The sequence below is a fragment of the Tardiphaga sp. vice304 genome, from assembly GCF_007018905.1.
Classification (GTDB): Bacteria; Pseudomonadota; Alphaproteobacteria; order Rhizobiales; family Xanthobacteraceae; genus Tardiphaga.
Genome location: NZ_CP041402.1, coordinates 5,707,615 through 5,788,709, shown reverse-complemented (window position 1 = coordinate 5,788,709; position 81,095 = coordinate 5,707,615). Strand labels below are relative to the sequence as shown.

The window sequence follows — 81,095 nt, the reverse complement described above, 5'->3', positions numbered from 1 at the left end:
TGTCTAGTAACTCTTCCGATGAACTGAGAATGGCCTGAATGTGCCGAATGCTGATACGCGCAATTGCTTATGCGCGGCGCGACCTCCGGCGAAACTCGAAATCCGGGCACAGGCCAGCCGTTCGGCGAAACGCCGCTGCCGGTCAGTGCTGGTGGATCAGAGTCTGGCGAGGTCAGCGCGTACTCGACGGCCGGTCGGGAGAGCGGGCGGGTGGTCGTGCAGGCTGGCTTGCCGCACCAACGGCTGCGGCCAAAGATGATGCATGATGAAATGTGGTGGTGGTTGTCGTGAGCATAAAGCCTCCCCCACTCGCTGCGGTCGCCCGCAGCAAGCTGTCATCTCAGAAGTGTTCAAATTCAATCCGCCACACTCTCGCGGCGAAAGCCGCTCAGCGTCGCATGCCCGTCTTGTTGCCCGCTCGTCTGCCCTCGTGATCCCATCGCTTCCGGCTTGCATGTCGCTGGGGGCTGCATCGCTTCCTCCTTTGTAAGGCGACCGACAGGCGGCCACCGACAGAGAAATTTCGAGACAGAACAACCGTTCTCATATTGCTATGAGTTGCAACATTCAAAGCTTGGAAAGCGTCGCTAACCTGCAAACCGTCGCTGATCTGCACGTCCGCCCGGGTTCCTAAATCGCACTGATCTGAAGAACCGGAGGGCGCCGCGAACGATTACAGAAATACACCAAGGCTCGGTTCTCGCAACGGAATGATTCTTCGCGGGCGGTTCAAAAAAATACTTGGCCACTCACAGGGCCAATGTTCGCTATCGTGCTTAGACGGCAAGGTTTTGAATCGACGCGCTGAATCGAAATGTGATGGTGCTGTTGCACATTCGCGGCGACAAAAAATTAATTCATAAATCGTTTACGTTTGCCGGCGCGCGCCGTGCGTTTTCAAAGTGCTTGGTCTCGCTATGCCGATAAGTGATTAGACGCGCGCGTTTTTTTCTGTGCGCTCCGTCAGGGTAACTCTGGACACCGGACTCGCAATCGAGATGCGAAGCTGTTGCTATTTTCGAATCACGCGCGGGTGGGGATAAACGGCAGTTGACGCTATTATTGTAGTGCAATGCGCGTTCGCGGATTACGCGTACAAAGTTGTCTGATGCGCAGTGCCGATCGCGAAAACAGTCTGTGTTACGTCATCAAAACCTCTCGGTTCATCAGCGCACAAAAAAGCCCGGCGTAAAGCCGGGCTTTTTAGAACTGGATTTGGACGGTCGCTTACTGCGCGGCAGTCTGGCCGAGCTTGGCGATCTGATGCACGAGGCGCGACACCTTGCGGCTCGCCAGATTCTTGTGAACGATGTTGCGCTGCGCGGCCTTCATCAGTTCCGGCTCCGCCTTCTTCATCGCCTGCAGCGCCGCTTCCTTGTCGCCGCTCTTGATGGCTTCCTCGACGACGCGGATCGAACCGCGCATCTGGGTACGGCGCGACTTGTTGACGATGGTGCGGCGGGCAATCTTGCGCGTCGCCTTCTTGGCGGAGGTCGTGTTGGCCATATCTCGTTATCCTTCAGCAGCGACCCGCACAGGGGTGCCGGGCTCATTGACGTCTGCCGATCGCGGCCGACGCTGGTTTAATTCCGGGGTGTTCCTGAAAATGCCATCCCCGGAGTAAAACTCTCAGGACACGCCGCTCAAAGAACAGCGGCGGCAGGATTGCGCCCACCGCCATTGGCGCTCCTTATAGAGCGGCGGATTTCCACCGTCAACGCTTTCGGGGGTTTTAGCTGTCGTTCCGGGGGGCGGGCGGCGGTAGGCGGACGCAAACCCGGAACCCTCATATGTTTTTCGCAAAACATTTCGGGGGTCCGGGTTCGCTCGAGCTGGCGCTCTCGCGCCCCCGAATGACAGCTCCTTGGCAGCCAAGGTTGAATTCCCCCCGGCGGCCCGGTATTGCCGGGGTTACATTTGAGGAAACCATATGATCCGCGGATTTTTCCGCCTGATAGGGCTGTTGCTGCTGGCCGGCGGGTTCATCTTCGTCGTCTATGACGGGGCGCGGTCGATCGCCGACCAGGCGCTGCGGCTGACCCGGCTGGGCGAGTTCTGGAATGATGTTCACCAGTCCAGCCAGCGCTCGTTCCAGGCGATGGTCGAGGACGCCTCCCCCGCGCTGTGGAACCTGGCCAGGATGGTTCTCAACCAGCCGGCCTGGGCGGTGATGGGCGTGCTCGGCATCGTGTTGCTGTTGCTGTTCCGGGCGCGCAAGCCGCTGATCGGCTATTCGCGCAATTGAACGGGGCATAATGCCCCTGCCGTTTCGGCCATCGACACCTATATGAGGGACTGAATTCAGTTCGCCCAAACGGGAGATGACCATGCTGTTCATGCGCAAGACCACCGCTCTGCCTACCGCCGCCGAAGCGCTGCCTGGGCGCGATGCGCCGATCCCGACCGCGAGCCGCCATTATGTCAACGGCGCGCCGATCCAGCCGCCCTACCCGGAAGGTCTGGAGCAGGCGGTATTCGGGCTCGGCTGCTTCTGGGGCGCGGAGCGCAAGTTCTGGGAACTCGGCGACGGCGTCTATACGACCGCGGTCGGCTATGCCGGCGGCCACACGCCAAACCCGACCTATGACGAAGCCTGTTCGGGCCGCACCGGCCATACCGAGGCGGTACTGGTGGTGTTCGACCCGAAGAAGATTTCCTACGAGCAGTTGCTGAAGGTGTTCTGGGAAAGCCATAATCCGACCCAAGGCATGCGCCAGGGCAACGACGTCGGCACGCAATATCGCTCGGCGATCTATACGTTCAGCGACGCACAGGCGAAGGCGGTCGAGGCGTCGAAGGCGGTGTATCAGAAGGCGCTGTCCGCCAAGGGCGTCGGCACCATCACCACCGAGATCGCGCCAGCCGGCCCGTTCTATTTTGCCGAAGATTATCACCAGCAATATCTGGCGAAGAATCCGAACGGCTATTGCGGCCTCGGCGGCACCGGCGTGTCGTGCCCGATCGGCGTCGCCGTCTCCGCCTGATCGCTGCGTTTCAGAGAATGTTGATGCCCGCTTCCGCTACCGGAAGCGGGCATTTGCGTGCGGTACCGAGCTACTCGAAAACGGAATTTTAACCATAACGGGTCACAACTGGAACTGTCTCTGAGAGGGATATGTCCAGTGTCAGGTGTCCGCGTGTTTCGATTGTTGACCACGGCTGCAACAGCCGCCCTGGTGCTGTCCGGCTGCATGCAGCGGCAGGGTCCGGTAGCGGCGCTGCCGCGCAACGATCTCGATGCGCTGGCCTATGGCCAGCCCGCTTATGGCCCGGCGATCGTATCCCCTTCGCGTAGCGTTGCCGTTCCGGTTCGCTACGCCGCGCCGGCACCGGTGCTCTCCAGCCATGACGCCGCCTACCGGCTCGACGCCGGCGACAGGCTTCGCGTCGTGGTCTACGGCCAGGAAGGACTCACCAATTCCTACGCAATCGATGCCGGCGGTTCGATCACCATGCCGCTGATCGGCGCGGTGCGTGCCCGCGGCCTGACGCCGGCGGCACTCGCCGGCAGCATCACGGCGCGGCTGCGCAACGGCTTCATCCGCGAGCCCTCGGTGGCGGTGGAGATCGAGGCCTACCGGCCGTTCTTCATTCTCGGCGAGGTCGCAGCCCCCGGTCAGTATCCTTACGTGCCCAATATGAGCGTCGAGGCCGCGGTGGCGATTGCCGGTGGCTTTCTGCCGCGCGCCCGTCGCGACGAGGTCATGCTGTCGCATACGACCGAGCAGGGCATCGTTCGCGCCGCGGTGCCGCTCGGCACGCCGATCGATCCCGGCGACACCATCCAGATCGGCGAGCGCTGGTTCTAGGGTTTGTCGTTCCGGTGCGCAGGCGGCGATAGCCGAACGCGAACCTGGAACCTTGAGATGTTCATCGTCCCATGTCGAGATTACCCGCCACTCCAAGTGGAGTGGCTGAGGTTCGCTCGTGCTGGTGCGCTCGCGCCCCGGAACGACAGTTTTGATTACTTCACCAGATGCTTGGCAAAGAACGCCAGGCTGCGCTGCCGGGCGACAGCGGCACTGGCCTGGTCGTAGCTGGCGCGCTCGTCGCAGCCGAAGCCGTGCTGGGCGCCGTCATAGACGAACACTTCCACCTCCGGACGTTTGGCGCGAATGGTCTCGACATCGGCCAGCGGAATGCCGTGGTCCTGCTCGCCGAAATGCAGTTGCGTCGGCACGGTCGGCTTGTCGTCGGCAAATTTGACGATGGCACCACCGTAATAGCCGATCGCCGCCGACAGGCCGGTCAGCCTGGTCGCTGCGGCGTAGGCGACGCTGCCGCCGAGGCAGAAGCCGATGATACCGACCGGCCCGACATCTTTCACGGAGTCGATAGCCGCCTGGGTGTCGCGCAGCATCGCGGCCCAGTCCGGACTGGCGACGAATTTCCGTGCGATCGCGACTTCCCCGGGCGAATAGCCGGACTGGAAGTTGCGTTCGATGCGGTCGAAGATCGCGGGCGCGACCGCGACATAACCTTGTTCGGCAAAACGGTCGCATATGGTGCGGATGTGATGGTTGACGCCGAAAATTTCCTGGATCACGACCACCGCGCCCTTCGGCGTGCCATTGGGCGTGGTGCGATAGGCACCGAGTTCGAACTGGTCCGAGGCGGTCAGCGTTACGTCTTGTCCCACGGGTCATCCATTCGTTGTTGTTTCGGCGAAGCAACGCTTGATGCGGTAATCGCCTGCGCGGCGCAAGACGACAGCAAGCAACATCGTGTGACGGCTACTGCCACATCCAGTTGCGGCCCAAGTCGCCCTTCCAGCCGGTGAGGCGCCCGTGGCGAAACTGCAGGTACAGCCGGTCGCGGCGATCGAAGAAGCCGCTACCGCCGATCGTGCGGATCGCCAGATAGATCTCGTTGTCGCGGCGACCGCTGACAAAGGTCAGCGGCACGCCGAGCGCGCGGGCGACCGTGTCGGCCGGCATGCCGAACGCCAGCGGCGCGGTATTCGACAGCGTCGCGGTAAACGGCCGCTCCGGCTGCGGCAAGAGCTGCGCGGTGGCTGCAACGGCCGAAAGCGGGCCGGCCAGCGCCAGGATGAGCAAGGTCTTCAGCATGGCGCGATTGTTTTCCGGATCGGGCGGCGGCGCAAGCGGCGATTTGAATCAAAGCCGGCAGATCACCGCAACACAACGTTCAGCACCGGTTTCGATGCCAATTGGTCATCCGTCGTTAACGATACAATTTAAGGTTCGGACATGTAGTCCTGAGGTAGATTTGTTCCCGTTGCAGCGGAAGCTTGCCGCAATGATCGAGGGCCTATGACCGCTACCGCTTTATCATCGTCGCCGCGCCGCCAGCTGCTGCTGGCATCCGACCGCAGCGATCGCAGCTTCGAGTTGGCCGAGATCCTGAACAGGGTCGGCGAGGTCGAGATCATCGCGACCTCCGAGATTCCGGAAACGCCCGGCGAGGCGTCCGGCATCATTGTCGATATCAATCTGCGCTCCGCCGAAACCGTGCAGCGCGTCCGCAATAAATTGCGCGCGTCGGCCTATGAGGGAGTGCCGCGGCTGTTCGTGCTGGCCGACTCGCTGCATCACGGTGCCATGCAGGCCTGGGCGCTGGGCGCCACCGACACCATCGCGCGGCCGTTCGATGCCAGGGGCGTGCTGCAACGAATCCGCGCCGCCTTCCCGGATCCGTATGACGAGGACTTCTCCGCCAGCGGCAAGGCGCTGACGCGCGGCGTCGAGGCGGCGCACGCGGTGATGGTGAAGATTTTCGAGAAGCTGCCGGCGGGCGAACCGTTGACGTTCAACGACGTGATGCAGGCGGAAAACGTCATCCTGAAGGCCATCAAGCGCTCGTCTCTGCGCGACTGGCTGGCCACCGTCGGTCGCCATCACAACAACAGCTACCGGCACTGCCTGTTCGTGACCGGCTTTGCGGTGGCTTTCGCCCAGCATCTCGGCCTGCGCGATGAAGACCAGCGCCGGCTGACCCGCGCAGCCCTGGTGCACGACGTCGGCAAGGCGTTCACGCCGGTGGCGATTCTCGACAAGCCGGGCAAACTGACCGATGCCGAGATGGGCGAAATTCGCAAGCATCCGCGGCAGGGTTTCGAGGCGCTGATCGCGCAGGGCAGTTTTCCGCGCGAGATGCTCGACGTCGTGTTGCACCACCACGAATTTCTCGACGGCACCGGCTATCCCGACGGGCTGAAGGGCGACGAGATCAGCGACATCGTTCGCCTGATGAGCATTGTCGATATCCATGCCGCCCTGGTGGAGCGGCGCGCCTACCGTATGCCGTTCACCCACGCCAAGGCGTTCGAGATGATGGAGCAGATGGGCGACAAGCTCGACCAGCAATTGCTGCAGGCGTTCCGCCCGGTCGCGCTGGGATCGTACTGACCGAGCGGGTTACGCCAGCAGCTTGCGCAACTCTGCTTTCGCCACCTTCTCGAGTGTCGAGCGCGGCATCTCGTCGACGAAGCGGATCTCGCGCGGCACCTTGAAATCGGCGAGTCCGTGCCGGCAGGCGGCCATGACGCTGTCGTGCAGCGCGTCGGTCGCCTGCGCGGCGCCGGCCTGCGGGATGATGAACACCACCGGCACCTCGTCCAGCATCGGATGCTTCTTGCCGACCACCGCGGCCTCGCGCACGCCGGGCACGGCCACCACGATTTGCTCGATCTCCGACGCCGCGACGTTCTCGCCGCCGACCCGCAGCATGTCCTTGACGCGATCGCCGAACCTGATGAAGCCGTGCTCGAGCAGCGTGACGCGGTCCCCGGTGATGAAGTAGCCGTGCTGGTCGAAGCTCTCGGCCGTCGCCTCCTCGTTGTGCAGATACTCCTTGAACAGCGACAGGCCGGGCACGCCCAGGATCGACAGGTTACCGGTCTCGCCGGCCCGCGTCGGCGTGCCGTCGTCGTTGGTAACGCAGAGACGATATTCGGCGGCGGGCCGGCCGATCGCCATCGGCGTGTTGGGCTGGTCGACCTCGCCGATGATGCCGTGGCTGATCGTCTCGGTCATGCCCCACCAGCCGATGATCGGGATGCCGAAGCTGCGGAACGCCGGCGGATCGCCGAAGGCGGTCCCCCACATCCGGAAGGCGTGCTTCGTGGGTACCGGATGTTCGAGCAGCGCCTTCATGCAGAAGCCGATGGTCGAAAGCCAGGTGGCGTGATGCAATGTCGCGACGTCCCAGAACCGGCGGGCCGAGAAGCGCGGCTGCAGCACGCAGCTGCCGCCGACCCACAGCGTCGCCAGCACGGAATAGGCGAGCGCATTGGTGTGGAACAGCGGCAGATAGGCCATGTGGACGTCGGCCTGGTGCAAGTCCTGATGCGCCGCATTGACCTTGCCGCCCCATAGCGCGTTGGCGTGCGTCCACAACACCGCCTTCGGCCGTGACGTGGTGCCAGACGTGTATTGTACGCTGCAGGGGGCTTCCGGATCGGTGGCGCGTCGCGGCCGGTCGGCGCTGTCGGCAAACAGGGCCTCGAAACGTTCGGCCCAGGCGGGCAGGTCGATTGCCGCCGGCTCGGCGCCGGCATTGTGCGACGTCACCGCGATCCAGCGCAGGTCCTTGCAATTGGCGGCGACCGCTGCGGCATAGGACGGTTGCGTGATGGCGGCCACCGCGCCGCAGTGCCCGGCGAAGTAGTCTAGTTCGGCGGCGGCGGAGCGGGTGTTGGTGGTGACCGCGATGGCACCGAGCTCGACACAGGCGAACCAGGCGAGCATCGATTCGATGCAATTGTCGAGATGGATCAGGATGAACTCGCCGGGCCTGACGCCGCGCTTCGTGAGGCCCGCGGCAAGTGCGCCGACGCGGTCATGAAACTCGCCGTAGCTCCAGGGCCGGGCCGGGGCATCGAACGGCGCCCAGATCAGAAACGGATGGTCGCGCCGGGTCTCGGCGCGCATTCGCAGCAGCCACGGCACGTCCATGCCGGCAAACGGGCTGACGACGCCCGATGGCGATGTCGGATGGGGCATGCTTCCTCCGCTGGAAGTCCGCGATGCTCCGCTGTTGCGCGGCACGGCTTTGTTTTTCTTAGGTGCCGTTGTGCCACCCGGAGAAGCGAGGCGCAACGCGCTTTCGATACCGCCACGTCCATGCTCGCCGTACGCACCGGCCCCACCTCGTCATTGCGAGGAGCGAAGCGACGCGGCAATCCAGAAAGCCGCACGCGAAGACGGGATTGCTTCGTCGCAATGATGGGGAGGGGCCGCATTTCGCGATGAGAGCGAGCGTGATGTCCAATATCAGCCCATTTCGTACGACGAAATTTCCACCAGGCTGCCGTCCGGATCGCGGCAATAGACCGAGCGCAGCACGCCCTGCGCGCCCTGCTTGGCGACGGGGCCTTCCTCCACGGCGACGCCGCAGGCGGCGAGATGCGCGACCACCTCGTCCGGCGAGGCTGCCGTGAGAAAGCACAGGTCGTCGCTGCCGGCCGTCTGATGGTCCGCGGTGAACCATTCGAGCTTGTCGGCATCGACAGGTCGCAGATTGATCTTCTGCGCGCCGAAACTCAGCGATGTGCGCGGCGCCTTGCCGTGCCCGGGATCGAAAACCTTGACCGCCATGCCGAGCACTTGCCGGTACCACGCGGCGGAACGGACGACGTCGGTGACATTGAGCACCAGATGATCGAGCGCGGTGACGGTGACGGGCATGGGAGATCCTTTGACTGCGGGGCTGCGCCGCACTGGTCGATAGTTGAATTGCTTGGTACAAGCGAGCGTTGTCAATTCAACACAGGCTGACCGCGCGACAAGTCGCGGCAGCAGGGAGAACGCACATGGTGTCACGTTGTGCCGCGATCGGCTGGATCGCGCTGGGCTTTTCTGCATTCACCTGTATCGGAAGCGCGTCTGCGCAGGACTATCCAACCCGGCCCGTGCGCTTTGTCGTAGCCTATCCTCCCGGCGGCGCTACCGACATTCTGGCCCGGCTGATCGGGCAGAAACTCTCCGAACGTACCGGACAGACATTTGTCATCGAGAACAAGCCGGGCGCCGGCAACAATATCGGCACCGAATCCGTTGTGAATGCGGAGCCCGACGGCTACACGATCCTGCTGGTCAATCCGGCGAACTACATCAACGCCACTTTGTACAGCAAGCTCAGCTTCAACTTCCTGCGCGACATCGCGCCGGTGGCGGCGTTCCACCGCACCGCCAATGTGATGACCGTCAACAAGGACATCACGGCAAAGACCATTCCGGAATTCATCGCCTATGTGAAGGCCAATCCCGGCAAGGTGAACATGGCGTCGTCCGGCAACGGCACCTCCGTGCATCTGTCCGGCGAAATGTTCATGATGATGACCGGCGCCAAGATGCAGCACGTTCCTTATCGCGGCGCGGCGCTGGCGATCACCGATATGCTGGGCGGCCAGGTGCAGGTGATCTTCGACAACATGCCGTCGATCATCCAGCACGTCCGCTCGGGCAGCCTGCGGGCGCTGGCGGTGACCACCGCGGAGAAATCGCCGTTGCTGCCCGATGTGCCGACAATTGCCGAGAGCGTGCCGGGCTATGAAGCCAGTGCCCTGTTCGGTATGGGCGCGCCGAAGAAGACGCCGCAGGAAATCATCGCCAAGCTCAACGCTCACGTCAACGCGGTGCTGGCTGATCCGGCTGTCAAGGCGAAGCTGATTGATCTCGGCGGCGAACCGCTGATCGGACCGCCGGACGCGTTCGGCAAGATGGTCACCGCCGAAACCGAGAAGTGGGAGAAAGTCGTCAAGGCCGCCGGTTTGAAGGTGGAGTAAACCGAGCGCGGCTGGCAGCAGATTACGCCGCCGGCCGCGTCGCCAGCCAGATCACATGGCGGGCGCCGCCGCGGCTGCCGGTGGCGCGGACCTTGATCTCTTCGGTGGCAAAGCCGGCCTTCTTCAGCCGCCTGGTGAATTTGTCATTGGGGAATGACGACCACACCGCCAGAATGCCGCCGGGGCGCAGCGCCGCCCAGGCCGCTTGCAGGCCTTTGAGGTCATACAACGCATCGTTGGATTTGCGGGTCAGGCCTTCCGGGCCGTTGTCGACGTCGAGCAGGATCGCATCATAGCCGCGGCCTTCGGCGACCGCCTGCACCACGTCGGCTTCGCGGATCTCGACGCGCGGATCGGTCAGGCAGTCGCCGGTCATCTCCGCCATCGGCCCGCGCGCCCAGGCGATGATCGCCGGCACCAGCTCGACCACGGTCACCTCCGCCTGCGGTCCCAGCACCTTCAGCGCGGCGCGCAGCGTGAATCCCATGCCGAGCCCGCCGATCAGCAGCCTTGGCGCGGCCAGCGCCTTGAGGCGGAAGCAGGTCAGCGTCGCCAGCGCTTCTTCGGAGCCGAATAGCCGGCTGCTCATCAGCTCGTTCTGGCCGAGCTTGATGGTAAATTCATTGCCGCGCTGCATCAGCCGAAGCTGCACGCCGCCGCCGGGCACGTCTGCCGTGTCGAGGAGTTTCCAGGGAAGCACGGGGGTCTTTCGGAGCTGTGCGGCGCGATTCGCCGCGGCCTGCCTGCATAGCGCAAATGTCAGCCGGGTGTCTCGCGGATCACCGCGCCGCCTGGCGATGCCGATGCGTTCGGTGGTTTCGTGGAGAGGCAACGGATACGCCAGTTCCGCGTTCCGCCGCTTGCCGATCGCCTTTGCCTTCGCGCGATAGCTGAGTTACGGGTGCACGCGCTTCATTTGGTCCTTGCCGCCTCCGCCCGGCAGGGCGATGACTGCATGGCGTCGTTGACGTCCCAGAGATTCGAAAGACATCCCCGCCTTGGGTATCTGCGGACGATCCCGTCACCGGATCGTCATCCAACGCAGCGAGACATCGTACGGAAAGACAACGGGTGCCCCCATGGACTATTTCAAGCGCTTCAACTTCCTGTTCGCGATGCCGACGTTCGACGCCGACGATCTCGAGGGCGTCCGCCTGAACCAGATCGTCGCGGAAATCGAGCATTCCGGCTTCGAGGTCGTCAAGGCGCGCAAGCTGGAGGACGCCGCGATCGCGGTGCAGACCGACGCCGCGATCGGCTGCATGGTGGTGGACTGGGGTAAGAAGGGGCTGGAGGGCAAGACGGCCGCGCTGATCAATCTGATGCGCAGCCGCGGCCTCGACTTCCCGATCATCCTGCTGATCCGCCGCAAGCGCTTCGAGGACGTGCCGGTCGAGGTGCTCGACTTCATCGACGGCTACATCTTCCTGTCGGAGGAAACCCCGCCCTTCATCGCCAAGAACCTGGTCAGCCGGCTCAAGCAATATGCCGAGACGCTGAAGACGCCATTCTTCGGCGCGCTGGTGGATTATGCCGAGGAAGGCAACCAGCTATGGACCTGCCCGGGCCACAATGGCGGCGTGTTCTACAGCCGCAGCCCGATCGGCCGGGTGTTCATGGAACATCTCGGCGAAGCCGTGTTCCGCGACGACCTCGACAATTCCGTGCTCGATCTCGGCGACCTGCTGACGCATGAAGGCCCGGCGCTGCAGGCGCAGAAGGAAGCCGCGCAGATTTTCGGCGCGGAGAAGACCTATTTTGTCCTCAACGGCACCTCGACCTCCAACAAGGTGGCGCTGTCGGCGCTGGTGACCGACGGCGATCTCGTATTGTTCGACCGCAACAACCACAAGGCCGCGCTGCACGGCGCGCTGATGATCGCCGGTGGCGTGCCGATCTATGTGCCCGCGGTGCGCAACCCCTGGGGCCTGATCGGGCCGATGAACTGGGAGGCGCTCGAGGAAGACGCGCTGCGCGAGCGCATCCGCATCAATCCGCTGGTTACCGATCCCGAGGCCTGGAAGCGGCCGCGCCCGTTCCGCGTCGCCGTGGTCGAGCAGTGCACCTATGACGGCACGATCTACAGCGCCGAGATGATCATCGCGCGCATCGGCCATCTCTGCGACTATATCCTGTTCGACGAGGCGTGGGCCGGCTTCATGAAGTTCCACCCGCTTTACGCCGGCCGCTTCGCCATGGGGCTCGGCGATCTCGGCCCGGATTCGCCGGGCATCATCGCCACTCAGTCGACCCACAAGCAGCTCGCCTCGTTCTCGCAGGCCTCGCAGATCCACATGAAGGACCGCCACATCCGCGGCCAGAAGCGTCGCGTCGAGCATCGCCGCTTCAACGAGAGCTTCATGCAGCACGCCTCGACCTCGCCGTTCTATCCGCTGTTCGCATCATTGGACGTCGGCGCGCAGATGATGAAGGGCCGTTCCGGCGTCGTGTTGTGGGACGACACCATCCGGCTCGGCATCGAGCTGCGCAAGAAGATCCGCGCCGTGCGCCGCGAGTTCGAGGAAAAGGAAACCCGGCCGGAGCGGCGCTGGTTCTTCGAGCCGTTCGTGCCGGAGCGCGTCGAAATCCCGGATTCGGCGCACGAGGGCGGCGTGCACAACGTGCCGTGGGAAAGCGTCAGCACCGATCAACTCGCCAAGAACCCGACCTATTGGCAGTTGGCGCCGGATGCCGACTGGCACGGCTTCCCGGGCATGGCGGCGGGTTTCGCCATGACCGATCCGAACAAGCTGACGCTGCTGACGCCCGGCTTCGACCGGGCCACCGGCGGCTACACCGAACACGGCATCCCGGCGCCGGTGGTGGCGCAGTTCCTGCGCGAGAACCGCATCGTGCCGGAAAAGAACGATCTCAATTCGCTACTGTTTCTGCTGACGCCCGGCGTCGAGGCCAGCAAGGCCGGCACGCTGATTTCGGGCCTGGTCGCCTTCAAGAAGCTGCACGACGACAACGCGCTGCTGGAAGACGCGATTCCGGAATTTGCGAGACGTCGCCCGGCGCGTTATGCCGGCGTGCGGCTGCGCGACCTGTGCGGCGAGATGCACCGCTTCTTCCGCAATGCCGATGTCAGCGCCCTGCAGGCCAAGCAGTTCAAGTCCGAGCACCTGCCGGAGATCGCGATGTCGCCGCATGACGCCGCGCGCGTGCTGGTGCGCAACGATGTCGATTATCTGCCGATCGACGAGATCGCCGGCCGCATCGCCACCACGCCCTTCGTGGTCTATCCGCCGGGGATCGCCACCATCGTGCCCGGCGAGCGGCTCACCGCGCGGGCGCAGCCGATGCTGGATTATCTCAAGATGTTCCAGACCTGCTTCAACACCTTCCCCGGCTTCGACGTCGAAATCCAGGGCGTGTACCGCAAGGTCGATGCCAATGGGCTGATCCGGCTTTACACCTATGTGGTCAGCGAATAGCGAAACGCCCATGGATCTTCGTACCCCCGATTCCGGCCCGGCCATCGTCGTGCGGCCGTCACGCGACAGCGATGTCGAGCCGATGCTGGCGATCTATCGCCGCCATATCCGGCTCGGCATCGACGAGGGCGTCAGCGACGCCGAGATGCCGCAGGCGGACGATCTGCGTGACCGCCGCAAGAACCTGCGCAGCAAGCGCTTCCCGCATCTGGTGGCGACGCGCAACGGCGAGGTGATCGGCTACGCATATGTGGTGCTGTTCCGCAAGCGACCGGCCTATCGCTACACCGTCAAGCATTCGATCTATATCCATCACGACCATGTCGGCCACGGCATCGGCCAGGTGTTGATGCGCGAATTGATCGACGTCTGTGCTGCCGCGGGGTTTCGCCAGATGATCGGCTATATCGATTCCGACAATGCGGCGTCGCTCGGGCTGCATGACAAGTTCGGCTTCGCCAAGGTAGGGTTGCTGCCGGGCGTCGCCTGGCGGCACGGCCGCTGGGCCGACACCATCATGGTGCAGCGCTCATTGGCCACCGGCGCCACGACGGCGCCCTGAGGGTGTATCCTGTGCAGACAAATTCTTCCGAAGCCCGGCGGCGCGTTCAGGTCCATGCGCTGCATCTCGGCGACCGCATCAACACTGCGAATTTCGAAGGCGACATCGTCTCGGCCGTACCGCTGGCGGTTCGCACCGGCGAGACCGGCACTGCGGTGGTGTTTCGCTACGGCGTCGCCGTTCTGATAGGCCTGACGCCGGAGGAGGAAGCCGCCTTCCTGCTGAAGATTTCCTCCCGGGTCATCGGCCGGCCCGGCGTGGCCGAGGAAGAGCGCACCTTCGTCGAGATCGCCGCCGGCGCCGAGGACCAGGTCCCCGCCGGCGGCCCAGTGACGCTCGGCGACATGTTGCTGCCCCGCATGCTGATCGTCGCCGACGTGCTGGCCAAGAGCGTGGCGCTGGCCAGCGATGAACGCGACGTTACCCGCGTGTTCGGCGTGATCGAGCCGTTTGCGGTCGAGCTGGCGACGCGCGGCCGAACCCGCCGCAACCGCACCGAGATCTTGAAACTGATCGGCAATGCGCTGCTGGTCCAGCACCGGGTCTCGGGCCGCGTCGCGGTGACGGAAAAGCCCGATGCGCTGTGGGACCGCCCCGACCTTGAGCGACTCTATGCCCGGCTGGAAGACGAGTACGAATTGAAAGAGCGCGTCGAGACGCTCGATCGAAAGGTCGCCGTGATCGCCGAGACCGCCGAAACGCTGGCCGACATCATCGACACCAGGCGCTCGCTGCGTCTCGAACTGATCGTCGTGATTCTCATCGCAATCGAGATCGGCACCAGCTTTTACCAGATCTTCATCGCCAAGGTGCCGCACTGAGCGGCGAATGGACTTGGACGAAAGGTGAATGTGGCTGAAGGTGGTGCGGCTGCCGTGAACGTGCGGAGCGGGCTCTCGCAGAGCGATAGTGATGGCTGCAATCACTGGCGCACCCGACACGATTCGAACGTGTGACCTTTGCCTTCGGAGGGCAACGCTCTATCCAGCTGAGCTACGGGTGCATGCGTTTTCCATAGCCGATTGCCGGGACCGCCGCAACGGTCGGACCGGGCTGCACGGGTGGAAATGGGTGAAATTGGCTCCCTTGGAGAGCGCGGTGCGCTCTCTCAGGCAACGGTCACACGTTCGAATCGTGTCGGGTGAGAAGCGGGTGCCGGCTGCGCCGCGGCTGTGGCGGACATTCGGAGGGGTGAGGGCGCATGTTGCCCCTCATAGTTGTTCCGATGGGCTAGCACCGGGCGCTCAAACGGGGGGACAAGCTCAGAAACTCGGCCCAAGCCAGCCGGTTCGCATTGAACGCGATCCAGATGCCAGAATGGACTTTTGCGTTATAGCGGCCGTTTCAGGTTCGAAAGCCTTTGGAATGAGGTCGCATCTATGGCTTGTTCTGCGCCTCGCGGTTCGTAAGGCGCAGCCGCTGCGCCTTCTTGCCATTGCGGAGGCAAACCTTGGGCACCAGTCTACAGTCTTTCGCCGAGTTAACCACCGGACTGCAGACCAAGTCCGATAAGATTCGCACACTTGCTCAGTCAGGATACTCTCGCGTGGAGATCGCTGACCTGCTCGATATCCGATACCAGCATGTTCGTAACGTTTTACTTCGTGGCCGATCCTGTTGCCGAACCAGGGAGCGATTTTAGGACTTAGGATCTCAGCTGTTTAAGATCGGTCATAGGTTCGCCTTTCATCGAGTGCGAAAGCACAGCGCGTGATGGCTGCGCGCGGCGGCTGTGGCAGGCATTCCTGGGGCAATGGCACGTGAGGGCGATAAGACCAATGCGTCTCAGAAGCTAACGCCCGTTTTGACAATGCGGTCCTAAGTTTATCAAGCCTAGGTCCACAAGAGTGCGGTGAAATTTACGCTTCAGTTCGGAGGAGGACGCAAAGTAGCTTTCCCCGCAATCATCTAGCAAGCTTGCGCGGGTGGCATATACTTGATCCAGCGGAAGGCCTGCCTTTTGCAAGGCGATGGTTCCGAGAAAAGCGATATCCAGGTCCGCTGCTGGACCGGCAACAAAGTTATCCGGGATAAAATTTAAGGCCTCAATGGCATAAAATGTGCGGAACGCGCGCCGTGCATCGCTGGGTAGTTGGAGTTGCCGATCGATCTGTCCCGCCATTACGGGTTGGTGATCTCCATAGTGCACAATTAGCATTGGACGCCCGGGAAAATTCGCTTTCAGCTCGGATCTCAGCCTTTGCCAGGTCGAGGCGGTCTCCACAAGTCTTGCGTAATACTCAGCGTATCGAGCATCGGGGAGACTCGCGGCAGCAAAGGCGCGCTCCTTCTCGAATTTCCCCAGTGGCACAAGCCTCCGATTATGTGGACCGTGATTGAAGTTGGTCAGCGCATAGAGAAAACGAGGTGTTGGATCGTGAGCAATTTTTTTGGAATGCATATCTATTACTGCATCCAAAAACAATGCATCTGAATTTGTCGACTCGAAATGACTGACATCGAAAGGCGGAGGAAGGTCATCCGTGAAAATCCGTTCGTTGACCCCGATCGAACTGTAAAATTCATCGTAGTTGAGAAAACGGCGACGACAGCTTGACGCAAGACTCGTCTTGTAACCGAGCGCTGCTAGCGAATGAGGGAGGCTGCTACGAAATCGGCCAACGCCTCTCTTGAAAAGATAGTAGGCGCTTGAACCAAAGCTCGCACTTGAAAGTCCGGTCAACAGGCTGAACTCAGATTGCCATGAACCTCCACCAAAAATATCGACGTTAAGGCGTCCATGGCAACCATTTTCCGGAGAAAGGAGCGATGCGACGATAGGCTCCACCGGTAGACCAAAAATGCGAGGGTCGAATATCGATTCGTGCTGGAGGATAATAATGTCGGGAAAGTCAGTAGATCGGGCTGGCACCGGCTCCATGAGCGTCAACGGTTCATTCGCGATATCGCTGAGAGCCAATTTGCCGAACTGCCGCCAGGAACGGGGGTCGATTAGGGAGGCCATAAAGGTTGAGTAAAAGAAGCGCCGCTGAGTCATGGACTGCTGTGAAGAAGCGGCGTTGCCGCCGACCCTGAAAGCCGCTGCCAATCCAATAAGTGTGAGGCTCAATGAGAGCATTCGAAATTCGAGTGAGATGGGAGATCCGGCGGCCCAGAGCAAGACCGCCGCCGAAGCGAAAGTCAGTATGAGAGCTCCAGCCACAACGGCTAGAACTACCCGCGGATACTGCGTCACAAAGAATGGAACAGTGCCTGCAAATACCAAGGGTAAATCGGTCACGACCAGTTTGAGTGCGCTGTGATTATATTTTACGATTGATGCCCCGGTGATTGTTGCTGCCATTATGCAAGACAGCAGAACCGCTCGTTCAACATCAGCAACGATCAATAGAAACAGGACGCTGTTAATAAAGAGCGCTGCGATTGCAAACAGGAGGTGTTCTACGCTTCGTTCTGACAGCGTCATGAAACCGGTTGCTATCAACAATATCAGAGTCAGGACCATATTGTATAAGAGTCTCGATGAAAATCTAAGGAGTTCCAAAAACGCTATATCATCGATTCGGACAAAGACTGTCGCCATTTATGAAGTTTGAGAAAAACTAATCGGTTGCTCTGGGCAGCTTAGAAATCGCGTTTGGCGCTGGCGTTTGGGGCTCCCTTGGAGAGCGCGGTGCCCTCTTTCAGGCGACGGTCGCAGGTTCGGCGGCTATCGGGTGCGCCCGACAGTGTATGCCAGACGTGCCGTTGTCATGTCGGTCATCTTTAGGGGTGAGGGCGCGTGTTTGCTCCTCCTGGTTGCTTCCGTTGATGCTGCGCAGCAGCACTGTAATAAATTGACGGCGGCTATGCGATGACCGAGGTTGCGTCTCCAAACAAAAATCAGAAACGGGAGAGTGAAATGAAGCGCCGCCGGATCCTGAGCGCGCTGATCGGCGCGATAGCTGTGTCATCGGTGGCGCAGGCGGACGAGACCGCGCGTTTCGGCCCGCTGAAGGCCGATGAATTAAACCCGGCGCAGAAAGCCTGGGCCGAGATGATCGCGGCGCCGCCGCGCAATGCGAAATTCACCAATCCGCCCTATCGCGCCTACATCCGAAATCCGGAACTCGCGACACGGCTATCTGCGCTATCGGAATATCTGCGTTGGAACACATCTTTGCCGCCGCGGCTGAGCGAGTTTGCCATCACCATCACTGCGCGGCAGTGGACGGCGCAGTATGAGTGGTTTGCGCACTACCCGCTCGCGATTAAGGCCGGTCTGGATCCGAAGGTCGCCGCTGATGTTGCCGCAGGCAACCGGCCGAGCGGGATGCGAGCCGACGAGGCCGCCGTCTACGATCTCGCCACCGAACTCTACCGCGATAAAAAGGTGTCGGATGCCACATTCGGCGCGGCGCTCAAGCAGTTTGGCGAACGCGGCGTAATGGATGTGATAGGCATTATCGGTTATTACGATCTGGTCTCGATGACACTAATTACCATGCAGGCGAGCGCACCAAATGACAGCGTCGCTCCGCTGCCCGTCCTGTCAAAATGACCGTCAAATGCCTTTATTTGACCTACGATCCCTCATAGGCACGCCGTAGAAGAGGCTGTGCCTTCGCGAAGTCGTCCATCGTCTTCAAAGAAAGCGAAAGGTTGCTGCAGCGATCCCAGGCTGGTGGTGGCTAGTGCTTTCGACAGCAACTCGGGAAGTAGCCTTGCTTCGAGGTCGCCAAGGATGCCACCTGTCAGTCCGTCGAAAATGCCTATCGTTTATCCTGTCTCTGTTCAGTATTTTACTCAGGTCGACACGCATTAAAATCGCAAGCCGCCGATCCGTTGTGTCAGGAGGTTACGCTCAAGCGGCTTTAGCTTTGCGAACTTGCACCGTCTTCGTCTTAGTTTTTCGCGTTAGAGGTTTGCCTGCTGGCTTGCCGATCGTCTTACCAGCGGGCTGCTTCGCTGTCGTTTGTTCGCCTTTAGCTTTGACCAAAGCGGCGTGATCGAGAATGGTCTGATTAGCGTATGCCATAGCAAAGGACGCGATCGCATCGTCGATCACCGCGGTCTTGCCCATATAACCAGTGATGACGGCCGGATCGCCGGAGCGCGCATGCGCGCGAGCCAGGGTGCGGCCACAAAGTTTGGCATAATCGGACAGCGCTTCCCCTTCGCTGATCTCGCTGACCCCGCCGAGCCTACGATTCTTGAGGGTGCGGATATAGAAATCGCGGCCGGAGGCTGGGTCCGTGGTATAGCCGAGGAAAATATCGCTGGCTGCCTGCATCATCTGCTGGCCTTCAACGACGCGACGACCCTGGTTGCCCTTGTAGCCGAGCTTGCTGTCGAGACGTTCGAGCACCGAATTCTGTGCCTGCTTGACCTGCAAGAATAATGGCTCACCGTCGCCGGTCATGAATAGACCCACGCAGCAGAAAGTCCCGACCGAACCAACGCCGACTGCCTTGAAGGCGAGGTCCTTCATGACGAAGCGATCCAGCAGTCGCTGCCGATCCGGGGCGAGGCTTTTGCGGTAGGCAGCGAACACATGAGCGACATCGATGCCGTGGCGGGAGCCGGCCTTCGGATCCAGATGGAAGATGGTAGGCGGCTTGTCGACGATTTTAGTTTCGGTGCCGGAGACTAGGTGCGGAAAGTTGTCGTCGCGCGATAGACCTGCGCCACGGGCCTTCTCAATGATAGCGGCGAGCTTTCGACGCAGGCCGCCATGGCCTATCACGCCGATCTCTCGCTCGAGGTCGATTCGACTATGCCAGATATCAAGCGGCGACATTCTTGCCAGCCCAGCCATGTGCCATCGATAGGCCTTGACGGTCGCGGCCGCTAGCGCGCGGGCTTGCTTGCGCGATGCGCCGCTCTGCAGTGCAGCCACCGCCGCGCTGGCCGCCAGACGCTTCAAGTCCACTGTGAAGTCGACCCCTGGAAGGGTTTCATCGAAATCGTTTACGTCGAATAGGATGTTGTCTTCGGGGGTGACGAATGCGCCAAAGTTCATCAAGTGGCTGTCGCCGCCGGCATGCACCACGATGCCGGCGATCGGCTGGCTGGCCAGGTCGCTGGCCATAACCGCTGCTGCGCCACGCAGGAATGCGAAGGGGTTGACCATCATTCGCGCAAAACGCTCCGGGACAAGTTCAGGCACCCGGTCCCTATCGCTTTCAGCGAGGATCGCCACGGCGCTGCGGGTCAGTGGTCCCTTGAGCTCGGCATGGGCCTCGCGGGGCGTCTTGCGGCGCAACGCCTTACCTTGTGCGAGTCGTTCTTTGCGATCGCTCAAAGTATTCGTCGTCAGCAGTTCCGGTTTTTTACCCATCGCCGTTCTCTTTCTGCGTCAAGTTGCCGCGGGGGGCTCCATCAAGCATCTGTAGCTTCCAGGGAACTAGCCACAAGAGCGGGGGTCGCAAAAATTGCAGTATTTCGGGATTGGGGCACGGGCGGCGCAGACCTTTTCCTATCGGGTGGAAATAGATGCCGCCGCGAGATCGGATATTCATGCCGATCGCTTTGGGATGTGTTTACAGGCCCCCCGCTGCTTCGTATCGCAGACAAGATTCAATCGCAGATTTTGAGTTATTTTTACAGCAACCCAGCCGATTTCACTGCTCCTTTTCAAGAATTCGGCTTTGTCAGCCACGGGGTTGCGGTGAGCCGGTCATTCGTCAATGCAAAGCCAAAAGATGTGGCCCGGCTGTGTCGATCAACCCGACGCAGTGCACGGTAATCGCTCGCTGCGTTCGGAAACGTTGATTTTAAATGGAAACCGAGGAGGCGAGCGACGCAGCAGGTCCAGCTTCTGAGGGCAACGCTCTATCCAGCTGAGCTACGGGTGCATGCGTTTTCCATAGCCGATTGCCGGGGCCGCCGCGACGGTTGGACCGGGCTGGCAAGCTTGGCTCGCGGCGCGCATTCGTTTCAGGCAGAGGCCACGGGTTTGCCGCCTTTAGGGCGTCAGAAGGGTTGGCTGGCAGGGCATTCGGGGGGGAACCCAACGGGCCCCGTTTGCGTATCTCTTGAAGATGCAATTTGTCGATCCCAAGCCTTGGAACCTCTCGGTCATGTTCAAGAATCATACGCGCCACTGGTGCGCGATCGTCGTGCTATTTGCGGTGAGCTCGGCGGCGGCGACGGGCGCCCGGGCGGATGATATGGACGACCGCATCGCGGCAACCCAGAACATGCCAGACGCCTTGAAGAATGGCGAGCTGGTGTTTCACGGCAATTATTGCGGCACCGGAAACCGCGCGGGATCGGATCCGATCGATGCGCTGGACGTGGCCTGCATGCGTCACGACGCCTGTACGCCCACCGGCCAGGTGCAGAGCTGCGCCTGCAACGCGCGACTGGCGAAAGAAGCCGGCGCGGTGGCGCGCGATTCCAGGCAGCCGGCCGAATTGAGGTCGCTTGCTACGCTGACAGCCACGGCGGCGACCGCCGGCATGGTGCTCTGCCTGCCGGGGCCCCTGGTCGCGGATCGCGCGCCAAAGCCCGCACCGGTTCCGCCACGGCCGATCGAGCGAGTTGATGTCCCAGCCGAGGCGCCTGCGGCAGCCGGGACGCCCGTGGCAATCGTCCCGCCTACGGCAGTCGCGACGTCTGCGGCAGTCGCGCCGCCCGCGGCAGTCGCGACGTCTGCGGCAGTCGCCCCGCCCGTGGCAGTTGCGCCGCCTGTGGCAACCGCGCCGCCGGCGGCCGTCGAGCAGTCTGCGCCGGCGCGGCTGGCGCCGCCGCTTGAACTGGTTGCGCCCGTTGCAGAAGAGCAGACGACGCCCTGAGACCCGTTTGCCGACGCAAGCCTGCGTCAGGCTTCGATCTTGACGCCCTTCCAGAACGCGACCTTGCCGGCGATCTGCTTCGCGGCGTCTTTCGGCTCAGCATAGAACCAGGCGGCGTCACGGTTCTGCTCCCCATCGACCGACAGGCTGTAATAGCCGGCCGTTCCTTTCCAGGGGCAGCTGCTCTTGTGGGCACTAGCGACCAGAAATTCCTGCCGGACGTCTTCCAGCGGGAAGTAGTGGTTACCCTCGACCAGTTCGGTGCGGTCGGATTCCGCGATTACCGATCCATTCCAGACGGCTTTGACCATTTCAGCTCCTTGGCGCAATTGCGGCACGACAAGACCGCGGATAAGGCCGCGCCGCAAGCACCTGCCGATCAACTGTTCCGGCGCTGCTCTCGGCGGAGGCGCTATTTCGCCATGTAGTCGGCGAAGGCGGCGGCGTAGTCGGGATGCCAGCGCGACAGCGCGGGGCGGTTTTCGATGACGTCGCCGGCGGCCCAGGCGATGCGGCGCTCGTCGATCGGGCGGGCGACGTCATTGTCCGGGCACAGGATGTAGAAGTCGCCGGCGTCCAGACCGGTCATCATGAAGTCGACGGTCTGCTCGGGGGTCCAGGCGGCAGCGGGCTTCTCGCTGCGGCCGTTCGCGGTCAGGCCAGTAAAGACAAAACCCGGGATCAGCAGATGCGCGCTGAGCCGGCAGCCTTCGGTGTTGCGCAACTCGTACTGCAGTGCCTCGGTGAACGCCTTCACGCCGGCCTTGGAGATGTTGTAGGCGGGATCGCCCGGCGGCGTGGTGATGCCCTGCTTGGAGCCGGTGTTGACGATCAGGCCCGGCCGGCCGCGCGCGATCATGCCGGGGACGAGCGCCTGCGTGGCGTTGATGACGCCCCACAGATTGACGCCCAGCACCTTTTCCCAATTCCCCCGCGGTCCGAAGATGGCGCTGCCGGGCTGAATGCCGGCATTATTCATCAGCACATCGACGCCGCCGAAGCGGTCGGCGACGGTCAAAGCCAGTTGCTGCATCTCTTCAAGGCGGCTGACATCGGCCTCGACGGCCAGCACGGCGTCCGCCCCCGATGGCGAAGCCGCCGCGAGTTGCGCTTCCGCGGCCGCCAGCCTGTCTCGTCCGAGATCGACGATGCAGGTCTTCAGGCCGGCCTTGGCGAAACGCGTTGCCGCGGCCAGGCCGATGCCGGCACCGCCGCCGGTTACGAGCGCGACGGAACCGGGCGCCAGAGTATCGAGATTCATGGAGTGTCCTTCAGAGTCGGGAGGTCACGCCGGCACGATCACCTTTCCGATCGGCCACAGCGCGATGCCTGCGAGTTTCAGATGCGCCCAGGCGAACGGGATGCCGACGATGGTCACGGCCAGCGCGACCGCGGTGAGGAGATGGCCGATCGCCAGCCACCAGCCGGCCAGCATGAACCAGATCATATTGCCAATCAGGCCGAGCGGGCCGGTGCCGAGGTCGCGCTGGCCGGTGACGAGTTCCCGCGACACCGCGCGCTGGCCGAACGGCAGCAGCGTATAGGCCGCGATGTTGAACGCCGCCCGTGCCCACGGCAGGCCGATGATGGTGATGGCCATCAGCACCGCGGCCAGCAGCCACGCTGCGGCCATCCACAGGCCGCCGAACACGATCCATAGAATGTTGAGGAGCAGCGGGACGATCGGCATGGCAATGTTTCCATAGGTCAATGACGAAACCTATGTAGGGCGTCACCGCCGTCTTTGCGAGTACGAATGCGCCGTCAATATCCCCGGCCGCCGCCGGCGCGCGTATAGGCCGGTCGCGCCTCTTCTGTCGCGCGGGTGGCCAGCGCGTTGCGCACTTCGGTGCTGTGGCGCGCCTGCGGCTGCAGCTCCTCGAGGAAGATCGGCTTGGAGAAATAATAGCCCTGCGCGTAACGGATCCTTGTCGCGCCCTGCAGATAAGTGAGCTCCTCGTGGGTCTCGACGCCCTCCGCAATCACCGTCATGCCGAGCGCCTCGCTGAGCGACTCGATCGCGCGCAGAATGCCCTGGCTGCGCGGCCGCTTGTGGATGTCGGTGATGAAGGAGCGGTCGATCTTGATTTCGTCGGCGGTGATGTCAGCCAGTGCGGACAGCGACGAATAGCCGACGCCGAAATCGTCGATCGAGATACCGACGCCGAGTTTTCGGAACATCGGCAGGATGTCCTGCTGGAATTCCGACTTGGCGACAAAGGCGTCCTCGGTCACCTCGACCATGAAGCGGGTTGGGCAGCCGGTGTCCTCGATCGCACGGGCGAAGGCCGTCATGAATTCCGCATTGCCGGCCTGCTTGGCGGCGACGTTGATGCTGATGGTGGCGCCGGCGCCGAACGTCTCGTCGATCAGGTCGATCGACTTCATGATTTCTGCCAGCACCAGATGGGTCAATTCGTCGATCAGCCCGAGCTCGACCGCGAGGTTGATGAAGGTGCCGGGCGCCTGGATCACGCCGTTGTCGTCGCGCAGCCGCACCAGGGCTTCGATGCCCTTGATCTCGTGGCTGCGGATATCGACCTTGGGCTGGAACGCGCAGCAGAACCGTTTGTCGATGATCGCCAGCCGCAGCGCCTGCTCGGTCGCCATCCGTGCCAGCGCTTCGCTCTCCATGCTGGAATCGAAGAACACGGCGGCGCCCTTGGTCTGGTTCTTGACCTTGTACATCGCGATGTCGGCGTTCTGGCCGAGTATGCCGTAGCTGTGGCCATGCTCGGGATACAGGCTGACGCCGATCGACGCCGAGGCGAACACCTCAGAGCCGTCGATGAAGAACGGCGCGCGCAGCCGCTGCAGCAGCAGGTCGAGATATTCGGCGACCTCCTGCTGGTTCTGGACCGGATGCAGCAGCAGCAGGAATTCATCGCCGGAGATCCGCGACAGCATGTCGGACTGGCGCAGGTCCAGGCTGAGTCGCTTGGCGAATTCGACCAGCAGCGAATCGCCGATCGGGTGGCCGTAATAGTCGTTGATATGCTTGAAATTATCGATGTCGAGAAAGGCCAGGGCGAAACGATCGGCGGCATCGTTGCGCGCGATGATGTCGCCGGCATGCTTCTCGATCACCCGACGCGTCGGCAGGTCGGTGAGTTCGTCGTAATAGGCCCGGCGAAACAGTTCGTCCGCGAGGGCCTTCTGCCGGCTGATGTCGCTGGCGCTCGACAGCAGCAGCGCCTGGTCGCCGATATTGACCGGGCGGTGGCTGGTAAGAAAGACACGATTGGCGACGCCGTCGCTGACGCGTTCCTCGAACGTCGCGCAGCGGCCGGACTGCAGCAGGTCGAGCGCGGTCTCGCGGCGGTGGTTGAGTGCCTGCGTCAGGAAATCGGATGGCGGCGTCATGCTGCCGAAATCCTCCGGCGGCGCGCTGAACTGCGCGGCGGCGGCGTCGTTCACCAGCAGGAAGTCGCCGTTGCGGTCCTGCACCGTCACCGCAGCCGGCAGCAGGCGAACGATCTCGCGCAGCATCGCGAGTTCGTTGCCGGCCGCAAAGCCGGTCAGGCCTTGATCGAGGGCAGCATCATGGCCCCCGTCCGGCGGGTTGGGGCTGATCGGAGCTGAGGAACCTGCATTCTGCATGGGAGCAACCCTCGCAAATGCCATTGTCATTTTGGTTAAATCGATACCGAAAACGGTGCTCGCGTAGTCGTAAACGTCGGATATCAACGATGCCGACAAGTTGTGATTAACAATGCGTTAAGCGCCGCCGGTCTTCCAGAGATGATCGGACCCGGGACGGGCAAGATCTGCGGCTCGGCTTTGTTGGGGGGGCGGGCGCGCACCCAGTGCGGAGAATAATGCGTTCGGCTGCGTTCGATCTTTGAAAGGAACCGGGTGTTGGCCCGGCCACGAACAGGACACCTGTCGCTATTTTTCCGGGCTACTCGACACCCTGTCCGGCCGCCACCATCCTCCTGCAAGCCGCATCGCCCTTGAACCCTGCGGCGAGTTCCCCACGCGCAGGATTTCCGGCATGAGCGATTCTTCCAAAGCCAGCGTCCTCTGGTTCCTGCCGACCCATGGCGACGGCCACTATCTTGGCACGTCGGTGGGCGCGCGCGAGGTCAACTTCAACTATCTGCGCCAGGTTGCCCAGGCCGCCGACCAACTCGGCTATTTCGGCGTGCTGCTGCCGACCGGGCGGTCCTGCGAGGATTCCTGGGTGGTCGCCTCGGCCGTGGCACCCTGGACCGAGCGGCTCCGCTACCTCGTCGCCGTGCGCCCCGGCCTGCAGTCGCCGAGCGTCGCAGCACGGATGACCGCGACGCTCGATCGCGTGACTAACGGGCGTCTCCTGATCAACGTCGTCACCGGCGGAGATCCGGTCGAGAATGCCGGCGACGGCATTTTCCTGGATCATGACGAGCGCTATGCGGTGACCCGCGAGTTTCTGGGCGTCTATAGCGACCTGCTCGCCGGCAAGACGGTCAATGTCGAAGGCAAGCACATCCGCATCGAGGACGGCCGCCTGATCTTCCCGCCGCTGCAGTCGCCGCGCCCGCCGCTCTATTTCGGCGGCTCGTCGGACGCCGGCATCGATGTCGCGGTCGATCTGGTCGAAAAATATCTGACCTGGGGCGAGCCGCCGGCCGCCGTCGCCGACAAGGTGGCGCGGGTCAAGGCCGCTGCTGCCAAGCGCGGGCGCCAGTTGTCGTTCGGCATCCGGCTGCATGTTGTGGTGCGCGAGACCTCCGAGGCCGCGTGGAAGGCCGCCGACGACCTCATTCAATATGTCACCGACGAAACCATCGCCGCCGCTCAGAAGACGCTGGCGCGGCAGGACTCGGTTGGCCAGAAGCGCATGGCGCAATTGCATGGCGGGCGCCGCGACAAGCTCGAAATTTCGCCGAACCTGTGGGCTGGTGTCGGCCTGGTGCGCGGCGGCGCCGGCACCGCTTTGGTCGGCAGCCCGCAGGAAGTGGCAGCCCGGATCAAGGAATATCAGGACGTCGGCGTCGATACCTTCATCATGTCCGGCTACCCGCATCTCGAGGAAGCCTATCGCTTCGCCGAACTCGTCTTCCCGCTGTTGTCGCTGCAGTCCCACGACAATGTCACGCCGCTGCGTACCCGCACGGGTCCGATCGGTGAAACCATCGCCAACGAGCATCGTCCGCTCGCCAAGCAGGCCTGATCATCATGAGTCTCGTTGACGTTCTTCCCCGCGCGCGCAGCTTTCGCGTCCCCAGCCTCAGCGGCCTGACGCAGTGGATCGTGCCGCTGGTCATTCTGGCCGGCTGGCAGATCGCCTGCGTCGCCGGCTTTGTCCCGGCGCGCGTGATGCCGGCGCCGAGCGATGTCGCGTTCGCCGGTTGGAAACTGGCGGTATCCGGCGAACTGGCTGTGAATATCTGGGTTTCGTTCTGGCGCGCTTCGGTCGGTTTTCTGATCGGCGGAAGCATCGGCTTCGCCTTCGGCCTCGCCAACGGTCTGTCGGAGTTGAGCAGCAAGCTCACCGACACCACGCTGCAGATGGTGCGCAACGTGCCGCATCTGGCGCTGATCCCGCTGGTGATCCTGTGGTTCGGCATCGACGAGTCGGCAAAACTGTTTCTGGTCGCGCTCGGCGTGTTCTTCCCGATCTATCTCAACACGCTGCACGGCATCCGCACCGTCGATCCGCAGCTTATCGAGATGGGCCGCATCTACGGCATGAGCAATGGCGAGCTGTTCCGCCGCGTGATCTTCCCGGGCGCGCTGCCGTCGATCTTCGTCGGCGTTCGCTTCGCGCTCGGCATCATGTGGCTGACCCTGATCGTGGCGGAAACCATCGCGGCGTCGTCGGGCCTTGGCTACATGGCGATGCAGGCCCGCGAGTTCATGCAGATCGACGTCGTCGTGCTCAGCATCCTGATCTACGCGCTCTTGGGCAAGGTCGCCGACAGCGCATCGCGCGTGTTGGAACGGCTGACGCTGTCCTGGCATCCCGCCTTCCAGAAATAGCTGGTCCAGACCTTGGATATGCACATGAACCAGTCGGTCCGCCTCGCCCATATCGGCGCGCAACTGTTCGAGCCCCCCTCGGAGTTCGACGAAGCGCTGGCCGAGCGCCGCCAAGCGGTCAGGCCGAGCCCGGCCAACCGCGGCCTGTCGCTGACCATCCGCGGCCTCCGCAAATCTTTCGGCGCAAATGAAGTGTTGCGCGGCGTCGACTTGCACATTCCCGCCGGCCAGTTCGTGGCGATCGTCGGCCAGAGTGGCTGCGGCAAGAGCACCTTGCTGCGGCTGATCGCCGGCCTGGACAAGCCGACGGCAGGGACGATCAGCTTTGGCGAAGAAACCCGCCCGGAAGATATTCGCGTCATGTTCCAAGAGCCGCGACTGCTGCCCTGGGCACGCGTGCTGTCCAACGTCGAGGTCGGCCTCGGCGCCGACCGCAGCTCGGCCGATGCCCGTGCCCGCGCCGAACAGGCGCTGGGTGAAGTCGGTCTCGCCGACAAGCGCGAGCAGTGGCCGGCGGTACTGTCCGGAGGTCAAAAGCAGCGCGTCGCTTTGGCGCGCGCGCTGGTCAGCCATCCCCGCGTGCTGGCGCTGGACGAGCCGCTCGGCGCGCTGGACGCGCTGACCCGGATCTCGATGCAGCGGCTGCTCGGCCGCGTCTGGCATGACCAGGCTTTTACCTCGATTCTGGTGACGCACGACGTTTCGGAAGCCGTCGCTTTGGCGGATCGCGTGCTGGTTATTGAAGAAGGCCGCATCGCCCACGATATTAACGTCGATATCGCGCGGCCGCGGCAGCGCGGTTCGGCCGATCTGGCTGCGCTCGAAGGCTCGATCCTGCGCAATTTGATCGGCACCGGCGACGACGCCACTGACCTGTGAGACTGGAAATGAATTTAGTCGTGCGTAACATCAAGCCTGCCGATGGTGTGCCCTCCGCCGAATTCCGTGGCGCCATGCGCGCGCTGGCCGGTGGCGTCAGCGTCATTTCGGTCGGCCGCGGTAACGACATTTCCGGCATGACCGTGACGTCGGTGACCTCGCTGTCGGTCGAGCCGGCGACGCTGCTGGTCAGCGTCAACCGGCTGTCGTCGTCGTTTCCGCTGCTGCAACGCTACGGCGCGTTCGGCGTCAACATCCTCACCGCCGAACAGCTCGACATCGCCGAGCGGTTTGCCGGCAAGGGCGGGTTGAAGGGCACCGAGCGCTTTGCCGGTGCAGAATGGGTGACGCGGGCGACCGGCGTGCCGCTGCTGGTCGGCGGTCTCGCCTCGATCGAGTGCGACGTCGAGGAAGTGATCGAGCGGCACTCCCATGCCATTATTATCGGCCGCGTTCGCAGCGTGCTGATCGCCGTGCCTTCGACGGCTTTGACCTACTGGAATGGCCAGTATGTCGCGATCGACCAGAACGAGGACGCGCTTCGTCTCGCCGAGGTCAGCCTGCCTTCGCCGCGGCTTCGCGAGGTTTGATTAACTCGCCGTAACCGCGACGCGCTGCCGCATGGCGGCGTCTTGGACATCCGCTGGCGGCGTTCCCATCTGTCGGGGACGCCGTTTGCGTTTGGCGGCAGGAGGAGATCGATGAGCTATTTCAGGACCGCGATGTTGCTGGCCGGCATGACCGCTTTGTTCATGGGCGTCGGCTATCTGATCGGGGGAGCCACCGGCGCGACGCTGGCGCTGGTCGTCGCCGCTTGTACCAACCTGTTTGCCTACTGGAATTCCGACCGCATGGTGCTGTCGATGTACGGCGCGCAGCCGGTCGATGCCCGCAATGCGCCGGACCTGCATCGGCTGGTCGCAGATCTCGCGGCGCGCGCCAATTTGCCGATGCCGGCCGTCTATCTGATGGACAATCCGCAGCCCAACGCGTTCGCGACCGGCCGCAATCCGCAGAATGCCGCGGTCGCCGTGACCACCGGCCTGATGCAGCAGCTCAGCCGCGAGGAACTCGCCGGCGTGATCGCGCATGAGCTGGCCCATGTGAAGAACCACGACACGCTGCTGATGACGATCACCGCGACCATTGCCGGCGCGATCTCGATGGTGGCGCAGTTCGGCATGTTCTTCGGCGGCAACCGCAACAACAACGGTGGCCCCGGAATGATCGGCTCGATCGCGCTGATGATCCTGGCACCGCTGGCCGCGATGCTGGTGCAGATGGCGATCAGCCGGACCCGCGAATACGCCGCCGACGACATGGGCGCGCGGATCTGCGGCAATCCGATGTGGCTGGCGTCCGCGCTCGCCAAGATCGAGAACGCTTCGCATCAGATTCCCAACGAGGACGCCGAGCGTTCGCCGGCCACCGCGCACATGTTCATCATCAATCCGCTGTCGGGTCGCGCCATGGACAATCTGTTCACGACGCATCCCTCGACGCAGAACCGCATCGCCGCCTTGCAGCAACTGGCCGGGCAGCTCGGCGGTTCGACGACGGCACGCGCCGCGGTGCCCCGCGGGCCGTGGACCGGCGCATCGCGGTCGCGAGGGCCGTGGGGATAGCGGTCGTGTCACCTGCCAGTCGCACCGTGCGACGCTTCAGCAACGAGCCGTAGCGGGGCGCTGCGGTCGACGCCTTAGATTGGGAACGTTTGAGGGCAGGCATGGTTGAATCAGGCCGTTGCGCTCCGTCGTTGCCAGGTCGCCGTTTCCTCCTTCCGAGAATGCCATGTCCGTTCAGCCCGTCCGCTATAGCCCTGACGTCGAAACGCCGGAGGCCGATGAAGCCGAAACCAATAGGCAACTGACCGAGACGCTGCTGAAAATTTCCGAAATCACATGGAAAGATTCCGGTCATGCGATCCGCAGCGTGCATGCCAAGGCGCACGGCCTGCTGAACGCCGAACTGGTCATCGCCGAAGGTCTGCCGCCCGAATTGGCGCAAGGTCTGTTCGCGAAGCCCGGGCGCTATCCCGTGCTGATGCGCTTCTCCACCATCCCCGGCGACATCCTCGACGACAGCGTCTCGGTGCCGCGCGGGCTCGGCATCAAGATCGTCGGGGTCGAGGGCGATCGTCTGCCGGGGTCGGAAGGCGACACCACGCAGGATTTCCTGATGGTCAACGGCCCCGCCTTTGCGGCGCCGACCGCAAAAGCTTTTCTCGGAAATTTGAAGCTGCTGGCCGGTACCACCGACAAGGCCGAGGGCCTGAAGAAGGTGCTGTCGGCGGTGCTGCGCGGCGCCGAAGCGGCGCTGGAGGCGGTCGGTGGCGAGAGCGGCACCCTGAAGGCGCTGGGCGGTCATCCGGAGACGCACATCCTCGGCGAGACGTTCTACAGCCAGGCGCCGCTACGCTATGGCGATTACATCGCCAAGATCTCGCTGGCGCCGGTATCGCCGGAATTGACCGTGCTTCACAAGGCGCATCTCAACGTCAATGGCGTGCCCGACGGCTTGCGCGAAGCGGTGAAGGCGTTCTTCGCCGCCAACAGCGGCGTGTGGGAGCTGCGCGCGCAGCTCTGCACGGATCTGGAAAAGATGCCGGTCGAGGACTCGTCGAAAGCCTGGCCGGAACAGGAAAGTCCCTACGTGACGGTCGGGACGATCACCGCCGCACCGCAGGATTCGTGGTCGGCTGCGAATGTGAAGGCGATCGACGACGGCATGTCGTTCAGCCCGTGGCACGGTATCGCGGCGCATCAGCCGCTCGGCTCGATCATGCGCGTGCGAAAACAGGCCTACCAGAACTCTGCCGTATTTCGCGGCAGCCACAATGGCTGCCCGATGCATGAGCCGCGCCGCGCCGATTGACCGCCTCGCATTTTGTTGACGGGCAACGGGATACCAATCGCGCTTTATTTTGCAGTGCAGCAACCATATGTCAGCCTTGCTGTTATAAGCCTGTCGACTCTGGAGCTGCCATGTCCCTCGCCAAGAATATCGAATTCCTCCGCAAGCTGCCGAAAATGCCGGGCTTCAATGGCCTGGAAGGCATGACGCGTGGGTCGGCGCCGGGCAACGAAAGCCCGATCTCCGAGGTGACCGACTTCGGAAGCAATCCGGGCGACCTGCGCATGCTCGCTTACCTGCCGCCGACCATGCTGCCCAAGCCGGCGCTGGTTGTCGTGCTGCACGGCTGCACCCAGACGGCTGCGGGCTATGATACCGGCTCCGGATGGTCGGCGCTGGCCGAGCAATATGGCTTTGCCCTCCTGATGCCGGAGCAGAAGTCCTCCAATAACAGCAATACATGCTTCAACTGGTTCAGCCCCGAAGATACCGCGCGCGACAGCGGTGAAGCGCTGTCGATCCGGCAGATGATCGAGCACATGGCGCATCAGCACCAGATCGATCGCGACCGCATCTTTGTCACCGGCCTGTCTGCCGGCGGCGCGATGACATCGGTGATGCTGGCGACCTATCCCGACGTCTTTGCCGCCGGCGCGATCATCGCCGGCCTGCCGCATGGCATCGCCAACACCATGCAGGAGGCGCTGGCGGGAATGTATCGATCGCCCGCGCGCCCCGCCGCTGATCTTGGCGCGCTCGTTCGCAACGCGTCGGGTCATGCCGGGCCGTGGCCGAAGGTTTCGGTCTGGCACGGCAGCGCCGACCGCACCGTGATACCGGCGAATGCCGGCGAGATCGTCAAGCAATGGCTCGACGTCCACGGCCTGCCGCCGGCGCCGATGGCATCGGGCGATGTCGATGGCTATCCGCGGGAAGTCTGGTGGAATGCGGACGGTGAAACCGTCGTCGAATCCTATACGATTACCGGCATGGCACATGGTACGCCGCTGGCGATTGCCGGGCAGGACGAGCCCTACGGCGCCGCCGGCAAGTTCCTGCTCGAGGCCGGCATCGCCTCGACGTGGCACATCGCCCAGTTCTTTGGCCTGACCCGAAACCCCGTGCCGCGTCGCGCCGCGATCGCCAGCAAGCAGGTCGTGCCGGCCGATGCCATCGTTACGGCGCGTGCGGCGAAGAAGCCGCACCCGGAGACCGACGGACAGTTTTCGCCGCGTCCCACCGGCGGTCGCCGCGTGCTCGATATCAACGCCGTCATCACCCGCGCGCTGACGGCTGCCGGCCTGATGAAGTAGCCGTATCGCCGGATTTGCTTACGGGCAGCGCAGGGGCTAGGTTCCCGCCGTGCCTCATAGCGACTGCTGGTGAATGCCGGACCTCCACCGAAAACCGTCGTCCGACTTCCTTGCCGGTGGCGGCGAGATGGGCGCGCTGATGCGCGCTTACGACTGGGCGTCGTCGCCGCTCGGCGCGCCGCTGCTGTGGCCGCAGAGCCTGCGTACGGCAGTCCGCATCCTGCTCAACACCAACCACCCCATGTTCATCTTCTGGGGTCCGGACCTCATCCAGTTCTACAACGACGCCTATAGCCGGACGCTGGGCGACGAGCGCCACCCGTCCGCGCTGGGCGCCTGCGGCCGCGCGTGCTGGGTAGAGATCTGGCCCCTGATCGGGCCGGAGATCGAGCAGGTCATGGCAGGCGGTCCCGCCACCTGGCATGAGGATCGGCTGATCCCGACCACCCGCGACGGCCGCCTCGAGCAGATCTACTGGACCTACGGCTTCAGTCCGATCGACCTCGACGACGGGGTGGGCGGCGTGCTGGTGGTGTGCCGCGATGTCACTGCGGATCATGTCGCCGCAGAACAAGCGCGCGAACGCGAGGCGGAACTGACCCGCGTGCAGCAGATCGGGCGTATCGGCGGCCTCGAAGTCGATCTGCGCACCGGGTTCCGCAACCGCCGTTCGCCGGAATATCTGCTGGTGCACGGTCTTCCCCCGGAAGCGGCCAACGAGTCGCACGATGACTGGGTGAACCGCATTCATCCGGACGATCGCGAGGCGACCGACGCGGCCTTCAAGAATGCCGTGAAGAGCGGCGTGCGCGAATACAGCGTGCGCTACCGTATCATCCGGCCGAGCGATGGCGAGATACGCTGGATCTCGGTCAAGTCGATGATCGAGCGCGATGTGAATGGCCGCGCGCTGCGGCTGGTCGGCGCGCATACGGACGTCACCGACGAGGTCAACGCCGAACGCGCATTGCGCAAAAGCGAGGAGGAGGCGCGCGAGCTCGCCGGAAAGCTTGCCGAGCTCAACGCCACGCTCGAGCAGCGCGTCGAGGAAAAGACCCGCGAACGCGAAGCCACCGGCGTACAGCTCAAGGCGACCGAGGAGGCGCTGCGCCAGGCGCAGAAGATGGAAGCCGTCGGCCAACTGACCGGCGGCATCGCGCACGACTTCAACAATCTGCTGACCGGTATTGTCGGCTCGCTCGATCTGATGCGCGCGCGGCTGGCGAAGGGTCGCACCGAAGGCCTGACACGCTACGTCGATGCTGCGATGAATTCGGCAAATCGGGCGGCGGCGCTGACGCATCGCCTGCTGGCCTTTGCGCGGCGCCAGCCCTTGGTGCCGAAGTCGATCGACGCCAATGCGCTGGTGAATTCGCTGGAAGACCTGCTGCGGCGGACCATCGGCGAACGTCTCGATCTGGTGATCGTCGTCGCGCCGGATCTGTGGGGTACGCTCTGCGATCCGAACCAGCTCGAAAGCGCGCTGCTCAACCTGGCGATCAATGCACGCGACGCCATGCCGGACGGCGGCAAGCTCACCATCGCCACGGCGAATGCGCCGCAGGAGACGGCCCGCGCCGAGGCGCCGGTGCTGGCGCCGGGGGACTACATCTGCATCAGCGTCACCGACACCGGCACGGGCATGAGTCCGGAGGTGGTGGCGCGTGCGTTCGATCCGTTTTTCACCACCAAACCGATCGGGCAGGGCACCGGGCTCGGCCTGTCGATGATCTATGGCTTTGCGCGGCAGTCCAACGGCCACGTCTCCATCGACAGCCGGCCCGGCCGCGGCACTGTCGTGAAATTGTATCTGCCGCGTCACGATGGCGTGGCGGCTACCAATCCCGCCGCGCATCCGCGCGACGTTGCGCCCGTGGCGACCGGCGAGACCGTTCTGGTGGTCGAGGACGAGCCCGTCGTTCGCACGGTCATCATGGAAATGTTGCTCGATCAGGGCTATCGCGTTCTCGAAGCGGTGGATGGCCCCTCCGGTCTGCGGGCGCTGCTTGCGGAACCGCGCGTCGATCTGTTGCTGACGGATGTCGGTCTGCCCGGCATGAATGGCCGTCAGCTCGCCGACCAGGCCCGCGAAACGCGGCCGGAACTCAAGATACTGTTCATCACCGGCTACGCGGAAAGCGTTGTCATGGCCGAAGGTTTTCTGCTGCCCGGCATGGACATGATCACAAAGCCATTCGACCTCGACAATCTGGCTCGTCGTGTGCGCGAAATGGTGACGAAGTAACAGAGCGCGCACGAGGCCTCCCCCCACTGCCGTCCCCGCTCGCTGGCCGGGACGACAGCGAGATTCGGTGTCGAAACTAAAATCACCGAAACCCGGTAGCGGAACCATTGTGCTGCGCTGCGCTTGTCTCGGCACAATAACCAATTCAACTACTGGAGATAATCATGATACGTCGTCTTCTCGGAGCCACTGCTATCGTCGCCACGCTGGCGGTTCCCGTTCTCGCGCACGCCCAGGGCGGCGTCCCCGGCGGCATCGAGCGCGGTGCGCGTGATGGCGAGCGCGCAGCCGGCCCGATCGGTGCGATCGTCGGCGGAACGGTCGGTGGTGTTGTCGGCGGCGTCGCCGGCGTGCTCGGTGTCGATCAGCGTCCGCGCTTCCGCACCTACGTTACCGAACAGCGTCGTCCGTCCTACACCTACAGCAACGAAGTCCGCGTCGGCGTCGTGCTGCCGGGCGATGGCGTGACTTATTACGACGTGCCGCAGGAATACGGTGCTTCGGAATACCGCTACACCGTCGTCAACGGCCGCACCGTGCTGGTCGAGCCCGGTTCGCGCCGCATCGTCGAGATCGTCGAATAATCCCACGCTCCCGATCAAGAGTTCCAGCATTCAGGCCGCCTTCGGGCGGCCTGAATTGTTTCGTATGCGACGCATCGCTGCAGTGGTCACAACTCCCGTTATGACGTAAGCCTGCGTTCGGCATCACACTTTGCGGCGGGGCTCACCTGCCGGGACTCGGAGCGACGTGGCCCTCAACCGTGACCAAATCGCTGCGGCAGCCGTTCTAGAAACTCCTTCCGGCACGGCCCCGCATCGCAAGCCGATCGACCTGCCTGCGGGCGTGAAGCCCTATCGCATCGACTGGGTCAACGTTGCTGTCATCGGAACCATCCACGCGCTGGCCCTGCTGGCGCTGCTGCCGATGTTTTTCAACTGGACCGCCATCATCGTTGCCATCGTTTGCGCGCGGTTGTTCGGCCTGATCGGCATCAATATCGGCTATCACCGCTTGCTCACCCATCGTGGTTTCAAATGCCCGAAATGGCTGGAGCATTGTTTCGTGGTGATCGCGATCTGCTGCGCCGAGGATACGCCGGCGCGCTGGGTCGCCGTGCATCGCCGTCATCACGAGAAGTCCGACGAACAACCCGATCCGCACAGTCCGCTGGCCAGTTTCTTCTGGGGCCATATCGGCTGGCTGTTGGTGAAGAACCCCGATCTGTCGCGGCTCGGCATCTATGACCGCTATGCCAAGGATATCCTGCGCGATCCGTTCTACGTCACGCTGGAGCGCCACCAGTGGCAGCTCAAGATCCTGCTGATCCAGATCAACGTGTTCTTCTTCGCGGGCCTGCTGGCGGAACTGGCCATGGGTGGCACCTGGAGCGAGGCCGTGGTGTTCGCACTCAGCATTGTGGTGTGGGCGGTGTTCGTACGCACCGTGTTCGTCTGGCATCAGACCTGGGCAGTGAATTCGCTGACGCACATGTGGGGCTATCGCAGCTACGCCACCGATGAAGACAGCCGGAACAATTGGTTCGTCGGCCTGTGGGCGCATGGCGAGGGCTGGCACAACAACCACCACGCCGACCAGCGTTCGGCGCGCCACGGCCACCTCTGGTGGGAATTCGACACCACCTATCTCACCATTCGCCTGCTGGAAAAACTAGGTCTCGCCTGGGACGTGGTGCAGCCGCGGAATACCGCCCGATAGGTAAAGAGCGTTGCCTATGCAACCTTTTGCCGGGATTCTCGTTGGGCTGTTATCATGACAAAACCCGACATCTGGTATGTGGCCTTCGGCCCCGACAAATCCCTGAAATCCGATGCCAGCGCTGCCGGCACTGTTCGCACGACCAAGACCTTCAAGTCGGAAATCGATGCCAAGCTGTTCGCCAGGCAGATCGTGGCCAAGGGCTGGACGGCCACGGCGGGAACACTCAATCCGCATCAGCCAAAGCAGACCATTCCCGCCTCCAAGATCGAGGAATGGGCCGACCCGAGCTACGTCAGGTAGGCTTATGCCTCGCCGGTGAGGAACGGGTTGGTCATGCGTTCCTGGCCGACGCTGGATCCCGGGCCGTGGCCGCAGATGAAGCTGACATCGTCGCCGAGCGGCAGCAGCTTCCGCGTGATCGAATCGATCAACGTCTGATGGCTGCCGCCGGGCAGATCGGTGCGTCCTACCGAGCCCGCGAACAGCACGTCGCCGACATGGGCAAATTTCATCGCTTTGTTATAATACACCACGCTGCCCGGCGAATGACCGGGGCAGTGCAGGATATCGAAATCAAGGCCGCCGACGCTGACGCGGTCGCCTTCCTTGAGCCAGCGGTCCGGTGCGAAATTGCGCACCCCGGTCATGCCGAACCGTTCGCCACTCTCCACCACGGCATCCAGCAAAAACCTGTCGTCGACGTGCGGCCCGATGATCTCGACCTTCAGCACGTCGCGCAGTTCGGCCGCGCCGCCGACATGGTCGATGTGGCCGTGCGTCAGCCAGATCGCCTCGACATTGACGTTCGCCTTGGCAATGGCGTCCTGGATCAGCGGCACGTCACCGCCGGGATCGATCACCACCGCCTGGCGAGTGGTTTCGTCCCACAGCAGCATGCAGTTCTGCTGGAACAGGGTGACGGGAATGATGACCGCGCCTGCCGTAGCGGTGGTCTCGGTTGTGGTCTCAGTTTGCTGGCTCATCGCGCCACAATGCTGATTTTTGCGGATCAGCCAAGGGGAAATCCGCTATCATGACGGGATGGAATCGGCCGCCAATATTGCTCTCGTCCCAAAACCCGACCGCCGGCAGTCGGAGACCGCGCTGGCGATCGCGCGGGGAACCGCGCGGTGGTTGGGCTCGCTCGGTTTTTCATGTCTGAGCGAGGTGCCGCTGCCGTCGGGCCGGCGCGCCGATCTGGTGGCGCTGAACGAGCGGGGCGAGATCTGGATCGTCGAGATCAAGTCCTCGCTGGCCGATCTACGCGCCGACGACAAATGGCCGGACTACCGGCTGCATTGCGACCGGCTGTTCTTCGCCTTCACGCAGGACCTTTCCTGCGACCTGTTTCCCGGCGACACCGGGCTGATCGTCGCCGATTCCTACGGCGCGCATCTGCATTGCGAAGCGCCGGAGCACAGGCTGCCGGCCGCGACCCGCAAGGTCATGATGCTGCGCTTCGCCATTGCGGCCGCGCAGCGCCTTAACCGGCTGCACGATCCGCACGGCCACGCGGAACGATTGAAGGAAGTGTAGTCAGCGCGGCGCGCGCTTGGCCAAGATGCGCTGCAGGGTGCGGCGGTGCATGTTCAACCGGCGCGCGGTTTCCGAGACGTTGCGGCCGCACATTTCATAGATGCGCTGGATATGTTCCCAGCGCACGCGGTCGGCAGACATCGGGTTGTTCGGCAGTTCGGAGCGTTCGCCGGCGCTGGCGAGCAGAGCGGCGACCACGTCGTCGGCGTCGGCCGGTTTCGACAGATAGTCGACCGCACCCATCTTCACGGCGGTGACGGCAGTGGCGATATTGCCGTAGCCGGTCAGCACGATGGCGCGCGCATCGGGCCGCTGTAGCTTCAGCGCCGAGACAACGTCGAGTCCGTTGCCGTCGCCGAGCCGCAGGTCGACCACCGCAAAGGCCGGCGCCGACTTGCCGATATGCGCCAGACCCTCGCTGACGGAGTCGCAGGAAGTCACTGTAAAGCCGCGCGTTTCCATCGCGCGCGACAGCCGCTCCAGGAACGGCTTGTCGTCTTCCACGATCAGCAGCGAGCGATCTGGCTGGCTTGTCAGTTCGGCAATGGCGTTCACGCGTATACCCTCCATGTTCTTATGCATAGTATATGGGTTCGGAAGCCCCAGCGCCAATGGCAAGGACTTGCCGATGGCATCTTCGTGAAGAGAATGCACCTCTGTTGCGCGGTATTTTGTGCTCCAAGAACCACGGTCGCCGTTGTCGCGACCAGTTGTCGCAGATGGGCCGCTAGCGGATCGGTGGCGCGTACTGGATGCCGCCGGCGCTCCAGAGCTGGTTGAGGCCGCGCGGAATCCGCAGGTGCGAGCCGGCGCCGATATTGCGCTCATAGACCTCGCCATAATTGCCGACGCGACGGATGATGCGCGCCGCCCAGTCCTTCGACAGGCCGAGCTGTTCGCCATAGGCGCCTTCGGTGCCGACCAGCCGCATCACGTCGGGCTTTTTCGACTTCAGCGCCTCGTCGATATTCGCCGAGGTGATACCAAGCTCCTCGGCGTTGATCATGGCGTAGAGCGTCCACTTCACGATCATCATCCAGTCGTCATCGCGCTGCCGCACCACCGGCGCCAGCGGCTCCTTCGAAATGATGTCGGGCAAAATGACGTTGTCGTCGGGTTTGCCGAGCGTCATTCGCAGGGCGTAGAGCTGCGAGGCGTCGGCGGTCAGCGTATCGCACTGGCCGGAGGCATAGGCCTTGATGACGTCGTCGAGCCTGCCGAACTTCTGTTCGGTGTACTTGATGTTGTTGATGCGGAAGTAGTCCGACAGGTTCAGCGCCGTGGTGGTGCCGTCCTGCACGCAGACGCGGCTGCCGTCGAGATCGAGCGCGGAGTCGATATTGCGCCCGCGCGGCACCATGAAGCCCTGGCCGTCATAGTAGGACACAGCGGGGAAATACAGTTCGTACGAGGTCTCGCGCGACATGCTCCAGGTCGAATTGCGGCTGAGGATATCGACCTTGCGGCTCTGCAATTCCTTGAAGCGGTCGCTGGCGTCGAGCGGCACGAAGGTCACCTTCTTCGCATCGTCGAAGATGGCGGCGGCGACCGCGCGGCAGAAATCGACGTCGAAGCCGGTCCAGTTACCCTGCGCGTCAGGCGTCGAGAAGCCGGGCAGGCCGGTGTTGACGCCGCACAAGACGGCATCTCGGCGGATCGTGCGTTTCAGCGTCTTGGTGTCATAGCGTTCATAGGTGATCGCCGCGGCAGCCACGATTGCGGCGGCGACCAGACCGATTGCCAGCCCGCTGAGAAAAGTACGTTTGATCATCAAGGGTGCTCACCGATATCGGGGGAATGTCGGGCGATGTGCCTACAGCTCGGGCCTTTGCCGCACGATCACCTTGGTGCCCACCGGCACGCGATCGTAGAGGTCGGCGACGTCGGCATTGACCAGCCGGAAGCAGCCGGAGGAAATCGCGGTGCCGATCGTATCGGGCTGGTTGGTGCCGTGGATGCGGTAGACGGTGGCGCCGAGATAGAGCGCGCGGGCGCCCATCGGATTGCCCGGCCCGCCGGCCATGAAACGCGGCAGATAGGGTTGTCGCGCAATCATCTCCGGCGGCGGGGTCCAGTCCGGCCATTCGGCCTTTCGCGAGATCTTCAGCAGGCCCTGCCAGGTAAAGCCGTCGCGGCCGACCCCGATGCCATAGCGCAGCGCGCGGCCATTGCCCTGCACGACATATAGATGCCGCTCCGCCGTCGAGATGATGATGGTGCCGGGCGGCTCGGTGGTGCGGTACAGCACCATCTGCTTCTGGAATTCCGGATCGAGCTGCACGGATTCATCGGGGATGAGCCCCGGTTCGTCGCCGCGGTCGGGCTGCTGCGCAAAAGCGGAGCCGGAGAGGATCATGCCGGCAACGACGAGTGAAAGCGCGCGTGACAAAGACATTTTCGCAGATCTCCGGGCGGCAATATGAGGCTACTTACCACGGTCACAGCAATGGAACCAGAGCGTGCCGCTTGTGGCAACGGCCGCGCCAGCCGCTACTTGATCCATAGCCGGATGCCGTAACCCACGATCGCCACCGTCCCAACGCCGCCGGCCCATAGCACCACGAACCACAGCAGGCGTTGCGCCAGCGGGCGCTGCGGCGCCGTCGACATCAGTGATACCCCGCGCCGGCCTTCACCTTGCCGCGAAACACGTAATAGGCCCAGGCGGTATAGCCGAGGATCAGCGGCACCAGCACGGCGACGCCGAAGCTCATGAATATCAGGCTGTTGTCGGGCGCGGCCGCCTGCCAGATCGTGATCGAGTGCGGCACGATATAGGGCCACATGCTGATCCCCAGCCCGGCATAGGACAGCGCGAACAGCGCGAGCGACAGAAAGAACGGCTGGTAGTCCCGCTTGGCAGCGAGCGCGCGCAGCAGCAGCAGCGTCACCGCGGCAACCGCGACTGGTACCGGCGCGGTGGCCAGGATATTCGGCCAGGCGAACCAGCGCGCGGCATATTCGGCGTTGAGAAACGGCGTGGCGATACTCACCGCGCCGATCGCGCCCAGCATCGCGAACAGCAGCCACCAGCACAGCCGATAGGCGCGGTCGCGCAACTCGCCTTCGGTCTTCAGCACTAGCCAGGTGGCGCCGAGCAGGCTGTAGCCGACAACCAGCGCGAAACCCGTCAGCACGCTGAACGGCGTCAGCCAGTCCCACCAGCCGCCGCCATAGTGTCGGCCGCTGACGACGACGCCCTGCAGGATGGCACCAAGCGCCACGCCCTGCGCCAACGTCGCCAGCGCCGAGCCGCCGGCAAAGGCGATGTCCCACAAATTGCGCTGGCTTCGGGTGCGCCAGCGGAATTCGAAGGCGACGCCGCGAAACACCAGCCCGAGCAGCATGACGATGATCGGCGCATACAGCGCCGGCATCAGGACGGCATAGGCCAGCGGAAATGCCGCCATCAGCCCGCCGCCGCCGAGCACCAGCCAGGTCTCGTTGCCGTCCCACACCGGGGCGACCGTATTCATCATCACGTCGCGGTCTTCCTTTTTCGGGAAGAGCGGAAACAGCATGCCGAGCCCGAGGTCGAAGCCGTCCATCACGACATAGACGAAGACCGCAAAGGCGATGATGAAGGCCCAGACCGTGGCGATATCGATCATGCCGGTCATCATGTTTGTCCTTCGCTGACCTGTTGCGCGGGCGTTATGCCGGCGGCCCGCACCGGCGCGTCGCCCCGCGGGCCGTGTTCGCCGTGACGCGGCGGCTCGGCCATCAGCCGGAAAATGTAGATGGTGCCGGCCGCGAAGACGATGAAGTAGACGATGATGAAGGCTATCAGCGACGATCCGACCGCGGGGGCAGCCAGTGGCGACGCGGAATCGACCGTCCTCAGCAGGCCGAACACGGTGAACGGCTGTCGCCCGGTCTCGGTCGTGATCCAGCCCGCCAGCACCGCAACGAATCCGGCCGGTCCCATCGCCATGGCGAAGAATTGCAGGAAACGCGACTGATACAGCTTCCCGCGCCAGCGCATCATCAGGCTCACGAGGCCGAGTGCGAGCATCAGGAAACCTATTCCTACCATCACGCGGAACGACCAGAAGGTGACCGGCACCGGCGGCCAGTCTTCCCGCGGCACGGTGTCGAGCCCGGCGAGTGGCGCGTTGAGATCATGTTTGAGGATAAGCGACGACAGTTTCGGAACCTGCAGCGCATAGTCGACCCGCGCCTCCTTCTGGTTCGGCAGGCCGAACAGAATCAAGGGCGCGCCGTCCGGGTGACTCTGATAGTGGCCCTCCATGGCCATCACCTTGGCCGGCTGGTGCTCCAGCGTGTTGATGCCGTGCAGGTCGCCGGCGAAGATCTGCAGCGGTGCGATCAAAGTGGCCATCCACATCGCCATCGAGAACATCGTGCGGGGGCCGGCGCGACGGTGGTCGCGTATCAGGTGAAACGCGCCGACCGCGCCGACCACCAGCGCCGTGGTGAGATAGGCCGCCAGCACCATGTGGACGAGGCGATAGGGGAACGACGGATTGAAAATCACCTTCCACCAGTCGGTGGCGATGAATTGCCCGACGTCGTTGATCGCGTAGCCGGCCGGCGTCTGCATCCATGAATTCGCCGACAGGATCCAGAAGGCTGAAATCAGCGTGCCGATCGCCACCATCAAGGTCGCCAGGAAATGCAATTTGTGACCGACACGCTCAAGCCCGAACAGCATCACGCCGAGGAACCCGGCCTCGAGAAAGAACGCGGTCAGCACCTCATAGGCCATCAACGGGCCGATCACCGGCCCGGTCTTGTCCGAGAAGACCGACCAGTTGGTGCCGAACTGGTAGGACATCACGATGCCCGACACCACGCCCATGCCGAAAGCGACGGCGAAGATCTTGAGCCAGTAGTTGAACAGGTTGATGAAAACTTCGCGGCCGGTCCAAAGCCACAAAGCCTCCAGCACCGCGAGATAGCTGGCAAGCCCGATCGAGAACGCCGGGAAGATGATGTGAAAAGACATCGTGAACGCAAATTGCGCCCGCGCCAGCATGATCGCGTCCCAGCCTTCGAACATCGCGTCACCCGTTCTGTCATGGCAGGCGGAGCGATACCACGGGAAGCGTCGCGATCCTACACAGGCTGAGGTGGACAGATTGTCTAGGGGACGACGTATTGATGCCGAAATGCTGTCGCCTCCGCCGTCATTGCGAGGAGCGAAGCGACGCAGCAATCCAGAGCCACCAGAGGAGACTGGATTGCTTCGTCGCAAGGGCTCCTCGCAATGACGGTTGAAAGACTGTGCATCGCTGCGAAGTCCGTGGCTATGGCTAGCAGCCAAAAAAAGACCCGGAAGGGAGGCATCCCGTCCGAGTCGAGGTTGGAGGTTAACGACGAAACTTCAAATCAGGGATCGCTCAGGCCGCGAGGCTGTCGATCCCGGCGCTTTTCAGAAACTCCGCGAGTTGCTTGCGGGCATAGAACATCCGGGTCTTGACGGTGGCGGCGGGGATCCCGATCAGTTGGGCGACCTCCTCGACCGATTTCTCATGGTAGTAGACCAGGCTGACGATCTCGCGATGTGCCGGCGACAGTCTGGCGACGCAGGCGCGCAGGATGGCGCTGGTGCGGCTGCGATCGAGCGACGCCTCCGGCGTATCGGCCTGGTCGGCGATCTGCATCACGTCGTCCTGGTCGATGTCCTCGTGCTTGCGCTGGCGCAGTGCGGTCAAAGCCTTGAAGCGGGCGATCGACAGCAGCCAGGTGGAGACCTGCGAGCGGCCCTCGAACTGGCTGGCGCTGCGCCAGACGTCGAGGAACACCTGACTGACCAGATCCTCGGTCGCGGTGCTGTCGCGCAGCATGCGCAGCACGAAGCGATAGACACGGACATTGTGCCGGGCATAGAGCGTGTGCATGGCGGTGCGGTCGCCGGTCGCAATCTTCTCCAGCAACATCTCATCCGAGGTGTCGCGGGCGGCAAGGATACCCTGCTGGCCTGCGGCGTTGAGGGCGATGACGTTCTGCATGATCGGCTCCCGTTGATACCGCCGGGGCGGCTTCGTTGGGAGGAGTGTTAAGGTTTGCCGGTTTCCGCACGTCGTCGAGACAAGCGGAAAATGGTTTCATGCCACGCGCAAATGTGTCGTGCGGTACCCCGCGACGACATATTGGAGATAAAAAATGCAGTAATTTTAACAAGATGGGTGGCCATAGGCAGCGGCTATGGGGTGTTGCCGCGGGCTAGGAACCAAACGGCCTGGCACGGGTTTAATGCCGCTATGCCTTCTCCACGACCGGCGAAAACAGGTAGCCGCCGCCGCGGATGGTGCGGATGACGGCGGGGTGCGCCGGGTCCGGTTCGATCTTGCGGCGGATCCGCATGATGCGCAGGTCGACGGCACGGTCGAAGGCTTCGGCGTCGCGCGCATTCGCCAGTTCGAGCAGCCGTTCGCGTGACAGCACGCGCTTCGGGTTGGCAGCGAACACTTTCAGCAGACCGAACTCCGATGCCGTCAGCGGATGTTCGTTGCCCTCGTCGTCGCGTAGCGCCTGGGCTTCGAGATCGAGCCATTTGGTGCCGAACCGCACCAGATGTTCGCTGATGGATTTTGCCGGCGCCGCCGCTTCGGCTTTCGGTCCGCTGCGCCGCAGCACCGAGCGGATCCGAGCCATCAGTTCGCGCAACTCGCACGGCTTGGCGATGTAGTCGTCGGCGCCGATCTCCAGGCCGACCACCCGGTCGATCGGGCTCGCGGTCGCAGTCAGCATGATCACCGGCACGTTGATGCGGCCCTTGAGGTCGCGGATGATCGACAGCCCGTCTTCCTCGGGCATGTTGAGATCCAGCACCACGAGGTCTGGCACCTTGCTGGCGATTTCGGCGCGCAAACTCTTGCCGCCGTCGCACAGAGTGACCGCAAAGCCGTGCATCTTGAGGTAATCGCCGACCATCTCGCGGGCCGGTGCCTCGTCGTCAACGATGATGATGTGTGGGCTGTGGCTCATGTCAGGTTTCGGTTGTCGCGGGCAAAGAGATGGTGAAGGTCGCGCCGCGGCCGGGGCCGGGGCTTTCGGCGGTGACGTCGCCGCCATGCATGTCGACGATGCGCTTGACGATCGAGAGGCCGAGACCGGTCGAGCTTTCGCCGCCGGTCGGCTTGGCGGACAATCGCTGGAAGCGGCCGAACAGCCGGTCGAGGTCTTCCGGCAGCAGGCCGGCGCCCTCGTCGGTCACGCTGATGCTGACCGTGATGCTGTCGCCACTCACCGCCAGCGCGATGCTGCCGCCGATCGGGCTGTATTTGATCGCATTGCTGACCAGATTGTCGATTGCTTCGCGCATCCGGTCGGCGTCGCACAAAGTAAGATCCCGGTGCGCCGGCACCGAGACGGTGATGGCCTGCTGCTTGTTGACCGCTGAAGGCTTGTTGGCCTCGGCGACGTCGGTGACCAGCGCGGAGATATCCACCGGCTCGCGGCGGATGGTGATGTCGAAGGCGTCCGCCATCGCGTCGTTGATCAAATGATCGACCATCGCGGTCAGCCGCTTGGTGGCGTCGCGGATGTGCTCGATCTGGGCTGCTACGTTTTCCTTCGGTGAGCCGGCTCCGATCAACTCGGTCAGCATTTCGGTGCGCCCGAGAATGACGCCGAGCGGATTCTTGAGGTCGTGCGCCACGGTGCCGAGGATCTCGTTCTTGAAGCCATTGGCGCGCTGCAGGCGCAGCCATTGCGCCGACAGCCGGCGGTTGGCCTGCATCAGCGCGCGGGTACGCTGCGCCACGCGGTCCTCGAGCTGGGTATTGGCGGCGTGCAGTTGCTGGTACAGGATCACATTGTCGAAGGCGATTGACAGCCGGCTGCCGAAGATCTCCACCAGCGCACGGTCGGTTTCCGACAACTGCCGCTCGGCTTGCAGCAGCACCACGACCTCGCGACCGGAGCCGGTGCGGATGTAGAGCACGGTGCGCTGGTCGGCGAAATCATGCTTGCGGCGGCGGAAGGCGTCCTCGACCATGAGCCGCAGATCGGGATCGAGCGACTGCGGCGTCGGGCAGCCGATAAAGCGGCTGTAGCAGCCCGATCCCGCCAGCACGGCAAAATCGTCGCCGATGTCGCCGCCGTCGCGCAGCACCAGGATCCCGGCACAATCGACATTGAGCAAGGACGCGATCTGCGTCAGTACGCCCTCGGCGAGCCGCTGCATCGAGCGGAAATCATATAGCGTGGACGCGGCGTCGATGATGATCTCCAGCCCGCGGCGCGTCTGCACCATGCGTTCGAGCTGCTGGTAGCTGCGCAATGCGGCGGTCAGCGAGGTGAACAGCTTGTCGGCGGTAAGCTCGGTCTTGGCCTTGTAGTCGTTGATGTCGTAGTCGACGATCACGCGGCGCTCCGGCGCCTGGCCGGGCTGGCCGGTACGCAGGATGATGCGGACGGTCTCGTTATGCAGTTCGTTGCGGATGAATTCGACGAGCTCGAGGCCCGCGTCGTCGGTCTCCATAATGACGTCGAGCAGCACGGCGGCAATGTCCGGGTTGTCGCGCATCAAAATCTGGCCTTCGGCTGCCGAATAGGCCGATAGGATTTCCAGCGACTGGCCGTTCAGCGTGTAATCGCTGAGTGCAAAGCGCGTGCCCTCATGGACCGCCTGATCGTCATCGATCACGGCGATCTTCCATTTGCGCAAACTGGTGTCTTCCGGCACCTCGCCGGCGTCTTCGATCAGATAGAGGACATCGTCCTGTTCGGCCATTGCGTGGTCCCGTCAATTGCTCCCGCGGCGGTGGCGGCCCGCGGCATGATAATGCGAAAGGTCGTGCCTTGTCCCAGCCTAGAATCGAGCATCATCCGGCCGCCGAGCTGCTGGGTGACCAGATTGTAGACGATGTGCAGTCCAAGGCCGGTGCCGCCCTCGTTGCGGCGCGTCGTAAAGAACGGGTCGAATGCCTGACGCTGCACGTCCGGCGTCATGCCGACGCCATTGTCGGAAAAGCTGATCTCGATGTCGTCGGTGCCGCGTAGCCGCGCCGTCAGGGTGATCGCGCCGGGGCGGCCGTCAGGAAAGGCGTGATTGGCCGCGTTCAGGAACAGGTTAGTCAGGATCTGGCCGTAGGAGCCGGGATAACCGTCGATGATGAGGCCGTCCGGCACGTCGACGGTGAGGGTAATCAGCGACTTTTTCAGTACCGGGCGCAGGCTGGCGATAATCTGGTCGGTGGCCTCGGAGAGGTTGAACTGGCGTCGCTCGGCGTGCGAGCGATCCACCGCAACCTGCTTGAAGGATTGGATCAATTCGCCGGCGCGCTGCAGGTTGGAGACGAGCTGCTGTGCGGCGTCCTGGCAGGTCCGGACGAATTCCTCGAGTTGCGAGCGGCGCAGCGGTGTGCCGCCACGCAATTCGGCCTCGAACATCTCGCTGCGCCGCGCAAAGGAGGACGCAACCGTCAGGCTGATGCCGATCGGATTGTTGACCTCGTGGGCGACGCCGGCGACCAGCCCGCCGAGTGCCGCCAGCCGTTCGGCATCGATCAAATTCTGTTGCGCGGCATATAGTTCGAGCAGCGCGCTCTCGGCCTTCTCTTTGGATGCGCGCAACTCCACTTCGGCATCGCGCCGGGCGATGGCGTTCTGGCGGAATACCTCGACGGCGCGGGCCATCGCGCCGACCTCGTCGCGGGCATCGGTGCCCTGTACCTCACGGTCGAGGTGGCCCGTGGTGATGGCCCGCATCGAGCCCATGATCTGCTGCAACGGCAGCCGGATGCTGAGCGCGATGACGATCCCGGCGATGATGATGACGCACAGGAAGAAGGTCGCAATTAGCAGCACGTTGCGCGAGATGTTCGCCAGCGTGCGGTCGAAGGTGGTCTGGGCTTTCTGCTCGCGCTGCCGCATCAGGACCGACAGGCCGTCGATCGCGGCGATGGTGTCGGCCTGGCTGGCGTCGATCGAATTGCGCAGCAGGTCGGTGCGGCCGGTGAGCTGCTCTGACAGTTTCGCCAGCCCTTCGCGCAGCGCCACCGCGCGACCCTTCAGCCGCTGCAAGGCCTCGCGTTGCAGGTCGTTGTCCGCCATTTCGGTCATCACCGGAATGGTGCGCTCGATGGTCTCGGTGTTGCGGCGGGCTTCCTCGGCGGAGGCCGAGGCCAGCGACAGGTAGTAGGCGTTGGCGGCCACCAGCATCGCCGTGAAGGCCTCGCGAGACTTTCCGAGCGGTGGCCAGATCAGCGCGTCGCGCTGGTTGGTGGCGCCCTCGATGATCGAATACAGCCCGGCCATGTCCTTGGCGGGGCCCAGCACCTGCGCCTCATAGGTCTTGGCTATGGTGGTTTGCAGGCTGCGCAATTCGCCGAATCCGGAGAGGAAGCGCTCGGTGACGCGCTCCAGCTCGGCGACCGAGCCCGACAGCATCGGATCGGTCGAGGCCCGGCTGCTTAGCGTGCCCAGCACCGCCTCGCGCAGCAGCAGGATTTCGGCGAACAGCTCGGGGCTCGGCTGGTTGATGTAGCGATGGATCAGGTTCTGCAGCCGGCTGGTCTCGCTTTCCAGCAGCGCCAGGATCTGGTCGGACTGCCGGACTTGGCGGACATCGTCCCAGGCCGAGGACAAGACCTGCGAGCCGCTCCAGATCAGACCGGCCAGCACCAGTACCACGGCGGAATTCAGCGAGGCGATCGACAGGATGCGCCAGCGGATCGGAATGGCGCGGACAAACCCGATCAAGCCGGTACGGCCCCTGGCCGCCAGCACCTTTTGCTGCTGCGAAACTCCACTGTCCTGGGTCGTCACCACGGGTATGTCTCGCGGCGTTGCAAAAGGTTCATCGGCAGCGGGGCGCTTGCAGGCGTTGCTATCCCCGGATACCGCGAGAATTTGCCAGGCGGCGGCTTGCGTCAAGCCGTGAATAGCGAAGTCGCGTGAACTATTCGTCCGGCCGGACCGACTGAAAGGTAGTTTTTTCCTGAAACATCACCCCGTACAGTTCAGGCGAAGGGCGTCCGGAGTGCCGACGCGCCGGGACCGGTCAAAGCAGGCAGGCCATGTTGCAAGCGGTCGTTCGAATAGTTGCGGGATGCGCGCTGGCAGCTTCGCTGGTGGCGCCGGCGCAGGCCGTCACGGAGATCCAGTGGTGGCATGCGATGTCGGGCCAGCTTGGCCGGCAGCTCGAAAAACTCGCCCACGATTTCAATGCCACGCAGGCCGGCTACCGCGTCGTCCCCGTCTACAAGGGAAACTACTCGGAGACCGTAAACGCAGCGATCTTCGCCTTCCGCTCGCGCAGCCAGCCGGCCATCGTACAGGTCAGCGAGGCATCTACCGCGACGATGATGGCGGCGAAGGGCGCCATCTATCCGGTGCACGAATTGATGCGCGACCAGGCGGAAGCGTTTTCGCCCGCGGCCTATCTGCCGGCGATCGCCGGCTATTACACCGACATCGCCGGCAATATGCTGTCGTTCCCGTTCAATGCCTCGACGCCGATCCTGTACTACAACAAGGACCTGTTCCGCGCCGCCGGCCTCGATCCCGAGGCCCCGCCGCGCACCTGGCCGGAACTGGGCGATGCCGCCAAGCGGCTGCGCGCCGCCGGCACCGCCTGCGGCTTCACCACCTCCTGGCCGTCATGGATCAATGTCGAGAATTTCTCAGCGTTTCACGATCTGCCGGTGGCGACCCGGGCCAACGGCATGGCCGGGCTGGACGCGATCCTGACCTTCAACAATGCCGCGATGATCCGCCACGTCGCGCAGCTCGCGCAGTGGCAGAAGACAAAAGTGTTCGACTACAGCGGTCGCGCAACGTCGGCGGAGCCGCGCTTCCAGAAAGGCGAATGCGGAATTTTTCTGGGATCGTCCGGCACCCGCGCCGATATTCTGGCCAATGCGAAATTCGAGGTCGGCTACGGCATGCTGCCGTACTGGCCGGATGTCGCGTCCGCGCCGCGTAACTCGATTATTGGCGGGGCGACGCTGTGGGTGCTGCGCGACCGGCCGCGCGACGAATATAAGGGTGTCGCCAAGTTCTTCGCGTTCCTGTCGCAGCCGGATATCCAGGCGGCCTGGCACCAGAACACGGGCTATTTGCCGATTACCCGTGCTGCCTTCGACCTGACCCGTGCGCAAGGCTTCTACGACCGTCATCCGGGCACGGCAAAGTCGATCGAGCAGATTACGCTGAACCCGCCGACCGCAAATTCCAAGGGCTTGCGGCTCGGCTCCTTCACCCTGATCCGCGACGCGATCGAGGACGAACTCGAACAGGCCTTTGCCGGCCGGAAATCCGCGCAGGCCGCGCTGGATGCCGCCGCCGATCGCGGCAACAAACTGCTGCGCCAGTTCGAGCGGGCGAATCCGGATCAGTAATACGTACTAATGATACGAGCGAAGGCGCCAATGGTCTCCCTCCCCCTTGCGGGGAGGGTCGACCGAACGAAGAACGAAGCAACGCTTCGTTCGGAGTGGAGGTCGGGGTGGGGTGCCGCGGGCGACAGCGTCTGTGGCAACCCCCACCCCACACGGCTTCGCTGCGCTTCGCCGGGCCACCCTCCCCGCAAGGGGGAGATCAGCGCGCTCCTGCTACGGCAACTACCGGATGGAGAAGCGCACTGGCACCGTGAAGCTCAGCGACGCCTGGGTCATCTCCGGCGGGAAGGCGGGCAGCGGCTGGGCGCGGCGGATCATGGCCATCGTCTCGGCATCAAGCGCCGCCACGCCGGAAGAGCCCGCGAGCCGGCTGCCGAGCACTTGGCCGCTACGGCTGACCGTGAAGCTCAGCATCGCCACGCCCTGTTGTCCCGCCGACCGGGCTTCGCTCGGATATTGCTTGTAGCGCTGCAGATGAACGGCCAGGCGATCGCGATAGGACGGCAGGGCCGCGGCCGCCGCCGCGCCTGCACTGGCCGTGGACGCGGCAGTGGCCCGGCGATCGACGCGCGGCGGCGCGGTGGTGCGCGGCGCCGGCGGCGTTTCACTGGGTTTCTTCTTCGGCTCGGCGCGCTCCGGCTTCGGCGTCGGTTTCTCCGGCTCCGGCTTTGGCGGCTCCGGCTCGACCTTGGCCGGCTCGGGCGGCGAGGTTTGTTCGATCTTCTGCTCGGGCGGGGCTTCCACCACTGGCTGCTCGACCGGCGGCGTCGGCGCGACTTGCTCCTCGATCGGCTGCTGGATCACGGGCTCCGGCGGCGGCGGCGGCTCGGAAGGAGCCTCCGCCTGCAGCATTTCCGGTCCCGGTGCGGCGTCCTGCTGCGATGTCTCCGGCGCGGCCGCGGCCGGCGCCATGTCGACCATAATGGCCGGCATCTCGCTGCCGGACGGCGCTTGCTGGCGATACCAACCGAGGCCGGCGGCGATCAGGCCGGCATGGATCGCGACGATCACGACAGCCGAACCGAGCCAGCGCAGCGCGGTGCGGTCGGTCGGGGCATGCAGCGCGTAGGGGGTCATGGCGTCGGGGCGCGGCCGTCGAGACCGACCAAGGCGACCTTGAGATAGCCGGCCGTGCGCAGCAGGTTCATCACCTCCATCAGGTCGCCATAGCTGACGGCCTTGTCGGCGCGCAGGAAGATGCGCTCGTCCTTGTTGCTTTTCGTCGCGCTGTCCAGCGATGCACCGAGCGTATCGCGCGCGATCACGTCTTCGCCGATGCCGATCGACAGATCCGGCTTCAGGGTCACGAAGACAGGCTTGTCCGAACGCGGCGCGGGCTCGACGGCGCTGGCCGGCAGATCGACGCCGAGATCGACGGTGGCCAAGGGTGCCGCGACCATGAAGATGATCAGCAGCACCAGCATCACATCGATGAACGGCGTGACGTTGATCTCGTGCTGCACTTCGAGGTCGTCATCCCCGTTGCGCGTGCGTCCGCCCAGGCGCGATCCCACCGGACTACTCCGCCGCCCGGGAGATCGGCACGCCGCGGCGGCCATGGTCGCGGCTGACCAGCAGCATCACCTGCGCCGAGGCGTCGCCCAGCAACGCGCGGTACGACGTCACGTGGCGAACCAGATGGTTGTAGATCACGACCGCGGGAATTGCCGCGACGAGGCCGAGCGCAGTGGCCAGCAGCGCCTCGGCGATGCCCGGCGCGACCACGGCGAGATTGGTGGTCTTGGTTTCGGAAATGCCGATGAAGGCGTTCATGATGCCCCAGACGGTGCCGAACAGGCCGACGAATGGCGCAATGGCGCCGATCGTGGCGACCACGCCGGTGCCGCGCGAGATGCGGCGCGACATCGCCAGCTCGACGCGCTCCAGCCGCAGCGCGATACGCTCCTTGAAGCCGTCGTCGAACTGACCGTGCGACAACTTCGTCTCGCGCACGGCGGAATGGATCAGCTGCGCCACCGCGTCGGTGCGGCCGGCGCTGTCCTGCTCGACGGCGTCGAGCGTGGTGTCGCTCTCCAGAAGTTTCAGTCGACGATTCGCGATGCGTCGCGCGCTGGCCAGTTCGAGCGTCTTGGCGAGCCACACCGTCCACGTCACCAGGGATGCGATAGCAAGCCCCACCATCACGATCTTCACGACGATGTCGGCGCCCATGAACATGCCCCAGGGGGACAGGTTGCGCGGCAGCGTCAGATCGGTCGTTGCGGCCAGGGCATTATGGGACTGCAGCATAACCGCGGTCAGTGCGACAGCGAGATGGGTCGGGATATATTTCATAGGGGCTGCGTTCCGTCGGGCGATAAGCGTACGTAAGCAAGGATGATGGCAAGAATACCGCGGTCGCGCGAGTATGTCGCCGGTGGCCTGCGCGGTGCGGTGCGAAATGGAGGGATTCCAGCCATGTTCAGAAACGAAGGCTGGTGAACAGCCTTACGCCGAGTCCGGGCTGCAGCACCTCCGCCTTTTTGAACGAGATGTGGTTGCGGATGCGCTCGTCGAGCAGATTGTCGCCGACGACGCCGAACGTCATCTCGCGCAGCCCGCTATCGGTCTTCGTGAAAATATGCGTATGGCTGAGCTCGACCTTCAGCAGATTGTAGCCGGCCGTGGATGTCTCGTTCAGCGCGATGTCGTTCTGTGTGAAGGCATGCAGCAGGCCGATCCGGGTCTGCCACGCCGCGCTGCGCCACCAAACGCCGCCACCCAGCCGCATTGGCGCGATGCGCGGCACGTTGCTGCCATCGGCGAAGGTGGCGCGCACCACGTCGAACTGGCCATCGATGCCGAAGGTGCCGTCGCCGAGCGGGGCGATGTCGTATTGCGCGGCCAGCTCGGCGCCGCGGAAATTCGCATCGCGCTGGCCATAGGCGACCTGCAGCAAGGGGCCCGAAGCCCCGCAACTGGCGAACGCGTCGGTACAGAAATTGCCGGTGACCTGCTTGTAGATGAAGTCGCGGTAGCGCGTGGCGTAGAGGCTGGCCTCGAAACGGAACGGGCCGGTGATGCGTTTCAATCCGAGCTCGAGGGATTCTGCCGTCTCCAGCTTCAGGTCCGGATTGCCGATCACGAAGGTGCCGGAAGCGCCGTCGGAGCCGCGTGAAAACAGTTCAGGCGCCGCCGGGGCGCGCTGCGCACGTTGTGCGCTCAGCGACGCCACCATGTCCCACGGTAAGTTCTTCAGCAGGCCGACGCTGAAGCTCTTCGGTGCAAAATCGCGGGCGGCCGCGGATTGCGAAAAACTGTCCGGCGGCGGCAGGAAATTGGCCGGAAACACCGGCGCCAGGCCCGAGACAGTAATGCTCTCGATGCGGCCGGCGGCCTGCAGTCTCAACGTTTCGGAAAGCTGCAACTGCTCGAACACGAATCCCGCCACCGCGTCCGTGTTGGTCGGCGCCAGCAGGCCACCGAGTGTGCCCTGGGTGCCGAGCTTGCGATTGCTGGCCTGAAGGCCCCAGTTTCCCGTCAGCGCGCCTAGAGGCGTCGCCACCGCAGCGTGGTCGATCTCGAAGCGGCCTTCGATCTCCTTGTTGCTGATGGTGTTGAGCACGCCGTCGGCGGGTAGGCCGAGTTCATCATGCTTGTAGTCGCTGATGCCGAAGGCGAAGCGCACCGCGTCGATTCCCTCGACCGGCGCGCGCCATTCGCCCTTGCTGGTGATCTTGGTCTGTTCGAGGCTGATCCGGGTATTCTGACTGGCCTCGTTGATCCCCGGAATATGATAAAGGCTGGTGATGTGCTGGATCGCGGTGCCGACATAGCCGCCATCGAAAATGTAGGAACCGCCGACCGATTGGCCGGCCGAGCGCAATCGCGTATTGGCCTGCACGCCGCCCGGGATCCGGTAGTCACCGGCGTTGCGGCCGAACGCGTCGGCGTGGATGGCGATATTCTCGCCGCTGGCATCCACGCTGGCGGCGCCGTCGATGCCGTGGTCGGCCGACGTTGTACCGCCCTTGAGACGGGCGGAAAAATGGTCCGGCACGAGATTTTGCGGGATCCGGTTGTTGGTCGCGTTGACCACGCCGCCGATCGCCTGGTTGCCATAGCGCAACGTCGCCGGGCCCCGGATCAGCTCGACGCTGTCCGCCACGAGCGGATCGACCGGCACCTGATGGTCCTGGCTGAAATCCGAAGCGTCATGGCTGCCGATGCCGTTCTCCTGCACGCGGACGCGATAGTCGTCGAGGCCGCGGATGTTCGGCCGGCTGGCGCCCGGCGCAAAGGTGGAGGCCGCCACGCCGGGCTGGGTCGCCAGCAGGTCGGCCAGCGACGCCGCCGTGGTGCGCTGCAGGTCGGCGCCGTTGAGTTGGGTGGTCGACTGGAAGCCGTCGCTGGCATTGCCGGTCCTTGCGCGGTCGGTCACCACGGCGATCTCCTGCAATACCTCCTGTGCATGCAATTCGCCGCAGCAGGCCGCCGACATCAGGGCGGCAGTGGCCGGGGTCAGTGGATTCCAGGATCTGATCAATCTCACGCACCACTCCCGTCATGCAAATGCTAATGCGAACTAGTCGCAATAAGCGAGTGGAACTGATCGGTTGTCAAGCGGGAGGTCTTGAGTGCCGGCGGGAACCGAAACTCCCTCGGAGGATTACCTTAAAATAATGCGACCGCCCGAGCCGCTGGCTTCGGGCGTTTCTTTGTTGCCGCGCTCTCGCCACGGGGAGCATCGAGTGCTCCGGAGCAATGCGGCATGGCCAATCTCAGCAGCGTCGATCACGGCCACGGGCAACCGACGGGATCGACCGGTGCACGCGTCATCAAGACCGACATTCCATCGCGGCTCGATGCGCTGGTCTGGAGCGGATTCCATACCCGCGTGGTGACGGCGCTCGGCATCACCTGGATTCTCGACGGGCTGGAAGTGACGCTCGCCGGAGCCTTGTCCGGCGCGCTCAAGGAAGACCCGGCGATGAAGTTCTCGAACTTCGATGTCGGGATTTCGAACTCGGCCTATCTCGCCGGCGCCGTGATCGGCGCGCTCGGTTTCGGCTGGCTCACCGACCGGATCGGTCGCAAGAAACTGTTCTTCATCACGCTGGCGCTGTATCTCAGCGCCACCGCGGCGACGGCATGTTCGTGGAATCTGGCGAGCTACGTGCTGTTTCGTTTTCTCACCGGCGCCGGTATCGGCGGCGAATACACCGCGATTAATTCGACGATCCAGGAACTGGTGCCGGCCAAGTACCGCGGCTGGACCGATCTGGTGATCAATGGCAGCTTCTGGCTCGGTGCCGCGCTCGGCGCGGTCTGCGCCATCGTGCTGCTCGATCCCGCGACGATTTCGCAATCCTATGGCTGGCGGGCGGCCTATTTCACCGGCGCAGTGCTCGGCCTGTTCGTGCTGCTGATGCGGCTGTGGATTCCGGAAAGCCCGCGCTGGCTGATGATTCACGGCCAGCCCGAGCGGGCCGAGGTCATTGTTGCGGAGATCGAAACTTCGGCTCGTCAGGTGGCTACGCCAGAGGCGATCAAGCGGCTGCCGAAGATCAAGTTGACGATGCGCAGCCATACGCCGCTGCGCGAGGTGGCGCAGACGCTGTTCGTGCTATACCGGCAGCGCTCGCTGGTCGGCCTCGCATTGATGGCGGCACAGGCGTTCTTCTACAATGCGATCTTCTTTACCTATGCGTTGGTGCTGACGGATTTCTTCGGCATCGCCTCCAACCAGGTCGGCTGGTACATTCTGCCGTTCGCGGCCGGTAATTTCCTGGGCCCGCTGCTGCTCGGCCGGCTGTTCGATACGCTGGGCCGCAGGCCGATGATTGCGATCACCTACGGCGTCTCTGGCGTGCTGCTGGCGATCTCCGGCTATTTTTTTTCGATCGGTGTTTTTACGGCGCAGACCCAGACCATCGCCTGGATGGTGATCTTCTTCTTCGCCTCGCCGGCGGCTAGCGCAGCCTATCTGACGGTGAGCGAGACCTTTCCGATCGAGGTCCGCGCGCTGGCGATTGCGGTGTTCTACGCGATCGGCACCGCGGTCGGCGGTGTCGCCGGGCCCGCTTTGTTCGGCATGCTGATCGACACCGGCTCGCGCCAGAGCGTGTTTGCCGGTTATCTTCTCGGCGCCTTTCTGATGATCGCTGCGGCGCTGATCGGGTGGCGCTATGCCGTTGCGGCGGAACGCCAGCCGCTTGAATCCGTTGCCCGGCCACTGGCCGTTGTGGAGTAGACGATGACGATGACAGACGATCTTGCCAAACCCGCCGATGCCGATATCCGCGTCAAGGACCCGATCCACGCGCCCGGCGCCGTGATGCCAGCGCTGCATGAATGCGCGCTGCTGCTCGACATCGATGGCACGCTGCTCGACATGGCGCCGACGCCGCGGGAAGTCTGGGTGCCGCCGGAACTGGCGATTGCGCTCGGCCGCCTGCTGCAGCTTACCAACGGCGCGATGGCGCTGGTGTCGGGCCGCTCGATCAACGACATCGACCTGATATTCGCGCCGATGCAGTTTCCCGCCGTGGGCGGCCACGGCGCCGAGATGCGACTGACGCCGGAGAACGAATCGGTCGCGTCCCATGCGCCGCCGCTCGACAAGGAATTGAAGCGACGCCTCGCCGCGATCGCCAAGCTCAGCCCTGGCATCCTGCTCGAGGACAAGGGCTATTCGCTGGCCCTGCATTACCGTCTGGCGCCGCATGCCGAGCAGGCGATCTACGACGCCGTGTCGGCGATTCGCGCCGATCTGCCGAATGCGCCGCTTGAAGTGCTGCCGGGAAAGTTCGTCTGCGAGATCAAATATGCCGGCGTCACCAAGGCGACCGGCGTGATTGAATTGATGAATCATGCGCCGTTCAGCGGCCGCCGTCCGGTGTTTCTCGGCGACGACGTGACCGACGAGACGGTCTTCGCGATCATGCCGGGCATGGGCGGCCTGGCATTTTCCGTCGGCCGCCACGCGCAAGGGGTGGCCGGACATTTCGGCGAGCCCAATGACGTGCGCGCCTGGCTGTCTCAATTGGTGCAGGACGCCAAACCTGCCGGCTGACCTCGTTCTGCGATCACAACAGCCTGCCAGATGGCGCGGGTTCCGTCTCCTGCGCCCAAGTTTGGCGTCAATTGGGTCCAATGTTGTTCAGGAACCATAATGATGAACGGTCGTTTATAATCAGACTGTAATCTGGGAGGGGGCACTCAAGTGAACCTCGTCGTCGTTTCAAACCGCGTTTCACGCGCGTCGGCCACTGAGCCGATGACCGGTGGACTGGCAGCCGCGTTGCTGCCGGTGGTGGAGAAGTCCGGCGCGATCTGGGTGGGGTCGAGTGGCCGCGTTCGCGAGGGCGCACAGAAAGAGCCGTTCGCCGAAATCGAATCGCTGGGCAAGGGCGCGCTGGCGTTGCTGGATCTACCGGCGGCGCATTATGCCGGCTATTATGAAGGTTTCGCCAATTCGGCGCTGTGGCCGGCGCTGCATTCCCGCACCGATCTGATCCGCTCCTCGCACGACGATTACAAATCATATCGTGAAGTGAACTCGTTCATGGCGCGGGCGCTGCTGCGCTTCCGCAAGCCGGAGACGGTGTTCTGGATCCAGGATTACCATTTCTTGGCGCTGGGTGCGGAGCTGCGCGAGCTCGGCGTCACTCATCCGCTCGGTTTCTTCCTGCACACGCCGTGGCCGACTCGCGACATCTTCGGTGGCGTGCCGCATAGTCGCGAGCTGGTCGAGGCAATGCTCGCCTACGATCTGATCGGCTTCCAGACCGATGATGATCGCGACAACTTCCTGTCTTTCGTCGAGAACGATCTCGGACTCGATATCGCCGGTGGGGTCGTTGCATCGAAATTCGGCATGTCGCGCTGCGCGGTGTTCCCGATCGGGATCGATCCCGCGAAATTCGCAGCCCATGCCGCCAAGGCGGCGTCGCATCCCGACGTATCGCGGCTGCGCCGCAGCCTGAATGGCGAGAAGTTGGCGATCGGCGTCGATCGCGTCGATTATTCCAAGGGCCTCATCAATCGCATCGAGGCATTCGACCGCATGCTGACGCTGCAGCCGCAGCTCAAACGCTCGGTGTCGCTGCTGCAGATTGCGACGCTGTCGCGCGGCGCGATCGAGGCCTATGGCGACCTGCAGAATCAGCTCGCCAAGCTGGTCTCCGACGTCAATGGTCGCCATGGCGAGGTCGACTGGACGCCGATACGCTACCTCAACAAGGGATTCTCGCAGACCGTGCTCGCCGGCCTGTACCGGACGGCGCAAGTCGGCCTGGTGACGCCGCTGCATGACGGCATGAATCTGGTCGCCAAGGAATATGTCGCAGCCCAAAACCCGGTCGATCCCGGCGTGCTGGTGCTGTCGAAATTCGCCGGCGCGGCCAACGAGCTCGATACGGCCCTGATGGTCAATCCGCACGACATCGACGGCATGGCGCGTACCATCGCCACGGCGTTCTCGATGCCACTGGCGGAGCGCCGGATGCGCTGGGAAGCCATGATGACAAAGCTGCGCGCCGGGACCATCCAGGACTGGTTCAGCGATTTTGTCGATGCGCTGCAGAACGCCCATGCCGCGAGCGCCAAAGCCAGCGGCGACCTCGCCCCGGAAGACCCGCCGGTCGTCTGGCCGGCGCGGTCGTTCAGCTCCATCGTGGGCAACCGGTTCCATTGACCGCAGGCGGCCGCGACCAGCGGCCGCCGTTCGTTGCCACTCAAGGTGGCAGATCCGTCCGTTATTTTCAACGCTATGCGAAAAACCCGGTCGCCCGGCCCTGCGGTCCCTTGCAAATCATCGCTCGGACCGTCATGAGAGGGCACGCGGGGAGAGATGGCCGAGTGGCTTAAGGCGCACGCTTGGAAAGCGTGTGTGCGGGAAACCGTACCGTGGGTTCGAATCCCACTCTCTCCGCCAGCTCCCGGACCAATTGCTTGATCCGCTTGGGCTTAGGGCTCCAAAAGCCCAACGAATTGGGCCTTTTCTTCAAAGGGCACCATACCAGAGAGACGCCGATTCTGGAGAGCAGTGCCTGGAGACGTCGCTTTTCTCCAAAGCTTCGGACTGCGCCGGTTTAGTACGGCTCCAGGGGACTGCAATTAAAGGGTCGCTTGTTGATGACCTTGGAAACAGTTCGAATCCCTCTCGCGCATGCAATCTGAGCGGCGAATCGCCGTCAACCGATCTCCGCGATCGAGTGTCCCGCAAAGGACGCCAAACATAGGCCAATTACCTATTCCAAACCTCAGGTTGTGGAACTATGGTGCTGCTTCTACGGCCATGTCCCCTACCCTAAGGCTATTATGCCGCGCTTCGTCCCGTTTGCGCAGGCGCTTGCCGAAACTGCAACCTGTAAACGCCAGCTTTTGCTTGGGAATGGCTTCAGCATTGCTCTGTTCCCAAACTGCTTCGATTATCGCTCATTGCTCGCCTCTGCCGACTTCACCAGCGCGCCGGAGGCAAGGGCGGCTTTCGACGCTCTGAACACGACCGACTTCGAAGTTGTCATCCAAGCCCTTCGCCATGCCGTCGCTCTCAGCCCGGTCTATCAGATTGGTCAGGCGCCAAGCGCGTTGATGGACGGGCATTCGGCCGCGTTAAAAGAACTCCTCGTTCAATCGATCGCGGGAAAGCATCCCGCTCGGCCATCGGATATCACTGAGGCGCAATACACGGCTTGCCGCAACTTCCTCAGTCACTTCGTCGGCGATTCAAGGGTCGGAGCAAAGGATTACAGGGGCAGGATCTATACGCTCAACTACGACCTGCTCCTTTATTGGACGCTGCTGCATATCGATGCCGAGGCGCCGGACCGACCGCCTGAGGATCTCGCACATGACGATGGTTTTAGGGCGCCGCCAGACGATTTCGATGCCCCTTATGTTGTCTGGGAAGCTGAAGGCGGAGCCAACAAGCAAAACATCCATTTCCTGCATGGCGGACTACATCTTTACGACTATGGTCCGGAGCTTCAGAAATTGTGCTGGGAGCGCGGAGGAGGCGTCCCGCTCGTCGACCAGATCCGCAACTCGCTCAGTGAGGGTATGTTTCCGCTGTTCGTGGCGGAGGGAAACACGGAAGGCAAACTCACTCGCATTCGTCACAGCGGTTATCTGCAACGGTCACTAAAAAGCTTCGCCGAAGTTATGCGAGGTATGGAATCCGCAGTCTTCGTATATGGTCATTCGCTTGCTCCAAACGATGAACATGTCCTTCGATTCATAGAGCGCGGCAAAATCGGCAGGTTGTACGTCAGCATCTACGGCGACGCCGGAGCACAAGCCAATCGAACCATCATCGAACGTGCCGAACGTATGGCGGAAGGACGTCACGAAAAATTTCCACTTGAAGTATCCTTCTTCAGTGCTCAAGAAGCAGCCGTCTGGGGATAGGAAGGTGGCAAAATCCCACATTGAGGCCGCCTGCAGACAATCCGCGCCGATAATTACTGGGAGCCATTGCTCCATCTTTTAATTGATTTGTATCCGCCTTCGAGCGTAGGTGAATCGTGACGCATTCACTGATTGTTGTCACCGTGCGCTAAGTAGTTGAAACGAAAAGCACTAATAATGGCACAGATACCTCCCGCGATGATCGGCACGACTGGTCCCATCCTCGATTCCCATTATACGCACGCAGAATTGGACGCGCTCTTCATGCAGTGCGGTTTCCCCGGCGATCCGCCCGACGGGAACAAAACGCAGAAATGCCTACAGTGGATGAGACGAGCCAACAGCGAGAGCAGCGATCCGTTGATGCTGTATGGCCGGCTAATCGCCGAACTCATGGATGGCGAGCCGACGCCGTGGCGAATTGAGCAATATGCAAAGGATGGGGATGCCCGCGACCGTATCCAGACATCTCTCGGTAAAGAGCAGCTGTCGTATCTGCGCGGTGGTCATATGGTTGGTGGCAATCTGAAGGGGCCGTCGAAATCACTCGCCGAGCTTCTGAAGTCGGACGGCATGGCCGCGGTTGATATCGAATACCAGCGCGCATATTCGACGATCGTTTCAGATCCCGGCGCCGCCGTGACGGCCGCATGCGCGATCGTCGAGGCTGTCTGCAAGCACTATCTCGAAACCGAGAGTATTCCGCTTCCCAACAAGCAGACCATTGCCCCGCTATGGACCGAAGTTGCCAAGCACCTCGGACTGTCACCAGGGCAAATGGCCGACGACGACCTGAAACAGATCCTGTCCGGGCTGTTCAGCATTACCGCGGGGGTCGGAGCGCTTCGCACTCATGAAGGGTCTGCGCACGGCCACGAAAACAAGAAGTACAGAATTGAGGGACGGCACGCGCGGCTTGCTGTACACGCAGCGCACACGATGTCGCATTTCATCCTTGAAACGTGGGAAGCCCGCGGACGCAAGGCAGGCACTACACGGCGCCGCGCCGGTCATTGAGTAATGCCGGTCACGCGGAGAACGAGGTAGACGAATCCGCATACTGAGCCGGTGAAAGTTAGCAGGCGCGCGTACCGGTCCTCCAGAAGGCGATCCACGTAAAGAACAACGCTCTTTCCGGCCGTCCTGAGTTTCCCCTTCACGGCGAGGGAGATGGAATAAGCGAAGAACTGCACCTTGCTGATGGTTGACGCGTTCATCTGAACGAATTCCATGCGACCGAAGCAGGCCGATTCCTCGTCACCCATGAGGAAGCTGCGGGGTAGGTCTCCCTGCAGTTTCATGAAGCTCTTCATCTGCGGATGGGGCGCGAAATCATCGCCGTACTTGTAGCGCAGACAATCGACGAGGCTAACTCGATTCTCTACCGGAATCAGGGGCGGAGAGTTTTTCGTAAGATACCTGAAACGATGCTCCAGATGCTCGAAGCCAAACTTGACGCTCTTCATCTGCCAGTGAACCCAGTGCTTGTCCTTCGCAGTCTTGACGAAGTCATAGAAATCGGTGAGCAGGCGAGATTCAATAGCGTCGTAATTGGCGACAACCTGGTTCTTCGGGATGCCAAGCTGCTCTGCTGCCGTGTGGATGGCAAAGCTATGCGTCTGACCGGCGCCGTAGTGCGTCACAACAACTGATGTTATGCGCGGCGACAAACCCTGCAGGCCTGCGTCGTATAGGCTCTCCGTCGAATAGTGAATGATAAGGAAGTCATTCGGTCGCTTCTTGATACTTTGAAAGAAATTCTTTTGATCAATCACAGACTGGTCGCCGATCCTGAATGCCGCAATAATTGCAATATGGAAGCCGGCCACTACGACAGCAAGAGCCAAGTCGCAAGTTACGTCATATTATCGGCTGGTGGCCTAGAACATCGCCCGCAAGGCCGGGCGCCCGTCCGACTATTTCCCTGAGAGTCTGACTCATAATGAATTCGTTTGATTTCAGGCTTTTGCAAGCCGTCTTATAAGGACGCGAATGTGAGCGACGAACGCCCAGGCAACGGCGCTGGCGATTGTGGTCTCGAAGTCCTTTGCCAATCTGCGGCAGCGACCGAGCCATCCGAACGTTCGTTCGACGACCCATCGGCGCGGTAGGATTTCGAAGCCCTGCTCCCTGTCGGATCGTTTTATGATTTCTATCGTCCAATTGCCGATGCGCTTCAAAGCTTGACGCAGCTTATCTCCGGCATAGCCACCATCGGCAAAAATATGGCGCAGCCACGGATAGCGATAACGTATCGAAGCAAGAACGCACGGGGCACCATCACGGTCCTGAATGCTGGCTTCGTGCACGACCAGCCCGACCAAGTTTCCTTGCGTGTCGGTGACGATGTGGCGCTTGCGGCCCTTGATTTTCTTACCTGCATCATAGCCCCGGGGGCCGCCGCTTTCCGTGGTTTTCACCGACTGGCTGTCAATCACTCCGGCCGTTGGGCTCGCCTCTCGGCCAGCCGCCTCGCGCGAGGCCATCACGAGCGTGTAGTTCAGCGACGCAAACAGTCCGCCGCGCGACCACGCGTAGAAATAGCCCTGCACCGTCGAGTAGGGCGGGAAATCCTTGGGCAACTGCCGCCATTGGCAGCCGGTCGACGCAATATACAGGATCGCATCCATCACCGTTCGCATATCTGTCGCACGCGGGCGACCGAGCGCCGAAGCAGGCGGCAGAAGCGGCTCCATCACAAACCACTCGGCATCCGTCGTATCGCTTTCATATCGCAAGCTCGCCCGCCTATAGTGTCGGCGGGTGATTTCAGTCCAGACCATCGTGCTCTCCCTCGAATCTTCGCAAATCCGAAGGAATCACAACTGGCTGAAATCACTCAGCTTCTTTTTCAGTCAGCCTCTGAGTACGCAGACCAGGCCGCGAAGCTCTGCCGCCTCGGCGCCACTGAAGCAGAAATCGCCGACTTCTTCGAGAAGGACGAGCGCACGTTGGCGTCATCATAGCCCTTCTGTGGGGCTTCATGCCGTGCACGCCATTCAACCTTGCTGGGTTCCGGAGCAGAAGATGCAGGCGGTGGTGTCAGGCGGCACGCCCCGCTTCACCATGATGATTTCGATACGCTCGGTCTCCCTGACGCGCTTGCTCGAGATCTTCCAATACGCATTCCATAACATTCGATCGGCGCGGTTCTCTCGTTGGCTATCGAGATTGGATCGTTGGGCGGTCGAGAGGGAATTTTATCGACCGCTTGCTATTTTTCCAGCAGTTGAGCGTGCTGTTGGGCCCAATTCAGTGGAAGGGGTCCAAGCAGCCCATCAAGCTCGAGCCCTTCGGACTGATGCCCTTCAAGGATCGATTGGATGATATCCGGCGCCAACAGTGTTAGCCGTAACATCCGGCTGAGGTAGGACTCGTTGATGCTTTCCGCTTTTGCCAAATCCCGGACGGTGGCATGCCGGCCGGACTCCAACATGTCCCGCCAACGATGGGCGCGTACGACCGCTTTGACCAAGGTGCTGTCGATCCGGCTAGCGCGCGGGATCCAGGGCGCTGCATCGGCAGGCGTCACGACCTGTTTGCGGCCGCCCTGGTGGCGTAATGTGATCGGGATGTGGACAGAGATGGTCCGGCCGTCTCGGCTGAGAGTCGGACGGCGCGATTTGCCGACAATGAGGTTCTGCTGAGTGGTCATGCTGCTTCTTCCTGCGACGTCGTGGTGCCGCGGAGCTCGCTGCAAAGGGAGGTTAGGCCGGCGACCCGCAGAAGGAGGTCGATGCCCGTGGGGCTGACGTCGACCCGCTCGACGAGGAGCTCGATGATGCGGGCCTGCTCAGCGGGAAACAGCTCGGCCCAGAGCGGCTCGAATTCGATCAGCGCGCTACGGACGTCGTTCTCACTAACGCCCTTGTCAGCCTTCTGTGTGGCGCGCCAAGTGGCGACGACGATCTCTGGCGACAGCAGAAGCGACCGGATCTGTTCAATGACGATCCGTTCGATCTCCGCGGCGGGGACCTGGCGAACCGGGCAGGCGTCGGTGCCGCGCTTGATGACGCTCTGGCTGATGTAATAGCGGTAGAGCCGGCCGCCCTTCCGGGTGTGAGTAGGCGACATGGCAGCACCATCTGGACCGAACAGCAGCCCCTTCAGAATCGCCGGGGTCTGTGCCTTGGCGCTGGCAGCCCGCTTGCGGGGGCTGGTCTTCATGAGAGAGTGAACCTGGTCCCAGAGCTTGGCGTCAACAATCGGCTGGTGCTCGCCGCGATACGACGTGCCCTTGTGGACGGCCTCGCCAATGTAAACCCGGTTGCTGAGGAGCTTATAGAGAACGCCCTTGTCCAGGAGGTGGCCGTATCGGTTGGTTGCCCCCGCAAGAACCAGCTCCCGCGCCAGCAACGTTGCAGACTTCAAGACCAAGAAGCGCTTGAAGATGCCCCGGACCTTGTCAGCATCTTCCTTGTGAATAATGAGCTTGCGGTCCTGGACCTCATATCCGAGTGGCGTCCAGCCGCCCATCCACATGCCCTTTTTGCGGGAGGCGGCCACCTTGTCCCGGATGCGGTCGCCCGTCTGCTCACGCTCAAATTGGGCAAAGGTCAGCAGCATGTTCAAGGTCATGCGACCCATCGCGGTCCGTGAGTCGAAGGTCTCGGTAATGGAGACAACGGTGGTGTTCTGCTTGCCAAAAACGTCGACCATCTGGAGAAAGCCGAACATTGAGCGAGACAGACGGTCCATTTTATAGACCACGACCACGTCCAACTGGCCGGCCTCAATGTCGGCCATCAGCCGCTTGAGAGCCGGACGGTCATTCGTCCCGCCCGAAATGCCGCCATCGTCGTAGCGGTCCGGAACGAGCGTCCAACCCTTCGTCTTCCGGCTCGCGATATAGGCCTCGCCGGCATCGCGCTGGGCATCGAGGGAGTTAAACTGCATCTCCAGGCCCTCTTCGCTCGACTTGCGGGTATAGACGGCGCAACGAAACTTACGGACCGGTGCGACGGGAGCGCCACGAAGCGGCCGATCATCCTCGTCGCCGAAAGCCTCAAAATCGCTTGCGCTAGAATTGTTGCGGCGGTTCTTCATGATTTCACCTGGTGATTCTTCAGGCCGAAGAACACCCAGCCATTCCACTTGGTGCCGGTGATCTGGTGGGCCACCGATGACAGCGACTTATACGGCCGCCCGAGATATTCGAAATCGTCGACACGTACAGTCACGCAGTGCGATATGCCCTGCCACTCTCGGATCAACTGGGTGCCGGCGATCGGGCGGTGAACAGGTCGGGCTTTCCGATCGGCGACGGTCTTGGCATCATACTGCTTGGCCATGGCGCGAAGCCGGTCGAGGGTCTCGCGGCCGAGCCCGCCGTAGGCCAGCTCCTGGATCCGGTAGGCGAGACGGCTTTCCAAAAAGCGGCGGTTATACTGGGGCGGCTCGCTGTTAAACAGCTCCCGCCACTTTGCCTTCAAAACCAGGGCAGATGCGCCCTTCAGGGCCGCCAATTGGCTCAAAACGGTGTCATTCACGTGCTGATTTCCTCGCGTTCACGCGCGACATGACCGTGCGACCCGGGCTCGAAGTCGAGCGGAGAATCTCGATTTGCTGGCGAAATGAGACTGGACTTGCGGGCATTAAGACGCTGAAGGCCGAGCCCCAAAATCTCGGCGAGTTCGCCCAGGCCACAGTAATTGCTGATCGCGTTGATTGTCATGATGGGGCAGTGAGAGCTGCGGGCGGCCAAACACTCCAGTCATTTTTATCTGCGAGCGCACGAGGGAGTAGTTCAGCGTACGCAATGAACGACAAAGGCGCTCGACGAGATCAGTGCTAGGGCTGGAAGCCAATCATTTGTCAGTTTTAGCACAGTGATTCGCACCGAACTTGCCGCTTCAATGTGGTGGGACTCGAATTGCTTGATCTTGGGGATGACGTGATGCAGCAGCTACGCAGTTCGGTCGGTTGGCAACTCATCGATGCCGCACAGCACGCTGGCGTTTCAGCGGGATGGCCAGACTTGAAATCAAGTCCCCTCGCGGGAAAGCCATCAACCGCTAGACATGCTGGCACACCAACGTTTACGGCAGGCCAACTCGCAAACCTCGAAGCAGAGTTATTCGCCTATTTTTTCAGTGGCCGCCTTGTGGTCACGGGGGCGCGCGAACCTGACGGGGCCAATCGGTCTGTTATGTTACCCGAAGACCTTCTGGATTTTAAGATTGTTGATTGGGCCGGCTCCACCCTCCGACATCGCGAGCGGCTCGCAGAGAATATCTGGGCTGTTCGCGTGTACCCCGTCCTCAACTCATCCGAGGCAGCGGAAAAATGCGATACACTCGCACTTTCTGAGGTTTTCCATAGATACATCTTAGACGATCCGGAAGTGATCGCCCGGAGCCGGTTCTTAGGCGCAGTTGATCTTGCGTCGCTAAAAAGCGGATTTTGTCCCGGACCCTTTAAAAGCCGACATTGGCTGCTCGACGAGGATCCCGCGGAGTTCTCCTCCCGTTTTGTGCGCGCACTCTCCATTGAATTCAGCCGAAATCTTCCAAGAGCTTCGTCTGCGCATGTTGACCTGGCGAATGTGCTGGTCGATCGCCTTCAGGCTTTGAGGGCGCTTTTGTCAGCGGGCGAGTTGACTGCTCACGGGACTTGTGTGCGAACCGGCACCCCGGGCGCAATTGACGCGGCGCAGTGGAAAAAAGGCGGGGCTTCAATCGAGATCGGTGAGAACGAGCTGTGTGAAGAGGCGGGTAATACGACGACAACGCTTTGGACCGGCATTGTCCTGACAGCAGAGACGCAATCCGCAACCGGGGTCTGGGGGCCATCGGTCAAAAAAGTCAGTCGCTCCGATGGAATTTTGACACTCGGCGCCCACACCGCCGAGCGAGAGGGCGGCGGCGAACCGGCCATTGGCAAAATCGTGCGCAAACGGGTGACCGCTAAAGAGGTAAGTACGCATACAGCCATCAAGGCGATATGGCCGGACGGGATACCAAAAGGGGTAACCGACGTCCTGCGCGCCGAGCAAATCGCAAACTGGCAGAAAGCAAACAAACTTTCAGTAGTCTCGGCCAAATCGATCAGTCGCTACTTAGGCCCTAAGAAGTATGACCGCTAGCGTTGTTGTCCTCATTTGACCAGTTGCTGTCCAGCTTTGTCCATACCAGGCGTACGCTGTTCCCGCCAATCATGCTCGCATCGCACTCGAAGTGAGCACAGAAAATGGCAACGGATAAAACTGAAGTGTAGCGCGTCAATCTGGATGGGAAGCGCGACAATCAGGATGGCAATTTAGCGGTCGCGGCGTGGGGATGATTGTCGCGGCCTGACGATAACGCAAGCGATAATCGCGTGCTGTAGAGTTGATTGTCGTGGAGCGACAATCAGGATGACGCTTTGATTGTCGCGCGCGTTGGCGGTCGTCCGGCTCCACGAGCCTTGTCGAGAGCCTCTTTCCGGCGATAGCTGTCGACATTCATTTCGAGGATCGTGGCGTGATGGACGAGGCGGTCGATCGCCGCGAGGGTCATAGCTTGATCCGGGAAGATTTTTCCCCATTCACCGAATGGCTGATTGGCGGTGATCAGCATCGAGCGGCGTTCGTAGCGAGCGCTGATCAACTCGAACAGAACGCTGGTCTCCGCTTGATCCTTGGTCACATAGGCCAGATCGTCGAGGATCAGCAGGTGATATTTGTCGAGTTTGGCGATCGCCGCTTCAAGCGTGAGATCGCGGCGCGCGATCTGGAGCTTTTGCACGAGATCGGTGGTTCTGGTGAACAACACGCGCCAACCGTTTTCGATCAGGGCCATGCCGAGCGCCGCTGCCAGATGCGATTTGCCGCCGCCAGGGGGACCAAAACACAACAGATTGGCGCCCTTGTCGAGCCAGGCGTCACCGGCGGCGAGAGCCTGCACCTGCGCCTTTGAGATCATCGGCACGGCATCGAAGTCGAATGCAGCGAGGGTCTTGCCCGGCGGCAGGCGGGCTTCATCCAGATGACGCTCGAAGCGACGACGGTTTCGCTCCACCATCTCCTGTTCAGCCAGGGCCGCCAGGAAGCGGGCGGCGGGCCAGCCTTCCTTATCGGCGGTTTCCGCCAGGGCGGCCCAGATCAGCTTGATGCCGGGCAGACGCAGTTCGCTGAGCAGCAATTCGACACGGGCGGCGTCGATCTTGACGGTCGCGTTCATGCGGCTTCTCCCACAGCCGCGGCAATCTGGTCGTAGATAGCGAGCGAGGGCAGCGTGACGACGACGACCGGTAGTGCCATGCCCTTCGGTCGGAAGCGTTCGATCAGCGCCTTGAGATCCGGCAGGATGCCGTCGTCGAGCGTGGCTTGCAGCACGGCACCGAGCTCCGCCTCGCAGGCCCGTTCATGTGCGAGCGCCAGAAGCCCGACCATGGCACGGCAGGCTGGTCTTTCGCCAATGCCGGCGAGCAAGGCGTCGAACGCACGGGCGTAGACGCGGCGGGGGAACAACTGGTCGCGATAGACCAGATTGAGCAGCGCCATCGGTTTGCGGCGCAGCGAATGGATGACATGGCGATAGTCGATGACGTGGCCGTGTTTGCCGTTGGGCTGGGTTCGCCCGCGTCGCAAGGTGATGATGTGCGTGGCGCCCTGGAAGCATTCGAGCCGGTCGTCATAAAGACGTACGCGCAGCCGGTGACCGATCAGGCGGGATGGGACCGAGTAAAACACCTTGCGCAACGTGAAGGCGCTGGAGGTCGTGACGTCGACGTTGACCTCCTCATAATCGGCGGTCTTGCGCACCGGCAGTTTCTTCAGCGCCGTCCGCTCCTGATCGATACGCTTGGCATTGCGCGCGTTGCCGCGGCCAACGATCTCGTCGACAAAACCCCGCCAGGCCGCAAGATCGTCGAAGTCGCGTGAGGCACGCAGCAGCAGGGCATCGGCCAGCGCTCTCTTGAGATGGCCATGCGCACTTTCGATCGAGCCGTTCTCATGCGATACGCCGGGATTGTTGCGGGTCGGCGTCATGCCGTAATGGCCGCAGAACGCCTCATAGCGCGTCGTCAAATCCTCCTTGGCATCGGCTCCGAGATTGCGGAACGCGGCCGACAGGCTGTCGCTGCGGTGCTGCTCCGGAACCCCGCCCAGCGACCACAGCGCGTTCTGCAAGCCTTCCGCCAGCGCGACAAAGCTTTCGCCACCGAGCACGACGTGGGCGTGTTCGAAGCCGGAGAAAGGCAGCCGGAAGTGATAGAGCCGGCAGTCCAGCAACTGGCCCGCAATGGTGACGCCGAGATCGGCGACCTCGGTGAAGTCCGACAACCCCATGCGACCCGGCGGATGTTCCTGACGGAAGATCACCTCCCGATCCGGCCCGTTCACCGCCCGCCATGCCCGAATGCGCCGCTCGAGCGTCCGCCGCGTTCCAGAACCCAGTTCCGGATGCCGCCGGCATAGTTCCTCGAACACGGCGATCGGCCGCAATCCGGGGGCGGCCCTCAGTATCGGCAGAACTTCGTTCTCCCAAACGTCGATGAACGGATCGGCTCGACGGCGTGCGCGGCGCGCCTTCTTCTGGGTCGGAAGTCGGGGATCCTTCTCGTATCGGTAGGCGGCGGAGGTGCTGAAACCAGCCTTTGCAGCGGCGACGGCTGGCGAATGGTTGCGACGCAAGCTCATGAAAAGCCTCATTTGTTGATCGGTGACATGCCGGCCGGCCAAAGCACTGGTCCTCTCGAAGGAGAAGCCGATGCTTTACCAGCCGCCGTTACCGCCAATGAGGCCCCTTCGGGCCGACACGCCGCTGCTGGGGTGCCTCCGGTCGGGCTACGCCCTCCCTTCGTCACCCCAGCAGCGGCGCATTCTCATCCTGATTGTCGCGGGATTCTCATCCTGATTGTCGCGCTACACTGAAGAATTTGATCACCTCCTCATGGAGGCAACGGCGGCAAAGCGTCTCAAGGTGTCGCCCCGCACGCTTCAGAATTGGCGAATTAAAGGGGTCGGCCCGTCATATATTCGTGCCGGCCGCATGATTCGTTACCGCTCTAAGGATTTGACGATTTGGCTCACGGCCAACACGGTCAGTTCTGCTGCTTCCGCCATTCGTGCAGCATGAAGTCAATCGTAGTTTTGCCGGCAGCAGATCAAGTGGTGATTGCGCCGAAGTCGGTTGGATCAAAAATCCTGATATCCAAACAGTTGTGTACTGAGTGGATGGATGTAATGGCGCTGGATAGCTTGCTATCTCACGCGGCATTTCGATGCGCCTGCGTCATCGGCTCCCATTTCAACCGACATAGCGGTCAAGCCTTTCTCACACTCGAAACGTTAGCCAGGACGCTGCAGGTCTGCGAACGGACTGCTTGGACCGCAAGCAAGGAGCTTGAACGTCGTGGATACGTTATAATTAAGCGCCGTGAGTTTGGAATTGGGACACGCAAGACGGCAAGTGGTGCCAAAATTGAGTTTCGGGCCGCCGGTGGTAAGGGAGTTGCGAATATCTATCTGCCCGCGTACGCGCGAGCACCGGTGGCTACGTCCAATGCTAACAAGAATTTCGCAGCCCGTTGCGACCTCCTCTGGGAACGAAGCTTGCAATCTGCTTCGTCAAAGGTCGCAGCCAAGTGCAAGCCTACTCTTACTTCTTCTTCGAAGAAGAACCCTCTTCCTGCCAAGGAGCCGATCGCGGGCAATGGACTCGGTCCTCTCATGCCGATCATCTTCGCTGACATTGGCGACGCGTTGTATCGCTCATGGTTTTCTAAAGCTTCAATCATCTCTGAATCGGAAGAAACCCTGTACATTGGATTTGAAAGCCGCTTTTTCTGCAATGCGGTCACCGCTAAGTTTGGCGAAAAGCTGCTCGGTTGGTGCCAAATAATGGACCCGCAATTGGAGAGCGTTCAGCTTGTCGACCTTTCAAAGAAATTGGAGGGCTGAACAAACTGTATTGCCTGCTGGCAAATATCTTAGGACGGTTCAAGAGATTCAGTTCGAAAGAAAGGGGCTTGGCGAGCGAAAGCGAAGCTTGCTCGTCGATCAGAGCGCGCTGGACCCTATGTGACGATTCTGGATGAACGTAGGCACCTTACGAAGCTCAATGCAGAAAGTCATCTGTACGTGCTGCGGCTGAAGTGAGACCTCGTAAAGCGACGATGACGGAGGCGGTCATGCGCTGACGTTAATCCGATATTGTCGCCGATTGTTCTGGCTTTAAGGTCTTTCTCTTTCTTGGCTTCGGAAGTTGTATATTCGTTCGTTTGATCCGTGGGCCTGCAAAGCCTACAGACCTTGGACCGGACATCGGCCGAGAAAATGTTTGTGTCAGGACAGCGATCGACTGAGATGGCGTCGGCTCTACCAATTTGGCCAGAAACCGCGCTATGTCGTAGATCGTAAACACGCGCCTTGGTTTCTTAATGCCAAATCCCTTTATCCGACCGACTAGGTTACCTGTCACAACATGTCGGCGAAGCGTTTCAGGATCCATAGGCAATAGACGCGCCAATTGAGGGATTCCGAGCAACGGTGTCGTAGCGAAAGCCGCCGCTATGACTGATGGCATTTCGTCCGTACTCGGGTCGAAAGGTGTGCGCCTCATTTGGCATCCTGTCTTGTTCTGTTGCTCAGAGTCGGCAGCCCGCTGCGGGCAGCGCACTCAGGTCAATTCCACTTTTTTGTGACTAAATGACGGGCATGTCGGTCGATATTCTCATATTCATTTCTCTCTAACGGCCAGGTTACCAAATCGAAGTCGGCAGCTCAGTGCTTGTCCTCTGGAATACCATCGTCGGACCCATCGTCTTCATAGCCTTGAAAATTTGCGAGTATGGCGATCTCCTCGGGGCTTTCAAAGACATCGACACTGCCGCCGACAAACAAAAAAAGCTGAGTGGATGGGTAGCCGTCCTGCACGTTAATCGATTCCATTCTGACGATCATATCGAGGTTGATCCAGACAGATTTCTTTTGGTTGGTCGTAAGCTTCTCAAGCATTTTCGTCTTTCCCAATATACTGTGACACATAATCTTGAGATTATCGCAGAGCCACGAGCAAACATCAAAGAGCTGGCCAGTCAAGCCTGACCACATTTTGAACGATTGGCAGGCAAGCTAACTGTGCGTGCTAACGCTCGGCGCACGAGTGAGTGTGCGCAAAAGGAAGAAGATGTGCGAGCGATGGCGTCGCGGGTCGGCGGTTTTAATTGCTTGCCGCGCGGTGCCAGCGCGGCGGCTGGCAGCACTATCTGCGCATCATGCAAAGCCGTCGGCGTCGTTCTGACGGCGCGGTTGCGCGGCTCGATTTTAAGTATCGGGAGGTCCGCCTGGAGCATTCCACGCGGTTTCGAGCAACGGCGACCCCACTGGGAAGCCAAAAGAAAACTTATCGCACCTTAGTGGCGCATGCGGCTTTGGCGATCGCTCGCGTTCTTGGTGCGGCCTGCCTTCGGGGGGGGTGGTCAAAATTCTGAGGGGTAGGGGTTTCGGACCGGTTAGGGTGTTTCATCCAAAGAAAGTCTGACCTCAATCCAGAAAGCCCAACGGCGAGCACACCGGTGATCATGGTGCCAATATGGGCATCGTACTGGTTACGCTGCTCGCGCATGAAGAAATAAAAGCTCAATATACAAAGCTATCCGTCTCTAACGTGGCAACCTACTAGTGATTGTAGCGCTGATCATGTTGCGAGAGCCGGCCCCGGAAATCTGCACAGGACGATAAGTGGAGTTTCTGCCTGACAGCAGCGATAATCGCCGCGCACAGGAGAGATCATGAGCAGACGACCGCGCCGGAACCACACACCGGGCTTCAAGGCCAAGGTGGCACTGGCCGCCATCAAGGGCGATCGCACGATCACCCAACTGGCCGAGCATTTTGACGTTCACCCGAACCAGATCACGACCTGGAAGGCACAACTGGAGGGCGCCGCTTCCGGGGTGTTCGGGCCGGGAGGCACGGCGCCGACGGAGCCGGCCGTCGATGTCAAATCGCTGCACGCCAAGATCGGAGAGCTGACCCTGGAGAACGATTTTTTAGAAGGCGCGCTCACCAAGGCGGGATTGCTGAGCGCAAGACGATGATCGACCGTAATCACGATCTGTCGATCACAAAGCAGACGGAGGTTTTGAAGATCAGCCGCGGCAGTGTCTATTATCTGCCGCGTCCGGTGTCCGCCACCGATCTCGCGATCATGCAGCGCCTGGATCGGCTGCATCTGGAGTTTCCCTTCGCCGGGTCGCGGATGTTGCGCGGCCTGCTGGCTGCCGAGGGGTGCCAGATCGGCCGCCGGCATGTGAAGACGCTGATGAAGCGAATGGGGATAGAGGCCATCTATCGACGTCCGCGCACCACCAAACCCGAGCCCGGCCACAAGATCTATCCGTATCTGCTGCGCGGCATGGAGATTACGCGACCGAACCATGTCTGGGCGACGGACATCACCTACATTCCGATGGCACGTGGCTTCGTCTATCTCGCCGTAGTGCTCGACTGGGCGACCCGCCGGGTGCTGTCATGGCGGCTATCGATCACCATGGAAGCCGCGTTCTGCATCGAGACGCTGCAGGATGCTTTGGCGCGTCACGGCAAGCCGGAGATATTCAACACTGACCAGGGTTCGCAGTTCACCGGCCAGGCCTTCACCGGCGTGCTTGCCGACAACGGCATCGCCATCAGCATGGATGGCAAAGGCGCCTGGCGGGACAACGTGTTCGTCGAACGATTGTGGCGCAGCGTCAAATACGAGGAAGTCTATCTGCGGGCCTACGACAGCGTCGACGAGGCGCGACAATCGATCGGTCGGTATCTGGACTTTTACAATGGCCAAAGGCCGCATTCGAGTCTTGACGGGCGAACACCCGATCAGGCCTACTTCAACCCGCTGCCCATCCGCATGGCAGCCTAACCCCGGCGGAAGCTCCACTTATCGACGCGGAAAATCTGTTCAGACGACCGGGACCACCTCAGTTGCATAGTCCGTTGATGCGTTATGTCCGGTCGGCAAAGTTAGTGGAACAGATCCCTCATCGCGGATTTCGATGTTAAACTAGGCGTCAAGTATCTGTTTCAGCTCTATTAAATCTTCCAAAGCGTGAACCGGGACGTTCGAGTGGAGCGGTTTAGGTATAAGTTTCAAAAAATATGTCGTTTTCCAGACTAACATTTAGGAACGATAGGTACCACCGTTTCTTCATTGTGGGATCGGAGTTTTTAGGCAAGCGAACTTTCTTCGCTTCATTCTCCTCCAACAAAAGCATTCGACGTCGAAGCCGAGCACGTTGCCGCCGGAAGCTTGAACTCGCCCAAAATTCACCCATACGCTTATGGAGCAACAAATGACGGACACTCGAAATCTTTCGCAGGCGGCGTCGCCTGTCGAGAAGACATCCGAAGGATTCGGCCGGCGACGTTTCCTCGCCTGGTCGGGCACGGCACTTCTGGGCGCCGTCGCGCTCAGCGGCAAGCTGCCGGGCTTCAGCATCGAGCAGGCCCTGGCCCAGACCCCGGGCGGCGCCGCGATGGCGAAGGCAGTGGATCTCGGCGAAGGCGATGTCGGCATCCTGAACTATGCCTACGCGCTCGAACAGCTCGAGGCGGCGTTCTACACCCAGGTCACCAAGACGCCGTATGCCAACATGTCGTCGGCGGACACCGCGATCCTGACCGGCATCCGCGACCATGAGATCGCCCATCGCGACTTCTTCAAGGCCGCTCTTAAGAAGAATGCCATCCCGGCCCTGGACGTTGACTTCACCAAGATCGACTTCAACAGCCGCGACAGCGTGCTGACCACCGCCAGGACCTTCGAGGACCTCGGCGTCGCCGCGTACAATGGCGCCGGCCAGCTGCTGGAGAAGGGCGAATACCTGCTCCTCGCCGGCAAGATCGTCTCCGTCGAGGCTCGTCACGCGACCGCAATCCGCTACCTGATCGGCATGAAGGGTAATACCAGCGCCTCGAACAGCTCTGGCACCACCGTCGGCTCAAGCACGGGCGGCAGCAACGCCTTCGACGATGCTGACGTCGTCAATGCGAAGGGTCTCGACCGCGCACAGAAGCCGGCCGAAGTCCTCGCGACCGCCGGTCCGTTCGTGAAGACCCCCATCACTGCCGACGATATCGGCTGAGGAGCAGAAACATGACAAATCAAAACACCATTCTCGCCGACATCGATCCGGAAATCGCCGCCCGCGTGTCTCAGTCCGGCTCGTTCAAGACTGCCGCGCTCAAGCTCGGTGTGCTGGCTACTGCACCCCTAGTCATTGCGGCCGCATCGACGGCTGCATTCGGACAAGGCGCGCAGCTTCCCAGGAAGATCGCCGAGGTTCTGAATTTCGCCTTGACGCTCGAATACCTCGAGGACGAGTTCTACCGGAAGGCGCTTGCGAGCGATAAGCTGATCCCGTCGGAAACGCGGGCGACCTTCGAAGCGATCGGCAAACACGAAGCCGCCCACGTCGAAGTCCTGAAGGCCGCGCTGGGAAGCCATGCGGTCAAGAAACCGACCTTCGACTTCACCGCAAAGGGTGCGTTCGGCGACGTGTTCTCGAACTACAAGACGTTCCTGGCAGTCTCCCAGGCGCTCGAAGACACCGGCGTTCGGGCCTACAAAGGGCAGGCTGCTAACCTGAAGAGCTCCGACGAGATCCTGACGGTCGCGCTGCAGATCCATTCGGTCGAAGCGCGACATGCGGCGCAGGTACGCCTCATCCGCGGACAGCCAGCCTGGATCGTCAGCAATTCCCGAGGTGACTTACCCGAGGCGACGCAGGCGGTTTACGATGGCGAAGCCGATTTCATGCAGGGCGGCGCCGACATCAAGGATCTCGGCGGTCTCTCTGCAGAGTCTCTGTCCGGCGCATTTGACGAGCCCCTGAGCAAGGGCAAGGTTCTCGCGATCGCCAAGCTGTTCATCAAGGCCGCGTAAGTCGTCCCCCGCGATGGCCGAGATGAAACTAGGGTGGCGGGCGCGAGCCTGCCACCCTTCCTCTATCTGCGAAGGAACGGTCTGATGGGATCAATGAGCATCGTGCACTGGATGATCGTCGTCGGCGTCGTTGTGCTTCTATTCGGGAAAGGCAAGATTTCCGGCGTGATGGGCGACGTGGCACAGGGGATGAAATCCTTCAGAAAGGGCCTGCAAGAGGATATGCCAGTCGAGACGCCGCCTCACAATATACAAGCTGCTTCTGAGACTTCGACTGTGGCGAAATCCTGAAAAGGCGAAACTGCAGCCAACGCGTCGGTTGGAGGTTGCGGACCGAACAAGCGGCGCTGAGCACCTAAACATTCGTAGTGATTGTGAAAGGATAGACGATGGCGAAGCATGAAGGCGAACCCATCGTTGAAACTGCAATAGAGGCGAGGGGAGCTGAGCGTGGCCCGACCGTGCGAAATGTTCTCGTCTGGAGTCTCGCTTTAGTGGTCGTGGCGTTTACGGTCGTGTACGTCATATTCTTTCGAGCCTAACATCCAAAACTGAGACGGAATGTCGATGCCGAAAAGTTCATAGTCGCAAATCACAGGAGATAAAATGTCCACTTTCAATCCATTTAAAGCTGCACTGCTTGCCACTTCTGCAATGATTGCGATGACCAACTTAAGCCATGCGCAGTCACCCACCGAGAAATCCACCACAACCGCGCCGGTCGGCGATACCGCCGCCAAGGCCGATCCTGACATGGCCAAGGTTTTGGCCGCTTTGCATGCCCTTGGTCCAAAGCCGATCGAAGGCCTCGACCCATCGGAGGCACGGAAGCAGTATTCAGCCACCGACGCGGTGAAGAAGGTGATCAAGGATGAGAAGCTAGACGTCGATCCACACAGGGGTCTGTCTGTTTCCAACAGCCACTTCGCTGACATGGGTAACCTGCGCCTCCGCTACTACACACCGGAAAAAGCCACCAAGGACTCGAACCTGCCAGTCGTAGTCTATTATCGCGGCGGCGGCTGGGTGATCGCAGATCTCGATACGTATGATGCTTCGGCCGCTGCCATTGCCCGCAAGGCGAATGCTATCGTGATATCTGTCGATTATCCGATGGCGCCGGAGCACAAATTTCCCGCCGCGCATGATGAGGCCATCGAAGCCTACAAGTATATCGTGAAGAATGCCAAAAGCTGGGGAGGCAATCCTGACAAGGTCGCAATCGTCGGCGAAAGCGCGGGTGGCAACTTGGCAATCGATACTGCGATCGCGGCGCGTGACCAGAAGCTAACCGCGCCTGTCGCGGTAGTCTCGGTCTACCCGGTGGCGACCACCACGATGGATACGCCCTCAAAGAAGGCGCAGGCCGACGCTAAGCCACTGAACACGCCGATGATGGCTTGGTTCTTCGACAAGGTGCTGAACAATGCCAAAGAGGGGCAGGACCCTCGGCTGAATCTAGTTTCTGCCGATCTTAAGGGCTTGCCACCGGTGACAATCATCAATGCCGAACTAGATCCGTTGCGTTCAGATGGCGATATGCTGGCGGAGAAGATGCAGGCCGCCGGTAATGAAGTCACCCACAAGCTCTACAACGGTGTAACCCACGAATTCTTTGGCATGGATGCCGTAGTTGCCAAGGCGGCTGAAGCACAGGACTTTGCGGTCGCGCAATTGAAAAAGGGATTTGGCGACCAATCGCCCACCACAGGTGCCTCACATACGAAGTAAAAAGTTACAGTAATCTTCCGACTAATGTCTTAAAATGGGCACTTGACCGCCCATTTTCTTCGAGGCAACGGAGAGCTACCGATCTCAATTTGTGGGCTGGAATATCAGACGGCAAGGATAGTTCCGACGTAAGAGGCAGGGTATGTGTCTCGAGGCACCTCACTCGCCGGCGTAAAGCATCATTCGTCAGTCGGTCGTGTCCCAGCCGATCCGATATCGTCGCGGTCAACCTTCATACTATGCGACAATAGCCATGTACGAACTCTTGCGACGGTTTATTGCCAGCTACCTGATAAAAAATCAGGAGCCCAAATGTCACTCGGGAAACAGGCCAAGACCCTTAGCCGCGGGCAGGCTGAAGCTATCTTTCGCTACCTGATGAAGACACGATACCCTATCCGAAACCAAGCTATTTTCCTTTTGTCTCTGAAGGCTGGCCTCAGAGCCAAGGAGGTAGCCTCCCTGACCTGGGAGATGATCATCGATGCTAACGGCGAGGTCGGGCAAGCCATCCACCTTCAGGACCAGGCCAGTAAAGGTAGGTCCGGCCGGAATATCCCTATGAACGGCGACGTCAGGTCGGCGCTCGGCGCTGGCGGATGCCGGGCTCGCGATTGTGCCAACGGAGAACATCTAGGCTGCTTAAACGCCGGAAGCCGGAAGCCGGAAGCAGATCGACGTCCAGCCATCGCGCCGCGACAGTTCGAAGCTCCCCGCCAACGCCTGCAAGCACTCCCGCATGCCTGTTAGGCCTCGTCCGAACACGAGTTCTGCCGACCAGCCGATTCCGTTATCCCAGACTTCTACAACAACCGAGCCGTTGTGCAGCGCTGCTTTCACTTTCATCTCGCTGGCACCAGCGTGCTTCAAGACGTTGGTAATGCCTTCCTGTATCACCCGATAGATCGTCTGGGTGACGCGGCATAATCTGTCCAGGTTGGCCGTCGCCTCGAACTATCTGATTTGCGGTGTCAGATTTTAAGCCGGCCGACTCCGTTCGGGTACTTTGAGTTCCCATTACTACGCCCGCCGGTCTTGGCACCGCGGGCTGCCCACGGCAAGCGCGAGATAATGACCGGCGCAGGACGTCAACTGGCTGGACTGCTACGCCCCGTAAAGCTCGCCGAGCAAGCGAGTTGGGGGGCCGACCAGGCGGGCTTCGCCGGTAAAGCGTCATCGTCCCTTGTATTGGCAAAAGTTCGTTGCTCGTGACGGCAGTTTGCGAGCATGCTAAGGTGGAAGAACGTGGAAATTTCGCGACTATCTGCGAGCCTACCTGGCCCATCTCCGGAAGTATGGCTGGATGAAGGCGTTGGGGTTTGCGTTGCTGTGGGTGGTGGCATGTTCGTTCCGGCTGGAGCACGAACCCTCGTTCAGTTGCCGGATTGGCTTGCATTCTCGTGGATGTTTGGCTGGGCGATTGGCGGCTACATTCTTGCACCATACGGAATGTGGAAACAGCAGCGCGCCACAGTTATCAACTCGGTTTCGCCGGATCGGAATTAGGAGCAGCGGGCAAGGCGATCCGGACGATCGAGGATGTCAACGCGTCTGGCCTGTCACGGGACTAGGTTGTGACCAAGGTTTCGCCTGCCGACTTATTCCATAACATCTCATTGGCGAATCGCCCATTAAGGACGTGCATGTAAACAAGGCTTACTACGGACCCCGCGTTTTCGCGGCAGGTGTCAGCGCGCACAGCGCCGCACGCTACCGGGCATATTCTCGCCCATTAAGCAGTCCGGCCTGGGCCGAAATGTTCTGGCGCGCTAACCGAGTCAGAGCGCACAAGGAAAAAGCAGCGGATCGCGCACACCCTCTAGGCAGGAAGATTACGCAGCGATCGCGAGGAGCAGCGCTCCTGCTGCGCCCGGCGCTAAGCACCCCCTCGCGGAAGGATGACGTCGGGCGATCAAGTTGCAGAGGCCTCGCTCGCTTAGGCGGCCTTCGTCAACGCTTTCTTGACCGCCACGGCGGCCGAAAGTGGGCGCCACAGCACAGTCATCTCGCGGACAAGGCCGCGTTCAACAAGGCGCCACATATCGACGCCGTCGAGTTGGTGCGGTCCAACCGTCAGTCTGAAAAACGCCCGCAATGATATGCCGATCGACCTCGCGGGCCTTAGCTGAACGCTTCATAGTTCGAATTTCATGCTGGGATACGCCACGGCTGATTTTCATCGCTGTGTCAGGGCCATCGAGCGGCAAAGGTGGGGTCAACTTTGGAAGCCGATCGGGGGTGAAATGGCGTGCCTATTCACAGGCACCAAGCCTAAAGTGCCAAAGTGGTGCGAGCTACAAGCTATGTGGCGCTATGAGATGCCGTTGCGAGTAAGGATACCCTGGTGGACGGTCTGGCGATGTCCGTTCGCGGGGTAAAGCAGACCCTGAATCCGGGCGGTCTGACTCCGAGTTTAATCTGAAACGAGCCTCACGCCGATTAACATCCAATCGCAACTATTTTAAACCCGCACGACGGAATCCATCCAAATAATGTTCGCGATCAGCGTCGTATCGGATCGGCATATGGCTGGCGAGCCAGCCAAGCGAAATATTAGGCTGCGCCCGTTCAAGCTCGAGCAATGCGGCTTTGGCCAAATCGTCGCGGCCAGCCATGCCGGCAGCTGCAGTCAATACCCGATGACCACCAACAAAGTCGCCGCGTTGTCGGATGCCCTCGCTTGCGAGCCGTATTGCTTCGTCATAGTTGCGCCCGACGAAGTTGGAGTAGGCGGCGATACCGCAAAAAATTGCCGAGAAGGGATCGCGAGGGCTCAATCGCAGCGCTCGTTGCGCCGCCACACAGGCCTCCTGCCAGCGACCGCAGT

The 81,095-nt window shown here is 62.0% G+C and carries 74 protein-coding genes and 2 tRNA genes (1 of these 76 running past the window's edge); 38 read left to right on the top strand and 38 right to left on the bottom strand.

Annotated elements, in window-relative coordinates; all coding sequences use genetic code 11:
- Positions 1–1,227: 1,227 nt before the first annotated feature.
- A complete protein-coding gene (gene rpsT, locus FNL56_RS27505; RefSeq protein ID WP_143575959.1) occupies positions 1,228–1,506 on the bottom strand; it encodes a 30S ribosomal protein S20 in 279 nt (92 codons plus the stop codon).
- Positions 1,507–1,930: 424 nt separating this feature from the next.
- On the opposite strand from rpsT, the gene FNL56_RS27500 reads away from it, so the two are divergent.
- The 3 genes from FNL56_RS27500 to FNL56_RS27490 all read left to right on the top strand — a co-directional run bounded on the left by FNL56_RS27500 (position 1,931) and on the right by FNL56_RS27490 (position 3,809).
- Complete coding sequence (locus FNL56_RS27500; RefSeq protein ID WP_143575958.1) at positions 1,931–2,245, top strand: hypothetical protein; 315 nt, start codon at positions 1,931–1,933, stop codon at positions 2,243–2,245.
- Positions 2,246–2,327: 82 nt separating this feature from the next.
- Entirely contained in the window at positions 2,328–2,984 is a 657-nt protein-coding gene (gene msrA, locus FNL56_RS27495) for a peptide-methionine (S)-S-oxide reductase MsrA (RefSeq protein ID WP_143575957.1), read from the top strand.
- Positions 2,985–3,191: 207 nt separating this feature from the next.
- Positions 3,192–3,809, top strand: coding sequence for a polysaccharide biosynthesis/export family protein (locus FNL56_RS27490; protein ID WP_143576422.1), 618 nt, complete (start codon positions 3,192–3,194; stop codon positions 3,807–3,809).
- A 155-nt stretch (positions 3,810–3,964) separates the two neighbouring features.
- On the opposite strand, the gene FNL56_RS27485 is transcribed toward FNL56_RS27490, so the two are convergent.
- Together FNL56_RS27485 and FNL56_RS27480 are read right to left on the bottom strand one after the other, a co-directional pair.
- Positions 3,965–4,639 carry a dienelactone hydrolase family protein gene (locus FNL56_RS27485; protein WP_143575956.1) on the bottom strand — a complete coding sequence of 225 codons (675 nt, stop codon included), beginning with the start codon at positions 4,637–4,639 and terminating at the stop codon, positions 3,965–3,967.
- 94 nt (positions 4,640–4,733) lie between these two features.
- Positions 4,734–5,069 carry a hypothetical protein gene (locus FNL56_RS27480; protein WP_143575955.1) on the bottom strand — a complete coding sequence of 112 codons (336 nt, stop codon included), beginning with the start codon at positions 5,067–5,069 and terminating at the stop codon, positions 4,734–4,736.
- A 204-nt stretch (positions 5,070–5,273) separates the two neighbouring features.
- On the opposite strand from FNL56_RS27480, the gene FNL56_RS27475 reads away from it, so the two are divergent.
- Positions 5,274–6,368 carry an HD-GYP domain-containing protein gene (locus tag FNL56_RS27475; protein WP_143582516.1) on the top strand — a complete coding sequence of 365 codons (1,095 nt, stop codon included), beginning with the start codon at positions 5,274–5,276 and terminating at the stop codon, positions 6,366–6,368.
- A 9-nt stretch (positions 6,369–6,377) separates the two neighbouring features.
- Here the strand turns inward: FNL56_RS27475 and FNL56_RS27470 are convergent, their stop codons facing one another.
- Positions 6,378–7,964, bottom strand: a complete 1,587-nt coding sequence (locus FNL56_RS27470) for an AMP-binding protein (RefSeq protein WP_143575953.1) — start codon at positions 7,962–7,964, stop codon at positions 6,378–6,380.
- Positions 7,965–8,234: 270 nt separating this feature from the next.
- Positions 8,235–8,648 (bottom strand): VOC family protein, encoded by a 414-nt coding sequence (locus FNL56_RS27465; protein ID WP_143575952.1) that lies wholly within the window; start codon positions 8,646–8,648, stop codon positions 8,235–8,237.
- Between the two features lie 125 nt (positions 8,649–8,773).
- On the opposite strand from FNL56_RS27465, the gene FNL56_RS27460 reads away from it, so the two are divergent.
- Entirely contained in the window at positions 8,774–9,748 is a 975-nt protein-coding gene (locus FNL56_RS27460; protein WP_143582515.1) for a Bug family tripartite tricarboxylate transporter substrate binding protein, read from the top strand.
- A gap of 22 nt (positions 9,749–9,770) precedes the next feature.
- Here the strand turns inward: FNL56_RS27460 and FNL56_RS27455 are convergent, their stop codons facing one another.
- Complete coding sequence (locus FNL56_RS27455; RefSeq protein ID WP_143575950.1) at positions 9,771–10,448, bottom strand: spermidine synthase; 678 nt, start codon at positions 10,446–10,448, stop codon at positions 9,771–9,773.
- 379 nt (positions 10,449–10,827) lie between these two features.
- Here FNL56_RS27455 and FNL56_RS27450 point away from each other — a divergent pair, with 379 nt between their 5' ends.
- The 3 genes from FNL56_RS27450 to FNL56_RS27440 are packed head-to-tail and all read left to right on the top strand — an operon-like array spanning position 10,828 to position 14,568.
- Positions 10,828–13,185, top strand: a complete 2,358-nt coding sequence (locus FNL56_RS27450) for an Orn/Lys/Arg decarboxylase N-terminal domain-containing protein (RefSeq protein WP_143575949.1) — start codon at positions 10,828–10,830, stop codon at positions 13,183–13,185.
- Between the two features lie 10 nt (positions 13,186–13,195).
- Positions 13,196–13,747, top strand: coding sequence for a GNAT family N-acetyltransferase (locus FNL56_RS27445; protein ID WP_143575948.1), 552 nt, complete (start codon positions 13,196–13,198; stop codon positions 13,745–13,747).
- 11 nt (positions 13,748–13,758) lie between these two features.
- The gene (locus tag FNL56_RS27440; protein ID WP_143582514.1) at positions 13,759–14,568 is read left to right on the top strand and encodes an RMD1 family protein; all 810 of its coding nucleotides are present in this window, start codon (positions 13,759–13,761) and stop codon (positions 14,566–14,568) included.
- A gap of 105 nt (positions 14,569–14,673) precedes the next feature.
- Here the strand turns inward: FNL56_RS27440 and FNL56_RS27435 are convergent.
- Positions 14,674–14,750: transfer RNA gene (locus tag FNL56_RS27435), tRNA-Arg, on the bottom strand.
- A 789-nt stretch (positions 14,751–15,539) separates the two neighbouring features.
- A complete protein-coding gene (locus FNL56_RS27430) occupies positions 15,540–17,174 on the bottom strand; it encodes a sulfatase-like hydrolase/transferase (RefSeq protein WP_168207259.1) in 1,635 nt (544 codons plus the stop codon).
- A 387-nt stretch (positions 17,175–17,561) separates the two neighbouring features.
- On the opposite strand from FNL56_RS27430, the gene FNL56_RS27425 reads away from it, so the two are divergent.
- On the top strand, positions 17,562–18,248 hold the full coding sequence (locus FNL56_RS27425) for a carboxymuconolactone decarboxylase family protein (protein ID WP_246661614.1): 687 nt from the start codon (positions 17,562–17,564) through the stop codon (positions 18,246–18,248).
- Between the two features lie 303 nt (positions 18,249–18,551).
- Here FNL56_RS27425 and FNL56_RS27420 read toward each other — a convergent pair whose 3' ends face one another.
- Positions 18,552–20,027: a DUF2252 domain-containing protein gene (locus FNL56_RS27420; RefSeq protein WP_143575945.1), complete on the bottom strand. Its 1,476-nt coding sequence runs from the start codon at positions 20,025–20,027 to the stop codon at positions 18,552–18,554.
- Between the two features lie 742 nt (positions 20,028–20,769).
- Between FNL56_RS27420 and FNL56_RS29040 the strand changes: the two genes are divergently transcribed.
- Positions 20,770–21,486, top strand: coding sequence for a hypothetical protein (locus FNL56_RS29040; RefSeq protein WP_210245450.1), 717 nt, complete (start codon positions 20,770–20,772; stop codon positions 21,484–21,486).
- 26 nt (positions 21,487–21,512) lie between these two features.
- Here FNL56_RS29040 and FNL56_RS27410 read toward each other — a convergent pair whose 3' ends face one another.
- The 4 genes from FNL56_RS27410 to FNL56_RS27395 form a co-directional block, all read right to left on the bottom strand.
- On the bottom strand, positions 21,513–21,797 hold the full coding sequence (locus tag FNL56_RS27410) for a DUF427 domain-containing protein (protein ID WP_143575944.1): 285 nt from the start codon (positions 21,795–21,797) through the stop codon (positions 21,513–21,515).
- A gap of 101 nt (positions 21,798–21,898) precedes the next feature.
- Positions 21,899–22,747 carry an SDR family NAD(P)-dependent oxidoreductase gene (locus FNL56_RS27405; protein WP_143575943.1) on the bottom strand — a complete coding sequence of 283 codons (849 nt, stop codon included), beginning with the start codon at positions 22,745–22,747 and terminating at the stop codon, positions 21,899–21,901.
- A gap of 24 nt (positions 22,748–22,771) precedes the next feature.
- Positions 22,772–23,176 carry a YccF domain-containing protein gene (locus FNL56_RS27400; RefSeq protein WP_143575942.1) on the bottom strand — a complete coding sequence of 135 codons (405 nt, stop codon included), beginning with the start codon at positions 23,174–23,176 and terminating at the stop codon, positions 22,772–22,774.
- A gap of 74 nt (positions 23,177–23,250) precedes the next feature.
- Positions 23,251–24,975: a putative bifunctional diguanylate cyclase/phosphodiesterase gene (locus FNL56_RS27395; protein ID WP_246661049.1), complete on the bottom strand. Its 1,725-nt coding sequence runs from the start codon at positions 24,973–24,975 to the stop codon at positions 23,251–23,253.
- Between the two features lie 505 nt (positions 24,976–25,480).
- On the opposite strand from FNL56_RS27395, the gene ssuD reads away from it, so the two are divergent.
- The 11 genes from ssuD (at position 25,481) to FNL56_RS27340 (ending at position 36,762) form a co-directional block, all read left to right on the top strand.
- Positions 25,481–26,641 carry an FMNH2-dependent alkanesulfonate monooxygenase gene (gene ssuD / locus FNL56_RS27390; protein WP_143582513.1) on the top strand — a complete coding sequence of 387 codons (1,161 nt, stop codon included), beginning with the start codon at positions 25,481–25,483 and terminating at the stop codon, positions 26,639–26,641.
- Positions 26,642–26,646: 5 nt separating this feature from the next.
- On the top strand, positions 26,647–27,450 hold the full coding sequence (locus tag FNL56_RS27385) for an ABC transporter permease subunit (protein WP_143575939.1): 804 nt from the start codon (positions 26,647–26,649) through the stop codon (positions 27,448–27,450).
- A gap of 18 nt (positions 27,451–27,468) precedes the next feature.
- Positions 27,469–28,329, top strand: a complete 861-nt coding sequence (locus FNL56_RS27380; RefSeq protein WP_441351321.1) for an ATP-binding cassette domain-containing protein — start codon at positions 27,469–27,471, stop codon at positions 28,327–28,329.
- An 8-nt stretch (positions 28,330–28,337) separates the two neighbouring features.
- Complete coding sequence (locus FNL56_RS27375) at positions 28,338–28,919, top strand: flavin reductase family protein (RefSeq protein WP_143575937.1); 582 nt, start codon at positions 28,338–28,340, stop codon at positions 28,917–28,919.
- Positions 28,920–29,030: 111 nt separating this feature from the next.
- Positions 29,031–29,954 (top strand): zinc metalloprotease HtpX, encoded by a 924-nt coding sequence (htpX, locus tag FNL56_RS27370; protein ID WP_143575936.1) that lies wholly within the window; start codon positions 29,031–29,033, stop codon positions 29,952–29,954.
- Between the two features lie 166 nt (positions 29,955–30,120).
- Positions 30,121–31,203, top strand: coding sequence for a catalase family protein (locus FNL56_RS27365; protein WP_143575935.1), 1,083 nt, complete (start codon positions 30,121–30,123; stop codon positions 31,201–31,203).
- Positions 31,204–31,313: 110 nt separating this feature from the next.
- On the top strand, positions 31,314–32,495 hold the full coding sequence (locus FNL56_RS27360; protein WP_143575934.1) for an extracellular catalytic domain type 1 short-chain-length polyhydroxyalkanoate depolymerase: 1,182 nt from the start codon (positions 31,314–31,316) through the stop codon (positions 32,493–32,495).
- A gap of 73 nt (positions 32,496–32,568) precedes the next feature.
- On the top strand, positions 32,569–34,740 hold the full coding sequence (locus FNL56_RS27355) for a hybrid sensor histidine kinase/response regulator (protein WP_143578512.1): 2,172 nt from the start codon (positions 32,569–32,571) through the stop codon (positions 34,738–34,740).
- Between the two features lie 164 nt (positions 34,741–34,904).
- A complete protein-coding gene (locus tag FNL56_RS27350; RefSeq protein ID WP_143575932.1) occupies positions 34,905–35,324 on the top strand; it encodes a DUF1236 domain-containing protein in 420 nt (139 codons plus the stop codon).
- Positions 35,325–35,490: 166 nt separating this feature from the next.
- Complete coding sequence (locus FNL56_RS27345; protein ID WP_246660823.1) at positions 35,491–36,459, top strand: acyl-CoA desaturase; 969 nt, start codon at positions 35,491–35,493, stop codon at positions 36,457–36,459.
- 54 nt (positions 36,460–36,513) lie between these two features.
- Positions 36,514–36,762 carry a hypothetical protein gene (locus FNL56_RS27340; protein WP_143575931.1) on the top strand — a complete coding sequence of 83 codons (249 nt, stop codon included), beginning with the start codon at positions 36,514–36,516 and terminating at the stop codon, positions 36,760–36,762.
- Positions 36,763–36,764: 2 nt separating this feature from the next.
- On the opposite strand, the gene FNL56_RS27335 is transcribed toward FNL56_RS27340, so the two are convergent.
- On the bottom strand, positions 36,765–37,445 hold the full coding sequence (locus FNL56_RS27335) for an MBL fold metallo-hydrolase (RefSeq protein ID WP_143575930.1): 681 nt from the start codon (positions 37,443–37,445) through the stop codon (positions 36,765–36,767).
- Between the two features lie 58 nt (positions 37,446–37,503).
- On the opposite strand from FNL56_RS27335, the gene FNL56_RS27330 reads away from it, so the two are divergent.
- Positions 37,504–37,998, top strand: a complete 495-nt coding sequence (locus FNL56_RS27330; RefSeq protein ID WP_143575929.1) for an MmcB family DNA repair protein — start codon at positions 37,504–37,506, stop codon at positions 37,996–37,998.
- Here FNL56_RS27330 and FNL56_RS27325 read toward each other — a convergent pair whose 3' ends face one another.
- The 10 genes from FNL56_RS27325 to FNL56_RS27280 all read right to left on the bottom strand — a co-directional run bounded on the left by FNL56_RS27325 (position 37,999) and on the right by FNL56_RS27280 (position 48,699).
- Positions 37,999–38,553, bottom strand: coding sequence for an ActR/PrrA/RegA family redox response regulator transcription factor (locus tag FNL56_RS27325; protein ID WP_143575928.1), 555 nt, complete (start codon positions 38,551–38,553; stop codon positions 37,999–38,001).
- Between the two features lie 172 nt (positions 38,554–38,725).
- Positions 38,726–39,769: an amino acid ABC transporter substrate-binding protein gene (locus FNL56_RS27320; protein WP_143575927.1), complete on the bottom strand. Its 1,044-nt coding sequence runs from the start codon at positions 39,767–39,769 to the stop codon at positions 38,726–38,728.
- Between the two features lie 42 nt (positions 39,770–39,811).
- Positions 39,812–40,393, bottom strand: a complete 582-nt coding sequence (locus FNL56_RS27315) for a L,D-transpeptidase (protein WP_143575926.1) — start codon at positions 40,391–40,393, stop codon at positions 39,812–39,814.
- Positions 40,394–40,488: 95 nt separating this feature from the next.
- A complete protein-coding gene (locus tag FNL56_RS27310) occupies positions 40,489–40,608 on the bottom strand; it encodes a DUF2474 domain-containing protein (protein ID WP_143575925.1) in 120 nt (39 codons plus the stop codon).
- Positions 40,608–41,618: a cytochrome d ubiquinol oxidase subunit II gene (gene cydB, locus FNL56_RS27305; protein ID WP_143575924.1), complete on the bottom strand. Its 1,011-nt coding sequence runs from the start codon at positions 41,616–41,618 to the stop codon at positions 40,608–40,610. The genes FNL56_RS27310 and cydB overlap by 1 nt, the downstream gene beginning before the upstream one ends.
- On the bottom strand, positions 41,618–43,021 hold the full coding sequence (locus FNL56_RS27300; RefSeq protein WP_143575923.1) for a cytochrome ubiquinol oxidase subunit I: 1,404 nt from the start codon (positions 43,019–43,021) through the stop codon (positions 41,618–41,620). Before FNL56_RS27300 ends, cydB begins: the two co-directional genes overlap by 1 nt.
- 340 nt (positions 43,022–43,361) lie before the next feature.
- The gene (locus FNL56_RS27295) at positions 43,362–43,973 is read right to left on the bottom strand and encodes a sigma-70 family RNA polymerase sigma factor (RefSeq protein WP_143575922.1); all 612 of its coding nucleotides are present in this window, start codon (positions 43,971–43,973) and stop codon (positions 43,362–43,364) included.
- Positions 43,974–44,223: 250 nt separating this feature from the next.
- Positions 44,224–44,952, bottom strand: a complete 729-nt coding sequence (locus FNL56_RS27290) for a response regulator (RefSeq protein ID WP_143575921.1) — start codon at positions 44,950–44,952, stop codon at positions 44,224–44,226.
- 1 nt (position 44,953) lies between these two features.
- Positions 44,954–46,702, bottom strand: coding sequence for an ATP-binding response regulator (locus FNL56_RS27285; RefSeq protein WP_143575920.1), 1,749 nt, complete (start codon positions 46,700–46,702; stop codon positions 44,954–44,956).
- Positions 46,672–48,699: a sensor histidine kinase gene (locus tag FNL56_RS27280; protein WP_246661570.1), complete on the bottom strand. Its 2,028-nt coding sequence runs from the start codon at positions 48,697–48,699 to the stop codon at positions 46,672–46,674. The genes FNL56_RS27285 and FNL56_RS27280 overlap by 31 nt, the downstream gene beginning before the upstream one ends.
- Positions 48,700–48,989: 290 nt before the next feature.
- Between FNL56_RS27280 and ugpB the strand changes: the two genes are divergently transcribed.
- Positions 48,990–50,312, top strand: coding sequence for a sn-glycerol-3-phosphate ABC transporter substrate-binding protein UgpB (ugpB, locus tag FNL56_RS27275; RefSeq protein ID WP_143575919.1), 1,323 nt, complete (start codon positions 48,990–48,992; stop codon positions 50,310–50,312).
- A 222-nt stretch (positions 50,313–50,534) separates the two neighbouring features.
- Here ugpB and FNL56_RS27270 read toward each other — a convergent pair whose 3' ends face one another.
- The 4 genes from FNL56_RS27270 to FNL56_RS27255 all read right to left on the bottom strand — a co-directional run bounded on the left by FNL56_RS27270 (position 50,535) and on the right by FNL56_RS27255 (position 54,804).
- Complete coding sequence (locus FNL56_RS27270; protein ID WP_143575918.1) at positions 50,535–51,389, bottom strand: energy transducer TonB family protein; 855 nt, start codon at positions 51,387–51,389, stop codon at positions 50,535–50,537.
- On the bottom strand, positions 51,386–51,826 hold the full coding sequence (gene exbD / locus FNL56_RS27265) for a TonB system transport protein ExbD (RefSeq protein ID WP_168203051.1): 441 nt from the start codon (positions 51,824–51,826) through the stop codon (positions 51,386–51,388). Before exbD ends, FNL56_RS27270 begins: the two co-directional genes overlap by 4 nt.
- 4 nt (positions 51,827–51,830) lie before the next feature.
- Positions 51,831–52,562, bottom strand: a complete 732-nt coding sequence (gene exbB, locus FNL56_RS27260; protein ID WP_246661047.1) for a tonB-system energizer ExbB — start codon at positions 52,560–52,562, stop codon at positions 51,831–51,833.
- A gap of 172 nt (positions 52,563–52,734) precedes the next feature.
- Positions 52,735–54,804 carry a TonB-dependent receptor gene (locus tag FNL56_RS27255; protein ID WP_246660822.1) on the bottom strand — a complete coding sequence of 690 codons (2,070 nt, stop codon included), beginning with the start codon at positions 54,802–54,804 and terminating at the stop codon, positions 52,735–52,737.
- 219 nt (positions 54,805–55,023) lie between these two features.
- Between FNL56_RS27255 and FNL56_RS27250 the strand changes: the two genes are divergently transcribed.
- From FNL56_RS27250 to FNL56_RS27225, 6 genes are all read left to right on the top strand, one after another.
- Positions 55,024–56,505 carry an MFS transporter gene (locus FNL56_RS27250; protein ID WP_143575915.1) on the top strand — a complete coding sequence of 494 codons (1,482 nt, stop codon included), beginning with the start codon at positions 55,024–55,026 and terminating at the stop codon, positions 56,503–56,505.
- A 9-nt stretch (positions 56,506–56,514) separates the two neighbouring features.
- Entirely contained in the window at positions 56,515–57,327 is an 813-nt protein-coding gene (gene otsB, locus FNL56_RS27245) for a trehalose-phosphatase (RefSeq protein WP_143576417.1), read from the top strand.
- Positions 57,328–57,477: 150 nt separating this feature from the next.
- Complete coding sequence (locus FNL56_RS27240; protein WP_168203050.1) at positions 57,478–58,950, top strand: trehalose-6-phosphate synthase; 1,473 nt, start codon at positions 57,478–57,480, stop codon at positions 58,948–58,950.
- 150 nt (positions 58,951–59,100) lie between these two features.
- Positions 59,101–59,190, top strand: a tRNA-Ser gene (locus FNL56_RS27235).
- Between the two features lie 386 nt (positions 59,191–59,576).
- On the top strand, positions 59,577–60,665 hold the full coding sequence (locus FNL56_RS27230; RefSeq protein ID WP_143582512.1) for a DUF4917 family protein: 1,089 nt from the start codon (positions 59,577–59,579) through the stop codon (positions 60,663–60,665).
- Between the two features lie 198 nt (positions 60,666–60,863).
- Positions 60,864–61,682, top strand: a complete 819-nt coding sequence (locus tag FNL56_RS27225) for an abortive infection family protein (RefSeq protein ID WP_210245448.1) — start codon at positions 60,864–60,866, stop codon at positions 61,680–61,682.
- Here FNL56_RS27225 and FNL56_RS27220 read toward each other — a convergent pair.
- The 5 genes from FNL56_RS27220 to FNL56_RS27200 form a co-directional block, all read right to left on the bottom strand.
- On the bottom strand, positions 61,676–62,512 hold the full coding sequence (locus FNL56_RS27220; RefSeq protein WP_143582510.1) for a hypothetical protein: 837 nt from the start codon (positions 62,510–62,512) through the stop codon (positions 61,676–61,678). The genes FNL56_RS27225 and FNL56_RS27220 overlap by 7 nt on opposite strands.
- A gap of 111 nt (positions 62,513–62,623) precedes the next feature.
- Positions 62,624–63,448, bottom strand: a complete 825-nt coding sequence (locus FNL56_RS27215; RefSeq protein WP_143577461.1) for an IS5 family transposase — start codon at positions 63,446–63,448, stop codon at positions 62,624–62,626.
- A gap of 431 nt (positions 63,449–63,879) precedes the next feature.
- The gene (locus FNL56_RS27210; protein ID WP_143582509.1) at positions 63,880–64,320 is read right to left on the bottom strand and encodes a hypothetical protein; all 441 of its coding nucleotides are present in this window, start codon (positions 64,318–64,320) and stop codon (positions 63,880–63,882) included.
- Positions 64,317–65,711 (bottom strand): recombinase family protein, encoded by a 1,395-nt coding sequence (locus FNL56_RS27205; RefSeq protein WP_143582508.1) that lies wholly within the window; start codon positions 65,709–65,711, stop codon positions 64,317–64,319. Before FNL56_RS27205 ends, FNL56_RS27210 begins: the two co-directional genes overlap by 4 nt.
- Positions 65,708–66,154 (bottom strand): DUF2924 domain-containing protein, encoded by a 447-nt coding sequence (locus tag FNL56_RS27200; protein WP_143582507.1) that lies wholly within the window; start codon positions 66,152–66,154, stop codon positions 65,708–65,710. Before FNL56_RS27200 ends, FNL56_RS27205 begins: the two co-directional genes overlap by 4 nt.
- Before the next feature lie 383 nt (positions 66,155–66,537).
- On the opposite strand from FNL56_RS27200, the gene FNL56_RS27195 reads away from it, so the two are divergent.
- On the top strand, positions 66,538–67,749 hold the full coding sequence (locus FNL56_RS27195; protein ID WP_143582506.1) for a hypothetical protein: 1,212 nt from the start codon (positions 66,538–66,540) through the stop codon (positions 67,747–67,749).
- Positions 67,750–68,014: 265 nt separating this feature from the next.
- Here FNL56_RS27195 and istB read toward each other — a convergent pair whose 3' ends face one another.
- Both istB and istA read right to left on the bottom strand, forming a co-directional pair.
- Positions 68,015–68,824 carry an IS21-like element helper ATPase IstB gene (gene istB, locus FNL56_RS27190; protein WP_143581761.1) on the bottom strand — a complete coding sequence of 270 codons (810 nt, stop codon included), beginning with the start codon at positions 68,822–68,824 and terminating at the stop codon, positions 68,015–68,017.
- Positions 68,821–70,329 carry an IS21 family transposase gene (istA, locus tag FNL56_RS27185; RefSeq protein WP_143581760.1) on the bottom strand — a complete coding sequence of 503 codons (1,509 nt, stop codon included), beginning with the start codon at positions 70,327–70,329 and terminating at the stop codon, positions 68,821–68,823. Before istA ends, istB begins: the two co-directional genes overlap by 4 nt.
- Positions 70,330–70,504: 175 nt before the next feature.
- Between istA and FNL56_RS27180 the strand changes: the two genes are divergently transcribed.
- Both FNL56_RS27180 and FNL56_RS27175 read left to right on the top strand, forming a co-directional pair.
- Positions 70,505–70,726, top strand: a complete 222-nt coding sequence (locus tag FNL56_RS27180; RefSeq protein ID WP_246661613.1) for a helix-turn-helix domain-containing protein — start codon at positions 70,505–70,507, stop codon at positions 70,724–70,726.
- The gene (locus FNL56_RS27175) at positions 70,723–71,550 is read left to right on the top strand and encodes a helix-turn-helix domain-containing protein (protein WP_143582505.1); all 828 of its coding nucleotides are present in this window, start codon (positions 70,723–70,725) and stop codon (positions 71,548–71,550) included. The genes FNL56_RS27180 and FNL56_RS27175 overlap by 4 nt, the downstream gene beginning before the upstream one ends.
- Positions 71,551–72,372: 822 nt before the next feature.
- Here the strand turns inward: FNL56_RS27175 and FNL56_RS27170 are convergent.
- Positions 72,373–72,606: a hypothetical protein gene (locus FNL56_RS27170; RefSeq protein ID WP_143582504.1), complete on the bottom strand. Its 234-nt coding sequence runs from the start codon at positions 72,604–72,606 to the stop codon at positions 72,373–72,375.
- Between the two features lie 776 nt (positions 72,607–73,382).
- Here FNL56_RS27170 and FNL56_RS27165 point away from each other — a divergent pair.
- The 6 genes from FNL56_RS27165 to FNL56_RS27140 all read left to right on the top strand — a co-directional run bounded on the left by FNL56_RS27165 (position 73,383) and on the right by FNL56_RS27140 (position 79,018).
- Positions 73,383–74,515, top strand: a protein-coding gene (locus FNL56_RS27165) for an IS3 family transposase (protein ID WP_143582503.1) whose coding sequence is annotated in 2 segments (ribosomal slippage) — positions 73,383–73,638 and positions 73,638–74,515 — 1,134 coding nt in all. Because the reading frame shifts where the segments join, the coding sequence is not laid out codon by codon here.
- 430 nt (positions 74,516–74,945) lie between these two features.
- Positions 74,946–75,737 (top strand): ferritin-like domain-containing protein, encoded by a 792-nt coding sequence (locus tag FNL56_RS27160; RefSeq protein WP_143582502.1) that lies wholly within the window; start codon positions 74,946–74,948, stop codon positions 75,735–75,737.
- Between the two features lie 65 nt (positions 75,738–75,802).
- Positions 75,803–76,537, top strand: a complete 735-nt coding sequence (locus FNL56_RS27155) for a ferritin-like domain-containing protein (protein ID WP_210245447.1) — start codon at positions 75,803–75,805, stop codon at positions 76,535–76,537.
- Positions 76,538–76,621: 84 nt separating this feature from the next.
- Positions 76,622–76,828 carry a twin-arginine translocase TatA/TatE family subunit gene (locus FNL56_RS27150; RefSeq protein WP_143578487.1) on the top strand — a complete coding sequence of 69 codons (207 nt, stop codon included), beginning with the start codon at positions 76,622–76,624 and terminating at the stop codon, positions 76,826–76,828.
- A 315-nt stretch (positions 76,829–77,143) separates the two neighbouring features.
- Positions 77,144–78,268 (top strand): alpha/beta hydrolase, encoded by a 1,125-nt coding sequence (locus FNL56_RS27145; protein ID WP_143582501.1) that lies wholly within the window; start codon positions 77,144–77,146, stop codon positions 78,266–78,268.
- 312 nt (positions 78,269–78,580) lie between these two features.
- Positions 78,581–79,018, top strand: coding sequence for a tyrosine-type recombinase/integrase (locus FNL56_RS27140; RefSeq protein ID WP_143578485.1), 438 nt, complete (start codon positions 78,581–78,583; stop codon positions 79,016–79,018).
- Here the strand turns inward: FNL56_RS27140 and FNL56_RS27135 are convergent.
- Both FNL56_RS27135 and FNL56_RS27130 read right to left on the bottom strand, forming a co-directional pair.
- Positions 78,911–79,174, bottom strand: coding sequence for an ATP-binding protein (locus FNL56_RS27135; protein ID WP_368039362.1), 264 nt, complete (start codon positions 79,172–79,174; stop codon positions 78,911–78,913). The genes FNL56_RS27140 and FNL56_RS27135 overlap by 108 nt on opposite strands.
- A 1,550-nt stretch (positions 79,175–80,724) precedes the next feature.
- Positions 80,725–81,095: the final stretch of a winged helix-turn-helix domain-containing protein gene (locus FNL56_RS27130; protein ID WP_143578484.1), read on the bottom strand. The gene runs 1,204 nt beyond the window's last position; only the last 371 of its 1,575 coding nucleotides appear in the window; its start codon lies beyond the right edge, outside the window; it ends in the stop codon at positions 80,725–80,727.

What these genes read in the sequence shown, in the direction of transcription:
- rpsT (WP_143575959.1), bottom strand. Translation starts at nt 1,506, where the DNA reads ATGGCCAACACGACCTCCGCCAAGAAGGCGACGCGCAAGATTGCCCGC.
- FNL56_RS27500 (WP_143575958.1), top strand. Translation starts at nt 1,931, where the DNA reads ATGATCCGCGGATTTTTCCGCCTGATAGGGCTGTTGCTGCTGGCCGGC.
- msrA (WP_143575957.1), top strand. Translation starts at nt 2,328, where the DNA reads ATGCTGTTCATGCGCAAGACCACCGCTCTGCCTACCGCCGCCGAAGCG.
- FNL56_RS27490 (WP_143576422.1), top strand. Translation starts at nt 3,192, where the DNA reads ATGCAGCGGCAGGGTCCGGTAGCGGCGCTGCCGCGCAACGATCTCGAT.
- FNL56_RS27480 (WP_143575955.1), bottom strand. Translation starts at nt 5,069, where the DNA reads ATGCTGAAGACCTTGCTCATCCTGGCGCTGGCCGGCCCGCTTTCGGCC.
- FNL56_RS27475 (WP_143582516.1), top strand. Translation starts at nt 5,274, where the DNA reads ATGACCGCTACCGCTTTATCATCGTCGCCGCGCCGCCAGCTGCTGCTG.
- FNL56_RS27470 (WP_143575953.1), bottom strand. Translation starts at nt 7,964, where the DNA reads ATGCCCCATCCGACATCGCCATCGGGCGTCGTCAGCCCGTTTGCCGGC.
- FNL56_RS27465 (WP_143575952.1), bottom strand. Translation starts at nt 8,648, where the DNA reads ATGCCCGTCACCGTCACCGCGCTCGATCATCTGGTGCTCAATGTCACC.
- FNL56_RS27460 (WP_143582515.1), top strand. Translation starts at nt 8,774, where the DNA reads ATGGTGTCACGTTGTGCCGCGATCGGCTGGATCGCGCTGGGCTTTTCT.
- FNL56_RS27450 (WP_143575949.1), top strand. Translation starts at nt 10,828, where the DNA reads ATGGACTATTTCAAGCGCTTCAACTTCCTGTTCGCGATGCCGACGTTC.
- FNL56_RS27445 (WP_143575948.1), top strand. Translation starts at nt 13,196, where the DNA reads ATGGATCTTCGTACCCCCGATTCCGGCCCGGCCATCGTCGTGCGGCCG.
- FNL56_RS27430 (WP_168207259.1), bottom strand. Translation starts at nt 17,174, where the DNA reads ATGACGCTGTCAGAACGAAGCGTAGAACACCTCCTGTTTGCAATCGCA.
- FNL56_RS27425 (WP_246661614.1), top strand. Translation starts at nt 17,562, where the DNA reads ATGACCGAGGTTGCGTCTCCAAACAAAAATCAGAAACGGGAGAGTGAA.
- FNL56_RS27420 (WP_143575945.1), bottom strand. Translation starts at nt 20,027, where the DNA reads ATGGGTAAAAAACCGGAACTGCTGACGACGAATACTTTGAGCGATCGC.
- FNL56_RS29040 (WP_210245450.1), top strand. Translation starts at nt 20,770, where the DNA reads ATGTTCAAGAATCATACGCGCCACTGGTGCGCGATCGTCGTGCTATTT.
- FNL56_RS27410 (WP_143575944.1), bottom strand. Translation starts at nt 21,797, where the DNA reads ATGGTCAAAGCCGTCTGGAATGGATCGGTAATCGCGGAATCCGACCGC.
- FNL56_RS27405 (WP_143575943.1), bottom strand. Translation starts at nt 22,747, where the DNA reads ATGAATCTCGATACTCTGGCGCCCGGTTCCGTCGCGCTCGTAACCGGC.
- FNL56_RS27400 (WP_143575942.1), bottom strand. Translation starts at nt 23,176, where the DNA reads ATGCCGATCGTCCCGCTGCTCCTCAACATTCTATGGATCGTGTTCGGC.
- FNL56_RS27395 (WP_246661049.1), bottom strand. Translation starts at nt 24,975, where the DNA reads ATGCTGCGCGAGATCGTTCGCCTGCTGCCGGCTGCGGTGACGGTGCAG.
- ssuD (WP_143582513.1), top strand. Translation starts at nt 25,481, where the DNA reads ATGAGCGATTCTTCCAAAGCCAGCGTCCTCTGGTTCCTGCCGACCCAT.
- FNL56_RS27385 (WP_143575939.1), top strand. Translation starts at nt 26,647, where the DNA reads ATGAGTCTCGTTGACGTTCTTCCCCGCGCGCGCAGCTTTCGCGTCCCC.
- FNL56_RS27380 (WP_441351321.1), top strand. Translation starts at nt 27,469, where the DNA reads ATGCACATGAACCAGTCGGTCCGCCTCGCCCATATCGGCGCGCAACTG.
- FNL56_RS27375 (WP_143575937.1), top strand. Translation starts at nt 28,338, where the DNA reads ATGAATTTAGTCGTGCGTAACATCAAGCCTGCCGATGGTGTGCCCTCC.
- htpX (WP_143575936.1), top strand. Translation starts at nt 29,031, where the DNA reads ATGAGCTATTTCAGGACCGCGATGTTGCTGGCCGGCATGACCGCTTTG.
- FNL56_RS27365 (WP_143575935.1), top strand. Translation starts at nt 30,121, where the DNA reads ATGTCCGTTCAGCCCGTCCGCTATAGCCCTGACGTCGAAACGCCGGAG.
- FNL56_RS27360 (WP_143575934.1), top strand. Translation starts at nt 31,314, where the DNA reads ATGTCCCTCGCCAAGAATATCGAATTCCTCCGCAAGCTGCCGAAAATG.
- FNL56_RS27355 (WP_143578512.1), top strand. Translation starts at nt 32,569, where the DNA reads ATGCCGGACCTCCACCGAAAACCGTCGTCCGACTTCCTTGCCGGTGGC.
- FNL56_RS27350 (WP_143575932.1), top strand. Translation starts at nt 34,905, where the DNA reads ATGATACGTCGTCTTCTCGGAGCCACTGCTATCGTCGCCACGCTGGCG.
- FNL56_RS27340 (WP_143575931.1), top strand. Translation starts at nt 36,514, where the DNA reads ATGACAAAACCCGACATCTGGTATGTGGCCTTCGGCCCCGACAAATCC.
- FNL56_RS27335 (WP_143575930.1), bottom strand. Translation starts at nt 37,445, where the DNA reads ATGAGCCAGCAAACTGAGACCACAACCGAGACCACCGCTACGGCAGGC.
- FNL56_RS27330 (WP_143575929.1), top strand. Translation starts at nt 37,504, where the DNA reads ATGGAATCGGCCGCCAATATTGCTCTCGTCCCAAAACCCGACCGCCGG.
- FNL56_RS27320 (WP_143575927.1), bottom strand. Translation starts at nt 39,769, where the DNA reads ATGATCAAACGTACTTTTCTCAGCGGGCTGGCAATCGGTCTGGTCGCC.
- FNL56_RS27315 (WP_143575926.1), bottom strand. Translation starts at nt 40,393, where the DNA reads ATGTCTTTGTCACGCGCGCTTTCACTCGTCGTTGCCGGCATGATCCTC.
- FNL56_RS27310 (WP_143575925.1), bottom strand. Translation starts at nt 40,608, where the DNA reads ATGTCGACGGCGCCGCAGCGCCCGCTGGCGCAACGCCTGCTGTGGTTC.
- cydB (WP_143575924.1), bottom strand. Translation starts at nt 41,618, where the DNA reads ATGACCGGCATGATCGATATCGCCACGGTCTGGGCCTTCATCATCGCC.
- FNL56_RS27300 (WP_143575923.1), bottom strand. Translation starts at nt 43,021, where the DNA reads ATGTTCGAAGGCTGGGACGCGATCATGCTGGCGCGGGCGCAATTTGCG.
- FNL56_RS27295 (WP_143575922.1), bottom strand. Translation starts at nt 43,973, where the DNA reads ATGCAGAACGTCATCGCCCTCAACGCCGCAGGCCAGCAGGGTATCCTT.
- FNL56_RS27290 (WP_143575921.1), bottom strand. Translation starts at nt 44,952, where the DNA reads ATGAGCCACAGCCCACACATCATCATCGTTGACGACGAGGCACCGGCC.
- FNL56_RS27285 (WP_143575920.1), bottom strand. Translation starts at nt 46,702, where the DNA reads ATGGCCGAACAGGACGATGTCCTCTATCTGATCGAAGACGCCGGCGAG.
- ugpB (WP_143575919.1), top strand. Translation starts at nt 48,990, where the DNA reads ATGTTGCAAGCGGTCGTTCGAATAGTTGCGGGATGCGCGCTGGCAGCT.
- FNL56_RS27270 (WP_143575918.1), bottom strand. Translation starts at nt 51,389, where the DNA reads ATGACCCCCTACGCGCTGCATGCCCCGACCGACCGCACCGCGCTGCGC.
- exbB (WP_246661047.1), bottom strand. Translation starts at nt 52,562, where the DNA reads ATGCTGCAGTCCCATAATGCCCTGGCCGCAACGACCGATCTGACGCTG.
- FNL56_RS27250 (WP_143575915.1), top strand. Translation starts at nt 55,024, where the DNA reads ATGGCCAATCTCAGCAGCGTCGATCACGGCCACGGGCAACCGACGGGA.
- otsB (WP_143576417.1), top strand. Translation starts at nt 56,515, where the DNA reads ATGACAGACGATCTTGCCAAACCCGCCGATGCCGATATCCGCGTCAAG.
- FNL56_RS27230 (WP_143582512.1), top strand. Translation starts at nt 59,577, where the DNA reads ATGCCGCGCTTCGTCCCGTTTGCGCAGGCGCTTGCCGAAACTGCAACC.
- FNL56_RS27225 (WP_210245448.1), top strand. Translation starts at nt 60,864, where the DNA reads ATGATCGGCACGACTGGTCCCATCCTCGATTCCCATTATACGCACGCA.
- FNL56_RS27215 (WP_143577461.1), bottom strand. Translation starts at nt 63,448, where the DNA reads ATGGTCTGGACTGAAATCACCCGCCGACACTATAGGCGGGCGAGCTTG.
- FNL56_RS27210 (WP_143582509.1), bottom strand. Translation starts at nt 64,320, where the DNA reads ATGACCACTCAGCAGAACCTCATTGTCGGCAAATCGCGCCGTCCGACT.
- FNL56_RS27205 (WP_143582508.1), bottom strand. Translation starts at nt 65,711, where the DNA reads ATGAAGAACCGCCGCAACAATTCTAGCGCAAGCGATTTTGAGGCTTTC.
- istB (WP_143581761.1), bottom strand. Translation starts at nt 68,824, where the DNA reads ATGAACGCGACCGTCAAGATCGACGCCGCCCGTGTCGAATTGCTGCTC.
- FNL56_RS27175 (WP_143582505.1), top strand. Translation starts at nt 70,723, where the DNA reads ATGAAGTCAATCGTAGTTTTGCCGGCAGCAGATCAAGTGGTGATTGCG.
- FNL56_RS27170 (WP_143582504.1), bottom strand. Translation starts at nt 72,606, where the DNA reads ATGCTTGAGAAGCTTACGACCAACCAAAAGAAATCTGTCTGGATCAAC.
- FNL56_RS27160 (WP_143582502.1), top strand. Translation starts at nt 74,946, where the DNA reads ATGACGGACACTCGAAATCTTTCGCAGGCGGCGTCGCCTGTCGAGAAG.
- FNL56_RS27150 (WP_143578487.1), top strand. Translation starts at nt 76,622, where the DNA reads ATGGGATCAATGAGCATCGTGCACTGGATGATCGTCGTCGGCGTCGTT.
- FNL56_RS27145 (WP_143582501.1), top strand. Translation starts at nt 77,144, where the DNA reads ATGTCCACTTTCAATCCATTTAAAGCTGCACTGCTTGCCACTTCTGCA.
- FNL56_RS27140 (WP_143578485.1), top strand. Translation starts at nt 78,581, where the DNA reads ATGTCACTCGGGAAACAGGCCAAGACCCTTAGCCGCGGGCAGGCTGAA.